Annotated in this window: 103 protein-coding genes and 3 pseudogenes (1 of these 106 only partly in view); 34 read left to right on the top strand and 72 right to left on the bottom strand. The window is 61.8% G+C overall.

Annotated elements, in window-relative coordinates:
• Window positions 1-144: 144 nt before the first annotated feature.
• The 18 genes and pseudogenes from AB6O04_RS08800 to AB6O04_RS08885 form a co-directional block, all read right to left on the bottom strand.
• Window positions 145-285, bottom strand: a pseudogene (locus tag AB6O04_RS08800) (IS110 family transposase); the annotation flags it as partial.
• Between the two features lie 320 nt (window positions 286-605).
• Window positions 606-1,262, bottom strand: a complete 657-nt coding sequence (gene msrA, locus AB6O04_RS08805; RefSeq protein WP_368563482.1) for a peptide-methionine (S)-S-oxide reductase MsrA — start codon at window positions 1,260-1,262, stop codon at window positions 606-608.
• 2 nt (window positions 1,263-1,264) lie between these two features.
• Window positions 1,265-1,810, bottom strand: coding sequence for a peptide-methionine (R)-S-oxide reductase MsrB (gene msrB, locus AB6O04_RS08810; protein WP_368563483.1), 546 nt, complete (start codon window positions 1,808-1,810; stop codon window positions 1,265-1,267).
• Between the two features lie 174 nt (window positions 1,811-1,984).
• Window positions 1,985-2,395 carry a hypothetical protein gene (locus tag AB6O04_RS08815; protein ID WP_368563484.1) on the bottom strand — a complete coding sequence of 137 codons (411 nt, stop codon included), beginning with the start codon at window positions 2,393-2,395 and terminating at the stop codon, window positions 1,985-1,987.
• A gap of 14 nt (window positions 2,396-2,409) precedes the next feature.
• Complete coding sequence (locus AB6O04_RS08820; RefSeq protein WP_368563485.1) at window positions 2,410-2,952, bottom strand: arsenate reductase ArsC; 543 nt, start codon at window positions 2,950-2,952, stop codon at window positions 2,410-2,412.
• Entirely contained in the window at window positions 2,949-3,905 is a 957-nt protein-coding gene (gene arsS, locus AB6O04_RS08825) for an arsenosugar biosynthesis radical SAM (seleno)protein ArsS (protein WP_368563486.1), read from the bottom strand. The genes AB6O04_RS08820 and arsS overlap by 4 nt, the downstream gene beginning before the upstream one ends.
• Window positions 3,906-3,911: 6 nt before the next feature.
• The gene (locus AB6O04_RS08830; protein WP_368563487.1) at window positions 3,912-4,736 is read right to left on the bottom strand and encodes a sterol desaturase family protein; all 825 of its coding nucleotides are present in this window, start codon (window positions 4,734-4,736) and stop codon (window positions 3,912-3,914) included.
• On the bottom strand, window positions 4,733-5,437 hold the full coding sequence (locus tag AB6O04_RS08835; protein WP_368563488.1) for a DUF2064 domain-containing protein: 705 nt from the start codon (window positions 5,435-5,437) through the stop codon (window positions 4,733-4,735). Before AB6O04_RS08835 ends, AB6O04_RS08830 begins: the two co-directional genes overlap by 4 nt.
• The gene (locus tag AB6O04_RS08840; RefSeq protein ID WP_368563489.1) at window positions 5,434-6,105 is read right to left on the bottom strand and encodes a glycosyltransferase; all 672 of its coding nucleotides are present in this window, start codon (window positions 6,103-6,105) and stop codon (window positions 5,434-5,436) included. Before AB6O04_RS08840 ends, AB6O04_RS08835 begins: the two co-directional genes overlap by 4 nt.
• A gap of 5 nt (window positions 6,106-6,110) precedes the next feature.
• Window positions 6,111-7,154: a methyltransferase domain-containing protein gene (locus tag AB6O04_RS08845; RefSeq protein WP_368563490.1), complete on the bottom strand. Its 1,044-nt coding sequence runs from the start codon at window positions 7,152-7,154 to the stop codon at window positions 6,111-6,113.
• 16 nt (window positions 7,155-7,170) lie between these two features.
• A complete protein-coding gene (locus tag AB6O04_RS08850; protein WP_368563491.1) occupies window positions 7,171-8,265 on the bottom strand; it encodes an anion permease in 1,095 nt (364 codons plus the stop codon).
• Between the two features lie 4 nt (window positions 8,266-8,269).
• Window positions 8,270-10,411 (bottom strand): FAD-dependent oxidoreductase, encoded by a 2,142-nt coding sequence (locus AB6O04_RS08855; RefSeq protein ID WP_368563492.1) that lies wholly within the window; start codon window positions 10,409-10,411, stop codon window positions 8,270-8,272.
• Between the two features lie 156 nt (window positions 10,412-10,567).
• The gene (locus AB6O04_RS08860; RefSeq protein WP_368563493.1) at window positions 10,568-11,230 is read right to left on the bottom strand and encodes an NrsF family protein; all 663 of its coding nucleotides are present in this window, start codon (window positions 11,228-11,230) and stop codon (window positions 10,568-10,570) included.
• Window positions 11,223-11,843 carry an RNA polymerase sigma factor gene (locus tag AB6O04_RS08865; protein WP_368563494.1) on the bottom strand — a complete coding sequence of 207 codons (621 nt, stop codon included), beginning with the start codon at window positions 11,841-11,843 and terminating at the stop codon, window positions 11,223-11,225. The genes AB6O04_RS08860 and AB6O04_RS08865 overlap by 8 nt, the downstream gene beginning before the upstream one ends.
• 86 nt (window positions 11,844-11,929) lie before the next feature.
• Window positions 11,930-12,460, bottom strand: a complete 531-nt coding sequence (locus AB6O04_RS08870; RefSeq protein WP_368563495.1) for a DoxX family protein — start codon at window positions 12,458-12,460, stop codon at window positions 11,930-11,932.
• Window position 12,461: 1 nt separating this feature from the next.
• On the bottom strand, window positions 12,462-13,256 hold the full coding sequence (locus tag AB6O04_RS08875; protein ID WP_368563496.1) for a putative DNA-binding domain-containing protein: 795 nt from the start codon (window positions 13,254-13,256) through the stop codon (window positions 12,462-12,464).
• Window positions 13,253-14,158, bottom strand: coding sequence for a DUF692 domain-containing protein (locus AB6O04_RS08880; protein WP_368563497.1), 906 nt, complete (start codon window positions 14,156-14,158; stop codon window positions 13,253-13,255). Before AB6O04_RS08880 ends, AB6O04_RS08875 begins: the two co-directional genes overlap by 4 nt.
• 29 nt (window positions 14,159-14,187) lie before the next feature.
• A complete protein-coding gene (locus tag AB6O04_RS08885; RefSeq protein WP_368563498.1) occupies window positions 14,188-14,511 on the bottom strand; it encodes a DUF2282 domain-containing protein in 324 nt (107 codons plus the stop codon).
• Here AB6O04_RS08885 and AB6O04_RS08890 point away from each other — a divergent pair.
• Complete coding sequence (locus AB6O04_RS08890; RefSeq protein ID WP_368563499.1) at window positions 14,510-14,869, top strand: hypothetical protein; 360 nt, start codon at window positions 14,510-14,512, stop codon at window positions 14,867-14,869. The two genes, AB6O04_RS08885 and AB6O04_RS08890, sit on opposite strands and share 2 nt — an antisense overlap.
• Window positions 14,870-15,140: 271 nt before the next feature.
• Window positions 15,141-15,977, top strand: coding sequence for an alpha/beta fold hydrolase (locus AB6O04_RS08895; protein WP_368563500.1), 837 nt, complete (start codon window positions 15,141-15,143; stop codon window positions 15,975-15,977).
• A gap of 15 nt (window positions 15,978-15,992) precedes the next feature.
• Here AB6O04_RS08895 and AB6O04_RS08900 read toward each other — a convergent pair.
• From AB6O04_RS08900 to AB6O04_RS08910, 3 genes and pseudogenes are all read right to left on the bottom strand, one after another.
• Window positions 15,993-16,172 (bottom strand): annotated as a pseudogene (locus tag AB6O04_RS08900) (transposase family protein); the annotation flags it as partial.
• Between the two features lie 318 nt (window positions 16,173-16,490).
• Complete coding sequence (locus tag AB6O04_RS08905) at window positions 16,491-18,242, bottom strand: UvrD-helicase domain-containing protein (RefSeq protein WP_368563501.1); 1,752 nt, start codon at window positions 18,240-18,242, stop codon at window positions 16,491-16,493.
• Window positions 18,239-19,987: an ATP-dependent endonuclease gene (locus AB6O04_RS08910; RefSeq protein ID WP_368563502.1), complete on the bottom strand. Its 1,749-nt coding sequence runs from the start codon at window positions 19,985-19,987 to the stop codon at window positions 18,239-18,241. Before AB6O04_RS08910 ends, AB6O04_RS08905 begins: the two co-directional genes overlap by 4 nt.
• A 413-nt stretch (window positions 19,988-20,400) precedes the next feature.
• On the opposite strand from AB6O04_RS08910, the gene AB6O04_RS08915 reads away from it, so the two are divergent.
• The 3 genes from AB6O04_RS08915 (at window position 20,401) to AB6O04_RS08925 (ending at window position 24,148) form a co-directional block, all read left to right on the top strand.
• The gene (locus tag AB6O04_RS08915; RefSeq protein WP_368563503.1) at window positions 20,401-21,504 is read left to right on the top strand and encodes an AAA family ATPase; all 1,104 of its coding nucleotides are present in this window, start codon (window positions 20,401-20,403) and stop codon (window positions 21,502-21,504) included.
• Window positions 21,504-23,912, top strand: coding sequence for a S8 family serine peptidase (locus tag AB6O04_RS08920; RefSeq protein WP_368563504.1), 2,409 nt, complete (start codon window positions 21,504-21,506; stop codon window positions 23,910-23,912). Before AB6O04_RS08915 ends, AB6O04_RS08920 begins: the two co-directional genes overlap by 1 nt.
• 92 nt (window positions 23,913-24,004) lie before the next feature.
• The gene (locus AB6O04_RS08925; RefSeq protein WP_368563505.1) at window positions 24,005-24,148 is read left to right on the top strand and encodes a hypothetical protein; all 144 of its coding nucleotides are present in this window, start codon (window positions 24,005-24,007) and stop codon (window positions 24,146-24,148) included.
• Between the two features lie 23 nt (window positions 24,149-24,171).
• On the opposite strand, the gene AB6O04_RS08930 is transcribed toward AB6O04_RS08925, so the two are convergent.
• Window positions 24,172-25,485 carry a hypothetical protein gene (locus AB6O04_RS08930; RefSeq protein ID WP_368563506.1) on the bottom strand — a complete coding sequence of 438 codons (1,314 nt, stop codon included), beginning with the start codon at window positions 25,483-25,485 and terminating at the stop codon, window positions 24,172-24,174.
• A 366-nt stretch (window positions 25,486-25,851) separates the two neighbouring features.
• On the opposite strand from AB6O04_RS08930, the gene AB6O04_RS08935 reads away from it, so the two are divergent.
• The gene (locus AB6O04_RS08935; protein ID WP_368563507.1) at window positions 25,852-26,085 is read left to right on the top strand and encodes a hypothetical protein; all 234 of its coding nucleotides are present in this window, start codon (window positions 25,852-25,854) and stop codon (window positions 26,083-26,085) included.
• A 92-nt stretch (window positions 26,086-26,177) separates the two neighbouring features.
• Here AB6O04_RS08935 and AB6O04_RS08940 read toward each other — a convergent pair whose 3' ends face one another.
• The 4 genes from AB6O04_RS08940 to AB6O04_RS08955 are packed head-to-tail and all read right to left on the bottom strand — an operon-like array spanning window position 26,178 to window position 31,610.
• Entirely contained in the window at window positions 26,178-26,639 is a 462-nt protein-coding gene (locus AB6O04_RS08940) for a hypothetical protein (RefSeq protein WP_368563508.1), read from the bottom strand.
• Window positions 26,632-28,965 (bottom strand): hypothetical protein, encoded by a 2,334-nt coding sequence (locus AB6O04_RS08945; protein ID WP_368563509.1) that lies wholly within the window; start codon window positions 28,963-28,965, stop codon window positions 26,632-26,634. The genes AB6O04_RS08940 and AB6O04_RS08945 overlap by 8 nt, the downstream gene beginning before the upstream one ends.
• Window positions 28,962-30,476 (bottom strand): site-specific integrase, encoded by a 1,515-nt coding sequence (locus AB6O04_RS08950; RefSeq protein WP_368563510.1) that lies wholly within the window; start codon window positions 30,474-30,476, stop codon window positions 28,962-28,964. Before AB6O04_RS08950 ends, AB6O04_RS08945 begins: the two co-directional genes overlap by 4 nt.
• 21 nt (window positions 30,477-30,497) lie before the next feature.
• On the bottom strand, window positions 30,498-31,610 hold the full coding sequence (locus tag AB6O04_RS08955; RefSeq protein WP_368563511.1) for a tyrosine-type recombinase/integrase: 1,113 nt from the start codon (window positions 31,608-31,610) through the stop codon (window positions 30,498-30,500).
• Between the two features lie 560 nt (window positions 31,611-32,170).
• Between AB6O04_RS08955 and AB6O04_RS08960 the strand changes: the two genes are divergently transcribed.
• From AB6O04_RS08960 to AB6O04_RS08975, 4 genes are read left to right on the top strand one after another with little or no spacing between them, the layout of a single operon-like run.
• Window positions 32,171-33,628: a Wadjet anti-phage system protein JetA family protein gene (locus tag AB6O04_RS08960; RefSeq protein ID WP_368563512.1), complete on the top strand. Its 1,458-nt coding sequence runs from the start codon at window positions 32,171-32,173 to the stop codon at window positions 33,626-33,628.
• Window positions 33,625-34,224 (top strand): DUF4194 domain-containing protein, encoded by a 600-nt coding sequence (locus AB6O04_RS08965; RefSeq protein ID WP_368563513.1) that lies wholly within the window; start codon window positions 33,625-33,627, stop codon window positions 34,222-34,224. Before AB6O04_RS08960 ends, AB6O04_RS08965 begins: the two co-directional genes overlap by 4 nt.
• Complete coding sequence (locus tag AB6O04_RS08970) at window positions 34,211-37,630, top strand: SbcC/MukB-like Walker B domain-containing protein (RefSeq protein ID WP_368563514.1); 3,420 nt, start codon at window positions 34,211-34,213, stop codon at window positions 37,628-37,630. Before AB6O04_RS08965 ends, AB6O04_RS08970 begins: the two co-directional genes overlap by 14 nt.
• Window positions 37,617-38,804 carry a Wadjet anti-phage system protein JetD domain-containing protein gene (locus AB6O04_RS08975; protein WP_368563515.1) on the top strand — a complete coding sequence of 396 codons (1,188 nt, stop codon included), beginning with the start codon at window positions 37,617-37,619 and terminating at the stop codon, window positions 38,802-38,804. Before AB6O04_RS08970 ends, AB6O04_RS08975 begins: the two co-directional genes overlap by 14 nt.
• Window positions 38,805-38,920: 116 nt before the next feature.
• On the opposite strand, the gene AB6O04_RS08980 is transcribed toward AB6O04_RS08975, so the two are convergent.
• Together AB6O04_RS08980 and AB6O04_RS08985 are read right to left on the bottom strand one after the other, a co-directional pair.
• Complete coding sequence (locus tag AB6O04_RS08980) at window positions 38,921-39,280, bottom strand: type II toxin-antitoxin system HigA family antitoxin (protein ID WP_368563516.1); 360 nt, start codon at window positions 39,278-39,280, stop codon at window positions 38,921-38,923.
• Window positions 39,277-39,579 carry a type II toxin-antitoxin system HigB family toxin gene (locus tag AB6O04_RS08985; protein ID WP_368563517.1) on the bottom strand — a complete coding sequence of 101 codons (303 nt, stop codon included), beginning with the start codon at window positions 39,577-39,579 and terminating at the stop codon, window positions 39,277-39,279. Before AB6O04_RS08985 ends, AB6O04_RS08980 begins: the two co-directional genes overlap by 4 nt.
• A gap of 204 nt (window positions 39,580-39,783) precedes the next feature.
• Between AB6O04_RS08985 and AB6O04_RS08990 the strand changes: the two are divergent.
• From AB6O04_RS08990 to AB6O04_RS09000, 3 genes and pseudogenes are all read left to right on the top strand, one after another.
• Window positions 39,784-42,026: pseudogene (locus AB6O04_RS08990) on the top strand (TonB-dependent siderophore receptor).
• An 11-nt stretch (window positions 42,027-42,037) separates the two neighbouring features.
• Window positions 42,038-43,168: a PepSY-associated TM helix domain-containing protein gene (locus tag AB6O04_RS08995; protein ID WP_368563518.1), complete on the top strand. Its 1,131-nt coding sequence runs from the start codon at window positions 42,038-42,040 to the stop codon at window positions 43,166-43,168.
• Window positions 43,165-43,287 carry a hypothetical protein gene (locus AB6O04_RS09000; RefSeq protein WP_368563519.1) on the top strand — a complete coding sequence of 41 codons (123 nt, stop codon included), beginning with the start codon at window positions 43,165-43,167 and terminating at the stop codon, window positions 43,285-43,287. The genes AB6O04_RS08995 and AB6O04_RS09000 overlap by 4 nt, the downstream gene beginning before the upstream one ends.
• Window positions 43,288-43,614: 327 nt before the next feature.
• Here AB6O04_RS09000 and AB6O04_RS09005 read toward each other — a convergent pair whose 3' ends face one another.
• The 3 genes from AB6O04_RS09005 to AB6O04_RS09015 are packed head-to-tail and all read right to left on the bottom strand — an operon-like array spanning window position 43,615 to window position 46,580.
• On the bottom strand, window positions 43,615-43,788 hold the full coding sequence (locus AB6O04_RS09005) for a hypothetical protein (protein WP_368563520.1): 174 nt from the start codon (window positions 43,786-43,788) through the stop codon (window positions 43,615-43,617).
• Window positions 43,789-43,844: 56 nt separating this feature from the next.
• Complete coding sequence (gene ligD / locus AB6O04_RS09010) at window positions 43,845-46,388, bottom strand: DNA ligase D (RefSeq protein WP_368563521.1); 2,544 nt, start codon at window positions 46,386-46,388, stop codon at window positions 43,845-43,847.
• Between the two features lie 9 nt (window positions 46,389-46,397).
• Complete coding sequence (locus AB6O04_RS09015) at window positions 46,398-46,580, bottom strand: hypothetical protein (protein ID WP_337341656.1); 183 nt, start codon at window positions 46,578-46,580, stop codon at window positions 46,398-46,400.
• Window positions 46,581-47,098: 518 nt separating this feature from the next.
• Between AB6O04_RS09015 and AB6O04_RS09020 the strand changes: the two genes are divergently transcribed.
• A complete protein-coding gene (locus AB6O04_RS09020) occupies window positions 47,099-47,335 on the top strand; it encodes a hypothetical protein (protein WP_368563522.1) in 237 nt (78 codons plus the stop codon).
• A gap of 8 nt (window positions 47,336-47,343) precedes the next feature.
• On the opposite strand, the gene AB6O04_RS09025 is transcribed toward AB6O04_RS09020, so the two are convergent.
• From AB6O04_RS09025 to AB6O04_RS09050, 6 genes are all read right to left on the bottom strand, one after another.
• Window positions 47,344-47,787, bottom strand: coding sequence for a DUF4124 domain-containing protein (locus AB6O04_RS09025; RefSeq protein ID WP_368563523.1), 444 nt, complete (start codon window positions 47,785-47,787; stop codon window positions 47,344-47,346).
• A 69-nt stretch (window positions 47,788-47,856) separates the two neighbouring features.
• Window positions 47,857-49,221 carry a transporter gene (locus AB6O04_RS09030; protein WP_368563524.1) on the bottom strand — a complete coding sequence of 455 codons (1,365 nt, stop codon included), beginning with the start codon at window positions 49,219-49,221 and terminating at the stop codon, window positions 47,857-47,859.
• 38 nt (window positions 49,222-49,259) lie between these two features.
• Window positions 49,260-49,769, bottom strand: a complete 510-nt coding sequence (locus AB6O04_RS09035) for a hypothetical protein (RefSeq protein WP_368563525.1) — start codon at window positions 49,767-49,769, stop codon at window positions 49,260-49,262.
• A 3-nt stretch (window positions 49,770-49,772) separates the two neighbouring features.
• On the bottom strand, window positions 49,773-50,465 hold the full coding sequence (locus tag AB6O04_RS09040) for a C39 family peptidase (RefSeq protein ID WP_368563526.1): 693 nt from the start codon (window positions 50,463-50,465) through the stop codon (window positions 49,773-49,775).
• Window positions 50,466-50,478: 13 nt separating this feature from the next.
• Entirely contained in the window at window positions 50,479-50,940 is a 462-nt protein-coding gene (locus tag AB6O04_RS09045; protein ID WP_368563527.1) for a hypothetical protein, read from the bottom strand.
• A 135-nt stretch (window positions 50,941-51,075) separates the two neighbouring features.
• Entirely contained in the window at window positions 51,076-52,122 is a 1,047-nt protein-coding gene (locus tag AB6O04_RS09050; RefSeq protein ID WP_368563528.1) for a hypothetical protein, read from the bottom strand.
• 441 nt (window positions 52,123-52,563) lie between these two features.
• On the opposite strand from AB6O04_RS09050, the gene AB6O04_RS09055 reads away from it, so the two are divergent.
• The gene (locus AB6O04_RS09055) at window positions 52,564-52,938 is read left to right on the top strand and encodes a ubiquitin-like domain-containing protein (protein WP_368563529.1); all 375 of its coding nucleotides are present in this window, start codon (window positions 52,564-52,566) and stop codon (window positions 52,936-52,938) included.
• Between the two features lie 246 nt (window positions 52,939-53,184).
• Here the strand turns inward: AB6O04_RS09055 and AB6O04_RS09060 are convergent, their stop codons facing one another.
• The 6 genes from AB6O04_RS09060 to AB6O04_RS09085 all read right to left on the bottom strand — a co-directional run bounded on the left by AB6O04_RS09060 (window position 53,185) and on the right by AB6O04_RS09085 (window position 59,046).
• The gene (locus AB6O04_RS09060; protein WP_368563530.1) at window positions 53,185-53,523 is read right to left on the bottom strand and encodes a DUF190 domain-containing protein; all 339 of its coding nucleotides are present in this window, start codon (window positions 53,521-53,523) and stop codon (window positions 53,185-53,187) included.
• Window positions 53,524-53,538: 15 nt separating this feature from the next.
• Window positions 53,539-53,946 carry a CrcB family protein gene (locus AB6O04_RS09065; protein ID WP_368563531.1) on the bottom strand — a complete coding sequence of 136 codons (408 nt, stop codon included), beginning with the start codon at window positions 53,944-53,946 and terminating at the stop codon, window positions 53,539-53,541.
• Window positions 53,943-54,323 (bottom strand): fluoride efflux transporter CrcB, encoded by a 381-nt coding sequence (gene crcB, locus AB6O04_RS09070; RefSeq protein WP_368563532.1) that lies wholly within the window; start codon window positions 54,321-54,323, stop codon window positions 53,943-53,945. The genes AB6O04_RS09065 and crcB overlap by 4 nt, the downstream gene beginning before the upstream one ends.
• Window positions 54,320-55,696: a replication-associated recombination protein A gene (locus tag AB6O04_RS09075; RefSeq protein ID WP_368563533.1), complete on the bottom strand. Its 1,377-nt coding sequence runs from the start codon at window positions 55,694-55,696 to the stop codon at window positions 54,320-54,322. The genes crcB and AB6O04_RS09075 overlap by 4 nt, the downstream gene beginning before the upstream one ends.
• A 147-nt stretch (window positions 55,697-55,843) precedes the next feature.
• Window positions 55,844-56,467 (bottom strand): outer membrane lipoprotein chaperone LolA, encoded by a 624-nt coding sequence (gene lolA, locus AB6O04_RS09080; protein WP_368563534.1) that lies wholly within the window; start codon window positions 56,465-56,467, stop codon window positions 55,844-55,846.
• Between the two features lie 215 nt (window positions 56,468-56,682).
• Window positions 56,683-59,046, bottom strand: coding sequence for a DNA translocase FtsK (locus tag AB6O04_RS09085; protein ID WP_368563535.1), 2,364 nt, complete (start codon window positions 59,044-59,046; stop codon window positions 56,683-56,685).
• Window positions 59,047-59,356: 310 nt separating this feature from the next.
• On the opposite strand from AB6O04_RS09085, the gene trxB reads away from it, so the two are divergent.
• The 6 genes from trxB to AB6O04_RS09115 all read left to right on the top strand — a co-directional run bounded on the left by trxB (window position 59,357) and on the right by AB6O04_RS09115 (window position 63,641).
• Complete coding sequence (gene trxB / locus AB6O04_RS09090; protein WP_368563536.1) at window positions 59,357-60,310, top strand: thioredoxin-disulfide reductase; 954 nt, start codon at window positions 59,357-59,359, stop codon at window positions 60,308-60,310.
• Entirely contained in the window at window positions 60,310-60,741 is a 432-nt protein-coding gene (locus tag AB6O04_RS09095) for a GNAT family N-acetyltransferase (RefSeq protein WP_368563537.1), read from the top strand. The genes trxB and AB6O04_RS09095 overlap by 1 nt, the downstream gene beginning before the upstream one ends.
• Window position 60,742: 1 nt before the next feature.
• Window positions 60,743-61,927, top strand: a complete 1,185-nt coding sequence (locus tag AB6O04_RS09100; protein ID WP_368563538.1) for a GNAT family N-acetyltransferase — start codon at window positions 60,743-60,745, stop codon at window positions 61,925-61,927.
• Window positions 61,928-62,016: 89 nt separating this feature from the next.
• On the top strand, window positions 62,017-62,778 hold the full coding sequence (gene aat / locus AB6O04_RS09105) for a leucyl/phenylalanyl-tRNA--protein transferase (protein ID WP_368563539.1): 762 nt from the start codon (window positions 62,017-62,019) through the stop codon (window positions 62,776-62,778).
• Window positions 62,779-62,862: 84 nt separating this feature from the next.
• Window positions 62,863-63,081, top strand: a complete 219-nt coding sequence (gene infA / locus AB6O04_RS09110) for a translation initiation factor IF-1 (protein WP_079726088.1) — start codon at window positions 62,863-62,865, stop codon at window positions 63,079-63,081.
• A 185-nt stretch (window positions 63,082-63,266) separates the two neighbouring features.
• Window positions 63,267-63,641: a hypothetical protein gene (locus AB6O04_RS09115; RefSeq protein WP_368563540.1), complete on the top strand. Its 375-nt coding sequence runs from the start codon at window positions 63,267-63,269 to the stop codon at window positions 63,639-63,641.
• A gap of 106 nt (window positions 63,642-63,747) precedes the next feature.
• Here the strand turns inward: AB6O04_RS09115 and clpA are convergent, their stop codons facing one another.
• A complete protein-coding gene (gene clpA / locus AB6O04_RS09120) occupies window positions 63,748-66,027 on the bottom strand; it encodes an ATP-dependent Clp protease ATP-binding subunit ClpA (RefSeq protein WP_368563541.1) in 2,280 nt (759 codons plus the stop codon).
• 288 nt (window positions 66,028-66,315) lie between these two features.
• Window positions 66,316-66,636: an ATP-dependent Clp protease adapter ClpS gene (clpS, locus tag AB6O04_RS09125; RefSeq protein ID WP_337341636.1), complete on the bottom strand. Its 321-nt coding sequence runs from the start codon at window positions 66,634-66,636 to the stop codon at window positions 66,316-66,318.
• 79 nt (window positions 66,637-66,715) lie between these two features.
• On the opposite strand from clpS, the gene AB6O04_RS09130 reads away from it, so the two are divergent.
• The 4 genes from AB6O04_RS09130 (at window position 66,716) to hflD (ending at window position 69,514) form a co-directional block, all read left to right on the top strand.
• Window positions 66,716-67,192, top strand: coding sequence for a hypothetical protein (locus AB6O04_RS09130; protein WP_368563542.1), 477 nt, complete (start codon window positions 66,716-66,718; stop codon window positions 67,190-67,192).
• A 15-nt stretch (window positions 67,193-67,207) separates the two neighbouring features.
• Window positions 67,208-67,684, top strand: coding sequence for an NUDIX hydrolase (locus tag AB6O04_RS09135; RefSeq protein ID WP_368563543.1), 477 nt, complete (start codon window positions 67,208-67,210; stop codon window positions 67,682-67,684).
• A 100-nt stretch (window positions 67,685-67,784) separates the two neighbouring features.
• Complete coding sequence (mnmA, locus tag AB6O04_RS09140) at window positions 67,785-68,906, top strand: tRNA 2-thiouridine(34) synthase MnmA (RefSeq protein WP_368563544.1); 1,122 nt, start codon at window positions 67,785-67,787, stop codon at window positions 68,904-68,906.
• Window positions 68,903-69,514: a high frequency lysogenization protein HflD gene (hflD, locus tag AB6O04_RS09145; protein WP_368563545.1), complete on the top strand. Its 612-nt coding sequence runs from the start codon at window positions 68,903-68,905 to the stop codon at window positions 69,512-69,514. The genes mnmA and hflD overlap by 4 nt, the downstream gene beginning before the upstream one ends.
• A 155-nt stretch (window positions 69,515-69,669) precedes the next feature.
• Here hflD and acnB read toward each other — a convergent pair whose 3' ends face one another.
• The 3 genes from acnB to AB6O04_RS09160 are packed head-to-tail and all read right to left on the bottom strand — an operon-like array spanning window position 69,670 to window position 72,971.
• The gene (gene acnB / locus AB6O04_RS09150; RefSeq protein ID WP_368563546.1) at window positions 69,670-72,255 is read right to left on the bottom strand and encodes a bifunctional aconitate hydratase 2/2-methylisocitrate dehydratase; all 2,586 of its coding nucleotides are present in this window, start codon (window positions 72,253-72,255) and stop codon (window positions 69,670-69,672) included.
• A 60-nt stretch (window positions 72,256-72,315) separates the two neighbouring features.
• Window positions 72,316-72,720, bottom strand: coding sequence for a type II toxin-antitoxin system VapC family toxin (locus tag AB6O04_RS09155; protein ID WP_368563547.1), 405 nt, complete (start codon window positions 72,718-72,720; stop codon window positions 72,316-72,318).
• An 8-nt stretch (window positions 72,721-72,728) separates the two neighbouring features.
• On the bottom strand, window positions 72,729-72,971 hold the full coding sequence (locus tag AB6O04_RS09160; protein ID WP_368563548.1) for an AbrB/MazE/SpoVT family DNA-binding domain-containing protein: 243 nt from the start codon (window positions 72,969-72,971) through the stop codon (window positions 72,729-72,731).
• A 288-nt stretch (window positions 72,972-73,259) separates the two neighbouring features.
• On the opposite strand from AB6O04_RS09160, the gene acnA reads away from it, so the two are divergent.
• Complete coding sequence (gene acnA, locus AB6O04_RS09165; protein WP_368563549.1) at window positions 73,260-76,046, top strand: aconitate hydratase AcnA; 2,787 nt, start codon at window positions 73,260-73,262, stop codon at window positions 76,044-76,046.
• A gap of 214 nt (window positions 76,047-76,260) precedes the next feature.
• On the opposite strand, the gene AB6O04_RS09170 is transcribed toward acnA, so the two are convergent.
• Window positions 76,261-76,695 (bottom strand): hypothetical protein, encoded by a 435-nt coding sequence (locus AB6O04_RS09170; protein ID WP_368563550.1) that lies wholly within the window; start codon window positions 76,693-76,695, stop codon window positions 76,261-76,263.
• Window positions 76,696-76,846: 151 nt separating this feature from the next.
• Between AB6O04_RS09170 and AB6O04_RS09175 the strand changes: the two genes are divergently transcribed.
• Together AB6O04_RS09175 and AB6O04_RS09180 are read left to right on the top strand one after the other, a co-directional pair.
• A complete protein-coding gene (locus AB6O04_RS09175) occupies window positions 76,847-78,535 on the top strand; it encodes a long-chain fatty acid--CoA ligase (protein ID WP_368563551.1) in 1,689 nt (562 codons plus the stop codon).
• 254 nt (window positions 78,536-78,789) lie between these two features.
• Window positions 78,790-79,662: a crotonase/enoyl-CoA hydratase family protein gene (locus AB6O04_RS09180; protein ID WP_368563552.1), complete on the top strand. Its 873-nt coding sequence runs from the start codon at window positions 78,790-78,792 to the stop codon at window positions 79,660-79,662.
• Window positions 79,663-79,783: 121 nt separating this feature from the next.
• Here the strand turns inward: AB6O04_RS09180 and AB6O04_RS09185 are convergent, their stop codons facing one another.
• The 5 genes from AB6O04_RS09185 to AB6O04_RS09205 all read right to left on the bottom strand — a co-directional run bounded on the left by AB6O04_RS09185 (window position 79,784) and on the right by AB6O04_RS09205 (window position 87,202).
• Window positions 79,784-81,973 (bottom strand): response regulator, encoded by a 2,190-nt coding sequence (locus tag AB6O04_RS09185; protein ID WP_368563553.1) that lies wholly within the window; start codon window positions 81,971-81,973, stop codon window positions 79,784-79,786.
• 3 nt (window positions 81,974-81,976) lie between these two features.
• A complete protein-coding gene (locus AB6O04_RS09190) occupies window positions 81,977-83,116 on the bottom strand; it encodes an HD domain-containing phosphohydrolase (RefSeq protein ID WP_368563554.1) in 1,140 nt (379 codons plus the stop codon).
• Window positions 83,117-83,477: 361 nt separating this feature from the next.
• Window positions 83,478-85,001, bottom strand: coding sequence for a lysine--tRNA ligase (lysS, locus tag AB6O04_RS09195; RefSeq protein WP_368563555.1), 1,524 nt, complete (start codon window positions 84,999-85,001; stop codon window positions 83,478-83,480).
• Between the two features lie 87 nt (window positions 85,002-85,088).
• A protein-coding gene (gene prfB, locus AB6O04_RS09200; RefSeq protein WP_368563556.1) for a peptide chain release factor 2 occupies window positions 85,089-86,214 on the bottom strand; the annotation gives its coding sequence in 2 pieces (ribosomal slippage) (window positions 85,089-86,138 and window positions 86,140-86,214; 1,125 coding nt in all).
• A 109-nt stretch (window positions 86,215-86,323) separates the two neighbouring features.
• Window positions 86,324-87,202: a LytTR family DNA-binding domain-containing protein gene (locus AB6O04_RS09205; RefSeq protein WP_368563557.1), complete on the bottom strand. Its 879-nt coding sequence runs from the start codon at window positions 87,200-87,202 to the stop codon at window positions 86,324-86,326.
• A 153-nt stretch (window positions 87,203-87,355) separates the two neighbouring features.
• Here AB6O04_RS09205 and AB6O04_RS09210 point away from each other — a divergent pair, with 153 nt between their 5' ends.
• The 4 genes from AB6O04_RS09210 (at window position 87,356) to AB6O04_RS09225 (ending at window position 90,372) form a co-directional block, all read left to right on the top strand.
• Entirely contained in the window at window positions 87,356-88,549 is a 1,194-nt protein-coding gene (locus AB6O04_RS09210; RefSeq protein ID WP_368563558.1) for an acyltransferase family protein, read from the top strand.
• Window positions 88,550-88,792: 243 nt separating this feature from the next.
• Window positions 88,793-89,374: a TetR/AcrR family transcriptional regulator gene (locus tag AB6O04_RS09215; RefSeq protein ID WP_368563559.1), complete on the top strand. Its 582-nt coding sequence runs from the start codon at window positions 88,793-88,795 to the stop codon at window positions 89,372-89,374.
• Between the two features lie 43 nt (window positions 89,375-89,417).
• The gene (locus AB6O04_RS09220) at window positions 89,418-89,705 is read left to right on the top strand and encodes a YciI family protein (RefSeq protein ID WP_368563560.1); all 288 of its coding nucleotides are present in this window, start codon (window positions 89,418-89,420) and stop codon (window positions 89,703-89,705) included.
• Window positions 89,706-89,739: 34 nt separating this feature from the next.
• Window positions 89,740-90,372 carry a DNA-3-methyladenine glycosylase I gene (locus AB6O04_RS09225; protein ID WP_368563561.1) on the top strand — a complete coding sequence of 211 codons (633 nt, stop codon included), beginning with the start codon at window positions 89,740-89,742 and terminating at the stop codon, window positions 90,370-90,372.
• Here the strand turns inward: AB6O04_RS09225 and recJ are convergent.
• The 15 genes from recJ to hrcA all read right to left on the bottom strand — a co-directional run bounded on the left by recJ (window position 90,369) and on the right by hrcA (window position 109,719).
• On the bottom strand, window positions 90,369-92,090 hold the full coding sequence (gene recJ, locus AB6O04_RS09230) for a single-stranded-DNA-specific exonuclease RecJ (protein WP_368563562.1): 1,722 nt from the start codon (window positions 92,088-92,090) through the stop codon (window positions 90,369-90,371). The two genes, AB6O04_RS09225 and recJ, sit on opposite strands and share 4 nt — an antisense overlap.
• Window positions 92,087-93,037 (bottom strand): phosphoglycerate mutase, encoded by a 951-nt coding sequence (locus AB6O04_RS09235; protein ID WP_368563563.1) that lies wholly within the window; start codon window positions 93,035-93,037, stop codon window positions 92,087-92,089. Before AB6O04_RS09235 ends, recJ begins: the two co-directional genes overlap by 4 nt.
• A gap of 7 nt (window positions 93,038-93,044) precedes the next feature.
• Complete coding sequence (gene greA, locus AB6O04_RS09240) at window positions 93,045-93,521, bottom strand: transcription elongation factor GreA (protein WP_368563564.1); 477 nt, start codon at window positions 93,519-93,521, stop codon at window positions 93,045-93,047.
• Between the two features lie 2 nt (window positions 93,522-93,523).
• Window positions 93,524-96,760, bottom strand: a complete 3,237-nt coding sequence (gene carB, locus AB6O04_RS09245; protein ID WP_368563565.1) for a carbamoyl-phosphate synthase large subunit — start codon at window positions 96,758-96,760, stop codon at window positions 93,524-93,526.
• A 7-nt stretch (window positions 96,761-96,767) separates the two neighbouring features.
• Entirely contained in the window at window positions 96,768-97,211 is a 444-nt protein-coding gene (locus AB6O04_RS09250; protein ID WP_368563566.1) for a hypothetical protein, read from the bottom strand.
• A gap of 82 nt (window positions 97,212-97,293) precedes the next feature.
• On the bottom strand, window positions 97,294-98,421 hold the full coding sequence (gene carA, locus AB6O04_RS09255; protein WP_368563567.1) for a glutamine-hydrolyzing carbamoyl-phosphate synthase small subunit: 1,128 nt from the start codon (window positions 98,419-98,421) through the stop codon (window positions 97,294-97,296).
• A 233-nt stretch (window positions 98,422-98,654) separates the two neighbouring features.
• Window positions 98,655-99,386: a 4-hydroxy-tetrahydrodipicolinate reductase gene (gene dapB, locus AB6O04_RS09260; RefSeq protein WP_368563568.1), complete on the bottom strand. Its 732-nt coding sequence runs from the start codon at window positions 99,384-99,386 to the stop codon at window positions 98,655-98,657.
• 183 nt (window positions 99,387-99,569) lie between these two features.
• Window positions 99,570-100,775 carry a PLP-dependent aminotransferase family protein gene (locus AB6O04_RS09265; RefSeq protein ID WP_368563569.1) on the bottom strand — a complete coding sequence of 402 codons (1,206 nt, stop codon included), beginning with the start codon at window positions 100,773-100,775 and terminating at the stop codon, window positions 99,570-99,572.
• 230 nt (window positions 100,776-101,005) lie between these two features.
• The gene (locus AB6O04_RS09270; RefSeq protein ID WP_368563570.1) at window positions 101,006-102,121 is read right to left on the bottom strand and encodes a prephenate dehydrogenase; all 1,116 of its coding nucleotides are present in this window, start codon (window positions 102,119-102,121) and stop codon (window positions 101,006-101,008) included.
• A gap of 68 nt (window positions 102,122-102,189) precedes the next feature.
• On the bottom strand, window positions 102,190-104,076 hold the full coding sequence (locus AB6O04_RS09275; protein WP_368563571.1) for a DUF3857 domain-containing transglutaminase family protein: 1,887 nt from the start codon (window positions 104,074-104,076) through the stop codon (window positions 102,190-102,192).
• A gap of 116 nt (window positions 104,077-104,192) precedes the next feature.
• On the bottom strand, window positions 104,193-105,323 hold the full coding sequence (dnaJ, locus tag AB6O04_RS09280) for a molecular chaperone DnaJ (protein WP_368563572.1): 1,131 nt from the start codon (window positions 105,321-105,323) through the stop codon (window positions 104,193-104,195).
• 79 nt (window positions 105,324-105,402) lie between these two features.
• Window positions 105,403-105,762: a four helix bundle protein gene (locus AB6O04_RS09285; RefSeq protein ID WP_368563573.1), complete on the bottom strand. Its 360-nt coding sequence runs from the start codon at window positions 105,760-105,762 to the stop codon at window positions 105,403-105,405.
• A 67-nt stretch (window positions 105,763-105,829) separates the two neighbouring features.
• The gene (gene dnaK, locus AB6O04_RS09290) at window positions 105,830-107,746 is read right to left on the bottom strand and encodes a molecular chaperone DnaK (RefSeq protein ID WP_368563574.1); all 1,917 of its coding nucleotides are present in this window, start codon (window positions 107,744-107,746) and stop codon (window positions 105,830-105,832) included.
• Between the two features lie 211 nt (window positions 107,747-107,957).
• Window positions 107,958-108,473 (bottom strand): nucleotide exchange factor GrpE, encoded by a 516-nt coding sequence (gene grpE / locus AB6O04_RS09295; protein WP_368563575.1) that lies wholly within the window; start codon window positions 108,471-108,473, stop codon window positions 107,958-107,960.
• 202 nt (window positions 108,474-108,675) lie between these two features.
• Window positions 108,676-109,719 (bottom strand): heat-inducible transcriptional repressor HrcA, encoded by a 1,044-nt coding sequence (gene hrcA / locus AB6O04_RS09300; protein ID WP_368563576.1) that lies wholly within the window; start codon window positions 109,717-109,719, stop codon window positions 108,676-108,678.
• 160 nt (window positions 109,720-109,879) lie between these two features.
• On the opposite strand from hrcA, the gene recN reads away from it, so the two are divergent.
• Entirely contained in the window at window positions 109,880-111,547 is a 1,668-nt protein-coding gene (gene recN, locus AB6O04_RS09305) for a DNA repair protein RecN (RefSeq protein WP_368563577.1), read from the top strand.
• Between the two features lie 197 nt (window positions 111,548-111,744).
• Here the strand turns inward: recN and fur are convergent, their stop codons facing one another.
• Entirely contained in the window at window positions 111,745-112,152 is a 408-nt protein-coding gene (gene fur, locus AB6O04_RS09310; RefSeq protein WP_368563578.1) for a ferric iron uptake transcriptional regulator, read from the bottom strand.
• A 102-nt stretch (window positions 112,153-112,254) separates the two neighbouring features.
• Between fur and AB6O04_RS09315 the strand changes: the two genes are divergently transcribed.
• Window positions 112,255-112,647: an outer membrane protein assembly factor BamE gene (locus tag AB6O04_RS09315; RefSeq protein WP_368563579.1), complete on the top strand. Its 393-nt coding sequence runs from the start codon at window positions 112,255-112,257 to the stop codon at window positions 112,645-112,647.
• An 11-nt stretch (window positions 112,648-112,658) separates the two neighbouring features.
• On the opposite strand, the gene AB6O04_RS09320 is transcribed toward AB6O04_RS09315, so the two are convergent.
• Window positions 112,659-112,916 (bottom strand): RnfH family protein, encoded by a 258-nt coding sequence (locus AB6O04_RS09320; RefSeq protein WP_368563580.1) that lies wholly within the window; start codon window positions 112,914-112,916, stop codon window positions 112,659-112,661.
• Between the two features lies 1 nt (window position 112,917).
• Window positions 112,918-113,214: the 3' portion of a type II toxin-antitoxin system RatA family toxin gene (locus AB6O04_RS09325; RefSeq protein ID WP_368563581.1), read on the bottom strand. The gene runs 132 nt beyond the window's last position; the window shows 297 of its 429 coding nt (coding positions 133-429); its start codon lies off the right edge, out of view; its stop codon occupies window positions 112,918-112,920.

Below are 113,214 nucleotides of genomic sequence, written 5' to 3' on the forward strand. Positions count from 1 at the left end.
GCGCCTACACTCGGCGCTGGGATACCGCTCGCCGGCCGAATACGAACGCCAATGCATCTAACCCACCGGTGTCCACTTTTGCGTAGGAACTCCCAGCCGCTTCGCGGCTCGGCTTAACTCAGCAACTGTCTTGTAATCCGCTCTTCAAGCGGCCCCAGTCGCTTCCGCTTGCAACTCGTCTCGTCGCCGTGCGTTGATAATCGTCAGCAGCTTACGCATGCAGGCGACCAGCGCCACTTTTGCTAGCTTTCCGCGGGCTCGCAGTTGCTGATAGTGCGCTTTCATCAACGTCGATCTAGTTGCCCGTTATCGCGACGAGCGGCTGACAACCCTCAGCCAGCGAATAGCCAAGAGCACCGGCAAGGCTGCAACGTTAAGGCCAGCCACCGTCCGGCTGGAACTCGCCCTGTTGGGGGGCTCGATTCGCGCTGCGTACAAAGAGTACGAGCCGGGTGTGGTGCAGTCGTAGTTGCGCACGTCATTCCGGCGAATGCCGGAATCCATGTTTTGACGTGGACGGCTCAGCTTCAAGGTCAAAAATGGAACCAAGCTTCACCGGCCGCGCCGTTCGCTTCGCAGTCGCTGCGGTGACGGCCGAATACTCCCTAGTGACCAGCCGCTCCCCAGAGCTGTTCGAGGCGTTGGTCGCGGCCGCAGTTGTAGCGGTAGAACTTGTAGCGGACCGGATTGCGGCGATAGTAGTCCTGATGGTAATCCTCGGCCGGATAGAACTCCGACGCTGGAACGATCTGCGCCGCGATCGGCTGCTTGAAGCGGCCGGAAGCTTCCAGCTTGCGCTTGCTCGCTTCCGCCAGCCGTTGCTGTTCGGCGCCGAGAGTGAAGATCGCGCTGCGGTACTGGTCGCCGACGTCGCAGAACTGGCGATCGACCGCGAGTGGATCGATATTGCGCCAGAAAACCTCCAACAGCTTCGAGTAACTGACCAATGCCGGGTCGTAGCGCACCAGCACCGCCTCGGCATGGCCGGTGCGGCCGGCCGATACCTGCTCATAAGTGGGATTGGCGACGTGGCCACCGACATAGCCCGACGTGGTCGACTTCACCCCGGGCAGCTTGTCGAACGGCGGTTCCATGCACCAGAAGCAGCCGCCGGCGAAGATCGCGACGGCGGTCTTCGCAGCCGGTTGCGCAGCGGGCGATCGTGCAGTGGTCTGAGCGGTGGCGCCGATCATCATGGCAAGCATCAGCAGGCCAGCGATCATGACGACCGCGCCGGATATGCGATGTCGAAAGATTTTCATGGTCAGCTCCTCAAGGCGGGTAGCGGCTGACCCTTCGGCACGAACGCGAGCGCCACGCCGTTGTTGCACCAGCGCTCGCCGCGCGGCGGTGGACCGTCGTCGAAGACATGGCCCTGGTGCCCGCCGCAGCGCGCGCAGTGGTATTCGGTGCGCGGCAGGATCAGCTTGAAATCCTTCTTGGTGCCGATATGGCCCGCGATCGGCTGGGTGAAGCTGGGCCATCCGGTGCCGCTGTCGAACTTGTGTGCGCTGTCGAACAGCGGCAAGTGGCAGGCGGCGCAGACGAAGGTGCCGTCGCGCTTTTCCTTGTCCAGCGGGCTGCTGAAGGACGGCTCGGTGTCCTCCTCGAACAGCACGCGGTAGGCGGCCGGGCTGACCTGGTCCCGCCAGGCTGCGGCGGGCCTGTTCAAGCGGACGATCTTCGACGACGCAGTCTTCGCGCCGGCCGGGGCTGCGGCCGCGCCGGTGTCGGACGCGCGCGAGCAGGCGGACAGCCACGGCAGTGCGATCATCGTGGTGAGGGTTTGCAATGCATTGCGGCGGTTCATGAGGAGACTCCAACGACAAAGAGATGCGGATTTGTAGGAGCGCCTCTCAGGCGCGACGCCTTTTGCGTACGTCAGGGCTCGGTCGCGCCTGAGAGGCGCTCCTACAGAAGCCTGGGGAATGAAGGTCGCGCACCCAACCGGGCGACGACACACAGGCTTCGACGGTGACGCCCATTACCGCTTGCCGATCACCCACAGGCGGTCCTGATCGCGCAACAGGAACAGGGCCAGGCATGCCGCCAGCATTGGCCACGCGGCGAAGAACAGGATGTTCGGACCCTCGTACGGCGCCAAGTACTGGCGCCAGGACACGAAGGTGGTTGCCGCGTGCAGCAACAGCACCGCACCGTAGGTCCAGGTGCGGGCGATGCCAGCCAGGAACGCCAGCACCAGTAGCAGCTGCGCGACGCCGAGGCCGACGACGATGCCTTCGCCGATGCCGGGCACGCCGTAGAAGCCGGCAAACACGCTGCTGGAATGCTCCGGGCGCACGAACTTGTCCACGACCCAGATCAGCATCACCGCGGCCACGCTCACGCGTAGCGCGAGCAGCGAGATTTCGAGCTTTCGGGTTGGTGAAGACATCGGGTTTCTCCTGGTCAAGTAACGGGTTCGAGCGCAGCCGCCCGGGTGTCCTGCGCGATCGCGGCCAGCGCGTTGCCGAGCGACGCGGCGTCCATCGCATCCAGCGGCAGCACGAGCAGGCGCTGGATGCGATCGGCGATCAGGTCGGCGGTGCGACGGAAGGCGAGAGCGGTTTCCTGCGCGCCGCCGCGGGTGGAAGAGGGATCCGGGCAGCCCCAGTGCGTCGGCACCGGCGTTCCCGGCCAGACCGGGCAGATCTCGTGCGCCGCGTTGTCGCAGACGGTGATGACCAGGTCCATGGGCACGGCATCGGGTCCGGTGAACTCCTCCCAGGACTTGCTACGCAGACCGTCGATGCGGCAGCCGAGCCGGTCCAGGGTGGCCAGCGCGTGCGGATTTACCGTGCCCGAGGGCTGGCTGCCGGCGCTGTAGCCCTGCAGGCGTCCTTGCCCCAGGTGCGTGGCCAGCGCTTCGGCCAGGATGCTGCGCGCCGAGTTGTGCGTGCACAGGAACAGCACGCGGCGGACGGGGTTCGACATCGGCATGGTCGTGCTCATGTGAGTGCGCCTCCGCAGCTGGACCCTTGCCCCGCGGTGCAGCCGTAGCAATGCCCGCCGACGGCGATCCGGCGCGGCACGTCGTGGTCGAGCAGGTCACGCAGGTGGGTCGGTCGGTCGCGCCCGGCCAGCGGCAGCTTGAACATCTGGTTGAAGTCGCAGTCGTAGAGCTGGCCGTCGTAGCCGACGCTGAGGGTCGAGCGGCACATGACCGAAGTGAGGTTCTCGTCGCGATGCGCATTGCGCAGCGTGGCCATGTAGCTCTGGAAGTGGCCCTTGGACAGCAACCAGGAACCGAAGCGCTGGATCGGCATGTTCGCCAGCGCGTACAGGCGGTTGAAGACGATGCCGAAGTTCTCACCCAGCAGGCGGTGATAGGTCTGCTCCAACGCCTCCTGGTTCGGCGGCAGGAACGCGCCGTTGGGGTTGTAGACCAGGTTGAGCCGCAACGGGCTGCCAACGTGGCCGTAACCGAGCGCGTTGAGTTGCTGCAGCGCGCGGATCGAGTTTTCGAACACGCCGTCGCCGCGTTGCTCGTCGACGTTGTCCTGGCTGTAGCAGGGCAGCGACGCGACGATCTCGACTTCATGGCGGGCGAGGAAGCCGCCGACCCACTCGTAGCCGGGCTCTTCCATGATGGTCGGGTTGAGCCGGTCCATCACGTGCAGGCGCGCGGACTTCGCCTGCTCGACCAACCAGCGGAACTGCGGGTTCATTTCCGGCGAGCCGCCGGTGAGGTCGAGGTTCCGCACCTGCAGGCGTTCGGCCACGGTGAGCGCCAGCTGCATCGTGGCCTGGTCCATCGCTTCGGTCCGGCGCGGGCCCGCGTTGACGTGGCAATGGATGCAACTCAGGTTGCAGCGATAGCCGAGGTTGAGCTGCAGCGTGGTGATCGCGCCGCGCTCGATCTCGGGGAAGTCGCTGTCTTTCAGCAGGGGCCAGGTGTCGTGCATGGACGTCTATTGCCGGTTGGCGGGAAGGAGGGGGTCGTCGGCGAGCGGTTGCCGCAGCAGCGCGATCAGCGTCTGCTCCTGCGCGGCGCGGAACCCGGGGAGGCCGATCTGCATGCCGCGGTGGCCGTCGCGCGGTTGCTCGATGCGCGAGCGGAACAGCTGGTCCCACAGCGAGAGGAAGTTGCCGTAGTTGCTGTCGGTTTCGTCCCGGTGCACCGAGTGGTGCACGCGGTGCCAGTCCGGCGTCACCAGCACGCGCCGGAGCTGTCGATCCCAGGCATGCGGAATGGCGACGTCGGCGTGGGTCAGCAGCGCGAACGCGGCGAGCAGCATCTCGTACACCGCCACCGCCGCGAGTGACGGGCCGAGCGCGGCGATGACGGCGAACTTGTACAACATCGACAGCACGATTTCCGCCGGGTGGAAGCGCAGGCCCAGCGTCACTTCGAACTGCAGGTCGCTGTGGTGGACGCGATGGATCCGCCACAGCTGCGGCACCACATGGAACCAGCGGTGCTGCCAGTAGATCGCCAGGTCGAGGACCACGATCGCGACCGCGAACTCCAGCACTGCGGGCATATCGACCATGGCCAGCAGGCCGACGCCGCGGGTCGTCATCTGCCAGGCGAACGCGACCGCGGTGAGCGGCAGGATCAGGGTGACGAGCAGCGTCGACACCGCCGCCAGGCCGAGGTTGCGCCAGCGTCGCCCGCGCGCCGGCGCTTCGCCGCGCGTGGGCCACGCGCGCTGGCACAGCAGCAGCACCAGCAGCAGGGCGGCGACGACCAGCAGCCGGGTGGGGCCGGCGTGCGCGAGCCACCAGGCGTTCATGCGCCCGCCTCCGCGATGTCGGCCAGCGCTTCGAATTGCCCCATCAGGCGCAGCTGCGCCTGCGTCGGTGCGGCGAGTGCCGCCAGGCCGGCGCGCACGTGGGGGATGTCGTCCGCCGTGTCCAGGTCGCGCAGCGTTTCCAGTTCGAGCCAGGCGCCGGATCCGTGCATGACGTGCATGAACTGCGCCGCGGTGTCCGGCGCGCTGTAGCGCACGCGGGTCCACGCGGCGTCCTCCAGCGATGCGTTGCCACCGAACAGCCAGAAGCCGCCATCTTCGGCGCGGCCGATCACCATCCGGGATTCGCTGCCGGACAGCCAGTCCGCCGCCCGCTGCAGTGCCTGCGCGGTGAGTTGTGGCGCATCGGCGCCGATCAGGATCGCCGCGTGATGCTGTCGGCGCACCTGCCGGTAGACCTGCGCCATGCGCTCGCCCAAAGAACCATCGCCTTGTGGCAGCTGCGGCAGGTCAATCCATGCATCGGCAGGCAGCGCAACGTCTTCCGCCACGGCCCAGTACGGCTCGATCCCGCCGTGGTCGCGCGCCTGCATCGCCACCGAGGCCACGGCTTGTGCCGACGACAGGTACAGCGCCTCTGCATTGCGACGTCCGATCCCCGGCCACAGCCGGGTCTTCACCGGCGACAGCGACGGTGTCTTGACAAAGATGATGACGCCGCAGCTCATGACAGCGCAGCTCATGACGGCTGCCCCTGGCGGGAGAAGCGCCGCGCCTGCTCCGCGGTCGCGCGCACGTGCTCGCACGTCGTGGCCCACCAGCCGCGCTGCGCGTACTTGCGCGCACTGGTGTAGACCGGCGCGCGCAGCGCGCGCAGCGGAATGTCGAGCGCACGCGCCGCCCAGATCGCGGCGTGATCCTCGCCCGCGCCGAGGTTCTCGTCGAAGCCGCCGATGGCGTCGTACACGCGGCGCGGCATCAGCAGGCCCTGGTCGCCGAACGGCAATCCCAGCAGGCGGCTGCGCACATGCGCCCCCAACGTGTTAAGGAACATCAGGCGCGGGCCGTCGTGCAGGAAGCGCAGGTCGAAGTAGCCGATCGCGGTCGCGTCGGCTTCGACGAAGCGATGCAGGGCATCGAGGGTCGAAGCCACGATCCGGGAGTCGGCATGCAGGAACCACAGCCAGTCCGCGTCGGTCCGGGACGCGCCGGCGTTGAGTTGCCGCGCCCGTCCCGCGATAGACCGGACCACGGTGACGTTCGCAGGAGGCTGGTCCACGGCATCGTCTTCGAATTGCGCCAGCACGAGCACGACCTCGCGCACCCGCACATCGGCTAGCTGCGGCAGCAACGCTTCCCAGGCGCGATCGCCGGGGCCGGCAGGGATGACGATGGCGAAACTCGGGCTCATGGCCTTCAGCAGCAGGCGCCGGCGGATGCCGCCGCGGTCGTGGGGCCGGTACCGCAGTCGAACAGGCCGAAATGAACGCGCTTGTCGCCGAGTAGGTCGAAGTGCGCCGCGAAGCGCGACTGCGCGAGCATGTCGAAGGTGTTGCCGCAGACCCGCATCGGGTTGCCGGTCTCGAAGCGATGGTGGTCGTCGAGCACGAACGCATGCGGCAGGCCGGCGATGCTGCCGCGATAGGTGGCCATCTGGCCGTAGTCCTCGCAGCGATCCTCCAGCGGCAGGCGGAACGCGCGCATCGTCATCGAGCGGAATCCGACCATGCCGATCCGGGCCTCGATCTGCGGATCGAGCAGCGGAATCGGCGACTGGCTGACGCCGCGTGCGTCGGCGTAACCCAGGCGTTCGAGCATGCGGCGGAAGTCCTCGATGTACAGCGCCCCGGCCAGGCATTCGCCCAGCAGGACCGGGTCGGTGCGCAGCGCGTCGGGGATGCGGCGGTCGGCGAATACGTCGGAGAAATACAGCTCACCGCCGGGCTTGAGCACACGGAAGATCTCCGCGAACACCTGTTCCTTCTCGGGCGACAGGTTGAGCACGCAGTTGGACACGACCACGTCGACGCTGGCATCGGCGATGCCGCAGGCCGCGAGCCGTTCGATGTAGCCCTCGACGAAGCGCACGTTGGACTGCGCATGGCCATAGCGCCGCGCGTGCCAATCCTGGTGGCGGGTGGCGACCTGCAATTGTTCGGGCGTCATGTCGACGCCGATGACGCTACCGGACTCGCCTACGAGGCGCGACAGCAGGTAGACGTCGCGCCCGGTGCCGCAGCCCAGGTCGAGCACGGTCCTGCCTTCCAGCGCCGGCGGCAACGGCGAGCCGCAGCCGTAGAAGCGATCTTTCACTTCCGGGTGCACATCCTCGAGCAGTGTGCGCAGCGCCGGCGGCATGGCCTCGGCCGGGCAGCAGGCGCCTGTGCGCAGGTCGCGCGTGGACTGGAGCACGTCGCCGTAGTAGTGGCGGACATCGTCGTGGGTGGTGTGCAGGTTCATTGGAGTCACCAGGAAATCAACGCAGAAGGAGTCCGAGACCGAAGGCGAGGGCGCTCGCGAGCGGCAACGTGATGCACCAGGCCAGCAGGATCCGGCGGATCACATTGGCGTGGCCGCTGCCGTTGCCTGCGGCAATGCCGAACAGCGCGCCGGTGCTCACGTGCGTGGTCGACACAGGCAGGCCGAAGCGCGATGCGCCGATGACCAGGGCGGTCGTGACCAGGTTGCCGCCGAGACCTTCGCCGGCATCCATCCTGGTCACCTTGTGCGCGAGGGTTTCCGACACCCGGCGCGATGCCAGCAGGCCGCCCAGCGCCATGGCCGTCACCACCGTGAGCGAAGCCGTGCCGACACCCAGGCCGCCGCCGCCCGCGACCATCAGCGCCGCGATCTTCGGCGTGTCGTTCAATCCGCGCGCGAAGCTGACCGCGGCCGCGCTGCCCAGGTGCGCGCGGTCCAGCCACAGGCGAACCGGAAGCGAGGCGACCCTCCGGCCGGGCTCCGGCGCGCATGCCGTAGCGCCCGCAGTAGCGTAGACAATCGTGGTGCGTGCGGCGGCCAGCGCCGGGCCGTCGGCCACCATCTCGACATCGGAGCACACGCAGGGATCGCTTTGCGCCGGTCGCGCACGCAGGCGTCGCACCGCCGGCACCAGTACCAGCGCCAGCAGCAAGGCCAGCAGCGGCGAAACCAGCAGCGGCAGCAGCATCGCCTTCGTGGCCACTGCCAAACCGACCTGTTGCGGCACCACGGCGAAACCGGCGCCCAGCAGGCCGCCGAGCAGGGCGTGGGTGGTGGAGACGGGCATGCCGGTCCACGTCGCCAGCCACACGGTCATCGCCGCGCCGCCCGCGACCGCAAGCAGGAACGGGAGCGAAGCGGTGATCTCCTGCGGCACGATGTCCCTGCCGCTGAACGCCACCAGCAGGCCATTGGCCACGTAGATCGACGCCACGCCGCCGACCGCGGTGGCGACTGTGGCGAATGCGATGGCGCCGCGATGACCCACGAGCCCTGAGCCGACGAGGGTGGCCGCGCCCTTGATGTTGTCGTTCGCGCCGTTCGCGGCGGCGAGTAGCAAGGTGAACAGTACGAGCAGGATCAGCGACATGCGATCAGCCCCGTCGCCAGGTGAAATAACGCGCTGCGTACTGCAGCAGGCCCTGCGGCGCGTTCGCACGCTTCCACGCGCCGGCGGCGTACTTGTTGGCCTCGCTGAGCGTGGGATAGATGTGGATCGTGCCGAGCAGTTTGTTGAGGCCGAGGCCGTGCTTCATCGCCAGCACGAACTCAGCGAGCAGGTCGCCGGCGTGCTCGCCGACGATGGTCACGCCGAGGATGCGGTCCTTGCCCGGCGGCGTGAGCACCTTGACGAAGCCGTGGTCCGCCGAATCGGCGATCGCGCGGTCGAGGTCGTCCAATCCGTATTTGGTCACTTCCACCGCGATGCCCCGCGCCTTGGCCTCGTCTTCCGACAGGCCGACGCGTGCCACTTCGGGATCGGTGAAGGTCGCCCACGGGATCACCCGGTAATCGGCCTTGAAGCGCCACAGCGGCGCCAGCAACGCGTTGATCGAGGCGTACCACGCCTGGTGCGCGCAGACGTGGGTGAACTGGTAAGGGCCGGTGACATCCCCGGCCACCAGGATGTTGGGGAAGCTGGTCTGCAGGAACGGGTCGGCTTCGACCGTGCCATTCTTCCTGATTTCCACGCCCAGTTCCTGCAGGCCGAAGCCTTCCACGTTCGCCTTGCGGCCCAGCGCCAGCAGCAGGCGATCGAAGGGCAGGGCGACTTCATCGCCATCTTTCTCGCAGACCAGGCGGTCGCCGTCGCCATCACGTTCGACCCGCAGCGCCTTGCAGCCGGTCATCACCCGGACGCCTTCGGCGCGGAAGCGCGACTCGACCTCGGCCGCCGCATCGGCGTCCTCGCGCGGCAGCAGGCGCGGCGCCATTTCCACATGGGTCACTTCGCTGCCGAGACGCGCGAACGCCTGGCTCAGTTCGCAGCCGATCGGGCCGCCGCCGAGCACGAGCAGGCGCTTGGGCAACGTCCGCAGCTCCCACAGGTTCTCCGAAGTGAGGTACGCGACGCTGTCGAGACCGGGGATGCTGGGTACCAGCGGCCGCGCGCCCGTGGCGATGATCATGTTTCGTGCGCTCAGGCGCTTGCCGCCGACTTCGACTTCCCACGGCGACACGATCCGGGCCTCACCGGTGACGACCTCGACGCCGAGCTTCGTGTAGCGCTCCACCGAGTCGTGCGGCTCGATCTTGCGGATGACGCCGTGCACACGCGCCATGACCTGGGCGAAGTCCACCTGGGCGTCGACCCGGCCGATGCCGTAGCGCTCGGCGTTGCGCGCATCGGCCATCAGCCGCGCGCTGCGCAACAGCGCCTTCGACGGCACGCAGCCGGTGTTGAGGCAGTCGCCGCCCATGCGGTCGCGCTCGATCAGCGCCACTTTGGCGCGCGCCGTCGCGGCGATGTAGGCCGACACCAGCCCGGCCGAGCCGGCGCCGATGACGATCAGGTTGTAGTCGAAGCGGCGCGGGCGCTTGTGCCCGCGGTACACGCGCCGCGCCGCCAGCCAACGCGTGAACCCGCGCATGATCAGCGGCAAAAAGCCCAGCAGCGCGAACGCGCCGATCAGTCCCGGCGACAGGATGTCGGCCGGCTCGCGGATGCGCGCGAGCTGGGTGCCGGCATACACGTAGGCGATCGTGCCGGGCAGCATCCCGACCTGGCTGACCCAGTAGAAGGTGCGCGTCTTCAGCGCGGTCAGCCCCGCCAGCAGGTTGATCACGAAGAACGGGAACACCGGCACCAGGCGCAGGGTGAACAGGTAGTAGGCACCGTTGCGCGCGATGCCATCGTCGAAGGTGCGCAGGCGTTCGCCGTACTTTTCGCGCAGCGCATCGCGGAACACGAAGCGCGAGGCGAGGAAAGCGAGCGTCGCGCCGATCGAACTGGCGAACGACGCCAGCAGCGTGCCTTCGAGCAGGCCGAACAACGCGCCACCGGCGAGCGTGAGCACCGCGGCGCCCGGCAGCGACAGCCCGGTGACCACGACATACGACGCAAGGAATCCGCCGGCCGCGAGCCATGGATGCGCCGCCGTCCAAGCCTGCAGCGCGTCTTGCCGCGCCTTGAACGCTTCGAGGCTGAGTTCGCCCAGCAGCCCGCTACGCCACAGTGCCAGGGCGGCAACGACCAGCACGATGGCGAGGATCAGGCGGGTTCTGGAGCGTGACATGCGTTTCCTTCGGAGGAAGTGGACGGATTCTCGTGATTCCACCAAGCGCTGGAATCCGTTCCGATGTGGCGATTTCAAGAACAAGGTCGGTGTGGACTCCAGCGTTTGCTGGAGTGACGACTCACCCGGCCTTCCTCGGGCAGCGGACAAAGAAGCTCAGCGCCGCGCATGCCCGATCCACGAGAACAGCGGACGGCCGAACAGCAGGCACAGCAGCGACAAGATCGCCACTGCGCCCAGATGCCAGACCAGCACCATCAGTGCGCTCTCTTGGCCGTGAATGAGGGTGACGCCTGCGGCCGACAGCGCAGCGGCGCTCAGCGCCGCCAGCATCGCGGTCGCCCTCGGCCGCACCACCCCGGCATGGCGCACCATCAGCAGCAGCACCAGGCCCAGCGGCACGCCGGTCATGGTGATCGCCAGGGCGCAATGCCAGCTGGTGAACTGGAAGAGGAAGGCGTCGCTGCCGATGCGGGCGAGATCGCGCAGGCAGCCCCAGCCCAGCCCGCTGAGCCACAACAGCAAGGTCGGCACCGGCAGCCATGCCCATGCCGGCGAACGGCCAGGCACGCTGATCTGGAACACGGCATAGGCGGCGAGAATCCCGGTCAGCACGCTGGCGATCCATTCGATCAGCGCTGGCGCGGCGGCGAGCTCGGCGGCCAGGCCCGGACGCAGGCCGATGGCTGCGGCGATCAGCGCGACGATCGCGGTCGCCATCGCGATCCACAACGCCGTGCGCCGCATCGGCGACGCGAGCGGCCGCACCGGTCTGGCCCGCGATGCCAGCTGTTCGATGAGGGTATTGGTATCAGTCATGGTCTTGCCCCTTGCTGCCGAGGGCCTGCTTCAACGTCTTCAGTGCCCGATGGCAAGCCACTTTCAATGAACCCACGCTCTGCCGGCTCTGCGCCGAGGCCTCGCTCAACGACATCTCGCCCAGATGCAGGAGCCGGATCGCTTCCTGCTGCTTCGGCGACAGGCCGGCGACCGCCTCGTGCACGCTCTGGGCGTCGTGCAGGCGCGCGGTGGTTTCATCCGGCGTTGGCGAGGTTTCCTGGAAGTGTTCCAGGTCGTCGTCCGTGGTGAACTCGTGCGCGGAGCGGCGCGAACGACGCCGCAGCAGGTCGATGCAGCGGCGTGCCGCGATCGTGCTCAGCCAGGGCTTGAACGGACGCCCGCGTTCGTAGGTGTGGCGGATGTCGTGCACGACCAGCAGGATCTCCTGCACGGCATCTTCGGCGTCATCGCAGCGGCCGAGATAGCGCTGGGCAATGGCGCGCAGATAGGGCGTGATCCCGACCAGCAGCGCGTGGTACGCATCGCGGTCGCCATCCTGCGCACTCACCATCCATGCACCCCAGAGTTCACCGCTGTCCCGCGGCTGTCCGGGAGAACTCGCGGATGCAGCCGATGCGCTGCGCAGAGGCATGGGGATCGCCTGCTCCGGTCTCGGGAAGGGAAGGATGTTGACCATGATGCGATGGTCCGATGCGATAACCAAGCCGACATCCGAGCCTAGGCGCGCGCGCGCCGCGCGACCAGGTGGTCGAGCGACACCACGCCGGGGCCCTTGGCCATGAGGTAGAGCATCAGTGCCGCCCACAGCCCGTGCGTCGCGAACGCGCTGGGATAGACGAAGACCTGGATCACCAGGGTCATCACCAGCAGCGCGAATGCCGAGAACCTGCTCGCCAAGCCAACCAGCAACAGCAACGGCAGCACGTGTTCGGCGATCGCGGCCATCGGCGCGGCAAGCTCGGGCGGGATGAGGGGCAATGCGTACTCGCTGCGGAACAGCTCCAGCGCGCTGTCGGAAATCCGTGGCCATCCGAACTCGACGGTTGCGTTGATCGGATCCAGTACCAGCCCTTCGATCTTGGTCTGGCCGGACATCCAGAACGTCATCGCCACCGAAAACCGCGCCAGCAAGGCGATCGTGCTGTGGGGGATGCGGCTGAAGATAGCGATCGTGTGGTCCACGATCCTGACGGCGCCCGCGAAGAGAGATGCATGCGAGCCGCGGGAGGTGGCGAGAAGGGTGGTCATGTCAGTTCTCCGATGTGGTATCGAGTCCGACCACTAGGCCGTGACGGATCAGGACGGCGAACAGCGCGCTGTCGTCGACGTGTGCGGCGGCGGCGTGCGCCTTGTCGAAGGCCGCGTCCAGCGGTTCGCCGTTGTGCAGTGCGTCCAGGAATGCGATCGCACCCGGCGGCAGATCGGTGACGACGACCTCGAATGACGGGCGCGCGACCAGCGCGTCCTCCGCCTGCTCGACGTCGGTGCCGGCAAGGTCCGCGTCGGACAGGTCCTGCAGTCCCTGGTGTGTCCGCCAGATGGAATACGCCGCATGGCGCGACGCAAGCCAGTGGCAGGCCGGATGTAGCGTGACGCGGGCGGATGCCAAGCGCTCGGGCGCCGCGAACAGCTCGCGATATGCGGCCTCGGGTATCGGCGTGGCATCGGCGGCGTGATACGCGTGGATGCGCAGCGCTTCGATCGTGGCCACGTCGGCCAGGTAGGGGATTTCGGCCGCCGGCAGGAAGCCTGCCACGAACCGCGGGAAGTCGATCGCGTAATCGGTTAGCACCGGCGTGCGCGGCGGCGTCGTCAGCACGCATTCGCGCGCCATGGCGCGGAAGAACTCCACGCCGACCAGCGCCTGGGTGACGGAAAAGGCTTCGGCCAGCGCGTCGATCAGGGTCACCACGAAGTTGTTGCGGTGCACGGCGAACCGGCGCTCGGCGTCCGCGCGGCCGGCGGCCTTGAGCCCGGTAGGCGCGCGCCGGGTCGGCACGCGCAACGCGGCGGCGAAGTCCTGCTGGGAGGCGGTCGTGGTCATGCCGCCATCTCGGCGGGCACCGCGCAGCTATAGCGCAGGATCGCCTCGGCGCGCTGTGCCTGTTCGCGCAGCGTTGTGTAGGCGGGGACATTGGTGTCCCATTCGATCAGCGTCGCCACCGGCCCGGTCAGTGCGAGCGTGCGCGCATACAGCGCCCACACCGCATCGGCGACCGGCGCGCCGTGGTGGTCGACCAGCAATGCTTCGCCGCCGTCGGAATCGTATTCCTCGGTGTGCCCGGCGAGATGGATCTGCCGCACCGCGTGCATCGGCAGCGCGACGAGGTAGGCGAGCGGATCGTGGCGGTTGTTGTGGCAGGACACGTACACGTTGTTCACGTCCAGCAGCAACCCGCATCCGGTGCGTTGCACGATCGCGGCGATGAAGTCCGGCTCGCGGTAGGTGCTGCCCTGGAATTCCAAGTAGGTGCTGGGGTTTTCCAGCAGCATCTGCACGCCGAGCCGCTCCTGGACCTGGTCGATGTGCCCGCAGACGCGGAGCAGGGTTGGTGTGTCGTAACTCAGCGGCAACAGGTCGTTGAAGAAGCGGCCGTCGTGGGTGGACCAGGCGAGGTGTTCCGAGAACGCCGCGGGCTGATAGCGCGCGATCAGTTTCGCCAGCCGGTCCAGATGCAGCGGATCCGGCGGCGCTTCGCTGCCCAGCGACAGGCCGACGCCGTGCAGCGATAGCGGCAACCGTTCCCGCAGCGCGGTGAGTTGCGCGTGCGGTATGCCGCCATGGCCCATGTAGTTCTCCGCATGCACCTCGACGAAGCCGGGCGGCGCACGGTCCGCCTGCAACTCGTCGAAATGGCGCGGCTTGAATCCAACACCGGCCCGCGCGGGCAGGCCGGTGCCGGCCGGAGAAGCATCGGCGTGGTGCGTGCTGTGGGCGAGGTTCACCGAGCGGTCTCCGGAAAAGCGATCGCGGCTCAGCTCGACTTGGTCATCTTGGCCTCAAAGGCCGCCAGCTGACCGTACCCGGTGGGCGAGGTCTTCGAAGTCGTCTTGGTGCAAGTGCCGGCAGGCACGTGCTTCCAAGCATTGGCTTGGTGATTGGTCTTGGCGGTGCCCGCGCAGGTGGTGCCGGGACCGGCGGCGCAATCGTTCTTGCCGGCGAGGGCCACGCCGTAGCATTTTTCCTGGGCGGCGCCTTTCTCGCCGGCCTGTGCTGGCGCGATGCTCATGGCTAGAGCCGAACCCAGCGCAGCAGCGAGGGCCAAGGCGGGAACGGCGGACTGGAAACGGGTCGTCATGGAAGTTCTCCTGGGAATGGGTAGTAGCGAGGCGCCGACGAACCGCGTATGGCAGTCAGGGCGCCGCTCGCATCAGGAGACTTCGTTCGAGGGGGCGAATGGTTACATCAGGCTGGAAGAAGCGCAGACGCCGCTGCGCGATCACTACGCCCCCGGTTTCGCGGTGATCAGACTCCGCTTCGATCACGAATTGGAGGGATTCGCCTTCTGGAAGGGAATTTTCACCGGAGCGATCGAACGCATTCTCAAGTTTATCTACGTCGCAGGCTCCAATCGGCGCTCGAAACGACCGACATTCGGAACTCATCTGCCCGGCAGCGTCTGCGCGGGTACGGATACCGCAGTCTCATTGATGTAACCGAAAAGCCTCCTCGGGCGAATATAGAGTCATGACCACGTTTTTTTGACCTTTCCGGGTGCCGCGTTCCCCAAAAGCTGCTTTGGATCGGTCGCAACGATAAAACTGACATTGGCTCGAGCTAGGATTTTTCATGATTTGCCCCGTGCTTATTCGCCTAAAAGATCGGTTACTTAGCGTGGCGGCAGCTGCTGCCATATTAGCCATCTTCACACCGACGGCGTGGGCCGCTCCACAGGCGTCTTCCAATTCGACTACGACCTATCACAGGATGCAGATCGACGGCGTCGGGGTTTTCTATCGCGAAGCCGGACCGAAAGATGCGCCGACAATCGTCTTGCTGCATGGTTTTCCGACGTCGTCCCGCCAGTACGAAGCGCTGATCCCGCTGCTGGCCACTCGATACCACATTATCGCGCCGGATTACCCGGGCTTCGGACAAAGCGACGCACCCGAACCGTCCGCCTTCCCCTATACGTTCGATCATCTCGCGAAGGTGATGGAGGAACTGCTGGTACGACTCAAGATCGACCGTTACAGCCTGTACATTCACGATTATGGCGCTCCGGTAGGTTTCCGGATGATGCTGGCGCATCCAGAGCGATTGGACGCGCTAGTAACGCAGAACGGCAATGCTTATCAGGAAGGCCTGGGCAAGAAATGGCCCGGCATTGCTGAATTCTGGGCTGATCCGAAAGGGCATCCGGAGGTTGTTGACGCCTTCTTGTCTTTCGACACCACGATGCAGCGTCATACAGCGGGCACAAAACATCCAGAGCGCTACAATCCGGAGGCTTGGCTAAGCGAGTTTGCGCACCTTGCAAAGCCCGGCCAACGCGCGATCCAGTCGGCGTTGCTCTACGACTATCGGAACAATGTCGCGGCCTACTCGCAATGGCAGGCTTGGCTTCGCGAACGTCAGCCGCCAACCCTGGTTGTATGGGGAGCCAATGACCCTTCCTTCATCGCCGCGGGGGGCGCGGCGTTCAAGAAAGACGTGCCTGACGCGGAAATTCACTTGCTCGACGCGGGTCACTTTGCGCTAGACGAGAAGACCGACGAGATTGCGCGCCTGATCCTCGATTTTATGGCAAGGCGTTCGGAATGAGTTTCGACAAAACAAGGTCAACTCCGGACCGTTGTCCGTGCGCACCGCGCGGGGATAGCCACGAAAGCAGGCGATCTGCTCCAGTACGCGCACCACGTAGGCACCACTGATGCCGTGATCCACTGCGATGTCCGCGCACTCGTGGGTGAAGTAGTCGGCGAGGGTCAGGCACTTGATGCGGCGGCCATTGGCCAAACAGCAATTAGGGACGCCGACACCAGAGCATCCGGGCGAACCATCGCATTTCGCAATCTTGGTACTTTTATATGCTGTTGCGCATCAAGTACATCGGCTAGTAAAGGCTATTGCTAGTGAATGATACTACTAGGTGTTGCCCGCTAGTAGAGTGCGCCTCTGTTGCGTGCTCAGAGAGCACTCGCGCAACACTCCGACTTACGGCGCACCGCAAAAGCTCGATCGCCTAGTGCCTCTGCTACACCTCGGCGGCAGAGCCGGTCCAAGACGGGCCGCAGACATCATCCGTCAGTTGGCGGGGAATCCACCGCGATGCATCTAGGCCACGCCAACCTCACTAAATCCCCTGGCGACCAAAGCGGGGCGAAGGGCATCAAGCGCAGTGGAAGGAACACCCAACCACACCAGGTTCCTCGCGCGCGTCACGGCGACGTAACCGATGCGACCCAGTTCCGTTTCCGCACCCCGCAATAGCGCTTCGGCGTGATCCTTCTCGGCGAGGTACAGTACAGCATCGAGGGTTTCGCCTTTGACCTTATGCACGGTGTGAATGCGTAAGTTCGCGTGTGGGCCGGTGGCGAGGTCCGCACCTGCGTGCAGCGGTGCGTTCCTCAGTTCGGTCTTGGCTAGTCGGCTGCCTAGGTTGGGCACTGGCTCAAGTCCATGATCTTCTTGCAGGCTCGCCATGAGGGCACGGATGTTTGCGAGTAGCTGCGGCTGCCATTGAGTGTCGGCCACCAGCGTGGATGCAGGCAGTCCCGTGCCCGGATCGCGCGTGAAACTCCAAATGAGGCGTCGCACCGGTTTCATCTCCGGATGACGAGTTGCCTGGATGACAGAGGCGAGCCACCCGTCCCCGGGCTTCTTCAATAAGCCAGCTATACAGCCGGCGACGACTTTGAATGCCCCTGAAAAATCCCGGCGCTGATCACGCAGCAGGGCAGCGCGTGCGAACTGCTTAACCAGCCCTTGTCCGATCGACGCGTCGGCACCGACTAAGGCGGCAGCGGTCGCACTGGCACGACAGACCACTGCGGACTTATCCACGCACAGGCCTGCCGCGGCGACAGCGGCCTGAAAAGCGACCAGAAGCTTGTCCCGATCGGCCTTCTTGTAGCCAATGAAAAACGCGCCGTGAGATTCCTCCGGCTTAGGCCGATCAGCCGTATCAACCCGGCTCGCCAAAGCGTTGGCCAATGCCACGACAGACGGGACTGAGCGAAAGTTCCGGGTCAGCGCATAGCTGCGCACACCGGCCCGTTGACCATAGTCGGTCAAAAATTGGCCGTCCGCGCCCGCGAATTCGTAGATGCCTTGCGACGGATCCCCAATCAACGTTACATGTGTCCCGGCGTTGGCGAGTTCTTGCAAGATCGCCTGATGCACCGTGCCGATGTCTTGCGACTCGTCAATGAGGACGTGTGGGTAGCGCCGAACTAGGGCTCTTAAAATCAGACGTTGGCGCTGCAGGGTGCGCAAAGCCCACACTTGTCCCAATGAGTGGGTGTAAGCCCCGATAGCGCCCAGGCGCGCGACAACCGCGGTGCCCCCATTGATGGGGATCAGCGTCTTGTTCATTCGGAAACCGAACTGCGTGGTGCCGCCATGATGATTCGCGACGACCTTCTCGATCTTATCGTGAGGGACCGGGAACGCTTTTTTTCCGTTCGTCGGTTGCGCCCAAAACAGGAAGTCCTTGTTCTTCAGGAACGGCTCTGCGCCGGAGATCAGGAAGGGAGCTCGAGAGCAACCCATGGTGCGCGATGCATGGGGGCGCAGGATATGGGTGGTGATGAAGCCATCCAGCGTATCGATCTCCACCCGCTGTCGGCCACGACCTGGCGGCAGCGTCTGAGCCAGAGGCAGGTAGGTATCTCGGAAAGTTTGGACTGCGACGTTGGAGAAGGATAATAACGCGACGCGCCCGCGGCTCTCGTCCAGCCGTCGACGGATCTCGATAAGGCGATGGACTGCGGTGTGCGTCTTGCCGCTGCCGGCGCAGGCGATCACCGAGAGAGGTGCCAACGGGGCGTCGACGATGGCCCGCTGCTCGGCCGATAGTCCCATCATGCGGGCACCGCGACCTGGCATGCATGCGCGATTGCATCCTTGAGGTACTGCGGCACGGTGCAGGGAATTTTGGGGTCGGCCAGGGCTTGGGCGAGCGCCTGTCCGAAACGCCCTTTTTGCACGTTGGTATGCTCGCGCTCAAACATGCCGCGAAACAGGGCTCTCGCTTTGGCCGCGTCGCCCACCGCCGCATCGACTTCTGCCTGTACAGTCGCCCCGATGTTTGAGTGCAGCTCCTTCAAGACCGTCAGCATCGCGCTTCGGTTGTCCGCGTGCAGTGCTAGGTCATACTCGAGGGTCTTAACGCCATGAAACACGCGCACCAGTGCGTCCTCTTGGGCCTTCATCAGCGCGGTGTTGGCCGAAACTGTCACTGTGTCGCCTAGCGCTGGATATATCGGCTGCGCTTTGCTTCCTTCGCCGGGCACCTCCATAGGATCGGCGTCGGTGATCAACGCGACCGGAATTTTGAGTGCCTTTTCGCCAAACAACGGCAAGAAGGAATCAAAATTTAAACCCTCGACACTGATCAAGCTGACCCCGTGCTGCCGCAAGTTCATTTGCTGACGTTTGGCCAGTACGCTGACGAGCATTAACTCAGCCGCGCCTTCAACAAAAATCACGCGTCGCGCGAAGAACATTTCTGCTCGTGTCACGTCCAGGTAGCGCTCGAGCTTCTCTCGCTTTCCCTTTGCGAATACGATCGTGCGGGGAAAGAAGGTCTCGACCGCTGTCCCCGTGTCGACCAAGCAGGCGAGGGTGTCGAGGTTCGCAATGCTTGCGAAGTTCGGAGAATGGCTGGTCACAAACAGTTGCACCGGCTTTTCGCCCTCGGCTGCATGCACACCCTGCAAATAGCGCAACAATACAGCCTGCAACTGCGGATGGAGGTGTGCTTCCGGCTCCTCAATGATCAGGCTGCGGTAGCTGGCATCCGGGTTCCGCGCCAGTTCGCTCAGTACCACAGCCATAAAAATCAGGTTGTTGAAGCCCAGGCCGTTTTGCTCGATCTCCAAGGCATCAACCGATAACGACAGCCGAGCGGCCAATCGCTGGAAGTCTGTCCCGCTGAGACCCACCTTGAGGGATTGTGCGAGCTGCGCGCCGAGCATCGTGCGATGCCGGAGGTCGATCGCAGATTGCGTGGCCTTGATCGGCGCATGTTCGCGCAGTTCATCGTCGAGTGCTTTGAGTGCCGTCGTGATCTTGTCCTGACCGGCGGGGTCGGACAGTAAGCGCATTAGCCGCGACAGTTGACTGCTGCGTCCGGGCTTCAATCCCTGGGATGCGTCACGCAGCGGCGGAAGGTAAACGCCGCGCAGGTTTTCTATGATGTCGGAGGGCAGCCCGACGTCTTCGTGATCGCCACACCAACGCTTGACGCGCAGCCGGCCCACATTGTCCGGCTCTGAATAGCGTACGGTGAAGTGGGCCTCCAAGGCGCCATCAGCATCAGGCTTGAGCGCAGGAAGAAAATCGGCCTCATCGTCGAGGTCCAGTCCCCTGAAGACGTACTGAAAGGTGATGCCACCTGCGGCTATACCGCCTTTGGGCTGATGAACGTCCTCGATGCCCAGTCGCGGGTACGGCTCGTCGTGCCCGGCAAGCAGCGCCCGCAAGGCGTCGATGACTGCTGTCTTGCCGACGTTATTCGCGCCGACCAGCACGTTCAAACCCTCTTGGAAGCTTAGCTCCGCGATGCCCAGCTTGCGGAAGTTGGAGATAGATAACTTGGCCAGATACACCGCCGTGTGCCCCCTTGAGGCTGGTAGACCGCCTTAGCCTAAACCGGCAGCCGCCGCGGCTGGGATTTGGGTGTCGCCGACACCTTGGCGCGCAGCATGCTGATGCTGTGGCTGAGCAATAGACCGGGGGCTGGTTCATCTATTTAACAGCCTCGGGGCTAACGCGACCGGACAAGACAATGGGTTGGCGGAGGGTCACGGGATATGCGGCCGTCCGCCGGCCCGCCATGGTCCGCCCAGACATAAGCGAGGTAGCCTGTTGCATTGAGATGGACATGCATGCATACTGAACACATCAATACGCATATTTATGGCAATAGACGGCATATATGGAGCATTATTCAATCATTCTCGCCCTGCTACGAGCCGCCCTGAAGGACCCTAGTCCGGCGGTGACCTCGCATGCTGGCCGCTTGCTCGCGGCGCTGCGTAAGGATGGTCAAGACGAGCAAGCCGCGCAGCTCGCCAAGCTTCTGGAGCGGGGAGAGCAGGCCGGCCGTATGCAACCTAGTCGTGTAGTGCTATCGCGCGCCGCCCTTCCCGGGGAGGCGATCACGCCCAGCGTGCGTCCGCCGGTCGACAAGGAAACCGGGGCCGCGCTGGCCGACATCACGTTGCCAGCGATGCTCCACCTGGCCCAAGCCCCGGTGCTCAACAGTACTTTGCACGGGTCGGTGGAAGCGCTGATCGAAGAGTGGCGCCATCTCGACCGGCTGCGCGCCATGGGCATCCGCCCACCCTTGAACTGCCTATTGTTCGGCGCCCCGGGGACCGGCAAGACGAAGCTGGCCCAACTGGTCAGTCGTGAGATTGGCCTGCCGCTGGTAACGGCCAGACTCGATGGGCTGATTTCCTCGTACCTCGGGACCACGGCGCGGAACATTTCCGCACTCTTTTCCTTCGCCAATCGCTACCAATGCGTGCTGCTGCTCGACGAGTTCGATGCCATTGCCAAGGTGCGCGACGATCCTCATGAGGTCGGTGAAATCAAGCGCGTAGTGAACACCTTGTTGCAATGCTTGGACCAACGCAGCGAGTTGGGCATAACCATTGCGATCACCAACCATGAGCAATTGCTCGATAGCGCGATCTGGCGGCGCTTCGACATCCGCGTAGCTGTACCCAAGCCTGATCTTGGTTCGCGCCTGGACATTGTCAACCGCTATGTTGCTCCCTTGGACGTGTCGCTGGCTGAGCGACGCTTTCTGGCGTGGCTCACAGAAGGGCTCACCGGAAGCGAGATCGAAACCTTGGCCAACGCTATCAAGCGTGCGGCCGCGATGAGTTCGAACCCCGAGTTTTCCGTTCTGGACGCACTGAAGGTGCATGCGTTGCTTAGTTCCAACCACCGGCAATACCCGCGCTGGGAGCAGCTTCTTAGCCCTATCGAAGCGCTCGCAGCCACTTTGGCAGGCGATCGCGAACTTGCCTTTACCCAAGAAGATCTCGCGCGCTTCTTTGGCAAGGACCAATCCACCATCAGTCGCTGGATACGCAAGCATCGTGAGGTGACGTAGTGCCCAACAATCCACTCCAAATCGTTCTTAATGCCAACGACTACCAGCGCATCCCGGAGCGTACGGGGGGTGGGGCGGTCAAGGACTTCTACCGGGGGCGTGACGAAGCATTCGTTGTGCATCAGCAAAAGTTATTGACCGACTTGGACCAGATTGGGCGCGCGATGGGGCGCGGCGATCGGCCGGTGCTCGCGTACATGCACGTTACGCTGGACGAGGACGCGTGGGCGAAGACTCGGCGTCCAACGGTGAAGGTGATGCCGCCAGCGAAGGTGCCGCTGGTCGGAGGCTCCAATTTGGGCGACATGATCGTGGAGCTCACGCCGGAGAACATCGCCGCCATTCGCGGCAGCATAAACGAGGCGGAAAAAGACGTGGCGCTAGTGGCCGACAGGGAGAGCGGAGAGCTCAAGCCCAAGCCATCGCGAGCGCGCGGCGAGGTCGGCGCTATTCGCGCGTTGCGCGCTCATCACGCGGCGGATCGGCGGTCCTTCTCGGCCGAAGAGGCGATCGCGTGGTTGGCCGATCCGCGCACCGGTGGCATGTATCTGGTTGAGACCTTCATCGACCCCCGGCACGCTGATGATGAGCGGACGCGCGCACTGCGGCGCCGCGCGATCGAGGCGTATGGCGATCTGCAGCAGGGACTGGAGCAGTTGGGCTTGCCCCTGGAAGTCGAAGACACCGGGCAGCGTTGGAAAACCATGCGCCTGTTACTGTTGCGGCTGCAGAGCCAATCGCTGGCCGCGCACGAGACACTGCTGCGGTTCTTGGATGAGCATCCGATCGTTCGTCGCGTCGCCCTGCCGCCTATTTTGGAGGTCGAACACGCGGCCGTTGCGCCGGCCGGTGGCCCTACGGTCATCGCACCGCCACGCACCGACACCGGCTATCCGGTCCTGGGCATCATCGATACCGGCGTCACGGCGCTGCCCACCCTCGAGCCCTGGTGCATTGGACGTACTGACCTGATACCCGGCGGCGGCCAGAACCGTTCCCATGGCACCTTCATCGCCGGATTGTCGGCGGCCGCGCAGGTGTTCAATCCGCACCCGGTGTTCGACGAAGTACCCTGCAAGTTCTTCGACTTGGGCCTGCACCCCACGCAGGACGATGTCTACGACGACGTCTACCCGCGCGGGTTCCTGGACTTCCTAGAGCAATTGGATGCGGAGCTTCCTGCGGCGATCGCGACCGGGACGCGCGTGTTTAACATGAGCTTGTCGATCGAGCGGCCGGTGTCAGATGCCGGTTATGGCGATTACGCCACGCTCCTCGATGAGATCGCTGACAAGCACGACGTCGTGTTCGTGCTGCCGGCCGGCAACCTCGAGGGCGCACTCTGGCGGCCGACGTGGCCAGACCAACCCGTGGACGTCGCGCCCATGCTTGCCGCGTACCGCTACACCGGCCAGGACCGCTTGCTCCAACCGGCCGAGAGTGTTCGCGCCGTGTCGGTGGGCGCCACCGACCCGCCGGACGCCAAAGGACACCTGCGCCCGGCCGTATACACGCGGCGCGGCCCCAGCACCGCCTTGGGGCTGAAGCCCGACGTGGCCCACGTTGGTGGCCAAGGCAGCCACACCCCTAATCTTTTATCCCTCAACCCAGCCGGCGCCACTGTCGCCGGCATGGGCACCAGCTACGCAGCACCGCTGGCGGCGCGCACCTTGGCCGCCCTCAACCACCTGATTGAGGGCGAGGTCCAGCGCGAAACGCTGATCGGCCTGCTGATACACCACGCGCACATGCCCCCACTTCTCGCCGATGCGCATGTGAGCAAGTACGCCTCGGATTTCGTTGGGCATGGTATCCCGGCCCATGCTTTGCACATGCTGGAGACTGAAGACCATGCGATCACGCTGGCCTTTGTCGGCACGCTGCAGGCGGCGCACGAGCTCACCTTTCCTTTCACTTGGCCGGCCAGTTTGGTGAACGATGCCGGTGCGTGCCGCGGTCGTGCGCGTATGACCTTGGCGTACCGCGCGCCCACTCACCGCCAATTCGGCGCCGAATATGTGCGTGTCAATCTCGAGGCGTACCTGCGTCAGGAGCAGATCGACACCGCAACCGGTGAGGTCAGCTGGAAGGGACGATTAAAATCGGAAGGAAAGGTCTACGAGCGACACCTGATCGAGCACGGCCACAAATGGTGGCCAATCAAGCGATTCGAGCAGACAATCCCGCGCGGTCAGGGCAATTCCTCGCAGTGGCGCTTGGTCTTGGATTCGCTGTGTCGTACGGACGTGGAGTTCCCGGAGGAGGGGGTGCCGTTCGCGGTGATCCTCTCGCTCGATGATCCGTCTGGCCGCGCACCAGTTTTCAACGAACTGCGACAAACGCTGCGTAACAGTGGTGCTCGCATCGCCGACATCCGCACGGCCGTGCGCGTGGGGCCGCGTGTGTGAGTCATCAGACCGGTGCCGATCGCCTTGGAACGACGGTCGGCACCTTCAGCAACGGATCGTTCCAACCACTAGAAGACGCAAGGAGATTTCTCATGGCAAAGAAACAATCCGGTGACAAGACGTCGACGCTGGCGGGCAAGGTTCTGTCCGGTAGCAAGAAGGCCACGCAGAAGGACGCCAGGCAACTGGCGGCTTCCGTGCTAGGCCAAGACGAGAAGAAGGGCAAGCGCAAGTAATAGGCTCGAACGGTAGGCGCGGATCAGCGGGACGGTTCCTCGTCCCGCGCGATCAGTATCTGCGTAAGCGATGCCAAGGGATGGAAGTCATCGGTTAACCGATCGGTGCGCACTTGGCCGTCGGCTTCGAGGAAGTGATGCATGGCGGTCGGGAAGTGCCGGGGATCCACAGGGTGCTGGGCGCGAGGGTTGTGGAACAGATCCATCCCCTCTGACCATGTCTCGTCGTAGTCCTCGTCGACGGATAACACGAACCGGAAGGGCTCCGCAGCATCGGGGTCGTGATTCCACGCCGTTCCGGTGCGCAGCATATGCACGCGCCGCGATCCGAACCCAGCGACAAATCCCATGCGGTTGAATTTGGCCAGCGTAGCGCCGCTATTGAACAGTACCGCGCTAATATGCTCGGCACCCTCGAGGTCAAAGAAGCCAGACGGAATGACCTTCGTCCGCCAGCGATGCTCGGTGACCCTGCGAGGCACGATGACCAAGTGGCCACGATCGTCGCGGTGCCAGTCGTGGTCATATCCGTACAGGTAGATGCCCAGGCCTGTACGCGCGAATACCATGGATTGCGGCGCATGGAAGTCCTGAATAGCAAGGATCAGCGGCTTGTTGGCCACATGCGCGAGCTCCCAGTAGCGTCTACGCAACTTCGAGGTCAACGCGCTACCGAACTTGATGGGAATGTACTGCTTGAGATAGGCCTGCTGTTCCTCGGGCGTGGTCGGCTCCGGTGCTGGAACGACATTGCCCCGCTCATCCTGCGTTGGATTCGTGGTCGTGACCTCGATTGCAATCTCGCCATTGCCATCGTTGGCCATGTAATCCGGTGCGGCGCCGACGTGCTCGATCGAAAAGCCATTTTCGACAAGCAAGGCGAAGACATAGAGCTCCAGCAGGCGCGCATCGAAGGCGGCGGACTGGAACTGCTCGATGTAGTTCCCGTCGATGTCCTGGTGCCAACGCATCATCGACCGGATCAACTCACGCGCCGGGCTATACCCTTCGCCCTCCCGTAAGATGGCGAAGTTCGGATGCAGCCGTGCTTCCGGCACCTGAAGGGCGAAGAAGTCAACCGCCCCGGGCGGTTCGTCGCCCTGGCCGCGCTCCTGCTCGAGACGCGCTAGCAGGTCGGGGGCTTGAATCTGTAGCGCGGCGACCGCGAGTCCGGGATCGTCGAAGAATTCCGTACCGTGGATCCAGCGAAAGCGCTCAGCGTGGTCCCGGGCCAAGAATGCGGCTTGATAATCCCCATCCTGGCGATCTCGCAACACCAACCCGAGTAGACGGCCGTCATCTGATTCGTACCAGGCACACTCCTCGATGAGCCACATGGCCGGCCCGAATCGGCAGTACGCTGCTAACGCATCGAAACGCGCTAGGCTGATAGGGTGCATAGGTACCTCAGATCGTCTTCCTGTGAGGGTTTTTCCTGGCGGGACAGCCCATGCATCCAACAAAAGAAGAGCGGCGCCATCAATCGGTGACGATAACCTAGGATCGGCAGGATAGGCGATAGCCTTGGCGTCGCTTTGTTCTTGGAGCGGAGTAGAGCATCTATCGCCTACCGACCAGTCTGCAGGGAGCAAACGAGACTCTCTGCCCCGGAATCCAAAAGACGCCTACAATCACTTGAGGTGAACTTATAAAAAACCAATGCTAGTCGGACGACTGCCCGCCTAGCTTAATGAGGTGTCGCAATGACCACCGAAAAGTCGGGTCAATATAGTGCAGACGGAATCAAGGTCCTCGAAAGTATGGGTCCTGTCAGAGCTCAAGGCTTCACCATCTCCTATGACCAAGGCTTAGATGAGCCGGACCAGAAGATCGACGCATGCTGTGCGTTACTGCGCGCTGATAAAGACCTATGGTTTGTGAGATTAGAAGATATGCAAGGGCGAGAGATGCTCGTGTATCGTGACCCTCGCCCCTGATCCGCCGGTCTCCTTTGAAAGAGGACTCGGAACAGGGAGTAGGGAAGTACTGCATGCTAGGCGTAGACACTAGTTGCCCCGTGTTGTAAGAACTACTTCAGGGTGCTCACATCGGCATTGGGAAGTGCCCCGATTTGCGCCAACCTATCCCTCGAAGCCTTAAAGAATTCATAGAATTGAGACCATTTGCTGAAACCGCCCAGTTCGCCAACAGCTCGAATCATGGCGACATGCGATGCCGTCAGGAGCGCAATTTGAGACTCGAGTTCGGCGATGCGTAAGTCGCGCTCAGCCAGGGCGCTCGCAGCGGCTGCTCCAGACAGCCTGCCTGGACGTGCTCGCCATCTGCGAAATTCCGCCTGCCTCTCCTGATACTGCTCGAGCAGACGGCTACGTCCGGCGCTACGGGTAATGGATGAAGCGGCCTTGATTCGCGGATGCATTCGCGCGACTGACCGTGCTGTGATGTTCTCGTCGCGGGCGAGCAGGTCATCGAGCACCCTGCGCATCTCAGCATCGATCTCGTTAGCGTCATTTTGGGCGTCGTTAACCATCCATTACTCCTGCTTTTCGCGGAACAGAGAGATCAGGCCCGTCAGGGAAAGGCTTGTCACCATCCTTAGTGGATAAAAGCTTCCGCACGCCATCAAGCCTTACTTTGGCATGTTCAATTTGATTCGTGCGACCGATGCTCTTCGATGGCCTGGCTTCGGCGGTCTCTATCGCTGCAACCAGCTTGAGTTCGAGCGCTCGCAGATGGCGACGGTTCTCAGGCAAGTTGGTCGCCGAAAGGTGGCGACAGCCGGAGAAGCACTCCAAATGTTTCGGGCATGGGTCGACCGTAAAGCTGTTCAAACAGTGCCCATAGGGAGTCGCATGAAAGCCGTCTGCTTCCGCTTTCAGAAACTCGAACGCAGCGGTGTCGCCCTCGCTGCTCTGGATCCGCTTGAATGCCTCCACGATCGGACCGCTGGCTTTGCCGGATTGGATCATCTTGGCAACAGTACTAGCCTTCTCGCCGAGCGCCGTCTCGACGTCGACGGGCAGTTCGAGTTGATCGAGCTCTTCCGCTAGGCTGCGATGATCGTACTCATAGCTCTGAGCCACGCTGCGACGATTGAAGCGTTTGGAGATGATGGTGTCAGCCACGCCCAGACGGAAAAGCTCGGTGTTTTGTAGGTGACGCAGGGTGTGGGAGGTGAGCACCAAGTCCTTGTCGCCATCAGATTGCCCATAACGTTTGAACAGCGTATCGCGGGATTTCTGCTCACCAAGGGAAAGATTGACCAAGCTCGTATCGGGGCGGCCAACGGAGAGGTATCGGGTGACATCGCAGACTCCGTTATTTCGCTCCTCAGCCAGAGATCGTTTCGGATGCAGGAAAAGGAACTCCCAAGAAGCAAAACTGCGATCCGTCAGACTGAAAAACTCAGTGTCCGGCAACTTTGAAGCGGTCGCGACGCGAAGGTAATTTTCGAGATCTCCGATTTTCACGAAGACCTTGCTCATGTCATGTTTGTCCCTGATCGAAATGGCCGTGCCATCAGCGCTTCTTAGTGCCAATGCGCCACCATCCTTCCCTTCAAATTCGGCCATCCGACGAAAGTACATGCGAGCGGTCGCACTCATTTCGCCTTGAAGACGCACGCTCCTCTGATCCTGCATTTTTTGGAGCTCGTCGAAGCACTCGGTCGAGTAGTTTTGCCGGCACTTCTGTATCCAAGACCGCTTTTGCTCCTCGCTCATGTTTAGCCAGAATGGGTTTCCAGTGAGGCGAGTGTAAATTTGCGTGATCGGGACCAACTCACTGAGCGCAAAGTCTGGCAAAACGCGCCCTGTCTCGGTCTGCTTCCTCAGCGTGTTTCGTAGCGGGTTGGTGATTGCCGCAGCACGGGTCAGGGTCTCGCTCACAATCTCCTCGAACATCTGGGGAACGTAGTGAGTCTTGCCGATGAGCACCTTGCTGTCGGCGTTCTTTGCCTGCTGCTTTTCGGCGAAGTGCCGGATCATGAGCGATTGGGAATACCCACCTAGCTCCGCTGCAGGCCGTTGCTTCGAGTCGTAGTAGTGCCGGTCCGTCCGCCACTCAGCGGGAAGGAGCGTGGCCTCTCCAATTCGGAAGCCTGTCAAGATCATGATGCGAATGGCTGCAAAGCGCAGTTCGTCCATGAAGGTCAGGGGCTGCTCGGTCATGACGATCCGGACCAACTCCCAAAACGCGCGACGTTCGGGTAGGCGCTCAGCGCGTTTGCGATCTTCCAGGTTGTGCCGAATCTCCGCTTGAGAATTGAGAAATTTCGACCGTCGAGTGGCTCTAGGCTGGAGACGTGCGGCGGCGAGGGCAGGGTAGAGCGGTCCCACATCGGCCAAGTGGTTGGAATCAAATAGCACCTTGGCCAGCCCCGCGATCAAATCGCCAAGCTTGCCCGATGCCTGGATGCTGTTGCCGGTACGAACCGCGAGAGCCATCTCGTCAACAGTGACACTCCACGGCTCGGTGTCTGCCGCACACGTAGCGATCACGCGCAAGGGACGTGCCACATTGTTGGCGATGTGACCGAACGAGTTGCGGCGAACAAACAGCTGTTCCATGACGGCAGCTTTGATGAGGTCTTGCCATGCGGGCGACAAGGTGCGACCAGACAGGACCGGCAGCCCTTTGGAAGAGCGGGCTTCGTTGAGCGCATCAAGTGCCGAACTTTCCGAACTGAAGTGGCGCAAGCGATGCTTGGGAGCGACGCCTCCTGCTAGCGCAGTGAGGTCCCAGTCATGCCCTTTGATCGCCGTGCCGCTCTGGTCCAAGGGAATTTCCCAGGCAACTCCATGCGTTGCGGCCAGCTCTTTTCCGAGCTGGATGAAAGCTAAGTAGTGGGGATTCAAGACGGCGAACCTTCGAGCTCAACCACCACCGCCTGAACTTCGGCGATCGTCCGTTCAAGCTGTAGATAGGCGGGCGAAACCGCGTCGCCACGAGATGAGTCATGGAAGAACCGCGCCACATCCCGAAAGTCGGCTAGAACTTTCGAGTGCATCTGAACGTCGTGAATCGGCATGAACTTCCTGCAGCCGTAGCAGGACAAGATCGGGTTGTAGGGACACGCAGCCTGCCCGGAGGTGCATCCACCGATCCCCGCGATCGGCACACCATGTGGCGCTCCGCCGACCTGCTGAGATTCCTTCAACTGCGCGAGTTCTTCGGGGCCAATAAACCGGTCGTGGGCAATGCGAGCCACGCGCTGATAAATCTCGGAGATCCCCAGTGCTTTGTTCACCCGCTCAGCCTGGTTGGCCGATGTTTCGTAGTACACAAGCGCAGTAGTCATATCCGAGTGCCCAAGGAACTCGGCCAGTTCCTCTTGGCTTGCGCCGGCGTCAACGAGGCGTTGAGCGGCTGTATGCCGCAGATTGACGGCAGTCGCGCCGAGCTCGAGCACATCGCGAAGTAGGGAGCTGATGCGACGACTTGCTTCATTAGCGGATGTGGCACCGAACACCCTAGCGCCCACGTCATCGCCCTCAGCCTGAAAGCGCCGATCGATCTCGACGAAGAGTGGGGTCCACTCGCGTTTCACTCGCCTAAGCAGCGGCTTGGCGGCACTGGAACTCCGCTGTTTTGCCATGCGGAATGTGATGTGGACGGACGCAAACATGTCGACGCCTTCTCGACGAACTTTTACGTCACGAAACGTGAGCATTGCAATCTGAATCGGTCGCATTGCGAACTGGTACGCACAAAGCAACATCGCTGCGTCTTGCACATCTTCGAGAGCCAGCAACGACTTTTTTGCCTGGAGCGCCGCTTCATCCAAAAACCGAACTACCGCAGCTTCATCGTCCACCGAAATAAAGGCTTCACCGGACCGAACAACGGCGTATTTGTCTTTAAACGGGAGGGGCAGGGCGGATATGACGTCGTGATAGGAGTCTGACCAGCCATTGATGCGATGTTGGCAGAGCAGTTTGAGGATCGATTTGGCGCAGGAGTAGGCGTCTGTAGGCAAGGTTTTCGCGAAGAGCGAGGTCCAAACGGATGAAATGCCTGTGGGTCCAGCACCCAAAAGTCCAGCAACATCTTCTTGTCCAAAGTGCTTTCCACCGAGCGTGTACTGTGCGGCGGTCCTCGGCGCGAAGTCCTCTCCAATGATGCGCAGAAATACGTGTTTTAGCAGGATTCCAAAGTCCTCTTGAGCCAGATCGAAATCGATGTTGATAACGCTTCCATTCGCATGGACTGCAAAGCGGCTGGCTGCTGCAGGACCTTGAATCGAGCGAAGCGTGTCATCGAAATCGTCGTAGTACCTAATCACCGACGGCAATGGTGGAAGTTGCGCGACGACTTCGTGCAACACTGACGTGTCGAGCCATGGACGATGATCACGCTGTAGATCCATTTGTCTTTCCAAGGGCGAAACTCAGGAAGGAATTGCTCTCAGAACCTCTATTCGATCGTCAAATGCGTTGTTCCACACCGACGACAAACGGTCTTCAAACACCGCTCGCGCATAGCGAACGGGCATTTGGGATTCCCTCGACCAGCCGAAGAAGGCCCGAAGTTTCTGCAGGGCTTCATCCATCGAGTCCCCTTCGTGAAGCAGCTGATTCAGTCGCACTACGGCACACGTATGACGAAGGTTATGGGGCGTGACCGACTGTTTTCCGCTGCGGCCCTTCAAATCTTTGAGGATAGGCGGAGGTAGGCAAGCGGATATTTTCACGAACATCTTAGTCAGGGACTCGGTCGACAGCGGGCTGTTTTGCTGTGTATTGAGCAGGAACGCGTGATCTGGCTTTCCTCGATAGTTTTCCACGTAGGTTTGGATCAGCCCAGCGGTCGTTTCGCTCACGGGCAGTTGACGGATAGAAGTTGCCGACTTGATGCTGGGCCGGGAATACCGCGGATCATCGTCGTCATCGGAATACGGGCTCTCTTGCACGTTCATCCAGCAGCGAGACCTCTGCTGCCTTTCATCAAAGCCGTCCTTGATCACGTCCGCGGTAAGCAACAGGAGCTCGCCGCGTCGAAGCCCCTGATGGAGCATCGACAGGAAGGAAATAAAGGCGAGCCATCGCGTGTGCTGTCGTGCAAAGGGATTGGTAGCCGATGTCGGATCCAGCATTTCGTAGAGCGCCTTGATCACGCTCGCTGGCAATGAACGGACCTGGCTCGGTTGACGGCTCCTGCGGACGTGGAGCTGCCCGTACAAGTGGGATAGCCGATGCAGGCGAGCTTCAATCTGTCGGAGACGGTCGGTTGGCAACGTTGACTTAGACAACCAGGTGACCACCGACTCGACAAATGCTAAGCCAGCGCGCCAACGTGATTCGTCTGCCGGACCAACGGAAGATTGATTACGGATCGATATGAACCAGGACTCCAGGATGTCGGCGAGCACAACATCGTTCAGGTTGCCCAAGGCGTCATCTAGCGCGTGGATGCCGAACTGACGGTCCGCGTGACTGTACAAACTCTCGATATACCGAAGCTTCTTTACCTGGCTAGATGCGGCGAGGTCATGGTTGGACATTAACGCCCAGACGCTAGCCCAGTAGCGAGGCAGCCTGTGAACATCGTCAACAAGCAAGGGGCCACGCAGTGAGGCTGGAACCTGGGGATCCGTAAGCACATTGAGCAAAGGCTGTTTCCCGTTGAGGAAGCAACACTATATGTACCATTGAACATAGGCTCTGTGCGGACAAATGGCTCCAATCCAGGGCTTCCACGCAACACCGGGAAAAGTACTAGATTTTCGCATAATGCATATTATGTAAATAAATGGATCCATCCTAGGCGGTCCCCCGACCTGTGGCGCGCCGGGTTGCCCATCCGCACCGCCGCCTCGATGATAGAACCCTGCTCTCCGTTCGCCGACGGCAGCCGTTTCGGGCGCGCGGTACGAACATTGCATGCGGTGTGTTGACTCAAACCATATCAGCGCTCTGCGTTCCAGCCTGTGCACAAACGGGCGGCCAAGCGTAGTGGGCGATATGGATCGGTTGCCCACGGTTCGGGGAACACTATCGCGATTCGTCTCGTTCGGTGAGACTAGATTTTTTAGAATGAGCTAATTGGAAGCTAAGGATTGCAATGCGTCCATCCAATCTGAATAAAGAAAATGACATCCCGCCGCTGTTTGAGCGGTTGCCACTTGAGTTGTTCCGGCCGCTTGCCGCCAGCAACAGCCGCCGTTACTGGACGCTGCTCTGCCGTCTGATCGACGAAATGTGGGGCGATGGTGGTCGCTCGCCGGGTGAGGAAACCCCCAAGTCAGTCGTCGTGCGCAAGATTGAAACCCTGCTGGCCGTCGACGACCCCTGGACAGAAGAACTGGATACGCCAATCGTCAACCGGGCGCACGAGATCGTCCGCATCTTGACTGACTCCGGCTGGTTCAGTCTGCGTCGCCGCGGGGTGGCCGAAATGATCACCGTGCGGCCGGTCATCGCCCAGTTCTACACCGTGCTGTGCGAGTTCGCCTGTCACGAGCCAGAGTTTCTCGGCAGTAAGGTCCGCTCGATCTATCTCAACTTGCGCGCCGTGGCCAATGGCGAAGCCACCGGCGACCAGTACGCTGAGGCCGCCAAGCAGGCCAAGCAATGCATGGCCCACATAGCCAACACGGGTTGCCGCGTCCAGGACCTGATGGACGAGTTGATGAAACGCACCTCGGCGCGCGAATTCGTCCGCGGCTTCTTCGAAGAATATGTCGAGAAGGTTTTCATCGCCGACTATAGCGAACTGCGCACCAAGGACCATCCACTGCAGCATCGCTCGCAGATTTTGGCCATGACGCTGCAATTCCAACACGACGATGTACAGCGTGAAGCACTGATCGCCTGGTACCAGGAAAAGAAGGCCAGCGGCGACCGCATTCGTGCCGAATTCCTCTACGAACGTGACACCCGACTGCTGATGCGTTTGAAAGACGTGGACGAACAATTACAGCGATTGGACGAGGAAATCCGCGACGCCAATCAGCGCGCTATCTCCTTTATCGAATACAAGATGCGCGCCCCCAAGCAACTGGACAAGCTGCTCGCTCGTGCCTTGCGAGCTGCCGATCGGCTGCAGGAAGGCCATGTGGCACTACCTGCCGCTGCTGGCTTTCGGCACGCTGGCCAGGAATTGCTGGCGAAGCCACGCTCGGTGGCCAAGGCAGCCGTGGCTACCGAGGTGGAAAAACGCCCACCGACCTTGCAGGAATTGGCCATGGAGCAGTTGCGCAAACGTATGGCCGACAACCGCATCGTCGACAAGGTGAAATTGGCCAATTACCTGGTGCGCCACCTGAGTGGTCGCAAGACCATCACTTCCGACGAATTGACCATCGACTCGATCAACGACCTGTGCTGCTACCAACGCCTGTTGTTGATCGCTGCGCACGGCGCTTGTCCACCGTCGCAGCGCCGCTCCGATCCCCAACTGCAGATGCTCAAGGGCGTGCGTATCGACTTCTTGCCCGACGGCACCACCTGTAACCCCTACCTCGAACATCCGCGGTTCCATATACAACGAGAGCACATCCAACGAGAGCAAGTCCGATGAGCCATTGGGAGCGACTGGCCGCCCAAAGCCAGACCTATGCCGAAAACGATTATCAGAAGGCCGGCTACCGATTGATCATGGAGCAGGTGCTCTACGCCAGCGATCCGCGCAGCCGCACCGCGTACGAATTGGTCATCAGGCACCGCAAGGACTACGACACCTTGCTGGCTCAGCTCGGCATGACCATCACGCATAATCCGCACATGGGCTACGTGGTAGCCACGCCCAGCCAATACGTTGCCGAAAAGATGCGCCTGACCGAAACCCGTTTGGCGCTGGTGCTGCGACGTTTGTACGACGACAAAATGCACGCCACCGAGATCATCGCTGGCGAGGCCTTCGTCGACATGATCGAACTGGAACGCGCCTATAAGGATCTGCTCAATCGCGAGTTGCCGCCCATTGCAATACTCAATGAGCAGTTGTTGGCGATGAAGCGCTACGGCATCGCTCGCCTGGAAGAAACACGCGACGAGCAGCGCCACCAAGTTGTGATTCGCCCGGGTATCGTCGATGTTCTGGGCGAAACCGCCCTACTACAACTGGCTGCGCATGCAAACACGCTGGAAGAGGAAGACGCTGATGAAGCAGCTTGAAGCCCTAGGGATGGTTCAGTACTTCCTGTACGAACGAGAAGATCTGCAACTCGGCGGCAATACGGCCTTTCTCGGCCCCAACGGTACCGGCAAGACCGCGCTGCTGGATGCTTTCCAGATAGTGCTTCTGGCCGCCGACAGCAATAAAACCCATTTCAATGCCTCCGGTGAAGGTAAGAAGCGCGCCCGCACCCTACGGGAATACTGTCTGGGTGTGTACGGCCAAAGCGATGCAGAACGCTGCCGCATCTCGGCCAACACCTACATCAACCTGGTTTTTCGCGACCCGGAAACCGACATCCCAGTCACTGCAGGCGTGTCGCTCTCGGCTCACGCCGAAGACCCGGATCACACGTTCAACAGCCTCTATATTCTGCCAGGTGTGGCGTTGGCAACTCAGGACCACGTGGATCCCGAGTCTACTAAAGAGACAATCCTGCCTTGGCGCAAATTCCAGCACGTGGCCAAAGATGCCTGCACGCTGGCAGGGACCTCCCCTGTCTTCACTCAAAACCGCGAGGAGTTCCTGCGCCAGCTATTCATCGGGCATCTAGCATCGCCTGGGGAGCGCCCCAATACCCGTGCCATCCGTTCGGCCTTCGCCCGGTCGCTCAAGCTCAACAAGGACGTGGACGACCTCAACGAGACTTTGCGGCAACACCTGATCGAGCAGCGCCTGACCAACGTGAAGGCGTTCCGCACGCGTCTGGAACAATTCCGCGAAGTCCGCGAGATGATTCGCCGCTTGGTCGATCGCATCGAACGCGCCGGTGCTGTGGTCGGCAAATATGCGCTGGTCAAGCGCGAACGCACCACCCACGCCAACCTGGATGCCCTGCGCGCGCTTTATGAAGTAGAGCGCGTTTCCGAAGACTTAGGCGAGCAACAGGACAAGGCGCAGGAACTGAACCAGCAGCTGGAAACCACCGAGCTGGAGCTTGGTCGCGCCATTACCGAAAAAGGCAAAGCGCAGGAAGCCCGCGATCGCGCGCTCCGGCTCCTGCACACCGACCCGGAATACCTGAAACAAGCCGGCGAGTCTGAGCGCCTCAAAGACAAGGAAGCCCAGCATGCCAACACACACACAGAGCTAAACAAGCTGCTGAAACTGGCGCTGGAAACAGCCGTCGTCGCCGGAAAGCTGCCGGCAATGGCCAATCACCAGGGCGCGTTCGAGAACACCATCAATCAGCTGCTCGATTTGCAACAACAGGCCGATGTGCTGCGCGTGCCGGAACCGGCGGCCCTCCAGGCCTCCATGCAATCGATGGCTCGTATCCGCGGCCTGGTCAACAAAGCCTTGTCCTCGGTCGAACGCGATGCAGAAAGGGCCAAGGACGATTTGCGTGATGCGCGTACTGCTTGGGAGCGCAGCCAGCGCGGCTTGACGCCGATACGCAAAGAGGTCGCAGCGCTGCAGCGTCTGCTTGCCGATGCCGGGATAGACGCTACCCCGATCTGCGACCTGGTGCGAATCAGCGATCCGCGGTGGCAACCCGCACTGGAGGCGTATTTGGGCGTCCACGTCGATGCCCTGCTGGTGCCTGAGGCACGGGAATTGGACGCCATTCGTCTCTACAAGGAACACAAGGAGGCGCGCAGCATTTTTCGGGTCAAGCTGGCCCTACCCTCGCGCGGAAAGCCTTGGATCGCCAAGGGCGGTGGTGCGTTTGCCGCGCAGTTGGTCGAAGGCGACGACAAAGCCGCCATCCGCTATCTCCAAGGGGAGCTAGGCCAGCTGTCCTTGGCCGATAGCGCTGAACAACTTAGGGCCGGCGCCAAGGCGATCTCCAGTGACGGCATGGTCAGTTCCGGTGGCGGCGTGGAGCGCATCCGCGTTTCCCAAGATGATCTACGGATTGGACGCGGCGACAACGAAACACAGAGGCGCATCGCCCAGACCGCGCTTGATGAAGCCCAAGCTACCCTGGGCCACGCCAATGCGCAGGTCAAACTCATCATCCCGGTAGAAAAGCGACTCGCCCTGTTTGCGGATGTCGATACTACCTATCCACGTCTGGAAAACCTGTTCATCACTTCAATCGCTGGCAGCCACGAGCTGCGGGATCTGCAAGACGCCCTGGTCGCCACTCAGTCAGACCGACTGACCGGGCTGAATGCGAATTTCGAAGCGGCCAGCAAGAAGCTGGCTGATGCCGATGCCACCGAAAACAGGCTGATTGGGCTCAAATCCAAGTTGGAAACCGAAATGGACAACGCAAAAGGTCGCATCGGCGGCCTTGTCCAACGACAAAGCCTGGCCGCGCTGGATGAAGCCAAGACCCGCCAGCACCCGCTGTACGACGCCAACGAGGTACAAAGACATCGTGAGCGCTACGACGAGCGCCACGGCGAGAACTGGGCCGAGCTGATGACCGCTCTGCGAATCGCAATTGACAATGCCGACAAGGCCGCGACCAATCACGACCGTGATGCGTGGGAGAAATTCAGCCTCTATCTTCGCGACTTCCAGCTGCAAAACATCGACATCGCCAGTGGCCACTGGGAGCGCGCTTACAAGTTCATTCTCGAAGACAAGCACCGTCTGGAAGACCTGGAGCTGGCCGACCAAGAGGCCAAGTCGCAGGAAGCCTACGAAGCAGCGGTTAAGGTGTTCCGCACTGATGTGGCGCAAACCCTATTAGAAGGCTTCGAGGCCATCGACGAACAGATCAACGGCCTGAACGATGTATTGAAGCACGCACCGGAATTCAGTAACGGCGAGCGCTATCGCTTCAAGTACATACCGGTGGAACAGCACCGCGCTCTGTATGAATTCCTTAAACGCGTGCGCGAGCATGGCGATGCCGAGGAAGATATTTTTGGCGGCGCGGGTAAGGTGCCGGAAGAATTCAAGGCATTGGTGGAAGGCGACGCCACTTCCGAACTGCTCCATGAAACCAGCCCGCTCAACGACCACCGGCGCTTCTTCAGCTACGACGTGGAGATTCTCGCCCAGAACAAGTCCATCGGCTTATTGAGTAAGCGTCTCGGGCCCGGCTCCGGCGGTGAACACCGCACACCGCTGTATGTGATCTTCGGCGCCGCACTGGCAGCGGCCTATGGCAAGACCCGCGGCAGCCAGGCGGGTGGCGGCATTATGTTGTTGGACGAAGCGTTCGAAAAAATGGATGCACAGAACGTCCGCGCCACCGCTGACTACCTCAATGCCCTCGGTCTACAACTGATCATGGCCGGCCCAGAGGCGGACCAAGCAAAAATGTCCTCGTTCCTGCACATCTATTACGACATGGCCCGCTATGGCTCTCGCACTGTGCAGCTAACCCAAAACATCGTCCTGGATGAAGCCCGCGAATTGCTTCAGAGCGACAACTATCTGCTGCATCCGGAACTGCTGGAACAAACCATGATGAAAATTGCGGAAACCGAGCGTGTCGCTAGCTGACTTAGTTCTGGCCGATCTACTGAAGCGGACTGAGCGCGCCTTGGTCCGCGGTTCCGATCGGGCCATCCAGGCAGCCTTCACCAACACAAATTCGCCGTATTGGCAGCAAAACTACGAACAGCGCCAGCGTTGCCATGCACGCCTCACCGCGGCTGAACGTGCCGGCGCCGTGCAGCTCCGCTGGGCTAAACAGGGTGGCGAAGACCGCCCTCTGGAGAAAGTCCGTCTGTTGAATGCGGACAAGCTCGCGGCCTTTCTCGGCACTGTCACCCATTCCGATGCGGTACGGGAAGCGCAAGCTGTCCTGAGTGGCTGGTTGCCCGAACATACTCGCGTGGCCGAACTACTGGAAGCCTGGACCAAGCTAAAATCACCGCGCGGATTTGCTATCGACAGCGCTCCCGATTTCGCGGACGCCCTGCGGGTACTGGATGCAATGAAGCAGGAACACGGCAACGACCAGATCGTTCGCGTCCTCAGCCGCGCTTTGTTTCAAGATACGAAGCGAATCGAAGCGCTCTCGCGCCACATTGACCTGCTCACTGCCGAGCATCTCGCCTCCCCTTCAAGACAGCAGGAGGAAGTGTTCAACGCTTTGGGATTGGTCAAGGAACCTCAGCCTTTCCTGGTGGCTGGCAGAGGCGGCCTTAGATTGTGCTCATCGCAGGACTGTCCAATAACGTGGCCCTTCGTCGGTGTTTCCAACCAGCACGTCATCGGATATTCGGGAGCGCCAGCGTGGGTACTGAGCATCGAAAATCTGACCACCTTCCATCAGGCCAGTCAGCACCTGGATGCAGGAACCGGCCTAATCCTCTACACCGGCGGCATGCCCTCTCCAAGCTGGTGCCGCGCTTATGTGGCTATCCTTGAGGCAATCTCCGAGCAGATCCCCGTATATCACTGGGGTGACATCGATCTAGGCGGATTCAGAATTGCGGCACACATCAAGAACAAGTGCATTCATCGACACGCGTTCCTCCCTTGGCTGATGGACGCCGAACAGCTGGATAGGAATTCATATTCCGAAGCAACAGAAGTCACTCGTGGCAATATGGCAAGGCATGCACGCGATGCAGGCTGGGAAATACTTTCCCAGCGCATGCTAGCGAGGACAATCGAGCAGGAAGCCATTGCTGTTCGCCTGCCAACGGCTACTCCGATAGCTGCCTGACCCCTTAATTCCCACACTGCTACGCAGTCCAACCACGCTGGAACAAGAAGCGCCCTATCCTCTTTCCATGCACGTAGACCGTACTGAAATTACCCCACTCGACCCGGAAAGTGTCCTCAAGCCCCAATCAGGCTTTCCGCGGGAATACCCAGGTTCCTGTGCAAGTTGCGGATCATCTCAATGGTGAGGCCGCGCTTGCGATTCAGAACTTCATAGACACGATTGGGCTGCCCGATGGAAGGCACCAGGTCCTTCACCGTCAGGCCGCCCTGCTCCATGCGAAAGCGAATAGCCTCGATAGGATCGGGCGCTGTGATGGGAAAGTGCTTGGCCTCGTAGGCCTCGACCAGCGTCGCAAGAATCTCGAAGCGATCGCCATCCTCCGTGCCTTGCTCAGGTTCGTTGTCGAAATATGCGGATAACTCGCGCAGCGCAACCCTGTAGTCGCGATCGGTGCGGATGGGGTGAATATTCATAGATTCTCCACTATGGCGGCATCGATCCGGTCGTACTCGGCATGGGTGCCGATGAATTTGATGTAGATGGCTTGGAACCGATAGGCGACTGCAACGATGAGCCGGTAATCGTTGCCTTTGATGTTGAACACCACGCGGTTGTGGCCGACGAAGCTGGCACTACCGTAGCGATTGCGAATGTCCTGGGGTGTGATCCATGCGGCATGTTTGGCTTCGTCGTACCACGCCTTGAGAGGCTGTTCCGCATCGGGGTGGCGTTCCCAAAAACTCTTCAAGGCGCTGACGGCAACTACCTTCATCGGGGGCATGTTAGTCCCAAAATGGGACTAAAGCAAAGCTGCCCGATGCAACGAGTTTTATATGTAGGTCACCGACCTGGAGCGGAGAGAACCTGCTCCGGAGAGCCGTTTACACGTATTTAGGCTCGAATACGAAGGACTAGTCAGAAGGGTGAACAATGTTAGACTAGCGCGCTTGATAATCATTCGCATTACGGAATCTGCATGTCCCCCTCCCCGTTTGTATGCTCCCTGCTGGCGGCCGCGCTGCTGCTCGCACTGGCTGATGTGCGCGCCCAAGCCGTGTCTGACGCCGCGGCTTCGCCCAATGATGATGTTGTCGCGCTCGACTCCGTCCAAGTGGTTGGGCGGGCACAGACGCTTTACAAGTCGGAGACGGCGGCTGTCGGTACTCGTACCGATACACCACTGGCGCTGGTGCCTCAATCGGTGCAGGTGCTTCCCCGCGAACTGATCGACGATCAGGCTGCACGTCAGGTCACTGATCTGTACCGCAGCATCAGCGGCATCAGTTTCTTCAGCTATGCCGGCGTCACGCTGCGCGGTTTCCGCCAGGAGAACGTGTTGTATGACGGACTGCGTGGCGATCCTTACGCCGGTTTCGCTGTGCCGCAGCTGTTCAATATCGAACAAGTCGAGGTGCTGAAGGGTCCTGCCGGTGCGTTGTATGGCGGTGGCGACGCGGGCGGCGTGATCAACTACGTCACCCGCAAGCCGCAAGCCAAGGCGCAACGCCGGGTGGAAATCCAGGTTGGCAATGAAGACTTCGTCGCCGGCTCTTTCGAAGCGACCGGTCCGGTCAACGAGGCGGGCAATGTGCGCTATCGGCTGGGCGTCTACGCCGATGGCGAGGAAGGCATACGTTGGAATGCCGACAGCCAGAGCCTGATAGTCGATGCCTCTGTCGCCTTCGACGTGGGTGACACCGGCGAACTGATTCTGCAGTACACCGATATCACCCAGAACCTGGGCGGCAATCGCCTCCGTGGCGTACCGGTCAATGACAACGGGTATTTCCTCACCAATCGCCGATGGAACCACAACGAGTCCACGGATTTCCTGCGCCTCCGTGGCGTACCGGTCAATGACAACGGGTATTTCCTCACCAATCGCCGATGGAACCACAACGAGTCCACGGATTTCCTGGACATGAAGGCCAAGGTGGTTTTGGTGCAGTACCGCTTTTCACCTTCGCAAGCGTGGGATGTGGACTTTGGTGTGCGCTGGTTCGAGAACAGCGAACACCAGATCTATCACGAGCCGATGGGATTGATCGATCGCGACCGCGACGGCACGGCGGAATGGATGACGCGGCAGCTGCGCAATCAGTATCGCGACAACGATGCGTTCACCGTCAATGGCAATGCCGTCTGGCGCTTCGTCACCGGAGCACTGGAACACAAGCTTCTGTTCGGCGCCGATTACTACCGGGTCGATTCCGACTTCCGTGCGCAGACCGCCAACAGTGCTGATCTGCCCAGAAATGCGGGTCTGGTCCCCGGGATCGATCTTTTCAATCCGGTTTATGGCGTGACCTCCTATCACGACTACGGTCTGGCCAACCTGCCCTGGCGCAACACCAGCACCCGCGGCACCCGCTATGGCGGCTACGTACAGGACGAAATCACGCTGACGCCGCGCTGGCATGTGCTGGCCGGCCTGCGCTGGGATGGTTTCGAGGATGAAGACCTGATCAGCGGCAGCAATATCGACGGCCATGACCTGAGCTGGCGCTTGGGCAGTACGTTCGTGTTGCGCGAAGGTCTGAATGCCTATGCGAGTGTCGCCAGCGGTTTTGTGCCGCAGGACACGGGCAACCAGAACATGGACGCGGGCGGTCCGTTCGACCCTGAACAGAGCAAGCAGTGGGAGATCGGCCTGAAGAGCTTGCTCGGCGATGGACGTATCACGCTCAACACGGCGCTTTACCGGATCGAGCGCAGCAATATCGTGCAGGCACCGGCGAAGTCGTCGACGGCATCAACCAGCTGGCCGCGCTTGGGCTGGTACGCAGCGAAGGCTTCGAAGTCGATGTGCTGGCCGACGTCACCGACCGCTGGGTGGTGAGTCTTGCCTATGCCTACAACGATGCAAGGGTGATCGACGCGGGCAGCAATGGCATCACCAACTCGTCCGGCGATCGGTTCGCCAACGCGCCACGCAACAAGTTGGGACTATGGACGCGCTACGACCTTCCGGGCATCGCATCAGCCGTAGGCTTCGGTGCCGACTACACCGATGAGCGCATCAGCTTGAACGGACAACGGGTCAAGCCTTACACGATCTTTGACCTGAGCTGGCAGACCCAATGGAAAGACTGGAAACTCCAGGCCAACATCAAGAATCTGTTCGATAAGGTCTACGCAGCCAGCGGTTTCATCGAGCGCAATGGCCACTTCCCCGGTGAGCCGCGGCGCGTGTATTTGCAGGCCGCCTATACGTTCTGACCAGAATACCCGTGCGCCAGCTTTCGCCAGCCGCCGATACCCCAGCCGTGCGCAAGAGCACAGGCCGTCGCCTGTGGTTCGACCTGCACAGCTGGGTCGGGCTGAAGCTTTGCCTGTTCATGGGCTTCATCTGCTTCACCGGGACGCTGGCGGTGTTTTCCCAGGAAATCGACTGGCTGCTGCATGCTGAAATGCGAGTGACGCCGGGCGAGACGCAGGCCAGTTGGGGCCAGTTGGTCGGTGCTGCGCAACAGGCACATCCGGAGTGGACGCTCGAAGGCGTGGCCGCGCCACACGCATCGCGTTTCGCGGCGATGGCGCAGATGCGCACGCCCGAGGGGCGCCGGCGTTTCGTCTGGATCGATCCCTATCGGGGCCAAGTCACCGGTGATACGCACTGGTTCAACGCGCACCGGCTATTACGCAACACGCACCGGCATTTGATGATTCCCACGAAGTACGGCGTGCCGTTGGTGGCGGCGTTGTCGATACCATTGTTGCTGTCCTTTATCAGCAGCTTCTTCATCTACAAGCGGTGGTGGCGTGGCTTCTTCAGCTGGCCGCGTGCTGATCGGCCGCGGCGAATGTGGGGCGATATCCATCGTCTGTTCGGCGTCTGGAGCCTGTGGTTCGTCGCACTGATTGCGGTCACGGGCGGTTGGTATCTGGTCGAATCGCTCGGCGGCAACGCCCGGCCGCCGGCAAAGATCGCGCTGCCTACGGAAGCAAAGACGCCCGCACCCGCCGATCCGCAGGCCATTGATCGAGCTGTTGCCACGCTGCAACAGCATTGGCCGGATCTGCGCGTGCGTGGCATGCAGCCGAGCCTGGACGGTCAGGGATTGCTGCTCCAAGGCCAGGCACAGGCCTGGTTGGTGCGTGACCGCGCCAACGCCGTTGGCGTCGATTTGCGCGATGGCCGTTTGCTGGATCGGCGGGACGGCCGGGATATGAATCTGCACCAGCGCATCGCCGAGATGGCCGACCCGTTGCACTTTGGAAGTTTCGGCGGTTGGCCGATACGGCTTATCTGGTTTTTGTTTGGGGCGGCGCTGACCACACTGTGCTTCACCGGCGTCTATCTTTACGGCCTGCGCGTCGCCGATGCATTACGGTCAGCACGCAAACGGAGGGCGGCATGAGCGATTCGAATGTCGGTCCTTGGAAACTCGCATGGCGCGGCATGGGCCGGTGGCGGTGGTTGTGGCTGGTGCTGCTGTTGATCTGGTTGGGTTTGCTGCCGTTGGAGCTAACCAAATAGGGTGGGCCCTGGCCCACCATTTCCACGTCTGAACTCAATGCGGCAATCATCGAGATAATCCCAGATCATTCGACTTCCAACCCTTCGCTGCGAACGCTGAGATGGTAATGGTGGGCCGGGGCCCACCCTACGCAACTAAGGAAAGAGCAGCCGAGCAAGCTCGGCTCTACGACAAGCATGGCTACCCTTGTGGGAGCGACGTGCGTCACGACCGGAAACGGCCACGTCGCGACTCACGTCGCTCCCACAAGGACACCATCCGTGTCTTGGTGAGTCGAGCTTGCTCGACTGCTTGACCAGCCACGAGTCGTTGATCACTCGTACCCATCATTCATCGTCTTCTTGATTGCCCGTCTTGGCTCCCGGCTCCGATTCCGGGTCGTTGCGTTCGTCGTTGTTGCGTTTGCCCGGTTGTTCGCCTGGTGCGCGAGGCGTGTTGGGGGCGCGGGTCTTTTCCAACGGGTCGCGTTCGCGGCTTTGGGGTTCTTTATCGATTTTCATAGCAACCTCATGCAGTTAAAGGATGCGCAGTCGCCAGGAACGGAATAACGGCTGCCCTACTCCGCCGAGGCCCATCGGGCCAGGTTTTGTTTCAGCCGTTCGATGCCTTCCCAAGGATCTTTGCGACGGCGGCGCAGCTTGGCGGGAACCTCTTTCATGGTGAAGGCGTCGGAACGCTTGAGCTTCGACAGGTCGGTCCAAGCTAGCGGCATTGCAACCGGCGCGCCGGCCCTCGCCCGCAGCGAATAGGACGCCACGCTGGTGGCACCGCGGCCATTGCGCAGGTAGTCGATGAATATCTTGTTGGGCCGAAGTTTCAGCGAGGCTACCGATAGGAAGCGATCCGGTTCCGATTGCGCCAGAGCATCGGCAAAGCTATGCGCAAAGTCCTTGACCAGGCCCCACTCGCAGCCGGGATTCAGCGGGACCACCACGTGCAGGCCCTTGCCTCCGGATGTGCGCAGGAACGAGACCAGTTCCAGCTGTTCCAGCAGCTTGCGTACGTGCGTGGCCGCCTTTTTTACCTCCGAAAAAGGCACGCCAGGTCCAGGGTCCAGATCGAACACCACGCGATCGGCCAGGTCGGGATTTTCGGCATGCGCACCCCATGGATGGAACTCCAGTGAGTTGAACTGGACCAGCTCCATCAATCCCGCCTCGTCATTCACTACCAAGTAGTTCGCGTTATTACCGGCTTCTTCTTTTAGTCGGACAAAGGACACCAACTCCAAACCGGCGGTGTGGTGCTTCTGAAAAAAACATGGCTTCTCGGCGCCGTTGGGGCAACGAATGATCGACAGCGGCCGCCCGGCGATTTCCGGCAATAAGTGATCCATCACCGCTCGATAATAGTCCGCCACATCCTGTTTGTTGGCGTGTATGTCCGGGAAGATGATCTTGGATGGGCTGGTCAGTTTTGGGGCCGCCCTCGCCTCGCTTTGTTTCTTTGCGCTGGCTTTGGCGGATGTTTTCTTGGCGCGCGGCGGGGCAGTCGATGAGCTGCCTCCGCGATCGGAGTCCATCAGGTCTGTGATTCTCTTGTCGGTGCGCACCGCTTTCAGCGAAGGCTGCCGCAATAGACCCTCGCGGCCGAAGCCGCGGGAAAAAACTTCCACGACGAAACGCGGCTCGAACCACTTGGCCGTGCGCAGGTCCGTATCGTTCGGCGGCACTTCCACGGTCGGTTCCTTGCGCCCTGCCTTGCCGATGCGTTCACTGATTTCCGCCAGTAGTTGATCGGAGAAGCCGCTGCCCACCTTGCCGGTATATTTCCAGCCGTGTTTCGGGTCCGGCTTGGCTAGCAACAACGAGCCAAATCCACTGCGCCTGCCCCTTGGCTCGGTATAGCCGACCACCGCGTATTCATCGCTCGCCAGTTGTTTTGTCTTGCGCCATTCGTCGCTGCGGCCAGCGTGATACGGGCGATCGGCCCGCTTGGAAATGATGCCTTCGAAGTCACGCTCCCCCGCCAGCGCGAATGCCGTTTGACCATCGGCCTCGATATGCGAACTGAACGCCAGATGCGGTGGTGGGTTATCCAGCACCTGTTGCAGAAGCCCCTTCCGGTCGCGCAGCGGTGCACCGGAAATATCCATGCCATTGATATGGAGCAGATCGAACAAGACCAGCGACAACGCACCCTGCTTCTCGCCGGACAGCGTGGCTTGAAGCAGGCCGAAGTCGCCTTTGGTGCCGCCGCCGGCAATCAGCTCGCCATCCAGCGCGGCCGATTCCAATCCCAGTTGTTCCACCGCCGCGCGCACCTCCGGGATTTTTTTCGACCATTCCAGCGCATTGCGCGACCACAGCCGCACGGCTCCGTCCTTGATGGTGACCAGTATCCGGTAGCCGTCCCATTTGAGTTCGTGCAGCCAGGCGTCGCCTTCCGGCGCCGCATCGCCCAGCTTGGCCAGCTGTGGTTCGAACGGTCCGTCGGGCGCCTTGGCCTTGCGCGCCTTGGGTAGTTTGGTGGCCAGCGCGGCCCAGTTCCGCTTGCGTCGTTTAGGGACTTTGACGGCAGCGAGGCGTTTCTTTTTTGCTTTGCCTGTGCCAGCGCGCTTGGCATCCTCTTTAGGCGGCGGCGCGACGTCGGCCAGCAAGTCGTCCGCTTCCAACGTGCCGGCATAGTCGTCCTTGTCCTTGAACAACAGCCATTGCGGCTGCCGCGCCGGTCGGCCGGAACGTACCAGGTGCCAACCGCCTTTCAGCTTCTCACCGAAAAGTTCGAACCGCAGGTGCCCTTTGGCGAGTTGTTCTTCCGGGTCGCCTTCGCTGGCCCACACGCCGTGGTCGAATTGCGCCACGTGCCCTCCCCCGTACTCGCCTTTTGGGATTTCGCCTTCGAAGCTCGCGTAGTCGACGGGGTGATCTTCCACTTCCACCGCCATGCGCTTCACGTCGGGATCGTAGCTGGGGCCCTTGGGCACAGCCCAGCTTTTCAAGGCGTCGCCCACTTGCAAGCGGAAGTCGTAATGGCGCCGGCTGGCATGATGCAGCTGCACCACGAAGATGGCGCGCTGCCCCTTGGGCAAAGGCTTGCCCGGTTCGGGTTCGCGAGTTTTGGTGAATTGCCGCTTGCGCCGGTATTCGGTAAGGGTCATTGCGTGCCCTTACTTGCGCTTCTGGTCTCCGCGATCGCCTTGTCCGGATTTCACGACGGTCTTCGCGGATTTCCTGACATCCTGGCTAAGCGATTTGCCCAGGTCGTCGCTCTCCTTGATGCGTCCTTTTTCATCCCGCCGGATGAGGCGCTTGTCTCCGTTCGGAGCAATCAATTCGCGTTTGGAAGCCATGGCGTGTCCTCCTTTTGTGAGTATGGTCGGAGGGTCTCTCAATCGGCATAAAGACGGCGCGAAAAGACGGCGTTGGGAATAAAAATAACATTTGCCATCTGCTGGGTAGGAGCGCCGTCCCGGCGCGCGCGATCAAAAGCGCGCCGCAGCGCGTCCGGACGGCGGACGCCCGGGCTTCAACTGCTCTTAGCTTTACAACGACCTGTCGAAGAGCTCGCGGCGGGACGCCGCTCCGCGCCCCGGCAGCCTCTCGGCGCGCGCGATCAAAAGCGCGCCGCAGCGCGTCCGGATGGTGGACGCCCGGGTCTCAAGTGCTCTTAGCTTTACAACGACCTGTCGGAAGAGCTCGCGGCGGGACGCCGCTCCTACATAGGCAAAGGCCGCTCCATAACCAAGTCGTATGCCTACACTCGGTCTACACTTATGGCGATCCATAATCTTTGTTTGGAAGAACCGGTTCAGACTGTTTTTCCGCGGCGTTCCATCGCTTTCCTTCCTGCCAGCCACAGGAGCATTCCATGCCTAGAATCGTCGACCGAACCACAGGTAGATACCTCGGCACGCTGACCGAGCAAGAGTCCAAGCAGCTGATGGCCTTGTTCGATGAGCCTACCCGTACCGACGAGCCCTTTCCGTTCGATCCGGACCTGATAGATGACCTGGCCGAATCGGGCGCATCCGCCCCATTGCTCGCGATGCTCCGACAGATATTGCAGGGCAAGGAAGACCTCGATATAGACGTGGAACCGGATTAGCAGTTCGTTCATCGACAAGCCTGATAAACCAGATCGTCCATCTTCCGGCTGGTTTCGAAGTCTCGCTTCAAGCCCAGCTTCTCGTAGGTTTTTCTGCGTCGCTCCTTGGCTTTTTCGCAGGCGACAGGATCGTTATGCAACGAGATCGTTGTACCGCCGCGATTGCGTGAGCGCGAGGATTTTCCACTCCCGCTTCGTGCGGTACGGGCGGCAGGTGGCTGGACCTTGGATTTAGTGCTGACTGGTCCCGCCACGCGATGCGGCGCTGGCGAAGGAGACGAAGCAACCGGCATGTCCCGGGTCCAGACGTGCTGCTGGTGGTCGCTGCAAGCCACCGACTGATAGCTGTTCCGCCCCTGCGAATCGGTGCATTTGTATAGCGATTGCGCCGCTACCGTAGCGCTCAGAAAAATACCGGCGCAGGCGCCGGCGATAACCATCATCCTGATCATTCAGCCTCCTTGAAAGCAGGAAGCCTATGCGGACGATGACAACTTCGCTATCGGAAAAATCCGATCAGATCAAAACGTGATAGGCACCCGCGCGGTGATCGTCATGTCCGGGGTATCGCGCGTGACGCCGACACCCAACGCCACATTCAACGATGTCTTTTCGCTAAAACGGTAGGTGCCGCCCAGCAGCAGCGTGCCCAGCGTCATGCGGACCGCGCCAGCCACTTCCTGTCCGTTCTGCTTGGTCTTGCCGACGATGCTCTGGTCGTAGCCCAGGCTGATGGCGGCTTTTTCGTTCAAGGCCAAACCCATGCCAAGGTTGAATCCGAAAATGTCGCCGGCCTGCACTTCACCTAGCAATTCCTCCTGCCCGCCGATCACCGTGCGCGATACATCCTTGCGTTTGAAGTTGTGCAGATAGCTGAAGCTTCCGAAGAACACCACAGGATCGGAGGGATACAGCCAGGTGACGCCGGGCTGGAGGGAAGCGAATCCGCTGCCGGTAGGCAGTTCCAACGGCAAGCCGGTGCCCGTGGTGTTGCCGACGCAGCGAGTCACGCAATCGGTGACCACATCGAACGGATCCTTGCCGGTGCGGCTCTTGTAGCGCAGCCAGCCGATATAGAACGGTTTGTCCGGTCCACCACGGTTGATCTGGTAACGCGCGGTCAGTTCCACATCGCCCAGACCACGGCCGCTGGCGTTGAACACATTGTCCTGCGCCGAACCGGTGAAGATTTCGCGGCTGACCGTATCGCTGTCGATATAGACGTAAGGCAACTTGGCTTCCATCTCGAAACGATTGTTCAGCCCATAGCGCCCGGTAAGCGTCGCGATGGCCGTGGTCGTCTTGACCTGCCGTACGTCGATCAGGCCGATCAGGATGGCGGGGATAACGGTATAGCCGACCAGCGCGACGCGGTCGTTCGCCGAATAGCCGTATTGCAACGAAGGTTCCAGCACCAGCTTGCCGGGCGGCGTGAGTACACCGGGTTGGTCGAAAATTTGCGCTACCTCAGGAGGACGCGAATCCGATTCCGGCGCTTGGCCCACGGGTCGCTGCGGTTGTTGTGCCGGTGCTTGAGGTGCTTGCTGGGCGTAGGCCGCGGTTCCTTGCGCCAACGACGGAACTGTTGATGGAACAGGTGCGCCGCGCGCGCGCGCGCTGGCCAGTATTTCTTCGTTCAATGCATCCTGCAATCGCGCCACATCCTGTTCCTGCTGACTTAGCGACTGGCGCATTTCATCCAGCTTTCGGTTCTGCAGATTGATCTGCCTTTGCAGGATGTCCAAACGTGCTTCTGACGAGTATGTTCCTGGCGATGCGCCAGAGCCATCCTCTTGCGCCCAGGCCTGTCCGCTGATGGAAAGGCCAATCCCGAGGGCCATCATCCATGGCGCCGGCTGCGAAATGACGGATGACTTCCTTTTCATGGTGTTCCTCAGTTGATGGGGGTCTACGTTGTGGCGGCTCACGGAGTGCCCGGTGCGCGGACCAGCGCATCGGTTAGTGCGGCGTTGCTGTTGAGGCTCTGGAAAACGTCCAGCATTCCGGCACCCAGATCGATATAGGTGGCGGTGCTGATGTGCTGGTTGTCCAGCGTGTTCTGGATCACGACGCCGCCGGGAATATGGGAGGGGTCGAAGTGGTTGCCCTCGCCCACTTGGACCAGGATGCCTTGGTTGAAATCGGCGATCGCTTGCGCTTGTGTCGGGTCGATGCGCGCGATATCGGGGATCCGCACCGATACGCTGGCGACGAGTTGGCCGTTGACGTGGACGACGCGTTCGATGCCGAACGAAAGCACCGTTCCCGAAGGCATCAGCAAGCCGCCGCGCATGCCCGCCAATCGCACGGGATCGATAGGCTGCCATTCTTTCCCGAGTGGTGCACCCTGCCCGTCTGCCGCGTGCACCGCAGCCGGCAGGCCGATGCAGAAGCACGTCAGCAGCAGGAATGCCGATGTCCGGATCGTATCCATGACTCAAATGTCTCCTGGTCCGCGCCTGGGCGTAACCGCGTTGCGCAAGCCTTCGCGCTGGATACCCAGATCGAGCGGCGCCGGAGGTGCAGTCCGCCAGTCATGGGGCTGATTGAAACGGGCATCCTCGCGGCGGTTGTGCACCACGAACAACACGCGGTTGTCCCATAGCGCCTCGAATCGCGAGCGCGGCATCGCCCGCGTGCCACGTGCTGGGTCGCCCAGCAACACGCGTCCATTACGCATGCCCTTCACCACCACGAAATGCCGGTAACCGCGGTCGTTCAACAGCACGATCGCAGGGACGCCTTCCTCTTCCAGCTTGTCCAGTGGCAACTCGAAGCCATCCGCTTCGAACCCTTTCGATTGCAAATAGCGCCGCATGTCCAGCAGCGAAAAACCTTCCCTGCGGATCTTCGCTTGGTCACCGTTCTCATACATCCGCACGAACACATCCGCCTCGCTGACCGGATGGCCGTATTGGAAGGTGAGCAATGTCGCCGCCGCCGCCGAGCCGCAGCTGAAGTCGTATTGCTGCGGAATGGTGGTCTTGAAGCGCGCTTCCTTCAGGCTGGTCACACGCAGACTGTAGGCACCACTGTGCGGAAGGCGCACATCGGTATTGGCTGCCCAGCCCATGCCCGTGCAGGCCAGTGCGCATACCGCCAACATCCATGTGCTGCAGCGAGATTTCATGCGCGGCGCTCCCTCATGGATTGCTCCCGCCGAAATCCACCTTCACGATCATCGCGTTCTGGATCAGCACATTGGAGCCGCTGTTCTGGATCACCGTACTGAGGCCATTGGCATTGGCGAACGCACCATCGCTGATGGTGTTCGCACCCGCAATCACGCCATTGGCGGAATTGCCGTCAACGCTGCCGTCGACGTCGATATTGTTTTCGGCGACGTCGTATCCCCCGCGCAGACCGGACAGCGTGCCGGGATCCACCGGTTGACCGAACTCGTTGGTGATGACGAAAGGGATTTCCAGCGGATGCGAAGCGTCCGAAAAGTTGCTTGGGTGGGTCGAAGCAAGTGGTAGCGCGGTTTCAATCGCGCTGGGCGGCGCGCTGATCTGGCCATGTTCCCCCGCCACCGCGGTGGTGGAATTAGTAATCAGAACCATCGCCGCCAACAACGGCGATAAAGAAAAAAGAAACGGTTGCATGTCGGTCTCCTTTGCCATGCGTTCGCGGTTACTGCGCGCTTTTGACGTTCCGCCGCGAACGGCGGAACGCTTTCATGTACACGCAGTGGATGCGCCGGCGGCGCATCAGGCGCGCCGGCGCCATCCGAGGGGCGCTTACGGGCCTACGGTCAAGTTGGCCTGCACGGTGATGCCCTGTTGAATCAGCGAAGCGAATCCGCTGTTCTGGGCCGCCACCATGATGCCTGCCGCCGATTGGCCGACGCTGGTCATGTTGTTGGACATGTTGAATGTTCCAGCGCTGTTGGCCACCGATCCGCCCGAACCACCTGCGCCCCCTGCAGCGCCCATGCCCGAACCTCCCGTGCCATCGCCTCCCGTTCCCGCCGTGCCATCGCCGCCAGCTCCACCTGTGGCTGCGACTGAACCGCTGTCGCCCGCTGTGGCAGTGCTGTCGCCACTGGTCGCGGTGGTAGCGTCATTGGCGCCGCCTGCAGCCGTGCCGGTGCCAGTGCCGTCACCCGTCGTGCCACCTGCACCACCATCGCCACCCGCACCGCCGCTGCCGTTGGCGCTGCCCCGACCGCGTTCGCGAACGAATCCGCCATCGCCGCCGTTGCCACCGTCGGCACCGTCGCCACCCCAGCCACCGCCATAGCCATCGCCGCCGCCTGCGAGCGCAATCGCGCCGGCATCGCCGCTATCGCTGCCGGCGTCACCGCCGCGACCGCTGCCGGCGAGCGCAGTTCCACCGTCGCCGCCGATGCCGCCATTAGCACCACCTCCGTCGCCATCGCCGCCATATCCATCACCGCCGCGACCGCCACTGGCACCATTGGCATTGCCCCAGTTCTGGGCGACGTTGCCGATGTTGCCGACGCTGACGCCGGAGACGCTTCCTTCAAGGCGAGTCACGGCCACGGCCGTGCTGACATTGAAGGCGTTGGAGAAAGTGGCAGTGGACGTACCGCCGTTGTTGGCGGCGGCGGTGCCGAATCCATCGGCATAGGCTTCACCGCTGTTATCGCGGTTGTCGCCATCGTGAGTGCTGTTGTCGCTGTTATTGCTGTCGTCGTCGACGGCTACCTGGACATTGCTTCCAGGTCCGTTTTCCGTATTGCTTGCTTGTGCAAACGCCTGTCCTGCTAATCCGAGTCCAAATAACACCGCCGAAGCGATGAGAGTCTTCTTACCGATGCACATGATGTTCTCCTTGAAAGTGCCACTCAGCGGACCAGGGGCGGCCGCCATAAAGTGACGGACGTCACGCTTGCATAGATTTCGTTAAACGCTGGGCGCTGATTTGTTAGATTTTTGGAAAGTTGTTCGCCGCTCGTCTGTATGACGAAATTGCTTCTGCGACAGTGGCTTAGGGCCAAGATGATTCAACGCGATTTAAGTGTTGGGCCGGACACGGGAACGGTCGAGCGGCTCAACGAGAACCGAGGATTCGACTCCGTTACAGCCAAACACGCGTTAATACTGGTGGCCAGCTCAGGCGTCCTGGGATGGATTATTTTTTCTGGAAATCAGAACTGCTTCCAGATAATCCGCAAATCGGAAAGCGGATATCACCAGGGAATAACCAGTAGCGAACTAGCCTGCGCAGGCGGTACCCCTATGACAAGGACAAGGAGATTAGTCATGATCAGTTCGCATAAAACCCCGCTTCGTTTTCTGGCCGCGAGCTTGCTCGTGAGTGGGTTGTCGTTTGCTTCGATAGTCAGCGCGGCAAAAATCAACATCACTATCCAGACCGATCAAGGCACCGAGGATGCAATAGAGAAAGCGTTTGGAGCCGAGGTTGAGATAGAGCGCAAGGAGATATTTCCCGTAGAGCTCGAGGTCGACGAGGACACGGTCACCGTCGGATACATCAAAGAGCGAATGGAAGAAAAGACGGCTGTCCCTCCTGAGTTCCAGACTCTGGAATTTAAGAATACAAAGTTGGAAGGTGACGAAAAGAAGCTAAAGGACTACGGAATTAAAGACCAAGACAAACTGGACTGGAAGCGGTAGCCCAATCGTGGTTGTAGGAGCGGCGTCTCGCCGCGAGCTCTTGCCGTCAGATCGCGCAGAAGCAAAAGCTCGCGCCGAGACGGCGCTCCTACCAAACCATGAGTCTTCGTCCCTGCAGAAGCGGCGGTTAGCTTTTGTAGGAGCGGCGTCCCGCCGCGAGCTCTTCTCATCAGATCGCGATAGAAGCGAAGAGCTCGCGCCGAGACGGCGCTCCTACGGAGTACGTTGCGTCGATACTGCTTCTCGCTACCGAGACGATCCGCTGTACTTAATCACCCTGACCTTCTCCAGCGTCACCAATCCATCGCCGACCATCGTTTCCAGGATCGGCAAAAAGGCTTCGATCTTCTCTTCGGCATCGACGATCTCGATCACCATCGGCAGATCCTCCGACAGGCGCAGGATCTTGGCGGTATGCAGCCGGCTGGATTGGCCGAAGCCCATTGGGCCGCGCAATACGGTGGCGCCGGCCAATTGTGTTTCGCGCGCTTTGAGCACGATCGCTTCGTACAAGGGATGGTTTTCATAGCGATCGCTTTCGCCGATATGGATGCGAAGCAGCACCGCTTGTTCCGGCAGCGTCATGGCACACCTCCTCTTTTACCGCGACAATCGGTTCCAACGCGCGCCAGCGGCGTATCCCAGCCAGACACCCGACAACCATGCGGGCACCGAGACCAGGATTATGCTCCCGGCCAGCCGGTAGTCGCCGTTCGCGGCGCTTGTAAGCACCTCGGCGGTGAACAACGAGAAAGTAGTGAACCCGCCGCATATCCCGGTCATGACAAATTGGCGGTGCGCCGCGGAAACCACCAGCCGGCCATCAACACCGGTCAGTGCGGCATACAGTCCAATGACCATCGAGCCGAAAATGTTGATGCCCAGCGTTGACCATGGGAAGGACGCGGCAGTCACCGTATCGAAAAGCTGCTCAGCCCCCCACCGCGCCATGGCGCCCAGGGCGCTACCTGACGCCACCCACGCCACCATCGGAATGCCCCGCCTCATAGGCGAACCAGCCACCAGCCCAGCGCGCCGGCAGCCAGGCCCGTGACCACCGATAACCCCACATATGCCGCTGCCGCGCGCAACTGTCCTTCTCGGGCAAGCGACAACGTTTGCAAGCTCAGCGACGACACCGTGGTGTAACTGGCGATAACGCCGACGCCCAACAGCAGCCGCACGCCGTCAGAAGAACTACTAAATGCGGAGGACCCCATCAGCAGCGCTAACAGGAACGCGCCGCTGGCGTTGACGACCAACGTTCCCCACGGAAAAGTTTCGCCAACGTGTTTTGCCACCCAGCCCGAAATTGCGTAGCGCAAGGCGCCGCCCAACGCACCACCGGCCGCCACCAGCAGCCATTGCTGCCAGTCGGCGCTCATGCGTCCTTGATGCCTTTGCGTGATCTTTGCAGCGCATCGCGGCGAGCTTGCCGCAGCCGGTCGAGTTTTTCCTTCAGCTTGATTTCCATGCCACGCTCCACTGGCTCGTAATAGACGCGTTCGCCCATGGTTTCAGGAAAAGCCGGCTGGTCCAGCGCGATGCCGCCTTCGGCATCGTGGTCGTACTGGTAGCCGGTGCCGTAGCCCAGTTCCTTCATTAACTTGGTCGGGGCATTGCGCAAATGCATGGGCACTTCCTGCGTGCCGTATTCGCGAACGTCGCGTTTCGCAACATTGAAGGCCATGTAGCCGGCGTTGGATTTCGCGGTGCTGGCCAGATAGATCACCAGCTGCGCCAGTGCGAGTTCGCCTTCCGGACTGCCCAGACGGTCGTAGGTTTCCCAGGCTTCGATCGCCATTTGCAGGGCGCGCGGATCCGCCAGCCCGACATCTTCCACCGCCATCCGAGTCATGCGCCGCGCCAGGTAGATGGGATCGCAGCCACCGTCCAGCATGCGGGTCAGCCAGTACAGCGCTGCATCGGGATTGGAGCTGCGCACGGATTTATGTAACGCCGATATCTGGTCGTAGAACTGTTCGCCGCCCTTGTCGAAGCGGCGGGTGCGGTCGGCCAGCACCTGCACCAAGGTTTGCTGGGTAATCTCGCCGCCCTCGCCTGTCGCCAATTCCGCCGCGATTTCCAGCAGAGTCAGTGCGCGTCGCACGTCGCCATCGGCAGCACCGGAGATTTCCCGCAATGCCTCGTCGGACACTCGCAGACCCAGCCCACCCAGGCCACGCTCTTGGTCCTGCAGCGCATGGCGCAGCGCCTGCAGGATGTCGTCGGCCGAGACGGCCTCCATCACGTGTACGCGGCAGCGCGACAGCAGCGCCGAGTTGAGTTCGAACGAAGGATTCTCGGTGGTGGCGCCGACGAAAATAATCGTGCCGCGTTCGATATGCGGCAGGAAAGCATCCTGCTGTGCCTTGTTGAAGCGATGCACTTCGTCCACGAACAACACCGTGCGGCGGCCGGTGGCGAAACGTTGCGCGGCTTCGGCTAGTACTTGGCGGACTTCGGGCAACCCGGACAGCACGGCGGAGATGGCTTTGAATTCGGCGTCGGCATATTTGGCCAACAGCAGCGCCAGTGTGGTTTTGCCGCAACCAGGCGGTCCCCACAGGATCATCGAGTGCACGTGCCCGGACTCGACCGCGCGACGCAATGCAGTTCCCGGCGCCAGCAGACGGCGCTGGCCAACCATTTCATCCAGCGTGCGTGGGCGGATGCGCTCGGCGAGCGGCCGCAGCGCATCGCGATCGACACTCAGTAGATCGTCCGGTTCGTTGAAAGGTGTCTTGGCTTTGGCCACGCTGCATTCTAACAACGTCGTAGGGCGGGCCCCGGCCCGCCATTGCCATCTTTCCGGTCGTCTGGGCAATCATCGAAACGATTCCGTTGGCATGACCGGCGGCGGAGATTCGGTGGATCAAGACGGCGGGCCAAGGCCCGCCCTATTTCAGATATCGCCGACCACGTCGACGCCGGCGGCCGGCTTGTACTTGAAGGTGCTGGCGGCGAAGGACGGATTGCGCTTCCAACCGCTGAAACTGATGTCGGTGCGCTGGCCGACGGCGTCCACGACTTCCATTCGGGCCAGCGTCTGGCCCTTGAAGCCCAAGCGTGCGGACTGGAAGCTGACATCGCCCTCGTCCTTGGGGGTCAGTTCCAGCCACTCCAGTCCGTCCTGTTGACCAGTCTCCTTGACGTTGAACTGCTGGTCCAGTTTGCCCGGGTCGATCAACGCGGTCAGCGGGCTGTTCTGTTCTTCGGTGCCCTGCTCGCGCACGGTGGCCTGCTGCAGATCGGGATCGTAGATCCAGACTTTCTTGCCGTCGGCAACTACCAGCTGTTCATAGGGCTTGTTGTATTCCCAACGGAACAGACGCGGCGCCGACAGTGCCACGCGACCGGTGGTGCTTTCCTTGAGCTTGCCGCCACCGTCGTAGACCTTCTGGACGAACTGCGCGTCCAGACCCTTAAGGCCCGTGGTGAAAGCCTTGAGATCATCACGGGCACCGGCAAAGGCCGTGCTTGTAAGCAGTGCGGTGGCGAGAATGGCGTAGCGGGCGGTGCGAATCATGCAGGCAATCCGGAATAAGCAGATGGTGTGAGTTTGGCGCTTAAAAACTGAATGGGAGTGGAGGAAAGGCAGATGTGGTGGGCGGTGTTCAGCGGGGCGTGAGGCCCAGGATTGTCCTTGTGGGAGCGCCGTCCCGGCGCGAGCTCTTCGCTTCTATCGCCACCTGACCGAAGAGCTCGCGCAGGGACGGCGCTCCTACAACGGCCCGAAGCGGTTCAATTTCTGGGCGGTGGCGGCGCCAGTACCTGGCGGTCGCCATTGTGCTCGGGCGGTGTGACCACGCCTGCGGCTTCCATGGCTTCGATCAGGCGGGCGGCTCGGTTGTAGCCGATCTTCAAGCGCCGCTGCACGCCGGAAATCGAAGCGCGACGGCTTTCGGTGACTATGCGCACGGCTTCGTCGTACAGCGGATCGGACTCGTCTCCGCCGCCACTGCTGGTTTCCGGCAAACCGGTGGGGCCTACCACCACGCCGTCACCCATGGTCTGGATTTCCTCCAGCACGCCTTCGATATAGTCCGCGGTGCCGGTGGCCTTCAGGTGTTCCACCACGCGGTGCACTTCTTCGTCGCTGACGAAGGCACCATGGATGCGCTCCGGCATTGCCGTGCCCGGCGGCAGATACAGCATGTCGCCCATGCCCAGCAGCGTCTCCGCGCCGGACTGGTCCAGGATGGTGCGCGAGTCGATCTTGCTCGATACCTGGAATGCGATGCGCGTGGGGATGTTGGCCTTGATCAGACCGGTGATCACGTCCACCGACGGACGCTGGGTCGCCAGGATCAGGTGCATGCCGGCGGCGCGTGACTTCTGCGCCAGGCGTGCGATCAGCTCCTCCACCTTCTTGCCGACGATCATCATCATGTCGGCGAATTCGTCGATGAAGATGACGATGAAAGGCAATGGTTCCAACGGACGCGGTGCTTCCGCCAGATCCGGGTTGGGTTTGAACAAAGGATCCATCAACGGCTGGCCGGCGTCCTGCGCGTCCTTCACCTTCTTGTTGAAGCCGCCCAGGTTGCGCACGCCTACCGCGCTCATCAGCTTGTAGCGGCGTTCCATTTCCGCCACGCACCAGCGCAGGCCGTTGGCGGCCTCCTTCATGTCGGTGACCACCGGCGCCAGCAAATGTGGGATGCCCTGGTAGACCGACAGTTCCAGCATCTTGGGGTCGATCATCAGGATGCGCACGTCCTTGGCGCTGGCCTTGTACAGCAGGCTCAACACCATCGCATTCACCGCCACCGATTTGCCCGAACCGGTGGTACCGGCGACCAACAGGTGCGGCATGCGTGCCAAGTCGGCGACGGTCGGACGCCCCGCGATGTCCTTGCCCAACGCGATGGTCAGCGGACTGGGCGACTTGTCGTATTCCTTGGAACGCAACAGCTCGCTGAGGTAGATCATCTCGCGGCTGGTGTTGGGAATTTCCAGACCAATCACCGACTTGCCGGGGATGACGTCGACCACGCGTACCGATTTGACGCTCAGGCCGCGGGCGATGTCCTTGTCCAGCGAATTGACCTGGCTGACCTTGACGCCAGGGGCCGGTTCCATCTCGAAGCGGGTGATGACCGGGCCAGGATAAGCGCCGACTACCTGCACATCGATGCGAAAATCCTTGAGCTTGAACTCGATCTGCCGCGACAGCGTCTCGAGAGTCTCTTCCGAATAACCTTTGGTCTGCGGCTTGGGGTCGTCCAGCAACGATAGCGGCGGAATGCCAGAATCATCGCCGCCGGTGCCATGGAAAAGTGGAATCTGTTGCTCGCGCTTGGCGCGATCGCTCTTCTCGATAACCGGTGCCGCGGGCGGTTCGATATGGACGGGTTCGCGCTTGGCACGCGCCACCGCTTCGACTTTGCGGACGGTTTCTCGTTCTTCGCGCAGCACTCGCGTCTGCTGCCATTCCGTGGCCTGCTGGCTACCGCGTCGGAACAGCGCGGGGAGCGCCATGGTCCACTGGCCGATGCGTTCCATCACGGCGAACCAGGACAGGCCTGTCGCCAGCGTCACCGACACCAGGAACAGCGCCAACAGGAAAAGATTGCCGCCCAGTCCACCGAAACCACTCAGCAGCGACTTGCCGACTAATGTTCCCAATATCCCGCCAGGGCCAGCGGAGAAATACGCCGCGGACATGCCGCGCAAATACAGCAGGCCGGTTGCGGAGATCAGGAAACCCACCATGCCCACCAGGCGCAACGCTGGCCCTAGATCGGCGTCGCCATCGCCGTCGCTGTCCATACCGAACAGCGCGATCCATGCAACAGCGCCCAACACCACCGGCAATAGGAATGCCACGTAACCGAACAGGTAAAGAAGAATGTCGGCCAGATAGGCGCCGACGCGGCCGCCCCAATTCTGGATGGGCGCGGTCAGGCTACCGGCTTGCGACCAGCCAGGATCTTGCGGCGAGAACGAGAACAGGCTGGCCAATAGATACAACAGCAACGGCGCGATGGCGATCAGCGCGAGGTCGCGCCACAACCGTTGCCGGCGCGGATTCGCGGCCGATTGCTTACGTGCCGCTGCGTTCGCGCCCTTGGACTTGCCGCTTTCCGGAAGCTGCTTTGCCACCTTCGACCAGACCTTAGAAATATGCGATTAGTGGTTGATAATAAACGAATCGGCGCCGAATTTCAGTGGCGACTTACAAATACCGTCGGCGATCGGCAACTTTGACTTTCCGCAGAAAAAACGCCGCAACCGCGGCGCCGCTTTTCAACTGGTTTCATCATGTCATGCATCAACAGCATTCCATCAGCAAGTCTTGATTCAACGTGACCGCGGCACCACTCTATGGCGTCTGCGATGACGATGGAACGATGTGGTCGCGGAGCAGTTTCTGCACGATCCCAGCACGATTCCTATCTTCCCGCGAGTATACATGAGCACTTCGAAGCACTGCCGCCTGTTGATTCTGGGCTCCGGCCCCGCCGGTTGGACCGCCGCCGTCTACGCCGCCCGCGCCAATCTGAAGCCCGTTGTGATCACTGGCCTGCAGCAAGGTGGACAGCTGATGACCACCACCGAAGTGGACAACTGGCCTGGCGATGCCCATGGGCTGATGGGTCCGGACCTGATGACGCGCATGCAGGCGCATGCCGAGCGCTTCGAAACCGAAGTCATCTTCGACCATATCCATACCGCCGATCTGTCGCAGCGGCCGTTCAAGCTGATCGGCGATAATGGCGAATACACCGCCGATGCGCTGGTCATCGCTACCGGTGCCACCGCAAAGTACCTCGGCTTGCCGTCGGAAGAAGCCTTCAAGGGGCGCGGCGTTTCCGCTTGCGCCACTTGCGACGGATTCTTCTATCGGGATCAGGACGTTGCAGTGATTGGCGGCGGCAATACGGCGGTTGAAGAAGCGCTCTACCTCGCCAATATCGCCCGCAAGGTCTACCTGGTGCACCGCCGCGACACGCTGCGCGCCGAAAAGATCATGCAGGACAAGCTGTTCGCCAAGATTCAAGCCGGCAAGATCGAACCCATCTGGCACCACACGGTAGACGAAGTACTGGGCGATGAAGCCGGCGTCACCGGCATCCGGGTCAAGTCGATGCAGGACGGCAGCACCCGTGACGTGCCGGTGCATGGTTTCTTCGTGGCGATCGGCCACACGCCGAATACCAGCCTGTTCGAAGGCCAGTTGGCGATGAAAAACGGCTACCTGACCATCAAGTCCGGCTTGGACGGCGGTGCCACAGGCACCTCTGTTCCGGGCGTGTTCGCAGCTGGCGACGTGGCCGACCAGCATTACCGCCAAGCCATCACATCGGCGGGTTTCGGCTGCATGGCCGCGCTGGACGCCGAGCGCTTCCTCGACAAGGACGCCTGATGCTGCGGGTCAGCGCCGATCCCGCAGAACTGGATATCGCGCTGGTCCACGACTTTCTGGCCCGCCGCAGCTACTGGGCGCCGGGCATTCCCAGGGAAACCTTGGAACGAGCGCTGGCCAACTCGGTCTGTTTTGGTGGCTACATCGAGGGCCGGCAGGTGGCGTTCGCGCGTGCGGTGACCGATCAAGCCACGTTCGCCTACTTGGCCGATGTGTTTGTTGTGCCCGAGCAGCGCGGCCGTGGCTACGGCCGTGCCATGGTGAAAGCCGTGCTGGAAGACGCACGCCTACAAGGTCTACGGCGTTGGCATCTGGTCACGCTGGATATGCAGCCGCTGTATCGGCAGCTCGGTTTTACCGAACTGGAGCACGCAGAGCGGCACATGCAAAAGCACGATCCCGACGTATACCGCCGGGCCGCCGGCGGCTGATATGCCGGTCTGCCGGATAAGTCCCACGCTTTCGCACATTGCGCAGGAACAGTGGGATGCGTTGCACGACGGCCGCAACCCGTTTGTCAGCCATGCTTTTTTGAGCGGGCTGGAGCAGCACGGCTGCCTGCGCGAGGAATGGGGTTGGACGCCACATCATCTGACGCTGTGGGAAGGCGACGAGCTGGTAGGCGCTGCACCGGGATACCTGAAGACCAATTCGCATGGCGAATTCGTATTCGACCATGCCTGGGCGCACGCCTACTCGCGATATGGGCGGGAGTATTTTCCCAAGTGGCTGTGCGCGGTGCCCTATTCGCCGGTGACCGGTCCGCGCTTGTTGACGCGTAGCGACGCTGGTCGCCGACTTCTGGTGGGCGCGATTACCGAAGAAACGCGCCAGATGGGCCTGTCCTCCGCCCATGTGAATTTCCACGCCGAAGCCGAACAGGCGGTCTTCAGCGACGATTGGCTGGCGCGCTGCGACGTGCAATATCACTGGCGCAACCCGGGCCACTGGCGGACCTTCGACGATTTTCTCTCTGCATTCGACCACAAACATCGCAAGAACATCCGTCAGGAACGCGGCAAGGTGCAGCGTGCCGGCGTAAGTTTTCGAGTGGTACATGGAGACGAGGCAAGCGAAGCCGACTTGGCGGCCATGTTCGGTTTCTACCTCCGCACCTTCCATGATTACGGCAACTCGCCGGCGCTGACCCTGGATTTTCTTCGACATTTGGCGCGCACCACGCCACGCGCATTGGTGATATTCCTGGCTGAGAAGGAAGGCCGCCCTATCGCGGGAGCGCTATGCCTGCGCGGCGGCGATACGCTGTATGGCCGCTACTGGGGAGCGGACGAGACGCTGCCCGGATTGCACTTCGAAACCTGCTACTACCAGGGCATCGATTACTGCCTGCGGGAAGGGCTGACGGTCTTCGAACCGGGCGCACAAGGCGAACACAAGCTTGCGCGTGGTTTTCTGCCGGCGTTGGTACACAGCAGGCATTGGATTGCCGACCCGGACTTCGCCGAAGCGCTACGCCGCTGGTGCGCCGAAGAAACGCGTTCGATCCAACGCTATGCCGCCACGCTGGCGGCGCATTCGCCGTTCAAGGACTCAACTTGTGGGAGCGACGTGAGTCGCGACCGCGCGGGCGGAACATTTCGTAACAATTCAACGTGAGCAGCCTAACGGCGCAGATTTTGGTTGTTTCGTTTGTACGGTCGCGACTCACGTCGCTCCCACACGTCAGGTTTCGGTACGCTGCCGTTATGAGTCAACGCCCCTTCTTGCTGTCGCGGGATCCAAACGCGCCATTTCCTCCGGCGGAGGCAGCCTTGCGGCAGCCGGACGGCTTGCTGGCGGTCGGCGGCGATTTATCCCCTACTCGTCTGCTCAACGCCTACGGCCATGGCATCTTTCCCTGGTACTCGGCGGGCCAGCCGATCCTATGGTGGTCGCCGGATCCCCGCATGATCTTTCGGACGGATGGGGTAAGACTCTCATCGCGGTTCCGTCGCGAGTTGCGCCGCTCGCCGTGGCGGGTGACTGCCGACACCGCCTTTGCCCAGGTGATCCGCGCCTGCTCGCAATCACCGCGGTCCGGCCAGGACGGCACCTGGATCACCGAGGAAATGCAGCGCGCCTATATCGAGCTCCACCGGCTGGGCCACGCGCACTCGGTCGAGGTCTTCGAGGGAGAGGCGCCCGGGGAGGAACGGCTGGTCGGTGGTATCTATGGCGTGGCGATCGGCCGGATGTTTTTCGGCGAAAGTATGTTCAGTGCGATCTCTGGAGGCTCCAAGGTCGCATTGGCCGCACTGGCTCACCGACTGCACGAATGGGGTTGGCCGCTGATCGACGCCCAGGTAGAAAACGACCATCTGCTGTCACTGGGAGCGGAACGCTGGCCGCGAGCCAGGTTTCTTCAGCAGGTCGCCGAACAGGTGGAACAAGAAAGCAATCCCGGCAGCTGGACGAAGCGTTTCGGCTGGATGCCGGCGTCGCTGCTTTCAGCAATCGATCAAAATTAACGGGATTTTTGCAGCCGTGTGCTGACGGGCGTACAATACCCGGCTTTATGGCCTTGGCCATCCCGCTGCACACACTAGGCATACATGTCGAAAGACGACTCAATTGAATTCGAAGGCACCGTCACCGAGACGCTGCCCAATACCATGTTCCGGGTCAAACTGGAGAACGGGCACGAGATCATCGCCCACATCTCCGGCCGCATGCGCAAGAACTACATCCGCATCCTGACCGGCGACAAGGTCAAGGTCGAAATGACCCCCTACGACTTGACCAAGGGTCGTATCACTTACCGCATGAAATAATGCTGGTAACTAATTGATTAGAAAGCGGCCTTATGGCCGCTTTCTGCGTTTCCAAACACATCCTCGCTGGACCCGTGACCTTGAGCACTCTGCCTGTCGTCATTGTCACTTCAAGCAGATTCCGTCGCCCAGCAGTCCTCGTAGGCTGACCCCGGCCAATCCGGCTGTAAGCCTTGAGGACCCCCATGAAGACACCTTTCCATATAGCCACCGCGCTGATACTGAGCGCTTGCGCCCTGTCTTCACAGGCTGCCGAGCAAGGCGCTCCGCTCGCCGACTGCGTTACTTTGGGCAACCAACAGGAAGTCGTCCGAGGCGGCGGGGGCGGCAACCGGTTCTTTCTGAAGGACGGCGACAGCCACTACGGCGTCAGGTTTCGCCGCAGCTGCGATTCCATCGCGACCACCTCCAAGGTGGAGATTTCCACTGCAGACCAGATGAATCGCCTTTGCCCGCAAGATACTCGGGTCAAAACGGACCGCGATATTTGCGAGGTTGGCGAGATCCAGCAGATCAGCGCGGAAGAGTTTGCGCGTCGCAAGAAACGCGCACGCTCCTGAGGAAAAGCCAAAGCCCTGAGCGGTGCAGGCTGTGATCAGCGCCCAATGGAATCCATGCAGAAATGGGAAAGGCGGCCGTAGCCGCCTTCCACCCGTTTCCTTTTGGCTAAACCGTCGCCGGCAGCAATCGCTCCGGTTCGGCTTGCGAATCGACCACCAGCTCGCCGTCGCGGACGTCGATGCTGACGCGGCCACCATCGATCAGCTTGCCGAACAGCAATTCGTCGGCGAGCGGACGTTTCACCTTGTCCTGGATCAGACGCGCCATCGGGCGTGCGCCCATCAACGGGTCGAAGCCATGCTGGGCCAGCCAATCGCGTGCGGCCGGCGTGGCCGACAGGCTGACGTGCTTTTCCTGCAGCAACATTTCCAGTTCAATCAGGAACTTATCGACAACTCTTAGAATGTGGTCGAAGCCTAGACCCTGGAACTGCACGATGGCGTCCAGCCGGTTACGGAACTCTGGAGTGAAGCTGCGGCGGATGACTTCCATTGCATCGGTGGAATGATCCTGGCGAGTGAAGCCAATCGTCCGTCGCGATGCCTGGGTGGCGCCAGCATTGGTGGTCATCACCAGAATGACGTTCTTGAAGTTCGCCTCCCGGCCATTGGTGTCCGTCAGCACCCCTCTGTCCATCACCTGCAACAGGATGTTGAAGATGTCCGGATGCGCCTTTTCCACCTCGTCCAGCAGCAGCACGCAGTGCGGCGTCTTGACGATCTTTTCGGTCAGCAGGCCACCCTGGTCGAAACCAACATAGCCCGGAGGTGCGCCGATCAACCGGCTGACCGAATGCGGCTCCATGTATTCGGACATGTCGAAGCGGACCAGCTCAATGCCCAGTTGCAGCGCAAGCTGCTTGGTCACCTCGGTCTTGCCCACGCCGGTCGGACCGGCGAACAGGAAGTTGCCGATGGGCTTGTCCGGATTGCCCAGGCCGGAGCGCGCCAGTTTGATCGACGCCGCCAGCATCTCGATAGCCGGATCCTGGCCGAAGATCACCATCTTCAGATTGCGCTCCAGGTGCTGCAACACGTCCTTGTCGGACGAGGACACCTGCTTGGCGGGGATCCTGGCCATCTTGGCCACGATGGTCTCGATTTCCTCGACGTCGATCAGCTCCTTGCGCACGTCCAGCGGCAGCAGGCGCTGGCGGGCACCGGCTTCGTCGATCACGTCGATGGCCTTGTCCGGCAACAGACGGTCGCCGATGTGTTTGACCGACAGGTCCACCGCCGCCTGCAGCGCATCGTCGGCGTAAGTGACGCCGTGGTGCGCTTCGTACTTGGGCTTCAGGCCCTGCAGAATCTCGAAAGTCTCGCCCACCGTGGGCTCGACGATGTCGATCTTCTGGAAGCGCCGCGCCAGCGCGCGGTCCTTTTCGAAGATGCCGCGGTATTCCTGGAAGGTGGTGGAGCCGATGCAGCGCAACTCGCCTGAAGCCAACGCCGGCTTGATCAGATTGCTGGCATCCATGGTCCCGCCGCTGGCCGACCCCGCACCGATGATGGTGTGGATCTCATCGATGAACAGAATCGCGCCCGGCAGCTTCTTGATGGACGACAGCACGCCCTTCAGGCGCTTTTCGAAGTCGCCACGGTACTTGGTGCCCGCGACCAGCGCACCCAGGTCCAGCGAGTAGATGGTGGCGTCCAGCAGTACGTCCGGTACCTCGCCATCGACGATGCGCTTGGCCAAGCCTTCGGCCAGGGCGGTCTTGCCCACGCCGGCCTCGCCTACATAAAGCGGGTTGTTCTTACGACGGCGGCACAGCACCTGGATGGTGCGCTCGATTTCGTCGGCGCGCCCAACCAGTGGGTCGATCTTGCCATGCCGGGCCAGGTCATTGAGGTTGCTGGCGAATTCTGCCAGGGCGTCGCCCTTGGCATCGCTCTCCCCGCCTTCGGCCTTGCTTTCGCCGTCCGGCTGGCCGGGAGCCTCATTGTCATCTCCCTGCTTGGCAATGCCGTGCGACAGGTAGTTGACGATGTCCAGGCGAGTGACGTCCTGCTGGGTCAGGAAATAAACAGCGTGCGAGTCCTTTTCGCCGAATACGGCGACCAGGACATTGGCACCGGTCACTTCCTTCTTCCCGGAGGACTGCACGTGATAGACGGCCCGCTGCAGGACGCGCTGGAAGCCAAGCGTGGGCTGGGTATCGCGGCCGTCGTCTTCGGCCAGTCGCGAGACCGAGGCCTCGATGGCCTGTTCCAGGTCTTCGCGCAGGCGCGCTGAATCCGCGCCGGTGGCTTTAAGGACCGCTTGGGCGGATGGGTTTTCCAACAATGCGAGCAATAGGTGCTCAACGGTCATGAACTCGTGCCGCGCCTCGCGGGCGCGCTTGTAGCACTGGCCGATGGTTTGCTCGAGGTCTTTACTGAACATGATTGCCTCCGGGGCCGATGCCAACAATATGCGGCCTGGCGGGTGGATTTCCATCATTCTGACGGATTGCAGTGTTCAGGATACGTTGCCTTGCGAAGGGCTCGGATGCCCACACACGTTAAACCTATTCACGATCCTGCTGCGCTCGACAGGCGACCCGCGTGCGGGTGCTCGCAATGCTCACGTATTCCACATACGCTGCGCTTGTGCTTGCATCCCGTGGGGGCTCCGCTCCGCCACGGGCCGCCTGCCTTCGCTCGCGACGGATCGTGAACAGGTTTTAAGCGCTCAGGACTTCTCCATCGTGCACAACAGCGGATGCTGGTTCATCCGCGAAAACTCATTGACCTGGGCGACCTTGGATTCGGCCACTTCCCGAGTGTACACGCCGCAGACGCCTCGTCCACGAGTATGCACGTGAAGCATGACCTGGGTGGCCTTCTCCAGGTCCATGGAGAAGAACTGCTGAAGTACCAGGACCACGAAATCCATGGGCGTGTAGTCGTCGTTCAACAGCAGCACTTGGTAGAGCGGCGGCGGTGCCACTTCGGGCTTGCCGGTCTCTACCATTACGCCGTAGTCGCGTTCGTTTTCGTTCTTGCGGGGCATGCCGCAATTATACGGATTGGACGGCCCGTGCGGCTTGCACGCACAATTCACCACCGCCGACATGAAGGACTCCATCCGTATGAGCCGCACCCTGGTCTTCGCACTGGCTCTGTTCCTGGCCGCCGGATCGTTGCAAGCGGCCGATGCCGATCCCGCCATTGCGAAACAACTGAAGGATCTGGGTTACGAATACGAGGTGGATGAAGATGGCGACTACAAATTGCTGATGGCAGTCGGCGACACGGGCCGCAGCCAGATCGTCTTCATTCGGTCAGCGGTGGAGCCCTACGGCAAGCAGCGGATCCGTGAAATATGGTCGTACGCTTACAAGGCGTCTGGCGACACGCTGCCGGGAGTGATCGCCAATCGGCTGCTGGATGCGTCCAATTCGCTGATATTGGGCGGATGGGTGAAGCAAAGCGGCGCGGCGGTATACGTGGCGAAGATTTCGGCCGACGCGGAACTCGAAGAACTGAACGATACCGTCGCCGCGGCCGCCAGCACCGCGGACGAAATGGAGCTCGAATTAACCGCCGATGCCTCGGACGACTATTGAAAAGGCGGAAAGCGCATGAGTTATCGTGAAGGCCGTTTCTGGCAACCGGACGTAACCGTGGCAACCGTCGTGGTCCGCGACGGCCGGCTGTTGATGGTCGAGGAACATGCGGGCGGCCGGCTGGTCTTCAACCAGCCGGCCGGACATCTGGAACCGGACGAAAGCCTGCAGGAAGCTGCATTGCGCGAGACGCGCGAAGAGACCGGCTGGGAAGTTCGCCTGACCGGTTTCGTCGGCGCTTATCAATGGACAGCCACGAACGATGACGGAAGCGCGGGCCGCCACTACCTGCGGTTCGCGTTCGCCGCCGAACCGGTTCGCCACGACCCGGAGCAACCGCTGGACGACGGGATTGTGCAGGCCGTGTGGCTGACGCCAGCGGAGCTGCAACAGCAGGCAGCGCGCCATCGCAGTCCGCTGGTCTGGCAGGCGGTGCAGGACTATCTGGCTGGTCGTCGCTCGCCTTTGTCGATGCTGCAGCAAATCGCATGAAACGCGTTTCCCCCTCCTGCCCCCTCTCAACCTCCCCCGCAAGCGAGAGAGGTGAGTTTGCGCCATGCGGGCCCGGCTTCGAAGAGGTCGCGGTGACCGTATGACGTCCGGGCCTCGGGTGATCGTGGGAATCTCGGGCGGCGTGGACTCGTCCGTAGCCGCCTTGCGCCTGGTCCAGGCGGGCGAACCGGTCGCGGGACTGTTCATGCAGAACTGGGCCGACGATGGAACGGGCGAATGCAGGGCCGAAGACGATCGTCGCGATGCGGTGGCGGTCTGCGGGAAGTTGGGCATCCCGTTCCACTTTCGCGATTTTTCATCGGAATACTGGCAGGGCGTGTTCGAGCACTTCCTGGCCGAATACGCCGCCGGGCGCACGCCCAACCCGGACGTGCTGTGCAACCGCGAGGTGAAGTTCAAGCATTTCCTGGACGCGGCACGCGAGCTGGGCGCCGAACAGATCGCCACCGGGCACTACGCCCAGGTGGTCCACTCCGGTGGCCGCTGGCGGCTGTTGCGCGGCGCTGACCGCAGCAAGGACCAAAGCTATTTTCTGCACCAGCTGGGTCAGGCGCAGTTGGCGGCGACCCGCTTTCCCATCGGCGACCTGCGGAAATCCGATCTGCGCCGCATAGCGCGCGAAGCGGGATTGCCGACACACGACAAGAAGGATTCCACCGGCATCTGTTTCATTGGCGAACGTGATTTCCGCGAATTCCTCGGTCGCTACCTCCCAGCCAAGCAAGGCGAGATGCATGACCCGCAAGGACAAAAGATCGGCGAGCATGCAGGTGTTTTCTATTTCACCCTGGGTCAGCGCGAGGGCCTGCAGATCGGCGGCGTGCGCGGGCGACCGCAGGCGCCGTGGTACGTGGTCGGCAAGGATGTCACCCACAACATCCTGTATGTGGACCAGGACACGCAAAGTCCCTTCCTGATGTCGCAGCAGCTGTGGTCCGAAACCGCCCACTGGATCGCGGGCGCCCCGCCGTCACGATCTTTCGAGTGCATGGCGCAAACACGCTACCGCCAAGCCGACGAACCCTGCCACGTGACCGTAGCCGACGACGGCACGCTGTCCGTGTGCTTTCCTCACCCGCAACGTGCGGTCACACCTGGACAATCCTTGGTGTTGTATGACGGTGAGGAGTGCCTGGGTGGCGCTGTGATCGCCGCCACCGACGCCCCTCTTGAAAGACGTATCGCGGAGCAAGCTGCTTGAGCAATAAATTTTCCGATCGTGTGCTGGCCTTGGCCGGTTTGGCGCAGGCGCTGCAACAGGTCCGGCGCATCGCCGAAACCGGACAGTCGGAGGTGTCGGTCGTACAGGCTTCACTGGACAGCGTGTTCCGGCTCGATGCCGCCACGCCGTTGGACGTCTATGGAAGCGTTCCGGACATCTCGGCCGGCTTACGGTTGTTGCGGGGTTACCTGAGCAATGAACCACGCGATGAAAGCCTGCTTCGGCTTGCGATGTCGGTGTTGCAGTTGGAACGCCGTTTTTCCAATGAGACCGAAATGGTTAGTGCGGTCGGCGACGGGGTCACCGGCATCGCACCGCAGGCAGGTGAGTTGGGCAGCACCCATCCCGACGTACTGTCCGCACTGGGTGGGCTTTACGCAGACACCATCAGCCACCTGCGGCCGCGGGTCATGGTGCAAGGCAATCCGCATTACCTGGGACAGCCGGGCGTGGTGGCCGAGATCCGCGCCATCCTGTTGGCGGCGGTCCGTTCGGCAGTGCTGTGGCGGCAGCTGGGCGGCAGCTACTGGGACTTCCTGTTTTCGCGCAGAGCAATGGCGGATGCCGCCAATGAGTGGTTGCGGTGATTAAGGTGAACGACATTTGTAGGAGCGGCGCCCCCGCCGCGAGCATTTCGCTTTTATCGCGATCTGGCGGGAAGAGCTCGCGGCGGGGACGCCGCTCCTACAAAGTAATGAAGAAGCCCGGCATTGCCGGGCTTCTTTTTGGAACAAGATGCGGATCAGGCCGCGACGGTATCGGCTACGTCCTTGTAGTCCTGGATCTGGTCGAAGTTCATGTAGCGGTAGATCTCCGCGCCGTTGGCGCTGAGCACGCCCATGTCGGCCATGTATTCGGCCTTGGTCGGGATACGACCCAGGCGCGAGCAGATGGCGGCCAGTTCGGCCGAGCCCAGGTACACGTTGGAGTTCTTGCCCAGGCGATTGGGGAAGTTGCGGGTGCTGGTGGAGAACACAGTCGCGCCCTCCTTCACCTGCGCCTGGTTGCCCATGCACAGCGAGCAACCCGGCATTTCCATGCGTGCGCCGGCGGTGCCGAAGGTGCCGTAGTGGCCTTCCTTGGTCAGCTCGGCGGCATCCATCTTGGTCGGCGGTGCGACCCACAACTTGGTGGGAATGTCGCGCTTGCCTTCCAGCAGTTTCGAAGCCGCACGGAAGTGGCCGATATTCGTCATGCACGAACCGATAAAGACTTCATCGATCACCGCGCCAGACACTTCCGACAACGTCTTCACGTCATCCGGGTCGTTCGGGCAGGCGACGATGGGCTCGTGCACGTCGGCCAGATCGATTTCGATCACGGCGGCGTACTCGGCATCCGCATCGGCCTTGAGTAGTTGCGGGTCGGCCAGCCAGGCTTCCATGGCCTTGATGCGGCGCCCGATCGAACGCGCATCGGCATAGCCTTCGGCAATCATCCACTTCAACAGCGTGATATTGCTGTTGATGTATTCGATGATCGGCTCCTTGTTGAGATGCACGGTGCAACCCGCGGCCGAACGCTCGGCCGAGGCATCGGACAACTCAAAAGCCTGCTCCACCTTCAGGTCTGGCAAACCCTCGATTTCCAGGATGCGGCCGGAGAAGATGTTCTTCTTGCCCTGCTTGGCCACGGTCAACAGGCCGGACTTGATGGCGTACAGCGGGATCGCGTTGACGAGGTCACGCAACGTCACGCCAGGCTGCATCTGACCCTTGAAGCGCACCAGCACCGATTCAGGCATGTCCAACGGCATCACGCCAGTCGCCGCGGCGAATGCCACCAGGCCGGAACCTGCCGGGAACGAAATACCCACCGGGAAACGTGTGTGCGAGTCACCGCCGGTGCCGACGGTGTCGGGCAGCAGCATGCGATTGAGCCAGCTGTGGATCACGCCGTCGCCCGGGCGCAGCGAGATGCCGCCACGGTTGCTGATGAAGGCCGGCAGTTCGTGGTGCGTCTTGACGTCGACCGGCTTCGGATAAGCAGCGGTATGGCAGAAGGACTGCATCACCAGGTCCGCACTGAAGCCCAGGCAAGCCAGATCCTTCAACTCGTCGCGGGTCATCGGACCCGTGGTGTCCTGCGAACCCACCGAGGTCATCTTCGGTTCGCAGTACGTGCCCGGACGCATGCCCTTCCCTTCCGGCAGACCGCAGGCGCGGCCCACCATCTTCTGCGCCAACGTGAAGCCCTTGCCGGTGTCTGCGGGAACCTGCGGCAGGCGGAACAGTGTGGACGGCGGCAGACCCAGCGCTTCGCGCGCTTTGCTGGTGAGGCCGCGGCCAATGATCAGCGGAATACGGCCACCGGCACGCACTTCGTCGAACAGCACGTCCGACTTCACCTGGAACTCGGCGATCACCTGGCCGTCTTTCAGCGCCTTGCCGTCGTACGGACGCAGTTCGATCACGTCGCCCATGTTCATCTGCGATACGTCGAGTTCGATCGGCAGCGCACCGGCGTCTTCCATGGTGTTGTAGAAGATGGGCGCGATCTTGCTGCCCAGGCACACGCCGCCGAAGCGCTTGTTCGGGATGAAGGGGATGTCTTCGCCGGTGAACCACAGTACCGAGTTGGTCGCGGACTTGCGGCTGGAACCGGTGCCGACCACGTCGCCGACGTAGGCGACCAGATGGCCCTTCTCTTTCAGCGATTCGATGAAAGCGACCGGGCCGCGCTTGCCGTCTTCTTCAGGCGTAATGCCGTCGCGCTTGTTCTTCAGCATGGCCAACGCATGCAGCGGAATATCCGGACGCGTGGTGGCGTCGGGCGCGGGCGACAAGTCGTCGGTATTGGTCTCGCCGGTCACCTTGAACACGGTGACGGTCAGGCTTTCCGGCACTTCAGGACGACTGGTGAACCACTCCGCATCGGCCCAGCTCTGCAGCACGGCCTTGGCGTTGGCGTTGCCCTTCTCCGCTTTTTCCTGCAGGTCATGGAAAGCGTCGAACATCAGCAGGGTTTTCTTCAAGGCTTCGGCGGCGATGGTGCCCACCTGCGTGTCGTCGAGCAGTTCCACCAATGGATGGATGTTGTAGCCGCCCAGCATAGTGCCCAGCAGCTCGGTGGCGCGTTCGCGGGTGATCAGCGCGCACTTCTCGGTGCCGAATGCAATGGCGGTCAGATAGGACGCTTTGACCTTGGCGGCATCGTCCACACCCGCCGGGACGCGGTGAGTGATGAGTTCAACGAGAAAGTCTTCTTCACCTGCCGGAGGTGCTTTCAGCAGCTCGATGACGTCAGCCGTCTGCTGCGCCGACAACGGCAGCGGTGGGATGCCTAGCGCGGCGCGCTCAGCAACGTGGTGGCAGTAGGCTTCCAGCATGGTTGGCTCCGGTTTGCGGGGTGAGAGTGGAATACGGCGGCAGCGTTATCGGCTGCGGGATTATTCGGCAACAGGCACGATCAGCTTCAATCCCTTGAAGTAATCGCGGTAGAAACGATCGTCGCGGGTGATCAGGCCATTGCATTGAAGCAGCGCATGGGCGCCAATCAGAAAATCGGGAACCGCGCGCCCTTGGACCGCATGGCGCTGGCGGTAGCGGCGCTGCATCTCGCCTGCACGCAATGCGGACTTGGCTTCCAGCGCGCTGAAACGGATGCTCATCTCTTCCAGTACCGCCAGCGCTTCGGAACCGTCACGCAACGCACTGCAGACTTCAGCCAAGGCCGGATCGCTGATCACCACCGGACCGACACTCAGGCACTGCCTTAGGCAGGCCTCGGCAGCATCCGCTTGCGGGCCATTGGCCAGCAGGTCGATGAGCACAGAGGAGTCGATAGCGATCATTTAATGGTTTAGTCCGTCGATTCGCCGGGCGCGCGACCGCGGATGGTGCGCAAGGCTTCCTCGGTGCTATCGAAACCGTCCAGCTTGAAACGGCCGCGCGCGCGCGAAATAGCGTCGTCCACGCTCTTGCGCAGCACGATGCGACTGCCTTCCAGCTCGACTTTCAGTACGCTGCCCTTGGTCAGGCCTAGCGCGTCGCGCACGGCTTTCGGAAGGGTGATCTGCCCGCGTTCGGCAACAGTGGCTTCCATGTGAGGGCTCCTCGGTATGCGCGGATGATACATACTTTTCCATGCATACTCAAATCCGCCGCTGGGAAAGGGACGATAATCCCGGCATGGATCGCCAACGCCAAACCACCTCTCTCATCGCGCCTACCGCCTGCTTCGCGAAACCAAAGCGGCTGCTACAGAGCAAACTTGGCCGGTCATCGAATTGGCGGATAATCGGCGCAACCATTCACAAGACGGCCGGATCACGGTCGCTACGCTGCGGTCATCCGTCTTCTTCCCTCTCCCAAAGCTACAGGAGCCTCCGCAATGAGTGATTCCTTCGCCACCCGTTCCACGCTGGACGTCAACGGCAAGTCCTACACGTACTTCAGTCTTCCCAAGCTAAGGCAGCGTCTCGCCCCGGCGGCAGTGGCTGGCGCGGCGTTCGCCAACCTGCCCTACTCCATGAAGATCCTGCTGGAGAACCTGCTCCGCTGCGAAGACGGGGTGACCGTCACGCCAGAACACATCGAAGCGGTGGCTCATTGGGACGCGAAGAAGGAGCCGGACACCGAAATCGCCTTCATGCCCGCCCGTGTGGTGCTGCAGGATTTCACTGGCGTGCCTTGCGTGGTCGACCTGGCGGCGATGCGCGATGCGGTGGTGAAGCTGGGTGGCCGCCCCAGCCAGATCAACCCGCTGATTCCGTCGGAACTGGTGATCGATCACTCGGTGCAGGTGGATTCTTTCGGCAGCGCCAACTCGCTGGACCTCAACGGCAAGATTGAGTTTGAACGCAACAAGGAACGCTATGGTTTCCTGCGCTGGGGCCAAAAGGCATTCGATAACTTCAAGGTGGTGCCACCCAATACCGGCATCGTCCACCAGGTGAACCTCGAGAACCTGGCGCGGGTGGTGATGACCACCGAACAGGACGGCGAGCGCCTGGCTTATCCGGACACCGTTTTCGGCACCGACTCCCACACCACGATGATCAACGGCATTGGTGTACTGGGCTGGGGCGTGGGCGGCATCGAGGCCGAAGCAGCCATGCTGGGACAGCCTTCGTCGATGCTCATTCCCCAGGTAGTCGGCTTCAAACTGACCGGCAAACTGCCGGAAGGCGCCACCGCCACTGACCTGGTGCTGACCGTGACACAAATGCTGCGCCAGCTGGGCGTGGTGGGTAAGTTTGTCGAGTTCTATGGCGACGGCCTGCAGCATCTGCCACTTGCCGATCGCGCCACCATCGGCAACATGGCACCCGAATACGGTGCCACCTGCGGCATCTTCCCGATCGATGAGGAATCGCTGACCTATCTGCGGCTGTCGGGCCGCGATGAAGACCATATCCGTCTGGTGGAAGCCTATGCCAAAGCGCAGGGCCTGTGGCACGACGCCAACAGCCCGCACGCCGAGTACAGCACCACCTTGCATCTGGACATGGGCGACGTCAGGCCTTCGTTGGCAGGCCCCAAGCGGCCGCAAGACCGTGTGCTGCTGACTGACGTGCAGCGGAATTTTCGCGACAATCTGGTGCCTTTCGCCGCGGCGCGCGAGAAGAACGGCGTGGCTGAAGCGCGGCTGGAAAGCGAAGGCGGCGGCACCGCTATTGGCAACAAAGAGGTGCTGCCCAAGGGCCGCGCGCAGATCCACATCGATGGCCAGAGCGTGGAATTGAAAGATGGCGCGGTGGTGATCGCGGCGATCACCTCATGCACCAATACGTCAAATCCGGCGGTCATGCTCGGCGCCGGCCTGCTGGCGCGCAACGCCGCCGCCAAAGGCCTGACTCGCAAGCCGTGGGTCAAGACATCGTTGGGGCCAGGATCGCTGGTGGTGACCGACTATCTGAAGAAAGCCGGCTTGCTGGATGAGCTGGAGAAGATCGGCTTTTACGTCGTCGGCTACGGCTGCACAACCTGCATCGGCAACTCTGGTCCGCTGCCTACCGAAGTCAGCGCGGGCATTGCCGCCGGCGACCTGGTGGTGACTTCGGTGTTGTCGGGCAACCGCAATTTCGAAGGGCGCATCCACGCCGAAGTGAAGATGAACTATCTGGCTTCGCCGCCGCTGGTGGTGGCCTACGCGATTGCCGGCACCACCGACATCGACCTGACCAGCGAACCGTTGGGCGTCGGCAGTGACGGACAGCCTGTGTTCCTGAAAGACATCTGGCCCAGCAATAAAGAGATCGGCGACTTTATTGCCAAGACCATCGGACCGGAAATGTTCAAGAAGAACTACGCCGATGTGTTCAAGGGCGATACTCGCTGGAACGCCATTGCTTCCCCCGATGGCGAACTGTATGCCTGGGACGGAGATTCCACTTACATCAAGAACCCGCCCTACTTTGATGGTATGACCATGGAAGTCGGCAGCATCGCCGACGTACATGGCGCGCGCGTGCTGGGTCTGTTCGGCGATTCCATCACCACCGATCACATCTCGCCGGCCGGCAATATCAAGAAGGACTCACCCGCGGGCCATTTCCTGATGTCGCGCGGCGTGCAGCCGGCGGACTTCAACAGTTACGGCTCCCGTCGCGGCAACGACGACGTCATGGTGCGCGGCACGTTCGCCAACATCCGTATCAAGAACCTGATGTTCGGCGGCGAGGAAGGCGGCAATACGTTGTATTTCCCGCAAGACGGCGGCGCACCCGAAAAGCTGTCCATCTACGATGCGGCGATGAAGTACAAAGCCGACCAGGTTCCGCTGGTGGTGCTGGCCGGCAAGGAGTACGGCACCGGATCGTCACGCGATTGGGCAGCCAAGGGCACCAATCTGCTGGGCGTCAAAGCGGTATTCGCCGAAAGCTTCGAACGCATCCATCGCTCCAACCTGGTCGGCATGGGCGTGCTGCCTTTGCAGTTCATTGAAGGTCAGAACGCAATGACACTCGGGTTTGACGGGTCGGAAGTCTTCGACATCACCGGTCTGGAGGATGGCGCTTCCAAAGTCGCCACGGTATCGGCCAAGAAGTCCGATGGCCGCGAGGTGCGATTCCAAGTCAAGGTGATGCTGCTGACGCCGAAGGAAGTGGAGTACTTCCGTCACGGTGGGTTGTTGCATTACGTGCTTCGCCAGTTGGCGACGCAGCGGATGGCGTAGCCTCTCGCCTCGTGATATGCCTTTGATTCGTAGAGCGGGGCTTACTCCGCTGCTCTTGATCCCGGAAAAAGCAGCGGAGCAAGCTCCGCTCTACGCCCGCCATTCGTTATGGCTTGCCGTTGCGACGGCCCCATTGCTACTGAAGCGGTGTTATCTCGGGGCGCAGCTCCGCTCTACATGAAAAAAGAGCAGCGGAGCAAGCTCCGCTCTACTACTACTCCGTGCGCCAATCCGCGTAATAAACACGCCACTCGCCATCCTCTTCCCGCCATCCGCTAGTGATGGCGTAGGTCTGCGCCCGGTCAGGCAGGAAACGCCCTCCGCCACCGGTCAACAGAACGGAACATTTGACGGTGGCGTGATCGCCCTGCAGTTGGATGTCCAACGGGCCGCGGGTCACGCCAATGGATGCGTTGCCCAGTATCTGCAGGCGCAACAGGTTGTGCAGCGCAGCACGGTCCATTCCGTTTTTCCCGGCAAAGTCCGCGCTGACGCCGGCCAGGAAATCGCCGGTACGCTTCTCTTCAATGGCCGTCTGCATCCGTTCGAATTGCAGTTGCAGCTGCTGCTCCGGCGAAGTCTGGCTACAAGCCGCCACCAGCCAGCACAGCAGCCATAGGGCTCCCCACGCTTGCGGCCGCCGTGGCATAGGGCCTCTTAAGTGACTTATCCGACTCACGTTTTCCAAGCGCTTCGCCTTTTCCATCCGTAACGGTATGCTCCCACTGTGCCACCCACGCGGCATCCGATTTCACGGGTGCCGGAACCAAGCCAAAAAGACCCTGGGGAGGGAGCAGAAGATGAGTCAGGAGCGTCCATGGTTCAAGAGCTATCCGCAAGGCGTCCCACACGAAGTGGATCTGGACGAATACCGCTCCATCGTTTCGGTGCTCGATACGGCGATCGAAAAATTCCGTGACCGGCCTGCCTTCACTAATTTCGGCAAAGCCCTGACCTATGGCGAGATCGATACTTTAAGCCGCCGCTTCGCGGCGTACCTGCTGGGCGAGCTGAAGCTGAAAAAAGGCGACCGTGTCGCCATCATGATGCCCAATTGCCTGCAGTACCCGATCGCCATTTTTGGCGTGCTGCGTGCTGGCTTGACGGTCGTCAACGTCAACCCGATGTATACCCCGCGAGAGTTGAAGCATCAGTTGAACGATTCCGGCGCCGTCGTGCTGCTGGTGGTCGACAACTTCGGCAAGACCGTGCAAGAGGCCATGGCAGGTACGCCGCTCAAGCACGTGATCACCACCGGCCTCGGCGATCTGGTGGGGTTCCCCAAGGGAACGGTGATCAACTTCGTATTGAAATACGTCAAGAAACTGATACCCGAGTACGACATTCCCGGCGCAGTGCGCTTCAAGGACACGCTGACCCTCGGACAGTTGCACACATTGCCGGACGTGGAAATCGATCCTGAAGATATCGCCTTCCTGCAGTACACCGGCGGCACAACGGGCGTATCCAAGGGCGCCATGCTGACCCACCGCAACCTGGTGGCGAACATGCAGCAAGCGGGCGTCTGGATCGGCAACGGCTTGGACTACGGCAAAGAAGTCATCATCACCGCGTTGCCGCTGTACCACATCTTCGCGTTGACGGCGAACTGCCTGGTGTTCATGAAATTGGGCGGCCTCAACCACCTGATCAGCAATCCGCGCGACATGCGCGGATTCGTCAAGGAACTGCAAGGCACGCGCTTTACCGCCGTTACCGGTGTCAACACGCTGTTCAATGGCTTGCTGAACACACCTGGTTTCGACAAGGTCGATTTCTCGTCCCTCAAGTTGACGCTGGGCGGCGGCATGGCCGTGCAGCGCGCCGTGGCCGACCGGTGGAAGAAAGTCACCGGCGTCCCCCTGATAGAAGCCTACGGACTGACCGAAACCTCACCCGCGGCCTGTATCAACCCCATGGATCTGAAGGAATACAACGGCGCTATCGGCCTGCCCGTTCCGTCCACCGACATCTGCCTGAAGGATGACGACGGCAATCTGGTTCCCTTGGGCGAAGTTGGCGAGCTTTGCGTCAAAGGTCCGCAAGTGATGAAGGGCTACTGGCAGCGCCCGGAAGAAACCGCCAAGGTCATCGATGACGACGGCTGGCTGCATACCGGTGACATGGCCAAGATGGACGCGGACGGATTCTTCTACATCGTGGACCGCAAGAAGGACATGATCCTGGTGTCTGGCTTCAACGTGTACCCCAATGAAGTCGAAGACGTCATCGCTGGTCTCGATGGTGTGTTGGAAGTGGCCGCGATTGGCGTTCCGGACGAGAAATCCGGCGAAGCGGTCAAGGTGTTCGTGGTCAAGAAAGACCCTGCCCTTACCGAAGACCGGATCAAAGCCTATTGCCGCGACAACCTCACCGGCTACAAACAACCCAGATACGTCGAATTCCGCACCGAACTGCCGAAGACCAACGTCGGAAAGATCCTTCGCAAGGAATTGAGGAATCCACCGCCGCCTGCAGTGGCGAAGTGAGTCAACCCGGGGCCGGCGCAATGCCGGCCTTCTCTTTATTGAGACCGGAAACTTTAGAAGTATTTTCTAGACGCGCGTCACAATTTATGAAATTGTTCGAGCATAGATATGTCTAGTGCCGGAACGGCCACGAATGAGCTGCCTTTTAACTCTTCGTTCAGGTGTAGCATCGGCGCGTGTTGTCACACATCACACTTTTAATGTCGAACCCGCAGTCTCCGACCCTGCGACCCTACCCTGCCAAGGAAATTCAAATGAACAACATCGAAAAACTGCAACGCACCCGCTCCTTTCCCACCATTCGTGTCGAGTCGGAACCCAACGGTGACAGCCACTGGATGTACATGCATTCCGATGCCGCACCGGGTGTGCGCCCGTGCTTCCGCAGCCAAATGCTCGATGACGTGTTGAGCTTCATGAACTCGATCACCCTGCGCGAGTCGCAACGCCAGTCCGGCAAGCTGCGTCATCTGGTGGTCGCTTCCGCGGCGCCAGGGGCGTTCAATCTGGGCGGTGACCTGGGACTGTTCTCGCAACTGATCCGTGAAAACAACCGTGATCGCCTGCTCGGCTATGCGCGTCGCTGTATCGACGGTGTGCACCACCTCAATACCGGCCTGGGCGGCGACGTTCGGACCATCGCGCTGATCGAGGGTGACGCGTTGGGTGGCGGCTTGGAGATCGCCCTGGCGTGCCACACCATCGTGGCCGAAGAAGGCGTCGACATGGGATTGCCGGAGGTATTGTTCGGCCTGTTCCCGGGCATGGGCGCCTACTCGTTCCTGTGCAAGCGCGTGTCGCCTCAGGTGGCTGAAAAGATCATCCTGGACGGCAACATCTACACCAGCGATGAGCTGTACCGTCTGGGCGTCGTGGATGTGCTGGTACCCAAGGGCCAGGGCGCGGCCGCGGTGCAGGAACTGATCAACAAGCAGCAGCGCGCACCGCATGCCTATCTCGCCATGAACGCCTCGCGCAATCTGGCGCAGCCGGTGGGTTACGACGAACTGATGGGCATCACCGAAGTGTGGGTGGATACCGCGCTGGCGTTGGGCGACAAATCGCTGCGCATGATGGAGCGCATTGTGCGCGCCCAGGAAAAGCGCTCGGGAGCGCGCGCGGCTTAAGCGTATCGTTTGGGAAAAGTCGACCGTATCGCTCGGCCTTTCGCTTTGAAGTATTCAGGGGGAGTTCCCACCGGCAAGTACCGGTGGGACCAGTGGCTACTCAATAGCCACCACTTCGCCGTCAGTTGCGTTCGCTGTCCTGTTCGACGGCGGCGCGTACACGTTCACGGGCTTCAAGCGCAGCGCGGCCATGGCTCAGATGCGAGTTGAGCGTTGCCAATCGCTGGCGCCATTCCCGGTTGATCTGCCAGTCCGCCAGCCGCATCAATTCACCGCTGGCTGAGGCCAGCTTGACCAAGCCCAAGTTGCTGGCGACACCTTTCAGCGCATGCGCGTGTTCGCGCAAATGCTCGCCGTCGCCCCGCTCCATGGCATGCGCCATGGCGCCGATGCAGCCATCGGCATCGTTGAGGCACTGCCCGATGAATTCGCGTTCGAAGGCCTCGCCCATGCCCAGTGCCGTCAACTCATCCAGCACGCTGACGTCCAGCACGCCGTCCGACATCGGGCTCTCATTGCGCGGGGTCGGCATGTTGGCGCCAATCGAGGCGCGGGCGTTGTTGGCAACGTCGGCCAGCGCATCGAGCAGACGCGACGCCACGACCGGTTTGGCCAGGAAGGCCCGCGCACCGGCTTGTTCGCAGCGCTGGATCGATTCCGGCGTGACGTCGGCGCTGAGGATCAGCACCGGCGTGCGGCTGCCGCTGCCGGCTTCCATCACGCGTAGCTGCTTCAGCAAATCCAGGCCACTGATGCCCGGCATGTGCAGGTCGCAGATCACGGCGTCGTATTCGGCGGACTCCAACGCATTCAACACGTCTTCGCCACCGTTAACGCTGGTCACCTTGTGCCCCGCTTTCTGCAGCAGCCGTTGCAGCACCATGCGGTTGGCCTCATGGTCGTCCGCGACCAGTATCTGCATGTTGCGCACGCGTGCGCGGTGCCGCAGGAAGGGGTCGGAGAAGGCGATGATGTTTTCCGCGCCTTCGGGAATCGCCGAGTCTTCGAGCCACCCTGCCGGTGCATGCACCGACGGTACCGCCACCGGCACCTGGACCAGGTCGAACGGCAGTTCCACCCAGAAGCAGCTTCCCCGTTGCTCGGTGCTTTCAAACCCGATACGCCCACCCATGGCCTCGGTGAGACCCTTGGCGATCGTGGTGCCCAGGCCCGTGCCGCCATAACGGCGTGCCAAGCCGGCATCGGCCTGCTCGAATGCCTCGAACAACCGCGTACGCACTGCCAACGGAATGCCGATGCCGGTGTCGGTCACGGTAAAGCGCAGGCGGATCTGCTCGCCTTCCGACGGCGCAATCGCCACGTCCAATCGGACCTCGCCGAAATCGGTGAATTTGACGGCGTTACCGGCCAGATTCAGCAATACCTGGCGCAGGTGGCCGGCGTCGCCGCGCAGCTTCGCCGGCACCGCACCATCGATACGCGCCTCATACCGCAATTGCTTGGCCCGAGCCTGAGGCAGCAGGATCAGACCAATACTTTCCACCAACTCCTGCAGCGAGAACTCAACCAGGTTGAGCTTCAGCTTGCCGGCTTCGATGGCCGAGATATCCAGCACATCTTCCACCAGCGCCAAAAGGCTGCGCGTGGAGGCCTGGATGGTGGACAGGCACTCGCGTTGCTCGCTGTCCAGCCGCGTGGTGGCCAGCAGCTCCGACATGCCCGACAAGCCATTCAATGGCGTGCGGAATTCATGGCTCATGTTGGCCAGGAACCGGCTCTTGGCTTCATTGGCGCGGCGCGCTTCCTCAGTGGCGCGAGTCAGATCGCGCAGCAGGCCCGACAGATACATCGGCACCGCGATCAAACCCAGCAACAAGCCGATGCCCAGCGTCAGATTGCGCTGCCAGTAGTCGCTCAGTACCAGTACGCCGCCAAACGCCGCACAGGCCATCGCCACCGCGATAACCAGGTAGCGGTTGCCATATCGAAGGCCATTACCCACCGTGACCCACATCAGCACCACATAGGCCCAGGCCAACGCCTCACCCATGCCGACCATGGCGGCAGCCATCAGGCCGTAGTCGGCCATCATGCCCAAGGCGCGACGCACATGGGATTTACCAGGGCGTGCTAGCAGCCAGGCGAAGATACCCAAGCCGTTCGCCAGACCCGACAACACGATCGCCAGGACGATGGCGTATTCGCCAGGTGCCAGCGCGGCACGGGAGGATGGCAACAACGCGTAGGCCAGGATCAACGAGATCAGACCGATACGGACCAGTGCCTGCCCGTGCTCGCTGTCGGGGCGATTGGATAGGCGGTTTTTTACCCACGCGGACAGGTTGTTCATGGCTCACTCCATCCCTGGACGGTTCTGCACCGTCGAGAAACGATCACATATGTCGTCCAGCCGGACCCGGCCGCGGATCAGTGCATCCACACAGCCAGGATCGAACAGACGGCCACGCTGGGCATACAGATACGCCAGCGCCGCGTCCTTCTCCCAAGCCTTCTTGTACGGGCGTGGGGAGATCAGGGCATCGAACACGTCCGCCACTGCCACGATCCTCGCTTCCAATGGGATTTCTTCACCCACCAGGCCGTCAGGATAGCCGCTGCCGTCATAGCGTTCGTGATGACGCAGCGCGATCAGTGCGCCGGTCTGGATGAAACGGTTCTGGCTGCCGGACAGCAGTTCATGGCCGATCTTGGGATGCCGGCGCATGACTTCGGTTTCCTCCGCCGTCAGCGGGCCAGCCTTCATCAGTACCGAATCGGGAATGGCGATCTTGCCCATGTCGTGCAGCGGTGCCGCCATTTCGATGGCACGCACTTCGTCTTCCGGCAATCCCAACTGTTCGGCGATCAATCCCGCGACGTGTGCCATGCGCTCCAGATAAGCGCTGGTACCGCTGTCGCGGAACTCGATGGCGCGCGCAAGACGCGATAGTGTTTCGCGCTCACGCTCTTCCACCTCATGCATGCTGGAGAGCAGGCGCTGCTCCAGCGACAGAGCGCGCTGCTTGACGTTTTCCGACTGTTGCCGCAGCTGAAGCAGGTTGCGGCAGCGCGCACGCAGTTCGCGCGGCCGTACGGGCTTGACCAGGAAATCGATGACGCCGGCTTCCAAGGCAGCCTGGCGAATCGGCTCATCGCCGACCACGGTGATCAGGATAATGGCGATATCGCGGTGCATTGGCAGCCGGCGGAACCGGCGGGCGAATTCCAGCCCATCCATTCCCGGCATGCGGTAGTCCAAAAGCAGCAGGTCGGTGCGGTTCTGTTCGCACCAGCTCAAGGCTACCTGGGGATCGCCGAAGTCATGCACGGTCAGTTCCGAGGCGATGTCCTCGATGACGTGGCGCAGCATCGTGCGCGCAGACGTCTGATCGTCGACGATGACGATGTTCAATGCGTTTCCTACCCCTTGAGACCACACCAGGTGGCTGTCGGGCAAGGATACTCCGCTGTTGGCTACGCTGACATCTAACATGGGATGTGTGCCTTTCCTATCCGGCGACCGGTGGAAACCCACCGGTCCGCTTTGCTCGTAGACGCGCGCTTGAGCATCCTGCTTCGCGCCGCGCCCCAATCGATACTGACTAGGGTCCGGTAATAGTCCACGCAGGAAACATGCCACTCCGGCAAGAGCACCGAGCCGGTCGGGTGAGACGGGTGGAATTCGCCTGTTACACCGCTTTTCCAGGACAAATTGGCGGCATCAGGAGCGCACCATAAGCCAGGAGCGCGCCGGGGGCAACGCACCTGGCAACGTACGGAAAACTGGCGCCCCCGCCCTGATGATCAACTTTTGCCCCAGCGCGTCACATTTTTGACGCCAAGGCTGGGGCGGCCTAGCCCTGACTTTCGGGGCGCATATAGGGAAACAGCAGCACGTCGCGGATCGAATCCGAGCCGGTCAGCAGCATGACCAGGCGGTCGATGCCGATCCCCAGGCCGCCCGTCGGTGGCAGGCCGACCTCCAGCGCGCGTATGTAGTCGGCATCGAAATGCATGGCCTCGTCGTCACCGCCCTCCTTCGCTTCCACCTGGGCGAGGAAACGGGCCGCCTGGTCTTCCGGGTCGTTCAGCTCGGAGAATCCATTGGCCAGTTCCTTCCCGTTGATGAACAGCTCGAAACGGTCGGTATAGCCGGGCTGGGCATCGTTGGCGCGGGCCAGCGGTGACACTTCCACCGGATGATCGGTGATGAAAGTGGGCTGAATCAGCGTGTGCTCCACCGTCTTCTCGAAGATCTCCAGTAGCAATTTGCCCCAGCCATAAGACGGCTTGACGTGGATCTTCAGGCGTTCGCAATGGCGCACCAGCGCATCGCGGTCGGTGCAGTCGGCGGCGCTGATCTCAGGATTGTAGTGACGCACGGCTTCGTCCATGCGCCAGCGGCGGAACGCCGGTTCCAGATCGATCTCACTGTCTTCCCATACCACCTTGCCCGTGCCCAGAACTTCATGGGCCACGTCGCGGATCACCGTCTCGGTCAGGTCCATCACCTCGTTGTACGTGGCATAGGCCTCGTACAACTCCAGCATCGTGAACTCTGGGTTATGCCGGGTGCTGACGCCCTCGTTGCGGAAGTTGCGGTTGATCTCGTAGACCCGTTCTATGCCTCCCACGACCAACCGCTTCAGGTACAGCTCCGGCGCCACGCGCAGGTACAGGTCCATATCCAGCGCATTATGGTGAGTGGCGAACGGCTTGGCGGCGGCACCACCCGGGATGTAATGCATCATCGGCGTTTCGACTTCCAGGAACCGCCGTGCGTCCAGCCATTCGCGAATGGCGCGGATGATCTTGGAGCGCTTGATGAAGACGTCGCGCGCTTCCGGGTTGACGATCAGGTCGACATAGCGCTGGCGATAGCGTTGTTCCACGTCCGACAGACCATGCCACTTGTCCGGCAGTGGCCGCAGCGACTTGGTCAGCAGGCGCAGCGACTCGGCGCGGACCGAGAGCTCACCGGTCTTGGTCCGGGTCAGTGCCCCTTCCACGCCAATGATGTCGCCGATGTCCCAGCTCTTGAACGAGTCGTACACCTCGCCCAGTGCGTTGGCCTGCAGGAACAACTGGATACGGCCGGATTCGTCCTGTATCTGCACGAAGCTGGCCTTGCCCATCACTCGCTTGGCCATCAACCGGCCGGCCATCTTCACTTGACGCTGGGCGGCTTCCAACGCCTCGGCCGTCCACAGTTCCTTGTCGGCATATTCGGCCTGCAGATCGCCGGCGTACTCGTTACGGCGGAAATCGTTCGGAAACGCCACACCCTGCGCACGCAGTGCCGTCAGTTTCGCGCGGCGCTCGGCGATGAGGCTGTTTTCGTCGGCTTGGATTTGCGGCGCAGGATTCTGGTCGGTCATGGGGGAGTCGTTCTTCGTAGAGCCGAGCTTGCTCGGCTATCGGGTAGTGTGGCGGAGAAGGCAGCCGAGCAAGCTCGGCTCTACGGGTTAAGCGTCGATCCGTTTGGATCCGGCTTCCAGGCCGGATTTCAGGCTGGCTTCGACAAACTCATCCAGATCGCCGTCCAGCACCTTCTGTGTATCGGTGCGTTCCACGCCCGTGCGCAGGTCCTTGATGCGGCTTTGGTCCAGCACGTAGTTGCGAATCTGGCTGCCCCAGCCGATGTCGGACTTGGTGGCTTCCACCGCATCGCGCTCAGCGTTGCGTTTCTGGATCTCCAGTTCGTAGAGCTTGGCCGCCAACATCTTCATCGCGTTGTCGCGGTTCTGGTGCTGGCTGCGCCCGGTCTGGCAGGCCACGACTATCCCGGACGGAATGTGGGTGATACGCACCGCCGATTCGGTCTTGTTGACGTGCTGGCCGCCGGCGCCGGAAGAACGGTATACGTCCGTTCTCAGGTCGGCCGGATTGATCTCGATATCGATGTTGTCGTCGACTTCCGGCGACACGAACACCGAAGTGAAGCTGGTGTGGCGGCGGTTGTCGGAGTCGAACGGCGACTTGCGCACCAATCGATGCACGCCGGTTTCGGTCTTCAGCCAGCCGTAGGCGAAATCGCCTTCCACGCGCACGGTGGCGGATTTGATGCCGGCCACGTCGCCGCCGCTGACTTCCATCAGCTCGGTCTTCCAGCCGCGCGATTCGCACCAGCGCAGATACATGCGCAGCAGCATTTCCGCCCAGTCCTGCGCCTCGGTGCCGCCGGCGCCTGCCTGGATGTCGACGAACGCGTTGGTCGGATCCATCTGGCCGGAGAACATGCGCTGGAATTCCAGCTTCTCCACATGGGTGGCGAAGCGGTCCACGTCGGCTACCACGGCCAGCGCGGTGTCTTCGTCGTTCTCGCTTTCCGCCAGTTCCAGCAATTCGCTTGCTTCGGTCAGCCCGTCAGCGACGCTGGCGATGCCGCCGACCGTCTTGTCCAGCAGCGAACGTTCCCGTCCCAGGGTCTGGGCGTATTCGGGATTGTTCCAGATGTCGGGGTTTTCCAGTTCGCGGTTGACTTCTTCCAGACGCTCACGCTTGGCGTCGTAGTCAAAGATACCCCCGTAGCGAAATCAGCCGTTCTTGCAGGTCGGCGATGCGCTGGCGGATGGGATTGAGTTCGATCATGGTGCGGCGGGGGCGTGTCGTAAAGGTCGGCAAGGATACCAGAGGCGCCTGCTCCAGACCGCCTGCGGCAGGGCTTTCTCAAGGAATTTGGCGCGGGTGTGTGAGCCGATCAGTCGTTGCCGACCCGGTCGCGCAACTCGCTCCGATAGCGGCGGCTGCACGGCAAATTCGTGCCGTTCTTCAGATACAGGCGTGCATCGCCGCTTTCCAGGGGTTCGATGGAGACCACGTGATCCAGGTTGACCATGTAGCTCCGGTGGATCCGAGCGAAGCGCTGTGGGTCCAGCTTGGCCTCCACGCCCGCGATCGTGCTGCGCAGAGGGTAGTCGTGGCCGCGGACGCGCAGATTGACGTAGTTGCCAGCGGCCTGCAGCCATTCGATGTCGGCTGCGGCGACCAGGAATTCCCGCCCCAGCTTACGAACCAGGAAGCGTTCCGGACGCTCCACTGGTTCCACTGGCGGCCCCTCGTCCGGGACGTCCAGCAAGCTCGCTTCGCCCTGCCAGCGCCGCAGCAGGAAACGGTAGACCTCGATGCCGACCACCATGCCAGTAAAGCTGCGGACGTCCTTCAGGTATTCATAAAGGAACTCCCTGCCCCAGGGACCAAAGTCATAATTTCCGCCCTGCCATCGGTAGGCCAGCACCCGCAGCGCCACCATGCCGGCCACGTGCACCACTGAAAACAACAGGCTGGCCAACACGTACCAAGGCAGTTGCCGCCGCCAGGTGTCCCAATGCAGCGGAAAGCGACGGGTGAACAGCACCAATGCCGGCACCAACGCCAGCATCAGGACGGCGCTGGATCCCTCCCACACCGCCGGCTCCCAACTGGCGAACGTTAGCCCCGCCCGGCGGACGTCCATCAAGGTGGTGATGCTGTTGCCCGCTGCGTTGATAAGCATCAGCGCCGCCCAGAAACCAACTTCGAATGTGCGGCGCCAAGGCAGGAAACGGCGATAGGCAGCGTCGGAGCTGGAGTCGGTCATCGGCGCATTCTAGGTGAGTGGACCGCCCGGCAAGCCGGCATTCGTCCCTGATGTCCGCGGTTCGTCCCTTCGCGCCCGCCATCGATCACTTTGCGCTCGCGCGGCTACGTGGCCGGCCTTGAAATGAGTCGGTCCTTCTTCGTTGGAGCTGCCATGGAACGCCGTCACGATCTCGACTGGGTGCGCGTCTGCGCGTTCGGCTTGCTGGTGCTCTACCACGTGGGCATGTACTACGTGACTTGGGACTGGCACGTCAAAAGCCCACAAGCTGGCTCTGTGCTGGAACCCTTCATGCTGCTGACCAACCCGTGGCGGCTGTCGCTGTTGTTCCTGGTGTCTGGCGCGGCCAGCGCATTCCTACTCACCAAACAGCCGAAGGGGTTCCTGGGATCACGCTCCTGGCGCCTGCTGCTACCGTTGATATTCGGCATGCTGGTGATCGTGCCGCCGCAGGCCTATTACGAGCTGCTTGATTCACGGTACCCCGGCGGTTACCAGGACGGCTATCTGTCGTTCTGGGGCCGCTACCTTGCCGGCGACAGCACCTTCTGCGACGACGATGGCTGCCTGATCCTGCCCACCTGGAACCACTTGTGGTTCGTCGCTTACCTGTGGGTGTACACGGTGGCTATTTGGCTGCTCGACCGACTGGCACCCAAAGCCTCTGGCTCGCTGGGACGATGGCTGGCAGCACGACTGTCCGGCTGGGGCGTACTGTTGTGGCCGATAGTGGTGTTGGCCGCGGTCCGTGTCGCACTGGTGGATCGCTTCGAATCGACCCATGCGCTGGTCGATGATTGGTATAACCATGCCCAGTACTTCAGCGTGTTCCTGCTGGGTTTTCTGATGGCCCGCGCTGCCGGCTTCTGGGAAGCGCTGCAGCGATTCCGCTGGATATCGCTGACCTTGGCGGCCAGTAGCTACGGCTTCATCATCTGGTACTTCTACGCCAGCGGTTACGGTGAAACCAACCCACCACCGGATGCATTGCGCGCCGTACAACGTGCGATCTGGGGGATGAACCAATGGTGCGGCATCGCCGCGATCTTCGGCTTCGCTTTCCGGTTCCGCCATGCCGATAGTGCGGCCTTGCGGTATTTGGTGCCGGCGGTATTTCCGGTGTACATCCTCCACCAGACCGTGATCGTCGTGGCGGCATATAACCTCAAGCCGTTTGCCATCGCGCCGTCGCACGAGGGTCCGCTACTGGTGGCGCTGACCTTCGTCATCTGCTTCGGTGGCTATGAAATCATTCGTCGCGCCCGCTGGCTGCGCCCGTTGTTCGGCCTGAAGATAGGGCTCCGGCAGATGAAGACGGCACGGGTGTTGCCGGTACCGGAAGCTTGAGCGGTGGCCCAGTTACGGAGCGGTTAGCAACCGTGCCTGCTTGGCGCCTCGGTCATCGGGCTGACGCCGTAGCCACGAGCGCCGCGCGTCCGTTTTGGTTGTGTTGGCGACTACCCCGGAATGCATATACGCAGGCGGCTTGACCGCCATAGGACGTTCGTCCTAATCTGTTTAGGTCAGTTGTCCTACGCCAGACTTTTCTTCTGTGCCAGGGCCGCAGCGTAAAACCCGGAAACGAGCCGCATGAGCGCCAAGACCACTCGCGAGCAGATCATCAACGCGGCAGACCAGCTGTTCTATCGGCAGGGGTACGAATACACCTCATTCGCCGACATCGCCGACGCGGTGGGGATCTCGCGTGGCAATTTCTACCACCACTTCAAGAGCAAGGACGACATTCTCGACGCCGTGATCGCCCTGCGGCTCGCCAACACGCGGGAAATGCTCGACTGCTGGGAAGCCGATGGCACACTCCCTGCCGAGCGCATCCGCAGCTTCATCCATATCCTCATCGCGAACCGCGCCAAGATCATGCTGTACGGCTGCCCGGTGGGGACGCTCTGCGCCGAACTGGCCAAACTCGATCACGCCGCACAGTCCGGAGCAAACAAGATCCTGGGACTATTCCGCGACTGGCTGCGTCATCAGTTCGTGGCGTTTGGAAGGGAAGCGGATGCCGATGTATTGGCGATGCACTTGCTCGCCCGCAGTCAGGGCGTGGCCGCCTTGGCCAACGCCTTTCGCGACGAGATCTTCATTCGCTCCGAGGTCAATCAGATGTGCGCCTGGCTGGAAACACAGGCGCCGACCATCCGCTCGGCCTGACGCCGACGGCGCACACAAGCACACAAGCCCAGGGAACCATCGCATGCATATCGTCCTACTCCGATTTTCCGAGAACAAAGCCCAGGCCGCGCAGTTCATGGAAGGTCATAAGGCTTGGATCCAGCGTGGCGTGGACGACGGCGTCTTCCTGCTGGTCGGCAGTCTTCAGCCCAACGCGGGCGGAGCCATCCTGGCCCACGGCGTTTCGCTGTCCGAACTCCAGGTGCGGGTGAACGAGGATCCGTTTGTCGACAAAGTTGTGGTTACCGCGGAAGTTCTTGAAATCACTCCGGCGCGCGCAGATGAGCGGCTGAGTTTCCTGTTGGGCTGACCACTGCCCGCCCCAAGATGCCATGAGCCGGCACATGAGCCAAACGATTCCAGGACCTGATGGAAAGCCGCGCTGCCGCTGGTGTGCCGCCGCGCCGGAGTTCTTCGACTATCACGACACCGAATGGGGTTTCCCGGTGGATGACGACCGGCGCCTGTTCGAAAAGCTCTGCCTGGAGGGTTTCCAATCCGGCCTGAGTTGGCGAACCATCCTCGCCAAACGCGAGAACTTTCGCGCGGCCTTCCACGGTTTCGATCCCGAAAAGATCGCGCGTTTCACCGAAACCAATATCCGGCGCCTGCTTCAGGACGAAGGCATCGTGCGCCATCGGGGCAAGATAGAAGCCGTCATCAACAATGCACGGCGCATGTTGGAGCTTAGCGAGCGCGAAGGCTCGCTTGCCGCGTATATCTGGCGCTTCGAACCAACAGCCGCGGAACTGGCCCGGCCGCAAACCGTCTCGACATCGACGGCATCCATCACCCTATCCAAGGACCTCAGGAAACGCGGCTGGAAATTCGTCGGACCAACGACCGCTTACGCCTTCATGCAGGCGATGGGACTCGTCAATGACCATGTCGAAGGTTGTTCCGTGAGGCCGGCCGCCGAACGCGCGCGGGCGGCGTTCACCCGTCCGAGCAGCCGATCCGCGAATGAAACAGGCTAGAGCGGCAGCCAATGCCGGATCACCAATTGGATGCCGCGGCGATCCTGGTAATCATCGGTATCCAGTTGGTACGCCGCATGGATGCGCAGCGGCGGCGGTTGATCGATCCAGCCGTTGAAATGAATGGCGTTGAGCGGCGCGGGACGTTGCGGGGTGCGCAAGGAGAATTTCAGGTGGCGTTCGCCGACCACGCGCCAGTCCAGCACGTCGAATTCGCCATCGAACATAGGCTCCGGAAAGCCCTGCCCCCATGGCCCCGCCGCACGCAGCGCATCGGCGTGGAGCCGATCGAATTCGTGGGCCAACAGTTCGCCATCGCTAGGCAATTCTGCGCGCAGCATGGCGTCGTCCAGCAACGCCTGCGCCTGCTGCCGGAAAGCGACTTCAAACTCGGGTAGAACGCTTTGGTCCAGCGTCAGGCCGGCGGCCATGGCGTGACCACCGAACTTGGCGATCAGCTGTGGATGCGCCGCGTCGATGGCCGCCAAAGCGTCCCGTATATGGAAGCCCGGAATCGAACGCGCCGAGCCGCGCAGAGTTGTGCTGCCCGGTTCGGCCGGCGCGAAAGCGATCACCGGCCGATGCAACTTCTCCTTCATCTTCGACGCCACCAAACCCACCACACCGGGATGCCACTCGGGGTCGAACAGACATAGCGCGATAGGCGCCTGCAGATCGCCCTCGCCCGCCAATCGCGCGATCGCGGCTTCGGCTTCCTCCGTCATCTGCTGCTGTACGCCGCGGCGCTCGGCATTGATGCCATTGAGGATCTGCGCCATCTCGAACGCCTGGGCGCTGTCGTCGCACAGCAAGCATTCGATCCCCAGCGCCATGTCTTCCAGTCGACCAGCGGCGTTGAGCCTTGGCGCAACGGAGAAGGCGATGTCGGACGCACTCAGCTGACTGGCGTTGCGCCCCGACACTTCGATCAAGGCCCGCAATCCCGCGCACCCCTGCCCTGCGCGCAGACGGCGCAACCCGGCCGCAACCAATGCGCGATTATTGACGTCCAATGGCACCAGATCAGCCACGGTGCCGACCGCCACCAGGTCCAGCAGCGGCATCAGGTCGGGTTCGCCTGCGGCGAAGGCTCCGGCTTCGCGCAGCCGCCGGCGCAAGGCAAGCAGAACGTAGAACATCACGCCCACACCCGCCAGCATCTTGCTGGGAAACGCGTCACCGCGCAGATTGGGATTGACGATGGCGTCGGCCGGCGGCAACACATCGCCCGGCAAATGGTGATCGGTGACCAGCACCTGCCAGCCTTTTGCTTTGGCGGTGGCGATGCCGGCATGGCAGGCGATGCCGTGGTCGACGGTGACCAATAGGTCGGGCTCAAGCCCGACAAGCTCTTCGACCAATGACGGCGACAGCCCATAGCCATGGACCATGCGGTTCGGCACCGCGGGGCTGACGCGTTTCGCACCCAGCAAGCGCAAGCCGCGCACGCCCACGGCGCATGCAGTGGCGCCATCGCAATCAAAGTCGCCGACCACCACGATGTGCTTGTCATGGGCAATGGCATCGATCAATAGCGCCGTTGCCGCGGCCAGTCCGCCTAGCGAATCCGGCGCCAGCAGTTGCGCCAATCTGGGCTGCGCCTGTTCGAGGTTCATTGCGCCTCGCGCGGCATAGACGCGCCGGAGCAGCGACGGCACGGAATCGGGCCAATCGCCGCCAGGAACGGGCTCGCGGCGGCGAATCTTGGGGCTGGTCATGCCGGGACTTCGTCTGGGCGCAGCGTATCCAAGCGCGGCATGGGGCGGCGCCAGAAGCGCCAACGCTGGTCGCGCCGCAGCACGAAAATCGCGCCATCTTCGAAATCCAGGGTCAACGAATCCAGTTCGCGCTTTCTCAGCGCGGCCAACAGTGGCTGCAGCGCATCGCGGCACAACAGATCCAGATTGCGCAACTGGCGCAGATCGATCAGCGCGTCGACTTCATCGTTGCCCGCGTACTCCGTTGGAACGCCTGCGGCGCTGGCCAAGGCCCTCAGCAGCACTTCGTTGCCCTTGATCTGGCGGAACGAAGTACGCACGGTATCCGGCAAAACTCCTCCACCCCAGAACCACAACGAGTTCACCGGTGGTTTGCCTTCGGCCACTCGCTGCGCATTCCAAGGATGGTTGTGCAGCGTCACCTGTGCCTCGGTCAGCAACGCACGCCAACGTCGGCCGGCATCGCCTTCCGGCAGGTGCGCGAAAAGATCATCGCCCAGCACGTCGTCCACCGACGCGAATGCCGGCAACGGCGCATCCTTGGGAACGCGCAGGTACCAACGCGATGGATGTGGAGCGTCCAACGGAAAACCCGCATCGCCGAACAGCGGCCGTAGCGCCGGCAACAATCGCGCCACATCTTCATCGGTCAAGGCGAGTGCGTCGCCGTGGGCCAACATCCGGGCTCCGGTCATGTCCGGGGCCACACGTGCCGGATCGGCGCGTAACCAAGCCGACGATGCGGCGTCGCCCGCATCCAGTTGCCGGGTCAGTGCCGCCACCGGCCAATGATCGGGAATCAGCTGGAACTGACGCCGCAATTGTGCGCGCTCGCCTTCCTCGCCGCGGCCGCGATCGGCTCGGCCGAGCGCCTTGGCGACCACAACCGGCAGCGCCTGCCCCACCAACCGGGTGCGTGTGGGCAGCAGCAGCGTGGCCGATGCCATCGCGTGGTCAGTCGTTATAGGAGACGTTGATGATTTCGTATTCGCGCTGGCCGGCCGGGGCGTCGATGGTGACCGAATCTCCCTCGTGCTTGCCGATCAATGCGCGGGCCAACGGCGACGAAATCGCAATCAATCCTTGTTTGATATCCGCTTCCAGATCGCCAACCACCTGGTACCGCTTTTCCTCATCGGTATCCACATCGGCCAGCGTCACCACGGCACCAAACACGACGCGCGAACCGGCATTGAGTTTGCTCACGTCGATGATTTCGGAATGCGACAGCTCGCTTTCCAACTGTTTGATGCGGCCTTCGATGAAACTCTGCTGTTCGCGGGCCGCGTGGTATTCGGCGTTCTCTTTCAGATCGCCGTGCGCGCGCGCTTCAGCGATCGCGGCAATCACTTGCGGCCGCTTTACACTCTTAAGCTGTTCCAGTTCCTGGCGCAGACGCTGTGCGCCTTTCATAGTCAACGGTGCTCTCACCCTTAAAGCTCCTTGTGCAGTTCCTGCAACGCCAGGACCGGGCCGGTGCCGCGGTACTCCAGCGAATGCACCAGCGCCTTGGCGCCGGCAACGGTGGTCGAATAGGTGACGCGATGCTGCAGGGCTTCGCGCCGGATGGAGAAGGAGTCGGCGATGGCCTGCCGCCCCTCGGTGGTGTTGACGATATACACGATTTCGCCGTTCTTGATCAGATCGACGATATGCGGACGCCCTTCAACCACCTTGTTGATCAGTTCGCACTGCAGACCATTCTCGCGCAGCCATGCGCCGGTGCCCTGAGTGGCGACCAGGCTGAAGCCGCGCTCGACCAGCGCCTGGGCCACCGGCAGCACCCGTTTCTTGTCCGGGTCACGAACCGAAACAAAAGCTTTGCCTGGTGCGGGCGCCTTGATGCCGCCGGCTTCCTGGGCACGCGCCATGGCCGCGCCAAAACTCCGGCCCACGCCCATGACTTCGCCCGTGGAACGCATTTCCGGCCCAAGGATCGGGTCGACGCCCTGGAACTTGGCGAACGGGAAGATCGCTTCCTTCACCGAGTAATAGTCGGGCACGATTTCCTTGGTGGCGCCCTGCTCGGCGAGCGACTTGCCCGCCATGCAGCGCGCCGCGATCTTGGCCAGCGGCATGCCAGTCGCTTTCGACACGAATGGCACCGTGCGCGAGGCGCGCGGATTCACTTCCAGCAGGAAGATGGTGTCATCGCCATCATCATTGGTCTGGATGGCGAACTGCGTGTTCATCAGGCCAACGACGTTCAGCGCCTTGGCCAGCTCCACCACCTGGCGCCGCAATTCCGCCTGCGTTTTGGCGGAAAGCGAATAAGGCGGTAGCGAGCATGACGAGTCGCCGGAGTGCACGCCGGCTTCTTCGATGTGTTCCATCACGCCACCGACCAGTACGGCACCGGTCTGATCGGCGATGACGTCCACGTCGACTTCCACCGCATTGTCCAGGAAGCGGTCCAGCAGCACGGGCGAATCGTTGGACACCTTGACGGCATCGCGCACGTAGCGCGCCAGATCGGACTCACCGTAGACGATTTCCATCGCGCGTCCGCCGAGCACGTAGGACGGGCGCACCACCAACGGATAGCCGATCTCGCGCGCCAGCGTCAGCGCTTCATCGGCGTTGCGCGCGGTGCGGTTGGGCGGCTGCTTCAGGCCGAGCTTTTCGACCAACTGCTGGAAGCGCTCGCGGTCTTCGGCCAGGTCGATGGAGTCCGGCGACGTGCCAATCACCGGCACGCCATTGGCTTCCAGCGCCTGTGCCAGTTTCAGCGGAGTCTGGCCGCCGTACTGCACGATCACGCCCTTGGGTTGTTCCAACTCGACGATGGACAGCACGTCTTCCAGCGTCAGCGGTTCGAAGTACAGACGATCGGAGGTGTCGTAATCCGTAGAGACGGTTTCGGGATTGCAGTTGACCATGATGGTTTCGAAACCATCGGCACGCAACGCCAGCGCGGCGTGCACGCAACAATAGTCGAACTCGATGCCCTGGCCGATACGGTTGGGGCCGCCACCCAGGATCATGATCTTGTCGCGCTGAGTCGGTTCGGCCTCGCATTCGTCCTCGTAGGTCGAATACAGATAGGCGGTGCTGGTGGCGAACTCAGCGGCGCAGGAATCCACGCGCTTGTAGACCGGCTTCACACCCAAGGCTTTGCGCAGCACGCGTACCGCGGTTTCATCGGTACCGACCAACTGCGCCAACCGCGCATCGGAAAAACCGGCGCGCTTCAGCTTGCGCATGCGCGCGGCGTTCAACGATGCCAAACCGTCGGCGGCGAGTTGCTTCTCGTCGGCGATCAGTTCTTCCATCTGGTCCAGGAACCACGGATCGATGAAGGACAGCGCATGTACTTGTTCCACTGTCATGCCGGCGCGAAAGGCGTCGGCGACATAGAACAGGCGCTCAGGACCCGGCGCTTTCAGCTCGCGGCGCAGCGCGGCCATGTCGTCTTCATCCGAGAGATTCAACCCCGTCGGGTCCAGGCCAACCTTGCCGGTCTCCAGACCGCGCAGCGCTTTCTGCAGCGATTCCTGGAAAGTGCGGCCCATCGCCATCACCTCGCCCACCGATTTCATCTGGGTGGTCAGGCGCGGATCGGCGGCCGGGAATTTCTCGAAGGCGAAGCGCGGAATCTTGGTAACGACATAGTCGATGCTGGGCTCGAACGAGGCCGGAGTCAGACCGCCGGTGATTTCGTTGCGCAGCTCGTCCAGCGTATAGCCGACCGCCAGCTTGGCGGCGACCTTGGCAATCGGGAACCCGGTGGCTTTGGAAGCCAGTGCCGACGAACGCGACACGCGAGGGTTCATCTCGATGACGACGACGCGGCCCGTCTGCGCATTGATGCCGAACTGCACGTTGGAACCGCCGGTATCCACGCCGATCTTTCGCAGCACCGCGATGGATGCATCGCGCAGGCGCTGGTATTCCTTATCGGTCAACGTCTGCGCCGGTGCGACAGTAATCGAGTCGCCGGTGTGCACGCCCATCGGGTCCAGGTTTTCGATGGAGCACACGATGATGCAGTTGTCCGCGGTGTCGCGGACCACTTCCATCTCGAATTCCTTCCAGCCCAGCACGGACTCTTCCACCAACACCTCGCCGACCGGCGAGAGTTCCAGGCCGCGCTTGACGATGTCTTCGAATTCTTCGCGGTTGTAGGCGATACCGCCGCCACTGCCGCCCAAGGTGAAGCTGGGACGGATGATGGTGGGATATCCCACGCGGGTTTGAATATCGACCGCCTGCTCGAAACTGCGTGCGACCTCGGCCTTCGGGCATTCCAGTCCAATCTCGCCCATGGCCACGCGGAACAACTCGCGGTCCTCGGCCATCATGATCGCTTCGCGCTTGGCGCCGATGAGCTCCACGCCGTACTTTTCCAGCACGCCGTTGTCGGCCAGGTCCAGCGCGCAGTTCAGCGCGGTCTGTCCGCCCATGGTCGGCAGCAGCGCGTCAGGCTTTTCCTTGGCGATGATCTTCTCGACCGTCTGCCAGTTGATCGGCTCGATATAAACCGCGTCGGCCATTTCCGGGTCGGTCATGATGGTGGCCGGGTTGCTGTTGACCAGCACCACCCGGTAACCCTCGTCGCGCAGCGCCTTGCAGGCCTGGGCACCGGAGTAATCGAATTCGCAGGCCTGGCCGATGACGATCGGCCCGGCGCCAATGATCAGGACGGTCTTGATGTCGGTACGTTTTGGCATTTCGTCCTCAGTAAAGTCTTTTCTGCCACGCGCCAGGCGCGAGCCAGGTGATCTGGTCGGGTGATCCTGCGTCGATCGCTCCCGCGTTAACTGCAGCCAGCACGGCTTGCTGCATCGAATTCCAACTGCCGGCTGACGCGCCGATGCGTGCGCCGATCCGGTTGTTGTGTGCATCCATGGCGCGGCTCGGACTGCCTTCGCCATCGCGTTCCATTACGCGGGTGACCCAACCCACGCACCGCGGAGACAACGTGTAAGCGACGACGGCGCTGGCCAGCGAATGCCGATAGGCATCGGCCGGCCCGTTGCGGCCGCCAGGCAGATCCGCGGCCAGGTAGCGCGGGTACACCGCCACCGCCACGAACAGCGGATAGATCGCCATCAACGCTCCGACCAGCAACGGCCCGCGCCAGCGCCGTAACGCCGTCCTCGGCCGCAGAGAAGGAGACATGGCGACCATCACGCCTTAAGCGACTCCGTGGCCAGCTGGACGCTGTGCTGAGCTGCGACAGTGAATGAGCCGAAGCAATGGCTCATCGCGCTGCTTCCATCGACTGCACAAAACGGTCGAACAACGGCGCCACGTCGCGCGGTCCTGGTGAAGCCTCCGGGTGTCCCTGGAACGAGAATGCCGGCGCGTCGGTCAAGGCGATGCCCTGGTTGGTGCCGTCGAACAGCGAGCGGTGAGTCACGCGTATATTGGCCGGCAGCGTTGCTTCGTCGACGGCAAAGCCGTGGTTCTGCGACGTGATCATCACGCGTCCGGAATCCAGGTCGATCACCGGATGATTAGCGCCGTGGTGACCGTGCCCCATCTTCACCGTCTTGCCCCCGGCGGCCAGCGCCAACAGCTGGTGACCCAGGCAGATGCCGAAGGTCGGGATCTTCTTATCGACGAATTCGCGGATGGCGGTGATCGCGTAATCGCAAGGCTCCGGGTCGCCCGGGCCATTGGACAGGAACACGCCGTCCGGCTTCATTGCCAGCACGTCGGCGGCGGAAGTCTGCGCCGGCACGACGGTGACATCGCAGCCGCGCTCGGCCAGCATGCGCAGAATGTTGTACTTCACGCCATAGTCGTAGGCCACCACTTTGAACTTCGGTTCGCTCTGGGCGCACTTGCGGCTGTCCAGGTCCAGCTGGCCGTCCCGCCACGAATACGATTTAGTGACCGACACCACTTTCGCCAGATCCATTCCCTTCAGGCCAGGAAACTTTCGCGCGGCTTCCAGGGCTTTTTCGACGTCGATGTCATCGCCCGCCATCAAGGCGCCGTTCTGTGCGCCGCGGTCGCGCAACAAACGGGTCAGTTTGCGGGTGTCGATGCCGGCGATGGCCACGATACCTCGTGCCATCAGCCACTCGGGCAGCGGCGTCTGACTGCGCCAGCTGCTGGGGCGGCGCGGCACATCGCGCACGATCAGGCCGGCGCACCAGACTTGGCTGGCTTCATCGTCCTGGTCGGTGCAACCGGTATTGCCGATATGGGGATAGGTCAGAGTGACCAGTTGGCGGGCGTAGGAAGGATCGGTAACGACCTCCTGGTAACCGGTCATGGCGGTGTTGAACACCACTTCGCCGACCGAAAGGCCAGTCGCGCCTACGGAATCGCCCTCGAACACGGTGCCGTCTTCGAGTACGAGAATTGCGGGTTGAGTCACGGGGTTCGCCTTGGGGTGAAGGAACCCTGCCCCTCCGACTTGCGGCTGCAAGAAACCGCGAACGCGGTATTTCTCCGGTCCGGGGCGGTAGGTAACAGGCGAGCGAGAATTGTACTGGCGTAGGGGGGGCAATGCCAGCCGTTTTTTGAATGGGAGGCCCCAAGGAGCCGCCCATCCATCGGATCTCTCTTGCTGGTTCCTTGTGGGAGCGACTGCAGGCCTGACCCAGCGCCTCAATCCAGCAAATCACGCACCCGATAGCTGCCGGGTGGCTTCCCTGCCAACCGCCGAGCGGCATGAAGGGCGCCACGCGCGAAGATGTCGCGGTTGGTGGCGCGATGAACGAGTTCGATGCGTTCGCCCAATCCGGCAAACTGAACGGTGTGCTCACCCACGATGTCTCCGGCGCGCAGGCTGGCGTAATGGACCTCCACGCCTGCCGTGCTGGCTGCCTGTCCTAAGGTCAAGGCAGTGCCGGATGGGGCGTCCTTCTTTTGTGTGTGATGAGACTCGATGATGTCGCAATCCCACTGGGCCAACGCCTTCGCCGCCCGCTCAGTCAGTTCGGTCAACACCGCCACGCCCAGGCTGAAATTGGATGCCCAGACCAGCGGTATGCGTTCCGACGCCTCGTCCAGGGTTTGGCGTTGAGCGTCGGATAAACCGGTGGTTCCGGATACCAGCGCAGCACCGCGTTGCGAGCACAGCGACAAGATCGAATCAAAGCCTTCCGGCAGGCTGAAGTCGATTACCACGTCGAATGCGGGAACGCCGTTCATCTCACGCGCAGCGAAATGCGGGACGCCATCGACCACGCGCTGCGGCGGCGGCCTGCCGGTGACGGCACCCACCACGGTGAACTGATCGGGCTGCTCAGCCGCCAGCCTCAACAAGGATTGGCCCATGCGGCCGGAAGCGCCATGGATGAGTAGCCGCAATGGCGAAGAAGAATCTGCTGGGTTCATTTATGCAGGCTAGCCCGCGCGGATGCGGCCGACAAGCGGTTGTGGTGTCCGCACTACTGTCGGACAGACTCGGCGCGGGGCGTGGCCCCGACCTACTATGCACTTTCGGAATTCGTAGGTCGGCCCACGCGGCCGACGCTGCGGTGCCCCGAAAACGCGGGGCGCTGACGACGTGGCCTCGACCTACGCTGCGACAGGCGATTTGATCCCAGCGATTTCCGCCTTCACCAGCGCACCCAGCTTCTGCATGCCCAGTTCGATTTTCTCGGCCGGCACGGTGACGAAGGACAGTCGCAACGTGTTCGGTTGCGGATTGGCTGCAAAGAACGGTGCGCCCGGTACGAATGCCACATGCTGTTCGATGGCTTTGGTGAGCAACGCGGTGGTATCCACACCCTCGGGCAAGGTCACCCAGATGAACATGCCGCCCGCCGGTCGGTTCCACTGAGCTTCGGCCGGGAAATAACGCTCCAGTGCCGACACCATCAGTTCGCATTGATGGCCGTACAGCGTACGGATCTCGGGAATATGCCGGTCCAGGAAACCGTCCTGCACCGCTTCATAGACGATCCGCTGCGAGAATGAAGGCGTATGCAGATCCGCCGCCTGCTTGGCCTGCACCAGCTTGCCGTGCAGTTCTTCAGGTGCGATCAGGTAGCCCAGGCGCAGACCCGGAGCCAGCACCTTGGAGAACGAACCCATGTAGACCACATTGTCCGGGTTCATCGACAGCAGGCTGGGCAGCTGTTCGCCCTGGTAGCTCAGTTCGCCGTAGGGATCGTCTTCCACCACCAGCACGCCGGCTTCAGTGGCTTTCTTCACCAGGTCCTGGCGGCGTTCCAGCGGCATGCGCCGGCCGGTGGGATTCTGGAAATTGGGCAAGCAGTACATGAAGCGCGCGTCTTTCAGCTGTTCGGCCGTCAGCGCGTCGGTGACGATGCCGTTTTCGTCGGTCTGCATCGGCGAGAACTGCGGCTCGAACAACGAATAGGCCTGCAAAGCGCCCAAATAGCTAGGGGTTTCCACCAGCACCTTGCTGCCCGGGTCGATCAACACCTTGCCCAGCAGGTCCAGGCCCTGCTGCGAACCCGTGGTGATCATGACCTGACTGGGCCGGATGGTGACGCCATGCTTGCTGTTGCGCCTGGCGATCCATTCCCGCAGCGGCGTGAAGCCCTCGGTGGGACCGTATTGCAGCGCGGCCTGCGCGCATTCGTCGAACACCTTGTCGGTCGCCCAGCGCATGCGTTCGATCGGGAACGTAGCCGGCGAAGGCAGACCGCCGGCGAAGGAGATCACTTCGGGACGTTCGGTGACTTTGAGGATTTCGCGGATCGCCGAACTGGTCAGCGCCTGCGCACGTTTTGAGAGTGTGAATTTGGCGGTCATGCGGGCTAGTTTAGCGGTTCCGAGGTGCCCGTGCTGCCGCGGAAATCGTAGAGCGGAGCGCGCCCCGCGATAGCGCCGCGTCAGCAGCAACGGGGCCGTCGCAACGGCAGGTGATAGCGACTAGCCGCTTACTCTGTGGCGCTTGATTATCGGAGAAAAGCAGCGGAGCAAGCTCCGCTCTACGGAAGGGGGCTGATGGCATTCCTCTCGCCGGGGGGGCGATGGGAAACCTATCGCGAAAGCAAAACCCGGCCGATTCCACTCTCCGCGATCTCATTGATTGCACCTGCGAGCGCCCGGGAATCGCTTTCAGCGGTGAAACCCATGCGGAAATGCACCTCGCCCTCGGGGGTGCGCGAGGAGTGCACCGACGACAGACTGATGCCATGCCGCTCGAATACATGCAACAAAGCGCGCAGGGAACCAGGGCGATCCACCGGCAGATGCACGCTGAGGGTGCGGACCTCGGTCATATCCGCCAGTAGGTAACCCAGCTTCTCGAAACTGTAGTTACCGTGATCCAGCGCTTTGGCACCCAACGCGTCGTGGCTGGTCTGCAGGAATTCGTGGCGAAATGCCGCGCGCGCGTTGTCATCGCCAACATTGACCAAGCCCTTCAGCCCGGCCAGATGCGTGCTGAGCTTTTCCAGCATCTCCGGCACGTACGGATTGCCGAACTGGATGTCTTCGTAGATGGCCGGATTCATCGACAGGATGCGCGCGATGATCGCGGTGTCCATTTCGAAAGAGGCCGAGCGAAAAGGCATCAAGGCATCCAGTTCGCCCAGTTCCGTCGCGTAGTCGCGCAGCACCGCCGCCTGCGCCAAGTGGCTGGCATGCACCATGGCCTGCACCAGCGCCATCACTCGGTCGTGGTGCTCCGGCTCGCTGCGCACGCACTCGGCTTCCAGCGCGTGCAAGGTGTGTTGGAGCCATTCGCGCCATTGATCCAACCGCGCTTCGCAAACCACCATCACCCTGCCCTTGAGCGTAGGAGACTTGGGTGGCGCTGTCATCGGGTGCAGTCCGGCGACTTCCGCTTGCGATTCCAGCATCGCAGCCACCGGCGCGCTCTTGATTGAGGTCACGTCCAACCATAGCTTGCCGCGTTCGCGACCATCCGCAATGCGCACGTATTCGCGGATCAGCGCTGTCGTTTGGCGTATAGGTGCGGAGAAAATCAGTACATCCGCGCGTTCGATGAGCTCATTTTCCGAAAGCGAATTGGTCGCCACCGGGTCCCGGCCGACCACCTCCAAGCCCATGCGCTCACGGAAGAAGCGCTGGAGCCAGCGCCCATAGGCGCCTTCCATGCCGACCAGGCCGATGACGGGATCACGGATCATTGCTGCGGCGTCTCAACAGACCAGAGCATGCTCTGGTCGTCCGGCAATACGGCGGATGAGCTTGTATTTCAAGGCGCCTCTTTTTCCAGATAGATGATCTGAGAACGCAGGTCCGGCATGATCTTGCGCATTAGCTGTGAATAGCTGGCGTTGTACTCGGCGGAACACACCGGCCCTGGCGTGCGGTCATTCAACGTGCGCTTGACGTGGATCCGATTGGCTTCCTGCCGATAGGTCGCGGTATACGCCACCCCGCTCTGCTCCAACGAGAGATTGCTTGGTAGCGCGGCGATGCGCATTGTCTCTGGGAATTCGAAGAGGTACTCCTCATCGGAAAGAATGCCGCCGCAGCTACTTTCGCCAGCGGCCTGCTCGTCGCTGCTCAGATTGCGGCCGACAATGCCCGACACCGGCGCCAGACTGATGAACCATGGCTCGACCTCCATGCCACCCGGCACAGGGATCATCTGCTCCACATCGAAGCTGGCATCCAAAGTGAAGTGCTCCAACAACGGCTTGGGATCTTCGTAGACAAGCGTGCCTTGGGCTTTCAGCCCGCTCTGTTGGAAATAGCGTTTGACCAGTTTGTCGGCGTCCGCACGGTCCATATTGCGGAACTGGTTGCGCGCGGCGACCGCCAGGCGGCCATTCAACTTGAGTTGCAACGTTCCTTTCACCGACCCGTCCGGCTGGATCCGCAACACCGTCTTCATGTGTTGCCAATCTTGGCCAGCCTGCAGCGCGGGCGTCTTTGCGTCGTCCCGGTGCCCGGCAACCAGCAGCACCGGTTTGCCCGCCGCGTTAGGTGGCAGGCTACCGAAAGGGACCGTGGCGGCCGTGGAATCGGCATACAGGTCCAGACTGGGGATATAGGTGATGACGTGGTTCACCATCGATGCGACCGGAACTTTGGGCAGCGTGTAGGTTTCTCCGGCATTGATCAGCGCCTGCGTGCTGTCGATGCCCTTGGCCGTCAATAGGGCCTGCAGCAGCGTTGCGTGATCCTTGCAATCACCCATGCGGTTATCCAGGACCACACTCAGATCGCGCGGCACCACGGCGCCCAGGCCTATGCAGTTGCCCGCATAGGAGATCTGTGCGGAAACCCATTCGTATAATCGCTTGGCGATTTCGCGCGGCTCAGTCGCGTCGCCTGCGATCTCGTCCGCGAGCGTACGGATACGCTCATCAGGAACAGCCTTCGCATTGGCCGGCCCACCATAGGCCTGTGCGATCTGCGCATAGCTGGAGAACGTGGAATAGGCGTATCCCGGATATCGCTCCACGTTGTAGGTGCTATCGCGCAGACTTTCCGGATCTACCGGCTCGCGATTGCGCCAGGTCCATTCGACCACTTTCCGGCCATTGGCAGGTCGTTTGGCCACCTCTTTCATCTGCCAAGCCTGATGCTGGGCGACCAGCGATTCCGGCGCATCGACGATGACGCGCAGGTCCCCGTAGTACGTCGCAGGGCTATAGCTGCGAATGATCGAGAAGTGGCCATCGAACATCGGCTTGCTTGCCGTCAGCCGATAAGAGAACACCGTGGTGTCGCCCACCGCCAGCTCGGGGAACACAACGGTAAGCGTGGTCTGGTCCGAGTAGATCGGCGATTCGCCGTCCTGCCCGGAGCGTGTGTTGACCTGAAAGTTGCCCGCGGGCACCTCGATCTTCTTGCCGTTCGCCTTCAATGTGTAGGCGGCAACCACATCGGCTTTCTGGATGCTGGTGCTGTAGGTGATCGAAGCGTCCTTGGCCGATTCCAGTGCGGACTCTTTCAGCACCTTGATGGCGATCTCGCGCGACTCGACATAGCTGCCGTCGCCGTTGACGAGATAGGTTGTGTTTTCATGTTCGATCTGCAGCGGCCGGTCGCCGGCCTCACCGGCAGAAGCCGCGCCGCATCCCAGCACCGCACCCATTGCAACGCCGCAAGCCCATTGCCTAGGATTCATTTCGTCCCCTGTTCTTCCATTGAAAAGCCGTTCGGCCACCAAGCGGCGTCACGGAACCCCGGCCAGCATCGTACACGGTACGACGTCCAGGAATCCAAGGAAGACAGGGACAAATATCAGGACGTCATGCGATCCCAGAAGCCTTTCACGCCATCCAGGAAGGTAGCGGATTTGGGCGAATGCTTGCGTACCTCTTCGCCCACGAACGTGGCCTCGAACTTCTCAAGCAATTCGCGCTGCTCGGGCGTCAGGTTGACGGGAGTTTCCACCACAACGCGGCAATACAGATCGCCTTCACTGCGGCTGCGCACCGACTTGACGCCCTTGCCGCGCAGGCGGAAAAGTTTTCCGGATTGGGTTTCCGCCGGAATGCGGATCTCGGTTTCGCCGTTGAGGGTCGGCACCTGCACGGTGTCGCCCAGCGCGGCTTGCGAAATCCGGATGGGGACTTCGCAATGCAGATCGTCGCCGTCCCGCTGGAAGATCGGATGCTCGCGCACACGCACTTCCACGTACAGGTCGCCAGGCGGTGTACCGGGAGGGCCGGCTTCGCCTTCGCCCGTCAGACGGATGCGGTCGCCATTGTCCACACCAGCTGGAATCTTGATCGACAAAACTTTTTCTTCTTCCACCCTGCCCGCGCCATGGCAATGCTTGCAGGGGTGCCGGATGGTCTGGCCACGGCCACCGCACGTCGGGCAAGTTTGCTGCATGGCGAAGATACCGCGCTGGACACGCACGTTGCCGCGCCCGCCGCAGGTGGTGCAGGTTTCCACCTTGCCGTCTTCCGAACCGGAACCGTTGCAAGGTTCACACGGCGCAAGCGTGGGAATCTCGATGCGTTTTTCCGCACCCGCGACCGCTTCTTCCAGGTCCAGCTCCATCACGTAGCCGACGTCCGCGCCACGACGCGCGGCGCGCGAGCCGCCGCCCGCGCCTCCGAAGATGTTGCCGAAAATATCACCGAAAATATCGCCCATGTCGGGCGCGCCGTAACCACCACCGCCACCGCCCATGCCATGCTCGAAGGCTGCATGCCCATGCGCATCGTAGGCACGACGCTTAGCGCTGTCGGAAAGCACCTCGTAGGCTTCCTTGCATTCCTTGAATGCCGCTTCGGCCGAGGTGTCGCCCGGATTGCGGTCCGGGTGATGTTTCATGGCGCAGCGCCGATAGGCCTTTTTCAGGTCTTCGTCGCTGGCGGTGCGGGATACGCCCAGCACTTCGTAGTAGTCGCGTTTTGACATAGGTCAATGGTCAATTCGGCCTTCGGCCTGTCAATGCGGCGGCTACGCCGCCTGTAATGGGTAAAAGCTGCAACATCGTCTATTCCGCTACTCGACTGCGCTGCGACTTCATCAGTGCTCCAAGCGAAGCCTGCAGCCGCTCCGTGTCGGCGAGAAGAGAATTCAGACCAGCTGCCAACTCCAGGTTTTCAGCAATACGTAGTTGAATATCCAATTCGAAAAGAGAACCTCGGGCAATCATAAGAAAACGAAGAAATTCCTGACGACTCCCTCGGACGGCGCCCTCGGCGATGTTCGACGGAACACTGACTGAAGCTCGGAGAATCTGGCTGGTCAGTCCGAAACGCTCATCGGCAGGAAACATCCGAGTCACCGCATAAACCCTGGTGACCAATGCCATCGCCTCTTGCCAAACTCTCAACTCATGATGCGGTCGCACCTGCCCTCCTTGGCAGCAAGCCGGGCAACTGCCCGGCTTGCGACTTTACTACTGACTATTCACCACATTACTTCTTCTCGTCGTCCTTGACTTCAGTGAACTCGGCGTCGACCACATCTTCGGTCTGAGCGGATCCACCCTCGCCAGCGGCGCCGGGCTGCTCCGCAGCGGCGGCCGCTGCATACAACGACTGGCCGGCTTCTTCCAGCGCCTTGGTCTTGGCTTCGATCTGTGCCTTGTCATCGCCCTTCATGGCGGTGTCCAGGTCGGCGATCGCGGCTTCGACACGGCCGATCACGTCGCCCGGCACCTTGCTGCCATGTTCGGTGATGGCGGTGCGGGTAGCGTGCAGCAAACCGTCGGCCTGATTGCGTGCCTGCACCAGCTCGTGGAACTTCTTGTCCTCTTCGCGGTGGGCTTCAGCGTCCTGCACCATCCGCTGGATTTCTTCCTCGGACAGGCCGGAACCGGCCTTGATCTCGACCTTCTGTTCCTTGTTGGTCTTCTTGTCCTTCGCCGACACATGCAGGATGCCGTTGGCGTCGATGTCGAATGACACCTCCACCTGCGGCAGGCCGCGCGGCGCCGCATCAATGCCGGCCAAATCGAACTTGGCCAGCGACTTGTTGAAGCGGGCCTGCTCGCGCTCGCCTTGCAGCACGTGCACGGTCACCGCGGACTGATTGTCCTCGGCGGTGGAGAAGACCTGCGAAGCCTTGGTGGGAATGGTGGTGTTCTTCTCGATGATCTTGGTGAACACGCCGCCCAAGGTTTCGATGCCCAGGCTCAGCGGGGTCACGTCCAGCAACAGCACGTCCTTGACGTCACCGGCCAGCACGCCGCCCTGGATGGCAGCACCCAACGCCACGGCTTCGTCCGGATTGACGTCCTTGCGCGGCTCCTTGCCAAAGAACTCCGCCACCGCCTGCTGCACCTTGGGCATGCGGGTCTGACCGCCGACCAGGATGACTTCGCCGATGTCGCTGGAGCGCAGGCCGGCGTCGTTCAACGCGGTACGGCACGGCTCGATGGTCTTCTTGATCAGGTCCTCGACCAGCGCTTCCAGCTTGGCGCGGGTCAACTTGATGTTCAGGTGCTTGGGACCGGAAGCATCTGCCGTCACGTACGGCAGGTTCACTTCGGTCTGCTGCGCGCTGGACAATTCGATCTTGGCACGCTCGGCGGCGTCCTTCAGGCGCTGCAGGGCCAACGGATCCTTGCGCAGGTCGATGCCCTGGTCCTTCTGGAATTCTTCCACCAGATAGTCGATGACGCGCTTGTCGAAGTCTTCGCCGCCCAGGAAGGTGTCACCATTGGTAGCAAGCACTTCGAACTGCTTCTCGCCGTCGACGTTGGCGATTTCGATGATCGATACGTCAAACGTACCGCCGCCCAGATCATAGACCACGATCTTGCGATCCTTGGCGTCGGCCTTGTCCAAACCGTAGGCCAGCGCGGCCGCGGTCGGTTCGTTGATGATGCGCTTGACGTCCAGGCCCGCGATCTTGCCGGCGTCCTTGGTGGCTTGGCGCTGACTGTCGTTGAAGTAGGCCGGCACGGTGATCACCGCTTCGGTGACGGTCTCGCCCAGGAAGGCTTCGGCCGTCTTCTTCATCTTTTCCAGGATGCGCGCCGAGATTTCCTGTGCAGACAATTTCTTGCCGTCGGAAGTGGTTACCCAGGCGTCGCCGTTGTCGTGCTGGATGATGCCGTAAGGAACCAGTCCGATATCCTTCTGCACTTCGGCGTCGGTGAATTTGCGGCCGATCAGGCGCTTCACCGCGTAGAAGGTGTTCTTGGGGTTGGTAACGGCCTGGCGCTTGGCCGAGGCGCCCACCAATACTTCGCCGTCCTTGGTGTAAGCGACGATGGAAGGCGTGGTGCGGTCGCCTTCGGCGTTTTCGATGACGCGCGCCTTGCCGCCTTCCATGATCGCCACGCACGAATTGGTCGTGCCTAGGTCGATACCGATGATCTTGCCCATTGTGGGTTGCTCCCTAAGAGATTCAGTATTTGGCCGGCCTGGGCCGGGTTGATGAGTGGAATGTGGGGGTCGAGCTGGAGGCTTCAAGGGCTGGGAACTGGGAGCGGACATGGGAAATCCGCGTGCCAGGCTGCGGAATTCGTCCGAAGGACCGGAACATTTCGGTACCTGGACAGGTTCATTCCCCGTTCCCTATTCCCCATTCCCGGCTTCAATCGTGCTTCGCCACCACGACCAGCGCTGGGCGCAGCAGCCGGCCGTTAAGCAGGTAACCCTTCTGGAAAACCTGGATTACGCTGCCCGGCGCCGCACCCGGCGCTTCCGCTTGGCTGATGGCTTGATGGTGTTCTGGATTGAAGGCTTCGCCGGTCGGATCCAGCAAGGCCAGACCATTGTCATTGGCTACCTTCAGCAGCTGCTTCATCGTCAGCTCCAGGCCGTCTTTCAACGGGCTGGGTTCGGCGCCGGCCGCCGCAAGGCCAGCATCCAGGCTGTCGAATACCGGCAGCAGATCGCCAAGCAGGCGTTCGTTGGCGAATCTGCGCGCCTGCTCGATATCGCGTGCCACGCGCTTGCGCTGGTTGTCCAGGTCGGCGCGCTCCAGCAGCGACGAGGCGCGCAACTGGTCCAACTCGTTGTGCAGGCGCTCTATTTCGGCTTTTGCGTTTTCAATCTCGTTCGACTCGGAGGTCTGTCCGAGGTCGGAATCTTGTTCGTGCTCGCTCATTTCGGGTCCCGTCGCGGCAAGTCCGGCCGCCTGATCGGAACCAATGGGGCCGGCGGAGCGGGATTCAAGGCGATAAAGCCGGGAATGGGGAATTGAGGATGGGGAATGAAGGCGTCCAAGCGCCCGAAGTGTTCCAGCTCTTCGGGCCGGTCCGTAGCACGAGGCTCGAATTCCCTGGCCTCTGACCTCTGACCCCTGGTCCCTATTTGACCGGGTTATCCATGGCGGCGCCCAGCACGTCGGCGGCAGCCTGCACCACCGGAATGACCCGGTCGTAAGCCATGCGGGTGGGACCAATCACCCCCAGCACGCCAAGCACCTGGCCGCCGACCATGTATGGCGCGGTGACCGCGGAGATGCTGGCGTGCGGCGCCAGCCCGGTTTCGTCGCCAATGAAGATGCGCACGCCCGGCGCCTGGATAGTGCGCTCCAGCAATTGCAGGATTTCGCGCTTGCGGGCGAACGCTTCGAACAGCTCGCGTAGGCGATCCAGGTCGGTCAGGTCCTGCACGCCCATCAGCTTCGTCTGCCCGGCCAGCACTACGTCGTCCGCCGTCGGCGCCAACACTTGCTCGGCCAATTCCACGGAGTGCGCCAACAGGCCCTCCATTTCCGACTGGGCCGCGCGCAGATCACGCAACAACGTGGTGCGGATGTCGGAAATCGGGCGGCCAGCGAAATGGGCGTTGAGATAGTTCGCGACTCGCTCCAGCTCGGAACGGTCATAAGCGCGACGCGGCTCGATAACCCGGTTCTGCACTTCGCTGTCGGCGAAGACCAGGATGGCCAACACCCGCCGCGCATCCAACGGCACGAAATCGATATGCCGGAACGCGAACTGCTCCCGTTTCGGCGCGCTCACGACGCCAACGAAATGGGTCATGGCCGATAGCAGTTCCGAAGCATTGCCCAGTAGCGCCTGGGTTCCGGCACCCTGCGGCATTTCCGAACGCAGCCGGGCCACTTCGCCTTCGCCCAGGGATTTCACCTGCACCAGGCTGTCCACGAACACCCGGTAGCCCTGCTCCGTTGGCACTCGTCCGGCCGACGCATGCGGCGAACTGAGCAGGCCCACTTCTTCCAGCTCGGCCAGGATGTTGCGGATAGTGGCCGGGCTGACGTCCAGGCCGGCATGTTTGGCCAGTGTCGCCGACCCCACCGGCTCGCCGTCGCGGATGTACCGCGATATCAGCGTGCGCAACAGCTGCCGGGCGCGCGGATCGAGCGGATTGGAAGGGTCGGCCATGGCCGACTAGATAGCCGTGCGACGCCTTTATTGCAAGCGCCGTCGTGCGCCTCCACCCACGCGCAACCAGCGCGGTGAACCGCCATGGACGCTTTCCTCGCTGGCGGCGGCAGGGCGGCTGTCGCAGAACTTGAGCCGCTAGCCTTTACAATCCGCCACCATGCTAAGACACCTCGCGATCAAGGATTTTGCCGTTGTCCGATCCGCCGAACTGGAGTTCGGCCCGGGCATGACGGTCATTTCGGGCGAAACCGGCGCCGGCAAATCGCTGCTGGTGGATGCGCTGGGTTTTCTGTCCGGCCTGCGTGCCGACAGCGGTGTGGTGCGCCATGGTGCGGAGCGTGCGGACCTGTCCGCTGAATTCGTTCTGGAACCCACCGCGCCAGCGCTGGCCTGGTTGGCCGAAAACGAGCTGGACGATGACGGCCACTGTCAACTGCGCCGCGTCATCCGGGCGGATGGCGGCTCCCGCGCCTGGATCAACGGGCGCAGCGTGACCCTGTCGCAGCTGTCCGACCTTGCCTCCAGGCTGGTGGAGATCCATGGCCAGCATGAACACCAGGCACTGCTTTCCAAACCCAGCCAACTGGCGCTGCTTGACGCCTATGCCCGCAATCACACGGAAGCCTTGGCCGTGCGCGAGGCCTCCGAACGCTGGCAAGCCTTGCTACGCGAGCGGGAACGCCTGTCCGAGCGCGGCGACGTCTCCGACCGCATCAACTACCTGGAACATCAGTTCAGTGAGCTGCAGCGCGAGGACTTGTCGCCCGCCGCCATCGAAGCCTTGACCGCCAATCACAAACGGCAGGCGCACGCCTCCGGGTTGATTCAGGCCTGCGACGCCGCTTTGGTACGTTTGGGCGGCGACGAAACACCTTCGCTGCTGCGCCAACTGCAACAAACCCGCAGCGAACTAGCGCGCATGACCGAACACGAACCCCGGCTGCGTGAAGTCGATGGTCTGCTGGAAAACGCGGACATCCAGCTGGAGGAAGCGCTGGGCCTACTCAGCCAGGTTCGTGACGATCTCGACGCCGATCCTTCGCAGCTGGAAGAGTTGGAACGCAAGCTGAGGCGTATTCACGACCTGGCACGCAAGCACCGCATCTCGCCGGATCAGCTGGCGGAACAGCGCGACAGCATCGCGGCCGAACTGGATTCGCTGCGCGGCGCCGGCGAGCGCCTGCTCAAGTTGAACAGCGAAATAGAAGCGGCGCGCGATGCGTGGCGCAATGCCGCTGCACGCCTGGGCAAGACCCGTCAACGTGCCGCCACGCAGCTGTCCAAGGCCACCACGACGCTGATCGCCGAGCTGGGCATGGGCGGTGGCAAGTTCGAAATCGCGATGGAACCCAACGAATCCGAACGCGCCGATCCGCTGGGAGGCGAGCGGGTGGAATTCCTGGTGTCCGCCAATGCCGGCCAGCCGCCGCGCGCGTTGCGCAAGGTGGCTTCCGGTGGCGAGTTGTCGCGCATTTCGCTGGCAATCGAAGTCGCTGCGTTAGGGCTGGATGCGGTGCCCACGATGGTGTTCGACGAGGTCGATTCCGGCATCGGCGGCGCGGTCGCTGAAATCGTCGGCCAGAAGCTGCGCGCCTTGGGCGCCAAACGGCAGGTGCTGTGCGTCACTCACCTACCGCAGGTCGCGGCGCAGGGCCACGCCCATTACCGCGTTAGCAAGGCGCCGGTGGAAGGAATGACCCAGAGCGCGGTGGAATCGCTCACCGCCAAGCAGCGGGAAGAAGAATTGGCGCGCATGCTGGGCGGCGTGGAAGTCAGCAAGGAAGCACATGCGGCAGCCAAGCGGTTGCTGGCGAACGCCGTGTAAGGCGCAACGCGTCTCGTAGAGCGGAGCTTGCTCCGCTGCTTTTTCCTACCCATCCATCAAGAGCAGCGGAGCAAGCTCCGCTCTACAAGGCGTGGGTGAATTCCTTGTGGGAGTGACGTAAGTCGCGACGTTGATGTTTCCGGTCGCGACTTACGTCGCTCCCACAAGAGACGTACCCGTGCCTTTGTGAAGCCGCGTTAGCGCCTTTTCTTGCGCACGTACAGCACCAGCGAGTGCTCTTCTATTTCATAGCCGTGCTGCGCCGCTATTTTGCGTTGCAGGGCTTCGATTTCGTCGTTGGAGAACTCGATGACATGCCCCGTGTCCACGTCGACCATATGGTCGTGGTGGTGTCCGCGGTCAAGTTCGTACACGGCCTGGCCGCCTTCGAAATTGTGCTTGAGCACCAAGCCGGCGGCTTCGAATTGGGTGAGCACGCGGTACACCGTGGCCAGTCCGATTTCGTCGCCCTGCTCCAGCAGCTGCCGGTAAATGTCTTCGGCTGACAGATGGTGCTCTGAGGTCTTCTGTTCCAACAACGCCAGGATGCGCATCCGGGGATGCGTCACCTTCAGTCCAACTTTGCGTAGATCCTGCGTTTCCATGGCGTCTCCGTTCATTCTCGGTTTAGCGCCAGCTGCCTGTAGCTCGGTTGCGGCGGTCGCGGGAAGTGTATCATCGACGCGATTTCCTTCCTTACGATCCCAATGCGTAAATTCCTGCTGGTCGCCACCCTCGCCTTCTCCACCGCTGGTTGCGGCATTCTGTACAAGCAGCCGATCTACCAGGGCAATCTGCTCGAAAAGACCGCTGTGGACCAGTTGCAGGCGGGCCAGAGCAAGCAGCAGGTGCAGGCGTTGTTGGGCACTCCCTCCGTCGCCGATCCGTTTCATGCAGATCGCTGGGACTACACCGCTGCCCAACGCACCAATCGTCGTGGCACCACCGAGATCAAGAATCTCACGCTGTACTTCGACGGTAACAGCCTGAGCAAATGGGAAGGCGAATACTTCCCCGAGAACGACCTGCAATTGTCGAAGGACGTGCGCAAATTCGGCCCGAATCTGGCCAAGGAAAAGAAGAAGGGCGGAGGCCGCTAGTCGTTGGCCGCTTAGAGCGGTTTGCGCGCGCGGCGGCGGCGCGCTTCCTTGGGGTCTATCTGCAGTGGCCGCAACAACTCCACGCGGTCGCCCTCCTTCAGCGGCGTATCACTTGCCGCCGTCGCACCGAAGATCGCATAGGCGGTTTCCTGCGATAAATCACTGAAGCCGCTAGCCTTCACCGCATCCGCCACCCGCGCCCCTTCGGGCAGTTCCACCCGCACGGTCTCGTGCCGGCGCGGCCAAGCGCGAATCACTTCCACTTTCATCTCATTCCCCGCGGTCGGCGACCCGGACGAAGTCGTTCACCATGCGGTCCGCCAAACCCTGGAAGCCCAGGGCCATCGCCGGTCCCAGCAGACGGTTGCTGGGCTCGAACTCCAGCGTCAGCGTGACCTTGCACGCCGACTCGTCCAGGGCATGGAATTCCCAACGTCCGTGCAGCTTGCGGAAGGGGCCGTCGACCAGGTTCATATCGATGCGGTGCGGACGGTCAAGGGTGTTCTCGGTGGTAAACCAGGTCCGCAGCGAACCCAGGCCCAGATCCAGCCGGGCTACCACCCGGTT

The organism is Pseudoxanthomonas sp. UTMC 1351, assembly GCF_040948865.1.
In the GTDB taxonomy this organism is placed as follows: domain Bacteria; phylum Pseudomonadota; class Gammaproteobacteria; order Xanthomonadales; family Xanthomonadaceae; genus Pseudoxanthomonas_A.

What these genes read in the sequence shown, in the direction of transcription:
- msrA (WP_368563482.1), bottom strand. Translation starts at nt 1,262, where the DNA reads ATGAAAATCTTTCGACATCGCATATCCGGCGCGGTCGTCATGATCGCT.
- msrB (WP_368563483.1), bottom strand. Translation starts at nt 1,810, where the DNA reads ATGAACCGCCGCAATGCATTGCAAACCCTCACCACGATGATCGCACTG.
- AB6O04_RS08815 (WP_368563484.1), bottom strand. Translation starts at nt 2,395, where the DNA reads ATGTCTTCACCAACCCGAAAGCTCGAAATCTCGCTGCTCGCGCTACGC.
- AB6O04_RS08820 (WP_368563485.1), bottom strand. Translation starts at nt 2,952, where the DNA reads ATGAGCACGACCATGCCGATGTCGAACCCCGTCCGCCGCGTGCTGTTC.
- arsS (WP_368563486.1), bottom strand. Translation starts at nt 3,905, where the DNA reads ATGCACGACACCTGGCCCCTGCTGAAAGACAGCGACTTCCCCGAGATC.
- AB6O04_RS08830 (WP_368563487.1), bottom strand. Translation starts at nt 4,736, where the DNA reads ATGAACGCCTGGTGGCTCGCGCACGCCGGCCCCACCCGGCTGCTGGTC.
- AB6O04_RS08835 (WP_368563488.1), bottom strand. Translation starts at nt 5,437, where the DNA reads ATGAGCTGCGCTGTCATGAGCTGCGGCGTCATCATCTTTGTCAAGACA.
- AB6O04_RS08840 (WP_368563489.1), bottom strand. Translation starts at nt 6,105, where the DNA reads ATGAGCCCGAGTTTCGCCATCGTCATCCCTGCCGGCCCCGGCGATCGC.
- AB6O04_RS08845 (WP_368563490.1), bottom strand. Translation starts at nt 7,154, where the DNA reads ATGAACCTGCACACCACCCACGACGATGTCCGCCACTACTACGGCGAC.
- AB6O04_RS08850 (WP_368563491.1), bottom strand. Translation starts at nt 8,265, where the DNA reads ATGTCGCTGATCCTGCTCGTACTGTTCACCTTGCTACTCGCCGCCGCG.
- AB6O04_RS08855 (WP_368563492.1), bottom strand. Translation starts at nt 10,411, where the DNA reads ATGTCACGCTCCAGAACCCGCCTGATCCTCGCCATCGTGCTGGTCGTT.
- AB6O04_RS08860 (WP_368563493.1), bottom strand. Translation starts at nt 11,230, where the DNA reads ATGACTGATACCAATACCCTCATCGAACAGCTGGCATCGCGGGCCAGA.
- AB6O04_RS08865 (WP_368563494.1), bottom strand. Translation starts at nt 11,843, where the DNA reads ATGCCTCTGCGCAGCGCATCGGCTGCATCCGCGAGTTCTCCCGGACAG.
- AB6O04_RS08870 (WP_368563495.1), bottom strand. Translation starts at nt 12,460, where the DNA reads ATGACCACCCTTCTCGCCACCTCCCGCGGCTCGCATGCATCTCTCTTC.
- AB6O04_RS08875 (WP_368563496.1), bottom strand. Translation starts at nt 13,256, where the DNA reads ATGACCACGACCGCCTCCCAGCAGGACTTCGCCGCCGCGTTGCGCGTG.
- AB6O04_RS08890 (WP_368563499.1), top strand. Translation starts at nt 14,510, where the DNA reads ATGGAAGTTCTCCTGGGAATGGGTAGTAGCGAGGCGCCGACGAACCGC.
- AB6O04_RS08885 (WP_368563498.1), bottom strand. Translation starts at nt 14,511, where the DNA reads ATGACGACCCGTTTCCAGTCCGCCGTTCCCGCCTTGGCCCTCGCTGCT.
- AB6O04_RS08895 (WP_368563500.1), top strand. Translation starts at nt 15,141, where the DNA reads ATGCAGATCGACGGCGTCGGGGTTTTCTATCGCGAAGCCGGACCGAAA.
- AB6O04_RS08905 (WP_368563501.1), bottom strand. Translation starts at nt 18,242, where the DNA reads ATGATGGGACTATCGGCCGAGCAGCGGGCCATCGTCGACGCCCCGTTG.
- AB6O04_RS08925 (WP_368563505.1), top strand. Translation starts at nt 24,005, where the DNA reads ATGGCAAAGAAACAATCCGGTGACAAGACGTCGACGCTGGCGGGCAAG.
- AB6O04_RS08930 (WP_368563506.1), bottom strand. Translation starts at nt 25,485, where the DNA reads ATGTGGCTCATCGAGGAGTGTGCCTGGTACGAATCAGATGACGGCCGT.
- AB6O04_RS08935 (WP_368563507.1), top strand. Translation starts at nt 25,852, where the DNA reads ATGACCACCGAAAAGTCGGGTCAATATAGTGCAGACGGAATCAAGGTC.
- AB6O04_RS08940 (WP_368563508.1), bottom strand. Translation starts at nt 26,639, where the DNA reads ATGGTTAACGACGCCCAAAATGACGCTAACGAGATCGATGCTGAGATG.
- AB6O04_RS08950 (WP_368563510.1), bottom strand. Translation starts at nt 30,476, where the DNA reads ATGGATCTACAGCGTGATCATCGTCCATGGCTCGACACGTCAGTGTTG.
- AB6O04_RS08955 (WP_368563511.1), bottom strand. Translation starts at nt 31,610, where the DNA reads ATGTCCAACCATGACCTCGCCGCATCTAGCCAGGTAAAGAAGCTTCGG.
- AB6O04_RS08960 (WP_368563512.1), top strand. Translation starts at nt 32,171, where the DNA reads ATGCGTCCATCCAATCTGAATAAAGAAAATGACATCCCGCCGCTGTTT.
- AB6O04_RS08965 (WP_368563513.1), top strand. Translation starts at nt 33,625, where the DNA reads ATGAGCCATTGGGAGCGACTGGCCGCCCAAAGCCAGACCTATGCCGAA.
- AB6O04_RS08970 (WP_368563514.1), top strand. Translation starts at nt 34,211, where the DNA reads ATGAAGCAGCTTGAAGCCCTAGGGATGGTTCAGTACTTCCTGTACGAA.
- AB6O04_RS08980 (WP_368563516.1), bottom strand. Translation starts at nt 39,280, where the DNA reads ATGAATATTCACCCCATCCGCACCGATCGCGACTACAGGGTTGCGCTG.
- AB6O04_RS08985 (WP_368563517.1), bottom strand. Translation starts at nt 39,579, where the DNA reads ATGAAGGTAGTTGCCGTCAGCGCCTTGAAGAGTTTTTGGGAACGCCAC.
- AB6O04_RS09000 (WP_368563519.1), top strand. Translation starts at nt 43,165, where the DNA reads ATGAGCGATTCGAATGTCGGTCCTTGGAAACTCGCATGGCGCGGCATG.
- AB6O04_RS09005 (WP_368563520.1), bottom strand. Translation starts at nt 43,788, where the DNA reads ATGAAAATCGATAAAGAACCCCAAAGCCGCGAACGCGACCCGTTGGAA.
- ligD (WP_368563521.1), bottom strand. Translation starts at nt 46,388, where the DNA reads ATGACCCTTACCGAATACCGGCGCAAGCGGCAATTCACCAAAACTCGC.
- AB6O04_RS09015 (WP_337341656.1), bottom strand. Translation starts at nt 46,580, where the DNA reads ATGGCTTCCAAACGCGAATTGATTGCTCCGAACGGAGACAAGCGCCTC.
- AB6O04_RS09020 (WP_368563522.1), top strand. Translation starts at nt 47,099, where the DNA reads ATGCCTAGAATCGTCGACCGAACCACAGGTAGATACCTCGGCACGCTG.
- AB6O04_RS09025 (WP_368563523.1), bottom strand. Translation starts at nt 47,787, where the DNA reads ATGATCAGGATGATGGTTATCGCCGGCGCCTGCGCCGGTATTTTTCTG.
- AB6O04_RS09030 (WP_368563524.1), bottom strand. Translation starts at nt 49,221, where the DNA reads ATGAAAAGGAAGTCATCCGTCATTTCGCAGCCGGCGCCATGGATGATG.
- AB6O04_RS09035 (WP_368563525.1), bottom strand. Translation starts at nt 49,769, where the DNA reads ATGGATACGATCCGGACATCGGCATTCCTGCTGCTGACGTGCTTCTGC.
- AB6O04_RS09040 (WP_368563526.1), bottom strand. Translation starts at nt 50,465, where the DNA reads ATGAAATCTCGCTGCAGCACATGGATGTTGGCGGTATGCGCACTGGCC.
- AB6O04_RS09045 (WP_368563527.1), bottom strand. Translation starts at nt 50,940, where the DNA reads ATGCAACCGTTTCTTTTTTCTTTATCGCCGTTGTTGGCGGCGATGGTT.
- AB6O04_RS09050 (WP_368563528.1), bottom strand. Translation starts at nt 52,122, where the DNA reads ATGTGCATCGGTAAGAAGACTCTCATCGCTTCGGCGGTGTTATTTGGA.
- AB6O04_RS09055 (WP_368563529.1), top strand. Translation starts at nt 52,564, where the DNA reads ATGATCAGTTCGCATAAAACCCCGCTTCGTTTTCTGGCCGCGAGCTTG.
- AB6O04_RS09060 (WP_368563530.1), bottom strand. Translation starts at nt 53,523, where the DNA reads ATGACGCTGCCGGAACAAGCGGTGCTGCTTCGCATCCATATCGGCGAA.
- AB6O04_RS09065 (WP_368563531.1), bottom strand. Translation starts at nt 53,946, where the DNA reads ATGAGGCGGGGCATTCCGATGGTGGCGTGGGTGGCGTCAGGTAGCGCC.
- crcB (WP_368563532.1), bottom strand. Translation starts at nt 54,323, where the DNA reads ATGAGCGCCGACTGGCAGCAATGGCTGCTGGTGGCGGCCGGTGGTGCG.
- lolA (WP_368563534.1), bottom strand. Translation starts at nt 56,467, where the DNA reads ATGATTCGCACCGCCCGCTACGCCATTCTCGCCACCGCACTGCTTACA.
- trxB (WP_368563536.1), top strand. Translation starts at nt 59,357, where the DNA reads ATGAGCACTTCGAAGCACTGCCGCCTGTTGATTCTGGGCTCCGGCCCC.
- AB6O04_RS09095 (WP_368563537.1), top strand. Translation starts at nt 60,310, where the DNA reads ATGCTGCGGGTCAGCGCCGATCCCGCAGAACTGGATATCGCGCTGGTC.
- AB6O04_RS09100 (WP_368563538.1), top strand. Translation starts at nt 60,743, where the DNA reads ATGCCGGTCTGCCGGATAAGTCCCACGCTTTCGCACATTGCGCAGGAA.
- aat (WP_368563539.1), top strand. Translation starts at nt 62,017, where the DNA reads ATGAGTCAACGCCCCTTCTTGCTGTCGCGGGATCCAAACGCGCCATTT.
- infA (WP_079726088.1), top strand. Translation starts at nt 62,863, where the DNA reads ATGTCGAAAGACGACTCAATTGAATTCGAAGGCACCGTCACCGAGACG.
- AB6O04_RS09115 (WP_368563540.1), top strand. Translation starts at nt 63,267, where the DNA reads ATGAAGACACCTTTCCATATAGCCACCGCGCTGATACTGAGCGCTTGC.
- clpA (WP_368563541.1), bottom strand. Translation starts at nt 66,027, where the DNA reads ATGTTCAGTAAAGACCTCGAGCAAACCATCGGCCAGTGCTACAAGCGC.
- clpS (WP_337341636.1), bottom strand. Translation starts at nt 66,636, where the DNA reads ATGCCCCGCAAGAACGAAAACGAACGCGACTACGGCGTAATGGTAGAG.
- AB6O04_RS09130 (WP_368563542.1), top strand. Translation starts at nt 66,716, where the DNA reads ATGAGCCGCACCCTGGTCTTCGCACTGGCTCTGTTCCTGGCCGCCGGA.
- AB6O04_RS09135 (WP_368563543.1), top strand. Translation starts at nt 67,208, where the DNA reads ATGAGTTATCGTGAAGGCCGTTTCTGGCAACCGGACGTAACCGTGGCA.
- mnmA (WP_368563544.1), top strand. Translation starts at nt 67,785, where the DNA reads ATGACGTCCGGGCCTCGGGTGATCGTGGGAATCTCGGGCGGCGTGGAC.
- acnB (WP_368563546.1), bottom strand. Translation starts at nt 72,255, where the DNA reads ATGCTGGAAGCCTACTGCCACCACGTTGCTGAGCGCGCCGCGCTAGGC.
- AB6O04_RS09155 (WP_368563547.1), bottom strand. Translation starts at nt 72,720, where the DNA reads ATGATCGCTATCGACTCCTCTGTGCTCATCGACCTGCTGGCCAATGGC.
- AB6O04_RS09160 (WP_368563548.1), bottom strand. Translation starts at nt 72,971, where the DNA reads ATGGAAGCCACTGTTGCCGAACGCGGGCAGATCACCCTTCCGAAAGCC.
- acnA (WP_368563549.1), top strand. Translation starts at nt 73,260, where the DNA reads ATGAGTGATTCCTTCGCCACCCGTTCCACGCTGGACGTCAACGGCAAG.
- AB6O04_RS09170 (WP_368563550.1), bottom strand. Translation starts at nt 76,695, where the DNA reads ATGCCACGGCGGCCGCAAGCGTGGGGAGCCCTATGGCTGCTGTGCTGG.
- AB6O04_RS09175 (WP_368563551.1), top strand. Translation starts at nt 76,847, where the DNA reads ATGAGTCAGGAGCGTCCATGGTTCAAGAGCTATCCGCAAGGCGTCCCA.
- AB6O04_RS09180 (WP_368563552.1), top strand. Translation starts at nt 78,790, where the DNA reads ATGAACAACATCGAAAAACTGCAACGCACCCGCTCCTTTCCCACCATT.
- AB6O04_RS09185 (WP_368563553.1), bottom strand. Translation starts at nt 81,973, where the DNA reads ATGAACAACCTGTCCGCGTGGGTAAAAAACCGCCTATCCAATCGCCCC.
- AB6O04_RS09190 (WP_368563554.1), bottom strand. Translation starts at nt 83,116, where the DNA reads ATGTTAGATGTCAGCGTAGCCAACAGCGGAGTATCCTTGCCCGACAGC.
- lysS (WP_368563555.1), bottom strand. Translation starts at nt 85,001, where the DNA reads ATGACCGACCAGAATCCTGCGCCGCAAATCCAAGCCGACGAAAACAGC.
- AB6O04_RS09205 (WP_368563557.1), bottom strand. Translation starts at nt 87,202, where the DNA reads ATGACCGACTCCAGCTCCGACGCTGCCTATCGCCGTTTCCTGCCTTGG.
- AB6O04_RS09210 (WP_368563558.1), top strand. Translation starts at nt 87,356, where the DNA reads ATGGAACGCCGTCACGATCTCGACTGGGTGCGCGTCTGCGCGTTCGGC.
- AB6O04_RS09215 (WP_368563559.1), top strand. Translation starts at nt 88,793, where the DNA reads ATGAGCGCCAAGACCACTCGCGAGCAGATCATCAACGCGGCAGACCAG.
- AB6O04_RS09220 (WP_368563560.1), top strand. Translation starts at nt 89,418, where the DNA reads ATGCATATCGTCCTACTCCGATTTTCCGAGAACAAAGCCCAGGCCGCG.
- AB6O04_RS09225 (WP_368563561.1), top strand. Translation starts at nt 89,740, where the DNA reads ATGAGCCAAACGATTCCAGGACCTGATGGAAAGCCGCGCTGCCGCTGG.
- recJ (WP_368563562.1), bottom strand. Translation starts at nt 92,090, where the DNA reads ATGACCAGCCCCAAGATTCGCCGCCGCGAGCCCGTTCCTGGCGGCGAT.
- AB6O04_RS09235 (WP_368563563.1), bottom strand. Translation starts at nt 93,037, where the DNA reads ATGGCATCGGCCACGCTGCTGCTGCCCACACGCACCCGGTTGGTGGGG.
- carB (WP_368563565.1), bottom strand. Translation starts at nt 96,760, where the DNA reads ATGCCAAAACGTACCGACATCAAGACCGTCCTGATCATTGGCGCCGGG.
- AB6O04_RS09250 (WP_368563566.1), bottom strand. Translation starts at nt 97,211, where the DNA reads ATGTCTCCTTCTCTGCGGCCGAGGACGGCGTTACGGCGCTGGCGCGGG.
- dapB (WP_368563568.1), bottom strand. Translation starts at nt 99,386, where the DNA reads ATGAACCCAGCAGATTCTTCTTCGCCATTGCGGCTACTCATCCATGGC.
- AB6O04_RS09265 (WP_368563569.1), bottom strand. Translation starts at nt 100,775, where the DNA reads ATGACCGCCAAATTCACACTCTCAAAACGTGCGCAGGCGCTGACCAGT.
- AB6O04_RS09270 (WP_368563570.1), bottom strand. Translation starts at nt 102,121, where the DNA reads ATGATCCGTGATCCCGTCATCGGCCTGGTCGGCATGGAAGGCGCCTAT.
- AB6O04_RS09275 (WP_368563571.1), bottom strand. Translation starts at nt 104,076, where the DNA reads ATGAATCCTAGGCAATGGGCTTGCGGCGTTGCAATGGGTGCGGTGCTG.
- dnaJ (WP_368563572.1), bottom strand. Translation starts at nt 105,323, where the DNA reads ATGTCAAAACGCGACTACTACGAAGTGCTGGGCGTATCCCGCACCGCC.
- dnaK (WP_368563574.1), bottom strand. Translation starts at nt 107,746, where the DNA reads ATGGGCAAGATCATCGGTATCGACCTAGGCACGACCAATTCGTGCGTG.
- grpE (WP_368563575.1), bottom strand. Translation starts at nt 108,473, where the DNA reads ATGAGCGAGCACGAACAAGATTCCGACCTCGGACAGACCTCCGAGTCG.
- hrcA (WP_368563576.1), bottom strand. Translation starts at nt 109,719, where the DNA reads ATGGCCGACCCTTCCAATCCGCTCGATCCGCGCGCCCGGCAGCTGTTG.
- recN (WP_368563577.1), top strand. Translation starts at nt 109,880, where the DNA reads ATGCTAAGACACCTCGCGATCAAGGATTTTGCCGTTGTCCGATCCGCC.
- fur (WP_368563578.1), bottom strand. Translation starts at nt 112,152, where the DNA reads ATGGAAACGCAGGATCTACGCAAAGTTGGACTGAAGGTGACGCATCCC.
- AB6O04_RS09315 (WP_368563579.1), top strand. Translation starts at nt 112,255, where the DNA reads ATGCGTAAATTCCTGCTGGTCGCCACCCTCGCCTTCTCCACCGCTGGT.
- AB6O04_RS09320 (WP_368563580.1), bottom strand. Translation starts at nt 112,916, where the DNA reads ATGAAAGTGGAAGTGATTCGCGCTTGGCCGCGCCGGCACGAGACCGTG.